This window comes from Paenibacillus sp. FSL H8-0034 (assembly GCF_038000305.1).
Taxonomy (GTDB): domain Bacteria; phylum Bacillota; class Bacilli; order Paenibacillales; family NBRC-103111; genus Paenibacillus_S.
On sequence record NZ_JBBOBS010000001.1, the window covers coordinates 6,783,633 to 6,898,975 of the forward strand.

General features: G+C 46.2%; 88 protein-coding genes and 1 pseudogene (2 of these 89 cut by a window edge). 25 read left to right on the forward strand and 64 right to left on the reverse strand.

Going from position 1 to position 115,343, the window contains the following annotated elements:
* The 8 genes from NST47_RS30405 to NST47_RS30440 all read right to left on the reverse strand — a co-directional run.
* Positions 1-405, reverse strand: partial view of an ABC transporter ATP-binding protein gene (locus tag NST47_RS30405; RefSeq protein WP_262687339.1) — the 5' portion only. 384 nt of this gene lie to the left of the window's left edge; the window shows 405 of its 789 coding nt (coding positions 1-405); it begins with the start codon at positions 403-405; its stop codon lies beyond the left edge, outside the window.
* A gap of 41 nt (positions 406-446) precedes the next feature.
* Positions 447-1,259: a creatininase family protein gene (locus tag NST47_RS30410; protein ID WP_341158475.1), complete on the reverse strand. Its 813-nt coding sequence runs from the start codon at positions 1,257-1,259 to the stop codon at positions 447-449.
* A 30-nt stretch (positions 1,260-1,289) separates the two neighbouring features.
* Positions 1,290-2,003 (reverse strand): NAD(P)H-dependent oxidoreductase, encoded by a 714-nt coding sequence (locus NST47_RS30415; protein ID WP_341158476.1) that lies wholly within the window; start codon positions 2,001-2,003, stop codon positions 1,290-1,292.
* A 7-nt stretch (positions 2,004-2,010) separates the two neighbouring features.
* Positions 2,011-3,387 carry an amidohydrolase family protein gene (locus tag NST47_RS30420; protein ID WP_341158477.1) on the reverse strand — a complete coding sequence of 459 codons (1,377 nt, stop codon included), beginning with the start codon at positions 3,385-3,387 and terminating at the stop codon, positions 2,011-2,013.
* Positions 3,388-3,435: 48 nt separating this feature from the next.
* Positions 3,436-4,533 (reverse strand): ABC transporter substrate-binding protein, encoded by a 1,098-nt coding sequence (locus NST47_RS30425; protein WP_341158478.1) that lies wholly within the window; start codon positions 4,531-4,533, stop codon positions 3,436-3,438.
* A 186-nt stretch (positions 4,534-4,719) separates the two neighbouring features.
* The gene (locus tag NST47_RS30430; protein WP_341158479.1) at positions 4,720-6,864 is read right to left on the reverse strand and encodes a methyl-accepting chemotaxis protein; all 2,145 of its coding nucleotides are present in this window, start codon (positions 6,862-6,864) and stop codon (positions 4,720-4,722) included.
* A gap of 296 nt (positions 6,865-7,160) precedes the next feature.
* Positions 7,161-8,156 carry an aromatic ring-hydroxylating dioxygenase subunit alpha gene (locus tag NST47_RS30435; RefSeq protein WP_341158480.1) on the reverse strand — a complete coding sequence of 332 codons (996 nt, stop codon included), beginning with the start codon at positions 8,154-8,156 and terminating at the stop codon, positions 7,161-7,163.
* 46 nt (positions 8,157-8,202) lie between these two features.
* Positions 8,203-9,588 (reverse strand): amidohydrolase family protein, encoded by a 1,386-nt coding sequence (locus NST47_RS30440; RefSeq protein WP_341158481.1) that lies wholly within the window; start codon positions 9,586-9,588, stop codon positions 8,203-8,205.
* 271 nt (positions 9,589-9,859) lie between these two features.
* Here NST47_RS30440 and NST47_RS30445 point away from each other — a divergent pair, with 271 nt between their 5' ends.
* Positions 9,860-10,318 carry an Lrp/AsnC family transcriptional regulator gene (locus NST47_RS30445; protein ID WP_262687286.1) on the forward strand — a complete coding sequence of 153 codons (459 nt, stop codon included), beginning with the start codon at positions 9,860-9,862 and terminating at the stop codon, positions 10,316-10,318.
* Positions 10,319-10,443: 125 nt separating this feature from the next.
* Here NST47_RS30445 and NST47_RS30450 read toward each other — a convergent pair.
* From NST47_RS30450 to NST47_RS30525, 16 genes and pseudogenes are all read right to left on the reverse strand, one after another.
* Positions 10,444-10,932: pseudogene (locus NST47_RS30450) on the reverse strand (RtcB family protein); the annotation flags it as partial.
* A 47-nt stretch (positions 10,933-10,979) separates the two neighbouring features.
* The gene (locus NST47_RS30455; protein WP_341158482.1) at positions 10,980-16,382 is read right to left on the reverse strand and encodes an S-layer homology domain-containing protein; all 5,403 of its coding nucleotides are present in this window, start codon (positions 16,380-16,382) and stop codon (positions 10,980-10,982) included.
* A 254-nt stretch (positions 16,383-16,636) separates the two neighbouring features.
* A complete protein-coding gene (locus NST47_RS30460; RefSeq protein WP_341158483.1) occupies positions 16,637-20,719 on the reverse strand; it encodes a cadherin-like beta sandwich domain-containing protein in 4,083 nt (1,360 codons plus the stop codon).
* 402 nt (positions 20,720-21,121) lie between these two features.
* Positions 21,122-23,422: a helix-turn-helix domain-containing protein gene (locus NST47_RS30465; protein WP_341158484.1), complete on the reverse strand. Its 2,301-nt coding sequence runs from the start codon at positions 23,420-23,422 to the stop codon at positions 21,122-21,124.
* A 388-nt stretch (positions 23,423-23,810) separates the two neighbouring features.
* Positions 23,811-24,701, reverse strand: a complete 891-nt coding sequence (locus tag NST47_RS30470; protein WP_341158485.1) for a hypothetical protein — start codon at positions 24,699-24,701, stop codon at positions 23,811-23,813.
* A 49-nt stretch (positions 24,702-24,750) separates the two neighbouring features.
* Entirely contained in the window at positions 24,751-25,629 is an 879-nt protein-coding gene (locus NST47_RS30475; RefSeq protein ID WP_341158486.1) for a carbohydrate ABC transporter permease, read from the reverse strand.
* A 35-nt stretch (positions 25,630-25,664) separates the two neighbouring features.
* Positions 25,665-26,573: an ABC transporter permease gene (locus tag NST47_RS30480; protein WP_262687338.1), complete on the reverse strand. Its 909-nt coding sequence runs from the start codon at positions 26,571-26,573 to the stop codon at positions 25,665-25,667.
* An 88-nt stretch (positions 26,574-26,661) separates the two neighbouring features.
* Positions 26,662-28,209, reverse strand: coding sequence for an extracellular solute-binding protein (locus NST47_RS30485; protein WP_341158487.1), 1,548 nt, complete (start codon positions 28,207-28,209; stop codon positions 26,662-26,664).
* Positions 28,210-28,232: 23 nt separating this feature from the next.
* A complete protein-coding gene (locus tag NST47_RS30490; RefSeq protein ID WP_341158488.1) occupies positions 28,233-29,144 on the reverse strand; it encodes a hypothetical protein in 912 nt (303 codons plus the stop codon).
* Entirely contained in the window at positions 29,129-29,377 is a 249-nt protein-coding gene (locus NST47_RS30495) for a hypothetical protein (protein WP_341158489.1), read from the reverse strand. Before NST47_RS30495 ends, NST47_RS30490 begins: the two co-directional genes overlap by 16 nt.
* Positions 29,378-29,672: 295 nt before the next feature.
* Entirely contained in the window at positions 29,673-30,893 is a 1,221-nt protein-coding gene (locus tag NST47_RS30500) for a mandelate racemase/muconate lactonizing enzyme family protein (protein ID WP_341158490.1), read from the reverse strand.
* 23 nt (positions 30,894-30,916) lie between these two features.
* On the reverse strand, positions 30,917-31,534 hold the full coding sequence (locus NST47_RS30505; RefSeq protein ID WP_341158491.1) for an SGNH/GDSL hydrolase family protein: 618 nt from the start codon (positions 31,532-31,534) through the stop codon (positions 30,917-30,919).
* Between the two features lie 38 nt (positions 31,535-31,572).
* A complete protein-coding gene (locus tag NST47_RS30510) occupies positions 31,573-32,628 on the reverse strand; it encodes a tartrate dehydrogenase (protein WP_341158492.1) in 1,056 nt (351 codons plus the stop codon).
* 294 nt (positions 32,629-32,922) lie between these two features.
* Positions 32,923-33,759: a carbohydrate ABC transporter permease gene (locus NST47_RS30515; protein WP_341158493.1), complete on the reverse strand. Its 837-nt coding sequence runs from the start codon at positions 33,757-33,759 to the stop codon at positions 32,923-32,925.
* Positions 33,746-34,645, reverse strand: a complete 900-nt coding sequence (locus tag NST47_RS30520) for a carbohydrate ABC transporter permease (RefSeq protein WP_341158494.1) — start codon at positions 34,643-34,645, stop codon at positions 33,746-33,748. Before NST47_RS30520 ends, NST47_RS30515 begins: the two co-directional genes overlap by 14 nt.
* A gap of 11 nt (positions 34,646-34,656) precedes the next feature.
* Positions 34,657-35,982 carry an ABC transporter substrate-binding protein gene (locus tag NST47_RS30525; RefSeq protein WP_341158495.1) on the reverse strand — a complete coding sequence of 442 codons (1,326 nt, stop codon included), beginning with the start codon at positions 35,980-35,982 and terminating at the stop codon, positions 34,657-34,659.
* A 364-nt stretch (positions 35,983-36,346) separates the two neighbouring features.
* Between NST47_RS30525 and NST47_RS30530 the strand changes: the two genes are divergently transcribed.
* Positions 36,347-38,476 carry a beta-galactosidase gene (locus NST47_RS30530; RefSeq protein ID WP_341158496.1) on the forward strand — a complete coding sequence of 710 codons (2,130 nt, stop codon included), beginning with the start codon at positions 36,347-36,349 and terminating at the stop codon, positions 38,474-38,476.
* Positions 38,477-38,547: 71 nt separating this feature from the next.
* Here NST47_RS30530 and NST47_RS30535 read toward each other — a convergent pair whose 3' ends face one another.
* Positions 38,548-40,107, reverse strand: coding sequence for a response regulator transcription factor (locus NST47_RS30535; protein WP_341158497.1), 1,560 nt, complete (start codon positions 40,105-40,107; stop codon positions 38,548-38,550).
* Between the two features lie 2 nt (positions 40,108-40,109).
* Complete coding sequence (locus NST47_RS30540) at positions 40,110-41,873, reverse strand: sensor histidine kinase (RefSeq protein ID WP_341158498.1); 1,764 nt, start codon at positions 41,871-41,873, stop codon at positions 40,110-40,112.
* A 314-nt stretch (positions 41,874-42,187) separates the two neighbouring features.
* Here NST47_RS30540 and yhbH point away from each other — a divergent pair, with 314 nt between their 5' ends.
* From yhbH to uraA, 3 genes are all read left to right on the forward strand, one after another.
* Positions 42,188-43,348 carry a sporulation protein YhbH gene (gene yhbH / locus NST47_RS30545; protein WP_076234467.1) on the forward strand — a complete coding sequence of 387 codons (1,161 nt, stop codon included), beginning with the start codon at positions 42,188-42,190 and terminating at the stop codon, positions 43,346-43,348.
* A complete protein-coding gene (locus NST47_RS30550; protein ID WP_341158499.1) occupies positions 43,345-44,778 on the forward strand; it encodes a SpoVR family protein in 1,434 nt (477 codons plus the stop codon). Before yhbH ends, NST47_RS30550 begins: the two co-directional genes overlap by 4 nt.
* A gap of 236 nt (positions 44,779-45,014) precedes the next feature.
* Entirely contained in the window at positions 45,015-46,289 is a 1,275-nt protein-coding gene (gene uraA / locus NST47_RS30555; protein ID WP_341158500.1) for a uracil permease, read from the forward strand.
* Between the two features lie 118 nt (positions 46,290-46,407).
* Here the strand turns inward: uraA and NST47_RS30560 are convergent, their stop codons facing one another.
* Positions 46,408-46,764 (reverse strand): Uma2 family endonuclease, encoded by a 357-nt coding sequence (locus NST47_RS30560; RefSeq protein ID WP_341158501.1) that lies wholly within the window; start codon positions 46,762-46,764, stop codon positions 46,408-46,410.
* Between the two features lie 663 nt (positions 46,765-47,427).
* On the opposite strand from NST47_RS30560, the gene NST47_RS30565 reads away from it, so the two are divergent.
* Positions 47,428-47,685, forward strand: coding sequence for a hypothetical protein (locus tag NST47_RS30565; protein WP_341158502.1), 258 nt, complete (start codon positions 47,428-47,430; stop codon positions 47,683-47,685).
* The gene (locus NST47_RS30570; protein WP_341158503.1) at positions 47,675-48,067 is read left to right on the forward strand and encodes a retropepsin-like aspartic protease; all 393 of its coding nucleotides are present in this window, start codon (positions 47,675-47,677) and stop codon (positions 48,065-48,067) included. Before NST47_RS30565 ends, NST47_RS30570 begins: the two co-directional genes overlap by 11 nt.
* A 121-nt stretch (positions 48,068-48,188) precedes the next feature.
* Here the strand turns inward: NST47_RS30570 and NST47_RS30575 are convergent, their stop codons facing one another.
* From NST47_RS30575 to NST47_RS30600, 6 genes are all read right to left on the reverse strand, one after another.
* Positions 48,189-48,758: a Uma2 family endonuclease gene (locus tag NST47_RS30575; RefSeq protein ID WP_341158504.1), complete on the reverse strand. Its 570-nt coding sequence runs from the start codon at positions 48,756-48,758 to the stop codon at positions 48,189-48,191.
* An 88-nt stretch (positions 48,759-48,846) separates the two neighbouring features.
* Positions 48,847-50,127 (reverse strand): DNA methyltransferase, encoded by a 1,281-nt coding sequence (locus NST47_RS30580; RefSeq protein ID WP_341158505.1) that lies wholly within the window; start codon positions 50,125-50,127, stop codon positions 48,847-48,849.
* 36 nt (positions 50,128-50,163) lie between these two features.
* Entirely contained in the window at positions 50,164-52,707 is a 2,544-nt protein-coding gene (locus NST47_RS30585) for a putative bifunctional diguanylate cyclase/phosphodiesterase (protein ID WP_341158506.1), read from the reverse strand.
* Positions 52,708-52,732: 25 nt separating this feature from the next.
* Positions 52,733-53,548, reverse strand: a complete 816-nt coding sequence (locus NST47_RS30590) for a 6-carboxytetrahydropterin synthase (protein WP_341158507.1) — start codon at positions 53,546-53,548, stop codon at positions 52,733-52,735.
* A 43-nt stretch (positions 53,549-53,591) separates the two neighbouring features.
* On the reverse strand, positions 53,592-54,269 hold the full coding sequence (locus NST47_RS30595; protein WP_341158508.1) for an SDR family oxidoreductase: 678 nt from the start codon (positions 54,267-54,269) through the stop codon (positions 53,592-53,594).
* Between the two features lie 17 nt (positions 54,270-54,286).
* A complete protein-coding gene (locus NST47_RS30600) occupies positions 54,287-55,039 on the reverse strand; it encodes an SDR family NAD(P)-dependent oxidoreductase (RefSeq protein ID WP_341158509.1) in 753 nt (250 codons plus the stop codon).
* Between the two features lie 600 nt (positions 55,040-55,639).
* Here NST47_RS30600 and NST47_RS30605 point away from each other — a divergent pair.
* Positions 55,640-57,511 carry an exo-alpha-sialidase gene (locus NST47_RS30605; RefSeq protein ID WP_341158510.1) on the forward strand — a complete coding sequence of 624 codons (1,872 nt, stop codon included), beginning with the start codon at positions 55,640-55,642 and terminating at the stop codon, positions 57,509-57,511.
* 38 nt (positions 57,512-57,549) lie between these two features.
* Positions 57,550-61,080 carry an Ig-like domain-containing protein gene (locus NST47_RS30610; RefSeq protein WP_341158511.1) on the forward strand — a complete coding sequence of 1,177 codons (3,531 nt, stop codon included), beginning with the start codon at positions 57,550-57,552 and terminating at the stop codon, positions 61,078-61,080.
* A gap of 232 nt (positions 61,081-61,312) precedes the next feature.
* Here the strand turns inward: NST47_RS30610 and NST47_RS30615 are convergent, their stop codons facing one another.
* The 5 genes from NST47_RS30615 to NST47_RS30635 form a co-directional block, all read right to left on the reverse strand.
* A complete protein-coding gene (locus NST47_RS30615) occupies positions 61,313-62,833 on the reverse strand; it encodes a sensor histidine kinase (RefSeq protein ID WP_341158512.1) in 1,521 nt (506 codons plus the stop codon).
* Positions 62,814-63,503 carry a response regulator transcription factor gene (locus tag NST47_RS30620; protein WP_341158513.1) on the reverse strand — a complete coding sequence of 230 codons (690 nt, stop codon included), beginning with the start codon at positions 63,501-63,503 and terminating at the stop codon, positions 62,814-62,816. The genes NST47_RS30615 and NST47_RS30620 overlap by 20 nt, the downstream gene beginning before the upstream one ends.
* A gap of 175 nt (positions 63,504-63,678) precedes the next feature.
* Positions 63,679-64,656, reverse strand: coding sequence for a hypothetical protein (locus NST47_RS30625; RefSeq protein ID WP_341158514.1), 978 nt, complete (start codon positions 64,654-64,656; stop codon positions 63,679-63,681).
* Between the two features lie 539 nt (positions 64,657-65,195).
* Positions 65,196-66,086 carry a DMT family transporter gene (locus NST47_RS30630; RefSeq protein ID WP_341158515.1) on the reverse strand — a complete coding sequence of 297 codons (891 nt, stop codon included), beginning with the start codon at positions 66,084-66,086 and terminating at the stop codon, positions 65,196-65,198.
* Positions 66,087-66,100: 14 nt separating this feature from the next.
* Positions 66,101-66,619 carry an HPP family protein gene (locus tag NST47_RS30635; RefSeq protein WP_341158516.1) on the reverse strand — a complete coding sequence of 173 codons (519 nt, stop codon included), beginning with the start codon at positions 66,617-66,619 and terminating at the stop codon, positions 66,101-66,103.
* Positions 66,620-66,784: 165 nt separating this feature from the next.
* Here NST47_RS30635 and NST47_RS30640 point away from each other — a divergent pair, with 165 nt between their 5' ends.
* The 5 genes from NST47_RS30640 (at position 66,785) to NST47_RS30660 (ending at position 70,598) form a co-directional block, all read left to right on the forward strand.
* Positions 66,785-67,753 carry a GntR family transcriptional regulator gene (locus tag NST47_RS30640; RefSeq protein ID WP_341158517.1) on the forward strand — a complete coding sequence of 323 codons (969 nt, stop codon included), beginning with the start codon at positions 66,785-66,787 and terminating at the stop codon, positions 67,751-67,753.
* Positions 67,754-67,926: 173 nt separating this feature from the next.
* On the forward strand, positions 67,927-68,556 hold the full coding sequence (locus tag NST47_RS30645) for a bifunctional transcriptional activator/DNA repair enzyme AdaA (protein ID WP_341159792.1): 630 nt from the start codon (positions 67,927-67,929) through the stop codon (positions 68,554-68,556).
* On the forward strand, positions 68,507-69,055 hold the full coding sequence (locus tag NST47_RS30650) for a methylated-DNA--[protein]-cysteine S-methyltransferase (RefSeq protein ID WP_341158518.1): 549 nt from the start codon (positions 68,507-68,509) through the stop codon (positions 69,053-69,055). Before NST47_RS30645 ends, NST47_RS30650 begins: the two co-directional genes overlap by 50 nt.
* Positions 69,048-69,761: a 2OG-Fe(II) oxygenase gene (locus NST47_RS30655; RefSeq protein ID WP_341158519.1), complete on the forward strand. Its 714-nt coding sequence runs from the start codon at positions 69,048-69,050 to the stop codon at positions 69,759-69,761. Before NST47_RS30650 ends, NST47_RS30655 begins: the two co-directional genes overlap by 8 nt.
* 18 nt (positions 69,762-69,779) lie before the next feature.
* Positions 69,780-70,598 (forward strand): SPL family radical SAM protein, encoded by an 819-nt coding sequence (locus NST47_RS30660; RefSeq protein WP_341158520.1) that lies wholly within the window; start codon positions 69,780-69,782, stop codon positions 70,596-70,598.
* Between the two features lie 34 nt (positions 70,599-70,632).
* On the opposite strand, the gene NST47_RS30665 is transcribed toward NST47_RS30660, so the two are convergent.
* The gene (locus NST47_RS30665) at positions 70,633-71,316 is read right to left on the reverse strand and encodes a DNA alkylation repair protein (protein WP_341158521.1); all 684 of its coding nucleotides are present in this window, start codon (positions 71,314-71,316) and stop codon (positions 70,633-70,635) included.
* A 19-nt stretch (positions 71,317-71,335) separates the two neighbouring features.
* Positions 71,336-71,953 (reverse strand): DNA-3-methyladenine glycosylase family protein, encoded by a 618-nt coding sequence (locus NST47_RS30670; RefSeq protein ID WP_341158522.1) that lies wholly within the window; start codon positions 71,951-71,953, stop codon positions 71,336-71,338.
* 232 nt (positions 71,954-72,185) lie between these two features.
* Here NST47_RS30670 and tlp point away from each other — a divergent pair, with 232 nt between their 5' ends.
* Complete coding sequence (gene tlp / locus NST47_RS30675; protein ID WP_341158523.1) at positions 72,186-72,401, forward strand: small acid-soluble spore protein Tlp; 216 nt, start codon at positions 72,186-72,188, stop codon at positions 72,399-72,401.
* Between the two features lie 110 nt (positions 72,402-72,511).
* Here tlp and NST47_RS30680 read toward each other — a convergent pair whose 3' ends face one another.
* The 6 genes from NST47_RS30680 to NST47_RS30705 all read right to left on the reverse strand — a co-directional run bounded on the left by NST47_RS30680 (position 72,512) and on the right by NST47_RS30705 (position 78,046).
* A complete protein-coding gene (locus NST47_RS30680) occupies positions 72,512-73,063 on the reverse strand; it encodes a methylated-DNA--[protein]-cysteine S-methyltransferase (RefSeq protein WP_341158524.1) in 552 nt (183 codons plus the stop codon).
* Complete coding sequence (locus NST47_RS30685) at positions 73,050-73,631, reverse strand: bifunctional transcriptional activator/DNA repair enzyme AdaA (protein WP_341158525.1); 582 nt, start codon at positions 73,629-73,631, stop codon at positions 73,050-73,052. The genes NST47_RS30680 and NST47_RS30685 overlap by 14 nt, the downstream gene beginning before the upstream one ends.
* 109 nt (positions 73,632-73,740) lie before the next feature.
* A complete protein-coding gene (locus NST47_RS30690; RefSeq protein WP_341158526.1) occupies positions 73,741-74,541 on the reverse strand; it encodes a TatD family hydrolase in 801 nt (266 codons plus the stop codon).
* On the reverse strand, positions 74,522-74,686 hold the full coding sequence (locus tag NST47_RS30695; RefSeq protein ID WP_341158527.1) for a hypothetical protein: 165 nt from the start codon (positions 74,684-74,686) through the stop codon (positions 74,522-74,524). The genes NST47_RS30690 and NST47_RS30695 overlap by 20 nt, the downstream gene beginning before the upstream one ends.
* 6 nt (positions 74,687-74,692) lie before the next feature.
* Entirely contained in the window at positions 74,693-76,114 is a 1,422-nt protein-coding gene (locus NST47_RS30700) for an RtcB family protein (protein WP_341158528.1), read from the reverse strand.
* Between the two features lie 309 nt (positions 76,115-76,423).
* A complete protein-coding gene (locus NST47_RS30705) occupies positions 76,424-78,046 on the reverse strand; it encodes an ATP-binding protein (RefSeq protein WP_341158529.1) in 1,623 nt (540 codons plus the stop codon).
* A gap of 239 nt (positions 78,047-78,285) precedes the next feature.
* Here NST47_RS30705 and NST47_RS30710 point away from each other — a divergent pair, with 239 nt between their 5' ends.
* Positions 78,286-79,098, forward strand: coding sequence for an HpcH/HpaI aldolase family protein (locus NST47_RS30710; protein ID WP_341158530.1), 813 nt, complete (start codon positions 78,286-78,288; stop codon positions 79,096-79,098).
* 42 nt (positions 79,099-79,140) lie between these two features.
* Here the strand turns inward: NST47_RS30710 and NST47_RS30715 are convergent, their stop codons facing one another.
* From NST47_RS30715 to NST47_RS30750, 8 genes are all read right to left on the reverse strand, one after another.
* Positions 79,141-81,459, reverse strand: a complete 2,319-nt coding sequence (locus tag NST47_RS30715) for a helix-turn-helix domain-containing protein (protein ID WP_341158531.1) — start codon at positions 81,457-81,459, stop codon at positions 79,141-79,143.
* A 206-nt stretch (positions 81,460-81,665) separates the two neighbouring features.
* On the reverse strand, positions 81,666-83,240 hold the full coding sequence (locus NST47_RS30720; protein WP_341158532.1) for an extracellular solute-binding protein: 1,575 nt from the start codon (positions 83,238-83,240) through the stop codon (positions 81,666-81,668).
* A 30-nt stretch (positions 83,241-83,270) separates the two neighbouring features.
* Positions 83,271-84,140 carry a carbohydrate ABC transporter permease gene (locus tag NST47_RS30725; protein ID WP_341158533.1) on the reverse strand — a complete coding sequence of 290 codons (870 nt, stop codon included), beginning with the start codon at positions 84,138-84,140 and terminating at the stop codon, positions 83,271-83,273.
* 38 nt (positions 84,141-84,178) lie between these two features.
* Positions 84,179-85,129 carry an ABC transporter permease gene (locus NST47_RS30730; RefSeq protein WP_341158534.1) on the reverse strand — a complete coding sequence of 317 codons (951 nt, stop codon included), beginning with the start codon at positions 85,127-85,129 and terminating at the stop codon, positions 84,179-84,181.
* A gap of 315 nt (positions 85,130-85,444) precedes the next feature.
* Positions 85,445-87,856 carry an alpha-glucuronidase family glycosyl hydrolase gene (locus NST47_RS30735; RefSeq protein ID WP_341158535.1) on the reverse strand — a complete coding sequence of 804 codons (2,412 nt, stop codon included), beginning with the start codon at positions 87,854-87,856 and terminating at the stop codon, positions 85,445-85,447.
* Between the two features lie 174 nt (positions 87,857-88,030).
* Positions 88,031-88,540, reverse strand: a complete 510-nt coding sequence (locus NST47_RS30740) for a GNAT family N-acetyltransferase (protein WP_341158536.1) — start codon at positions 88,538-88,540, stop codon at positions 88,031-88,033.
* Positions 88,541-88,558: 18 nt separating this feature from the next.
* A complete protein-coding gene (locus NST47_RS30745; RefSeq protein ID WP_341158537.1) occupies positions 88,559-89,212 on the reverse strand; it encodes a VC0807 family protein in 654 nt (217 codons plus the stop codon).
* A 48-nt stretch (positions 89,213-89,260) separates the two neighbouring features.
* Positions 89,261-89,839 (reverse strand): TetR/AcrR family transcriptional regulator, encoded by a 579-nt coding sequence (locus NST47_RS30750; protein WP_341158538.1) that lies wholly within the window; start codon positions 89,837-89,839, stop codon positions 89,261-89,263.
* Between the two features lie 280 nt (positions 89,840-90,119).
* Between NST47_RS30750 and NST47_RS30755 the strand changes: the two genes are divergently transcribed.
* The 3 genes from NST47_RS30755 to NST47_RS37235 all read left to right on the forward strand — a co-directional run bounded on the left by NST47_RS30755 (position 90,120) and on the right by NST47_RS37235 (position 91,556).
* Entirely contained in the window at positions 90,120-90,818 is a 699-nt protein-coding gene (locus tag NST47_RS30755; protein WP_341158539.1) for a pirin family protein, read from the forward strand.
* 35 nt (positions 90,819-90,853) lie between these two features.
* Positions 90,854-91,207, forward strand: coding sequence for a hypothetical protein (locus tag NST47_RS30760; protein WP_341158540.1), 354 nt, complete (start codon positions 90,854-90,856; stop codon positions 91,205-91,207).
* 244 nt (positions 91,208-91,451) lie between these two features.
* On the forward strand, positions 91,452-91,556 hold the full coding sequence (locus NST47_RS37235; RefSeq protein WP_445667490.1) for a hypothetical protein: 105 nt from the start codon (positions 91,452-91,454) through the stop codon (positions 91,554-91,556).
* A gap of 115 nt (positions 91,557-91,671) precedes the next feature.
* On the opposite strand, the gene NST47_RS30765 is transcribed toward NST47_RS37235, so the two are convergent.
* The 7 genes from NST47_RS30765 to NST47_RS30795 all read right to left on the reverse strand — a co-directional run bounded on the left by NST47_RS30765 (position 91,672) and on the right by NST47_RS30795 (position 104,748).
* Complete coding sequence (locus NST47_RS30765) at positions 91,672-94,764, reverse strand: SMC family ATPase (protein ID WP_341158541.1); 3,093 nt, start codon at positions 94,762-94,764, stop codon at positions 91,672-91,674.
* Positions 94,761-95,921 carry an exonuclease SbcCD subunit D gene (locus NST47_RS30770; RefSeq protein WP_341158542.1) on the reverse strand — a complete coding sequence of 387 codons (1,161 nt, stop codon included), beginning with the start codon at positions 95,919-95,921 and terminating at the stop codon, positions 94,761-94,763. Before NST47_RS30770 ends, NST47_RS30765 begins: the two co-directional genes overlap by 4 nt.
* A gap of 89 nt (positions 95,922-96,010) precedes the next feature.
* Positions 96,011-96,706, reverse strand: a complete 696-nt coding sequence (locus NST47_RS30775; RefSeq protein ID WP_341158543.1) for a response regulator transcription factor — start codon at positions 96,704-96,706, stop codon at positions 96,011-96,013.
* Between the two features lie 173 nt (positions 96,707-96,879).
* Entirely contained in the window at positions 96,880-97,794 is a 915-nt protein-coding gene (locus tag NST47_RS30780; RefSeq protein WP_341158544.1) for an N-acetylmuramoyl-L-alanine amidase family protein, read from the reverse strand.
* Between the two features lie 45 nt (positions 97,795-97,839).
* Positions 97,840-99,201, reverse strand: coding sequence for an MATE family efflux transporter (locus tag NST47_RS30785; RefSeq protein WP_341158545.1), 1,362 nt, complete (start codon positions 99,199-99,201; stop codon positions 97,840-97,842).
* Between the two features lie 168 nt (positions 99,202-99,369).
* On the reverse strand, positions 99,370-101,301 hold the full coding sequence (locus NST47_RS30790) for a DUF2334 domain-containing protein (RefSeq protein WP_341158546.1): 1,932 nt from the start codon (positions 101,299-101,301) through the stop codon (positions 99,370-99,372).
* Positions 101,302-101,541: 240 nt separating this feature from the next.
* Positions 101,542-104,748: a beta-galactosidase gene (locus tag NST47_RS30795; protein WP_341158547.1), complete on the reverse strand. Its 3,207-nt coding sequence runs from the start codon at positions 104,746-104,748 to the stop codon at positions 101,542-101,544.
* Positions 104,749-104,853: 105 nt separating this feature from the next.
* Between NST47_RS30795 and NST47_RS30800 the strand changes: the two genes are divergently transcribed.
* The gene (locus NST47_RS30800; RefSeq protein ID WP_341158548.1) at positions 104,854-105,993 is read left to right on the forward strand and encodes a LacI family DNA-binding transcriptional regulator; all 1,140 of its coding nucleotides are present in this window, start codon (positions 104,854-104,856) and stop codon (positions 105,991-105,993) included.
* Between the two features lie 36 nt (positions 105,994-106,029).
* Here the strand turns inward: NST47_RS30800 and NST47_RS30805 are convergent, their stop codons facing one another.
* Entirely contained in the window at positions 106,030-106,800 is a 771-nt protein-coding gene (locus NST47_RS30805; protein WP_341158549.1) for a class I SAM-dependent methyltransferase, read from the reverse strand.
* 379 nt (positions 106,801-107,179) lie between these two features.
* Here NST47_RS30805 and NST47_RS30810 point away from each other — a divergent pair, with 379 nt between their 5' ends.
* Complete coding sequence (locus tag NST47_RS30810; protein WP_341158550.1) at positions 107,180-108,718, forward strand: PAS domain-containing sensor histidine kinase; 1,539 nt, start codon at positions 107,180-107,182, stop codon at positions 108,716-108,718.
* A gap of 7 nt (positions 108,719-108,725) precedes the next feature.
* Here NST47_RS30810 and NST47_RS30815 read toward each other — a convergent pair whose 3' ends face one another.
* Positions 108,726-109,100, reverse strand: coding sequence for a hypothetical protein (locus NST47_RS30815; protein ID WP_341158551.1), 375 nt, complete (start codon positions 109,098-109,100; stop codon positions 108,726-108,728).
* Between the two features lie 267 nt (positions 109,101-109,367).
* Positions 109,368-111,263, reverse strand: a complete 1,896-nt coding sequence (locus NST47_RS30820) for a PrkA family serine protein kinase (RefSeq protein WP_076234541.1) — start codon at positions 111,261-111,263, stop codon at positions 109,368-109,370.
* A gap of 323 nt (positions 111,264-111,586) precedes the next feature.
* Here NST47_RS30820 and NST47_RS30825 point away from each other — a divergent pair, with 323 nt between their 5' ends.
* The 4 genes from NST47_RS30825 to NST47_RS30840 all read left to right on the forward strand — a co-directional run.
* On the forward strand, positions 111,587-112,525 hold the full coding sequence (locus NST47_RS30825; protein WP_341158552.1) for a DUF2161 family putative PD-(D/E)XK-type phosphodiesterase: 939 nt from the start codon (positions 111,587-111,589) through the stop codon (positions 112,523-112,525).
* A gap of 72 nt (positions 112,526-112,597) precedes the next feature.
* Positions 112,598-113,620, forward strand: coding sequence for a polysaccharide deacetylase family protein (locus tag NST47_RS30830; RefSeq protein ID WP_341158553.1), 1,023 nt, complete (start codon positions 112,598-112,600; stop codon positions 113,618-113,620).
* Between the two features lie 92 nt (positions 113,621-113,712).
* Positions 113,713-115,257 (forward strand): spore germination protein, encoded by a 1,545-nt coding sequence (locus tag NST47_RS30835; RefSeq protein ID WP_341158554.1) that lies wholly within the window; start codon positions 113,713-113,715, stop codon positions 115,255-115,257.
* 1 nt (position 115,258) lies between these two features.
* A protein-coding gene (locus tag NST47_RS30840; RefSeq protein WP_341158555.1) for a Ger(x)C family spore germination protein crosses the window boundary here: on the forward strand, positions 115,259-115,343 show its 5' end (the start). Its footprint extends 1,154 nt past the window's final position; the window shows 85 of its 1,239 coding nt (coding positions 1-85); it begins with the start codon at positions 115,259-115,261; its stop codon lies beyond the right edge, outside the window.

Here is a 115,343-nt window from a genome sequence, read left to right on the forward strand (position 1 = left end):
CAGTCCAACCAGCTCCAGAACCCGCTCCGCTTCCTCCTGCTGCACCTTTCTGCTGATCCCGCCGCGCAGCTCCAGAGGAAGCTTCACATTCGCCTCCACCGTCGACCACGGCAGCAGGGTATGATCCTGAAACACAAACGAGGTATGGCTCTGCTTGCGCGCTTCCTTCGGAGTGGTACCGAAAATATCCAGCTTTCCCCCGCTTGGACCGCTAAGACCGGTAATGATTTTGAATATCGTTGATTTGCCGCAGCCCGAGGGCCCGACAAAGCACAGGAATTCACCTTCACGTATGGACAGGTTGACATCCTGCAAAGCAACGGTTCCGTTCGGGTATATTTTAGATAAATTTTCCATATTAACAAAACTATCTGTAGGCTGGTTGGCTGCGAACGCTCCATTCATAGCTGCTGTTCCCAGCAGGGTAGGCTCTATTGCCATTCGCTTCATCCCCGATCTTGGATTGATTGCATATCGAAATGATAAATGTCCATTAAACCTGCTGCGATATCGAGCCCATATTGATGAATCATCGCTTGACCCTTTTCCACCGTAGCTGCCGAAGCATCACCGGAAATGCCGGTAACGGATAGATCGTCCATGACCCAGGCAAAGGCCCGATTGCGAAATTGTAAAAACCGCGACTCCGGAAAATGGGGGATTTCAATAGGCGCGAGCTCCATATGCACCCAATTCGATTTGGCCGCAATAACAACGGACGTTTCTACATCTCCCGCATGAATACCAACCTGCTTTTCCTTCGCTGTAATCCATGCATCCGCAGAACCCAGACCGCCTGGGTCCAAACGAAAGACCGCCATGCCGGTTTCGATCCGGATGTCTCGGGCCATCATATTCAACAAATCCGTATTGCCGCCATGTGTATTCACAAGCACCAGCTTCGTAAATGCACTGCGATGCAGGCTTTTTGCAATATCCATCACAACCGCCATCAGCGTAGTCGCCGATAACGAGATCGTTCCGGGATGGCCCAGATGCTCAGTGCTTTTACCGTAAGGCATCACTGGAAGCATCCATATATTGGCATCATCGGGAAGCTGCTCGAAAGCCTCGGTCAGCAAGGTTTCGGAAATCAGCGTGTCTGTATATATGGGCATATGCGGTCCATGCTGCTCAATCGCTGCAATGGGCAGTACAATTAATGCATCGTGCTTGGCAAGTTCAGCAACCTCAAGCTTACTTAAACGCGGGAAAAAGCATTGATCCCACGCTTTACCTACATAACGTCCTGCTGTCAAGCTTAAGCACCTCCGCTAAATTTGTATGATTTATAACAGCTTCCGCTCCTTATAGAGCTGAAGGGCAGCAGCCAATCGGGCAACACGCTCACCAAGCCTCGCTGCCATAACCAATTCACGCCGATCAGGCGACAACGAGCTGTCAGGACCTGCCAAGGTCGATGCTCCATAAGGTGAACAGCCAATCGGATCAGCCGTGAGGTATTCAGGATTCTCCGTATACGGCAGGCCGACAAATATCATGCCAAAATGGAACAGTGGAACCATGGAAGTCAGAATGGTCGCCTCATGACCTGTATGAATCGAAGCGGTGCTGTTGAATATTCCTGTCGGTTTACCTTCCAGCGAACCATCGATACAGAGTTCTCCGGCAAATTCAAGGAACAGCTTGACCTGTGCCGGCATCGATCCATAATAGGTTGGAAATCCCCACAATATCCCGTCTGCCCAGCGCAGATCGTCGTTCGTCGCGATTGGTATTTCCTTTTGCAGCTCCAGTGAAGCTTCGTATTTGGCATAACGGTCTGTCAGGCGGAAGCGTCCGGATAATTCCTTCTCCGTCTCATCTGACTCAGGCAATTCCTTGTCGAGCGTGATCGTACGGTTACGGGGTGAAGCCATTTCAGGGATGCGGACAATACGAACGTCATTTCCCGACTCTCTGCCCGCTCCCTCTGCGACCGCCTGCGCCATTTGAAAAACGTGGCCAAAAGCGCTGTAATAGACGACGAGCACGTTAGCCATAGCAGGCTCAACCCCCTTCAAGCGGCTTACGGAATGAAACCATTTCGCAAGCCTGCTCCCAGTAATTAGATAAAGCCGTATCCTGCCAGCTCGCTTTATTTGCCGCCATTCGCAGCCATTTCCCTTGGTTATAAACCCAGCGTCGGTCGGGAAGCAGCGTAAACAGCTCTTCCGGCGATTCACAGTCCAGAATAACGAAGCTGGCGCTAACCCCGGGCCGAACCCCATAATCCTCAAGCTCAAGCACAGCTGCTGGAACATCCGTTATCATCCGCAGCAATGTACGAAGATCAGCAGAGCTTCCCATATGGGCTGCATAGGACCCGATCAGAGCAATCTGCACCAAATCCCCGCGCCCAAACGGATGGAAGGGATCATGGATATTGTCCGAAGCCACCGCTATCTTCATACCGGCATCCCAGATTTGCTTCAAACGCGTAACACCACGTCGGACCGGAAAGCTGTCATGCCTCCCCTGCAGATATAAATTCACAGCTGGTAAAGAAACAGCTTTTAATCCCGACTCTGCCATTCGTTCAATGAGCGGCAAAGCATCCTCGTCAGTCATCGAAGCTAACGCACACAGATGATCCACCGTAACACGTCCGGCATAACCGTATTCCTGCGTTCGAAGCGCGATGTGCTCTACCGTTCGCATCAAAGGATTGTCAGTTTCATCCGAATGGAGATCGATCGGCAGGTTGTATTTCTCTGCAAGACCAAAAATCCGGTCAATATCCTCCTTCGGTGTTAGGGATAGATGCGGCGCCCCGCCGATCCCATCTACACCCATGCGCAGCGCTTCTTCCACAACCTCGACGTCTGCTGAATTCATATTGTAAGGCAGCATCGGAAACAGCTGCAGCTTCACGTAGGGTGCCAATAATTGTCTGGCTTCCAGCGCCGCTTCAATCGTACGGAGTGCCACCTCTCGGGAAGCCCTCATATTAAAATCAAGATGTGTGCGTATGTGAGTAGTGCCAAACGACAAGGCCTGCAAAGAAGATCGCATCATTCTCGACTGAATTTCGAATTTACTAAAACCCGGAGATGCCGCGGAATAATTGCGGACAGCCTCCTCTAGCGTACCGGTAACATTGCCGACTGTAGTTAAGGAAAATGATTTATCCAGGTGCATATGGGAATCTACGAAGCCCGGAAGCAGCAGCTTACCTTCCAGGTCAATCTGACAAATAGCCGATGGATCCGTAGTGGTGCGAGGGCTCCAATGCTCCAACGAAGTGAAATCCGGTTGAACGGCATTGGCTTCCTGTATCTGGATGCGAGTCCATTTGCCATTACGAACCGACACCTGAAACAGGCAGGCTTCGTCTTCCATAGGCAATCTCACATTCAATAATTCCAAATTTTCCAATGAAGCCAATGCCGCCACCATCCTATCATCATTTGTTTGAACTGTATGACCTTAAGCTTATTTCTTGGGCAAAAATTGTGTTGTAAACACCTTGCTTAAATCCTCTGCTTTCTTCAGAACGCCTACATCCACCAGCTGCTTCTGCACTTCAGCCCAACGCTCCTGAGTCATAATCCCGGTGCCTTGGGTTACCGCATCACCGCCATAAACAAAATCCATTTCCTTTTGTGCACTGTATTTCATCATGTCCAGACCCATGTCCGGATTCTTTTCTTTAATCATAGGATGAATTTCATCGGAGTGATCCTTGTAATAATCCCAGCCTTTAACTGTCGCTTCGACAAAAGCTTTAACCTGGTCCGGATGCTCTGCAACCATTTTCTCGGTCGTAAAGTACACACCCGCATAAATGTTGTAGCCTGAATCTGCATTTAACAGCGTACCGAACTCAATATTTTGCTGTTGGAGCGTGAATGGCTCGGAGGTTAGATAGCCTTGGGTTACCGAGTTTTTATCATTGACAAAGTTGACTAATTGTCCGGTATACTTCATTTCCTGTGCCGTTTCCAGCTTATATTTTTTCTTCATGTACTGCCAGAAGTTAGCAGTAGCAGCTACATAAACCTTATGTCCATTCAGATCGCTAAAGTCCTTAATTCCCGAGTCCTTGTGAAAAATCAAAGCCTGTGGACTCTTCTGCATGGATGTCGCTATCGCGATGATCGGAATGCCTTCCTGTCTCGCTACCAAAATATCATCACCGTTCGCCATCCCGAACTGCGCCTTACCGGATGCCACGATCTGTGTGGCAGATACCGAAGGCCCTCCAGGAGTTAGCGTCATATCAAAGCCTGCATCCTTGTAATAGCCTTTGGCCAATGCCGCAAAATTGCCGCCGTGCTCAGGCTCTGCAAACCAGTTAAGAATGAGACTTGCCGGTACAAGTGCCTTAGGCGCTGTCGCTTCTGCCGGTTTGGCTGCTGCTGGCTCCGCAGGCTTGGCAGCCATAGTGTCAGCAGGCTTGGGTGTTGCAGCTGTCTCGGGCGGCTTTGCGCTTCCGCAGGCTGATAAAGCACCGGCCAGCAGGACCAGACAGAGCGACGTAACCACATTGCGTTTCCCCAAAAACATGGCAGTACGATTGAATAATTTCATTCTTAACTTCCCCCCTATTTTGGATGAACCCACTGCAAATCTGCTGATTGCATGAACAAAATATAATCCGGCGTAATGTATAAGTCAATATATATAACATTTAATTGTGTAATTTAACAAAATATCGAGCCTTTTTCGTTAGCTGGCCTATTAATATGTTATATAAACTAACATTAAAGATTTTTATTATTCTATTCTAAATTGCACTAATGACTGAAACAACTCTTCAGACAGCACATTCAAAGCTTCAGACGACATCGCCACTTCCTTGGTCGCACCTACCTGTTTTTCCATAGATACTTTAACATGATGAGCATGGGAAACCGCCTTGCGGGAAACACCGACACTATCCTCCATAGAAGCCGACACCTCTTCCGTATTGGCAGATATTTGCTCGGAGGCTGCAGACACCTCCTGAATCTGACTGGCTACCTGCTCCACGGATTTCAATATTCGACCAAACACAACACTAACCTGATCCAGCAGCACACTGCCTTTATCCACCTCTTTAATTTCAACACCAATCTTATCCACAGTCTCCTTGGCACTATGCTGAACCCGGGAAATCAACGAAGCTATTTGCTTGACGGATTCGTCCGATTGCTCAGCCAGCTTCCTAACCTCCTCAGCCACAACATGAAACCCACGCCCATGCTCACCGGCACGCGCCGCTTCAATTGAAGCATTTAAAGCCAGCAGCTTGGTCTGATTCGATATCTCCTTAATAACAATAAGAATCCGGTCAATTCGAATCGACAATTCATGCAGCTGCGAGATCGTGACCGCCGTTTCACTAACTTTGGTTTTGATTGAGGCCATTTGAACAACGGCTTGTTCCAGATCAACAGACCCTCTACGCGCATCCTGAGCCGCATCACCAGCTGCATTCGCCACAACCGAGGAGGTTTCGGCAATTCTCTGAACACCGAGAGATACTTCATTCATGGCCGACGCAGTATCCTGGGAGCTCCGCATCTGCAGCTCCGATCCAACAGCCACCTCCTGCATAATATCCGTAATAACTCTGGAGCTGCCCGCCGTTTCCTGAACACTGATCCGTAAATGGCCTGCAGATTCATAAGCCTTTTCCGCCACCTGCCTGCTGCGTCCCACCACATCCTGAAAGGAATCCGCGAGCAGATTATAGGCAGAAATGACATTACTAAATTCATCTCTTGTCCCCGAGCTTACTCTCACCGTCAAATCCCCCTGGACAAGCTGCTGTGTAGCCTGATCCAGCTGAACGATCGCATTTTTGACCGAGAAATAAAAGCCTGCAAACAAATAAATGACCACCACCAAAATGAACAGCAGCAGCAGAGCGACAAGCAAACCGTTAACTTTGTGATCGCGAATTCGCTCGTCAAAGCGCTCCCCCATCAGATTTAGCTGGCTTTCGTGCAGATCAAGCAGCGCTTTTTTGGCAATTTGACTGGTAGACGTTACCTCATCAGCCAAGATTACAATAACACCGGCATTTACGAGTTTATCGTCCAGCAACTCCGTAACCGCCTTGGTGGAAGCTGCATTTTTTGCCTGCAAATCCCGTAAAGCCATTTCAAACCGTGGATTTTGTTTAATAACCAGCTCGGCTGATTGATTCATCTCGGATAATACCGCATCCAACTCAACCGTCAGACGAATAAGATCCTCTCGCTCTTTCACATTTTTAATCGATCCCCGCATGGCAATCTCGGTACCCATCAGCTCTATCTTTTCAAGATGGGTCCAATAGCCCGGAAATATATTGACGACAGCATTCATCAAATAATACGTATCCATTTCCGAATCGAGAATGAGACCCGAATTGTTTGTCACTTCATCCATTTGCTTCAAAATCATTTGCTCAAGCTCAACATGCCGAACCTCATAAAAAGCTCTACTCGTGGAACCACCCTCAGCCTTGATCGTCTCCCACTGCTTCACCAAATTGGACCACGAATCAGAATCCATCAACCCGCTTTGAGGTGCGGACATTTCTTGGATAAGATCGTTTATAATCCGATCGATCCTGCCACCAATCTCCTTGACATCACCTCTGACAGCAACCCCCTCAGACCCCCCATCCAAACTCCATCCATACTGTTCCAATGCCACAATCATTTCCCCAAGGCCACGCTGATAAACCAACCCCCGAGCTTCCAGCTCTGTATGACGAACATCCTTATTCATGTTGTAAAACATCTGAAATGTGAGCACCATAATCGGAATCACAAACACGAGTCCGATCAGCACAAATTTTTGAGCGTAACGCAGCCTGTTCATCAACCACATTGAAGGCTTAAACAAACGCTCCAACCATCGCCCCCCGCTTGCAGCAGCTATCTTCATCATCTACCCACCTCTACCTTCGACATATTTTTGACTGACTAGCAATAGCTACACGGAACCGGATAAACCGGATGTTTTCCGCAATCTTTCACCAACAGCCTACATCGCCCCCCAGTCCAATAATGATTCATTAAGAGACTGCGTTCTTATCACTAAAATAGAAGCAGCTCCACTATAGCCCTCATGTTATAATAACGTCAATAAACATGACATAATTTCGTTAAAATTAACAAAATACCTATGTTAAATTTTGTATTCCATATAAAAATGACACATCAATCTCCACACTTTGTCTGTTATATCGTTCCGACAACGACACCCAGCTCCTTCAACCACCGACGGTAAGCAATGGAAAACAGGTCCACCTTATGGTTAAGCTCTACCTGCAAATCAAGCGGCAGCAGCTCAGGCTTCTGCGTCTCAATAACACGGGCATCCTGATCAAACACCATATCCTGAAATTGAATAAAATTCGCATCATCCACATCAAACGCATAATTGCGCGAAACGACCATAAATACGAGACATTCCTCTGCTGTGACAGGCAGAACCGTCAGCATGATCCACAAGGCTTGACCGTTGCTGGGGTCAGCCTTGGTCAGCCGTGCCGATAAAGGGCGATACACTTCCTTTCTATACACATAGGTCGTCCCTTCACTTTTATCCGAGCCTGAATGAGCTACAGGCTGAAAAATCGGCACGTCTTCAATATAAATGCGTTCCTTCTCTTTAATCACCTTAAAATCAGGAAGCTCGGCATAATCGGGATGCCCCAGTAGACCCTGGTGCACAAACATCAAATGGGCAAAATCGGTAAAATTCTCAATAACCCTCGTTCCTGCCGCATGCACCGTATAGGGCCCACAAGCAAGCGGACGAAACTGAGGATCAGCAAATTCTTCAAAATGCGGCAGCTCCGCTGACGGTTCACCGATACAAACCCAGATAAAACCGTACTTTTCCATACAGGAATAAGCCTGAGCCTTGGCTCTTGGCGGAATCTTCTCCCCCCTCGGCTGTGCTGGAATGCAGACGCATTGACCGGAGGAATCATACTGCCACCCATGATAGGGACAGACGAGAATATCATCCTGAACCCAGCCTTTGGACAGCATAGCTCCACGGTGGATGCATAAATCCTGAAAGGCATGTACCCCCTTCTTCGTCCGATAAATAGCTACTCGTTCACCCAGCACCATAACACCAATCGGCTGCTCCTTAAGCTCGGAAGCCAAATAAACTGCATGCCAATCATTTTCCAATACCGGATCCTGCAGACGTTTTTGATACATAGCAATCATCCCTTCTCCTTGTAGTCAATTCATGGTATTGAACTTTTTATTCAACCGTCGAAAAAATCGGATAACTCGCTGCCAGCTTGCTGCGAAGCGCATCCACTCTTACCTGGGCTCGCAGCAGCACCTCCTGCTCATCAATCCCCACGCACAATCCACCTTCAACAACAACCTGACCCCCTACCATCACGAGATCAACATCGTTGCCATTGGCATTGTACACGATGGCTGAAGCTGCGCGATGAACCGGACTGATATGCACCTTCATCAAATCAATCGTGACCACATCCGCCTTTTTACCTGGCTCCAGACTCCCCAGGTCATCACTGCGACCCATCGCTTTTGCCCCATTAACCGTTGCCATCCGAAGTACATCCATAGGGGGAAGCAATGTCGCATCCAACTGATTCACTTTGTGAAGACATGCCGTGAACTTCAGTACCTCCAGATTATCCTGGCAATTGTTACTCCCCGGTCCATCCGTACCCAAGGCGACATTAATTCCAAGTCTCTGCATCTCCGGCACCCGAGCTACACCCGAAGCCAGATACATGTTGGATACCGGACAATGCACAACCGTAGCTTTTTCGGTGCGTATCATCTCCAGCTCGCCATCATCAAGCCATACTCCATGGACGACCTGCGTCTGCTCGCCAAGCAAGCCAACCTCGTTCAGCAGCTCCAAATTTCGCAAACCATAACGAGCTACCGTATTGTCAATCTGCTCACTCGTTTCTGCCACATGCACGTGCGAGATCAGCTTGCGATCCCGGCTGAATTTGGCCGCCTGCTCCAGATAACCACGCGAGCAGCCGTATAAATTAAGCGGCCCCAACGCAATCCTTATACGCCCAGAGGCAGCGCCATCCCAACGATCGAGCAATTGATCCGTTCGTGTGAAGATTTGCTCCTCCGTCTCGCGCAAGCGCTGCTCATGCGTCATATCCGAACCACCGCGCGCCAAATGCCCGCGAATCCCCGAATCCACCATCGCCCGTAATACACCTGCCTCATTATCTGGAGAGGTATGAATATAATGATGATCCATGATATAAGTGGCACCTGATTTCAAATTTTCCATACAGCCAATTAATGCCGCCAAATAAAAATCCTCAGGTTCCATGGCCAGACTCAAAGGCCAAATAATTTCACGCAGCCATCTCGAAAGCGGTAAATGATCAGAAACCCCTCTCATAAAGGTTTGGAACAAATGCGTATGTGCATTCACAATACCCGGAATGACTGCCTTCCCTTGTGCATTGTAAGTATAAGTCGATTGGACTACCAAATAGTCCAGACTCCCGTCCAGCTTCCACTCCCCAACCGCTTTAATTACATCATGCTCCATATACACATAGCCCGGTTTAAACACCTCATTATCCTTGTTCATCGTAATTACCGTTCCGTTATAAATAAGTTTGCCAGCCATAGCCAATCTCACCTCCATGTAATAATACTTTACGTAAATAATGATATTCGAAAAATATGTTATGTTTATTAACATGATTATATGCAGACATCCACATTTCGTCAACACCACTTGTAAATCAATATTCGCATTTTAGTTACTATTATGATAATAAAATGTTTAATTGATTAACATTTTATCGATTTATAACAAAAATCAAGTAAACTTATCGATTTTTCTATGCTAAAATAAAATTATGTAAATTTTAATGGTCTTGAAGGAGGGTTTCGAATTGGAATTGCCGCATCTGGATCAAACCGATCAGGATATTATCAAGCTGCTGCATGAAAATGGACGTATGTCCTATGCCAAAATCGGCGAGCTGCTGAATCTGTCTCGTGTAGCCATTCAAAAACGCGTTGAATCGTTGATCGAGAACGAAATTATTGAAAATTTTACAATCCGGCTGAACGCCACCAAGCTCGGTAAAGTCGTCAGCGCCTTCTTTGAAGTCGAGGTGGAGCCGCGCTTCGTCCAGCAGGTCGGTGATTCCCTCAGCGCCGATCCCAATGTGATCAGCATTTATCAAATGACCGGTCCCAGCACCCTGCATATGCATGCCTTATTGAAGGACGATGCAGCTCTTGAGCAGTTTTTGTTCCAGCATATTTATACACTTGAGGGCGTGGTCAGCGTGACTACACAGGTTGTAATCAAGCGATTCAAGCAGGGAACCGGTTTAGAGCTATGAGTGTGTCCACCTCGTTAGCGTCTCATCTCGACAGAAAAAGCCTGCTTAAGCTCCCAGTTGGAGACTAAGCAGACTTTAGGGGGTAACCCACTCTTGTTGACCAATACATGACTTCTGAAGCATTCTCAAATTCCTTTAATCGCAGCCATAGGCTTGCATTTGGCTACCACATCCGCCAGTGACGCACCCACGACACTATCAATGATTTGATCCACATCCTTATAGTCTTGCGGACATTCGTCCAGAATCGTCTCCAAGGAACGATGGTTCACCATGACCTCATCCTCAGAACCGACCTTCAAGGATTGCTCAAATTGATCCACGGTGACCATTTCCTTGGTAGCTCTCCGTGATCGGGTTCTCCCCGCGCCGTGGCAGATCGAATAAAAATTTTTCAAACCTTCCTCTCTGCCAACCATAATATAAGACGAGGTTCCCATTGAGCCCGGGATCAATGCCGGATGACCTGTTTCTTTGTAGGCTGGCGTGTTCAGAAAATGCTTGGGTGGCAGTGCCCGTGTTGCCCCTTTCCGATGAACGGGCATAGGCTGACCGCGATGAAATTCTTTAAGCGCATAGTTATGCATCAGATCATACAGCACCGGAGTCTCCATACCCGACAAGAGCGGCTCAAGAAATCCGCACATCGTTCATCACTTGGCTATTCATTCATGAATTCGGCAAATAACAGGAAACGCTTCAGCATAACTGCTGCTTCAGCTCGGGTAGCTTTGCTGTCAGGCGCAAATGTCCGTACTGTTGTTCCGTTGACAATACCGGCATTCAGCGCTCCTGCAGCTGCGTCCTTGGCCCAGGCAGATATGGTGAGGCTATCATCGAATGCTGCAAGTTTTTTGGCATCCGTATCGTACTTCTTGCCTGACAGTTGGATCGCACGTGCAATCATCACAGCCATTTGCTCGCGGGTAATCGTCGCATTAGGCTGAAAGCTTCCATTCTCCACTCCATCAACAAGACCTGCTTTCGAAGCGGCTCCTACTGCACCTGCATACCAATCGGTGGCTTGGACATCGGAGAATTTGGCCGCAGCTTGTTCTGCTAACGCTGCCTGCTCTTCGTTCAGGCCTGCCGCTCGCACCAGCAGTGCTGCGAATTCAGCGCGTGTGATGGATTTTTGCGGAGCAAAGGTCGTATCGGTTGCACCCTTAATCAACAGCTTGGAAGCAAGCAGCTCGATATCTGCCTGTGCCCAATGACCATTCAGATCGGCAAAGGTTTTGTTGGCCTGAACCACTGTATAGATGCTATTGCCAGGTCGTTTCATAGTTGCCACAAGGCTGCTTCCACTGCTTGTAAACAACGTAGGTACGAACGTCATCGTGTCCGTAACCGGGTTATACAGCACACCGGTTGCTTTTTTCGCATCCACAGAATTAGATATTTCGAACGACCTTGATACATACACGGTACCAAAATCACTTACCGTTGCCGTCTTTCCGTTAGCCTCAGCCGTAATCGTAAAGGCCACAGCACCAGCCAATGAAGTCATACTATTCTTGGTTGCATAAGCTGCAATAGCGTCTGCTACTGCTCCACTCACTTTTTCCACGGAAATGTTCAGCTTTAGGTCTTTAACATCCAAACCCAGTGAAAGTGCCAGTCCGTTAATATCCAGAACCTTTAAGGGAAGATCATAAGTAACACCGCTCGCCTTGATCGACAAAATCGTATCAGATGCCTTGGAGACAGCAGCAGCTATTGACGAGGCTGTGACTTGCACGATTTTGACAAGCTCCGAGCCTGTGACTTCAACCGTCACCTTGGGATTACTGGAGGTTAAGGCATCTATGGCTTTGTCCCATACAACCGAATCGATGGTGACCTGAGCAGCCGCTTTTCCATTAACGGTTACTTGCTGCGGAGTCACACGAATCTCGCTACCATTCACAATGGTTTGTGCAGCAGCAGAGCTGCTGTCCGATCCTGCTCCACCTCCAGAGCCACCCGTTGAAGAGGAGCTTGAATTACCAGGGATTGTATAAACAGCTACCGAAGCAGAGCTGGCGCTTTCCGTATCATTGTCAGCAGACACCGTATAATAGTAATTTTTCCCTGGAAGCAAACCCGAGTCCACATAAGTCAGCTCCGAAGTGGTACCCATCTGCATAAAGGTTACGTTATCCATACTGCGTTTAATCGTATAGGATGTTGCGTTCGCCGCACGATTCCAGGTAAGTGCTGCCTCCGTTCTTCCTGATACAGCGGTAAGACCTGTTGGAGCCAGCAGCTTAAATTTCAAAAAGTCGCCTCGAATGATCGTACCATCGGCATTTCTCTGGTAAGGCAAGGATGGCTGTAGGCTAACAAAGTTAGCATCTGAAAGAGCTGCGCCCGATTTATTAGCAGATACCGAGCCGTTAAACATATAGTTGCTGTCCGAAGCCAGATCGGCTGGATAGCTGTCTTTGGCCGTTATCCCTTTTTGATAGGACATAAATCCATGGATTCGGAAATCCGTGGTTATGCCACTATAGGTTGTGAAATTCATGTTGCCCTTGGCATTATTATAAGCGACGTTGCCGCCCTCAGCCCGAACACCCGGATTACTATTGCTGGCGAAGCCATAAGCGCCATTGCCAAAAGCCAAACTGTCCCGAATGATATGGGGAACGTGAATCCCTTCACCGCCCAGCTTAAAGCCATTTTTGTCTCCGGCACCTACCGTACCATTCGTTAAAGTACCATTATTGTAGGCGATACTGTCTTCGATAATGACAGCACCGATAGCCCCTGTGCCTGCTTTCGTATACAAGTCCCAACCATCATCAATGTTATTATGAGCGATATCCCCCCTAAACACATTCCCGACACCTGCTGTCAGCTTGGCTGCAAAGCCATCGGCATTATTATTGGAAGGATCGATATTATCATACGATTCACTACCAAGAATCAAATTGTAGGAAGGCCAAGTGGTCTTATCAGTGGAGCCGTCCGTGCTGCTGATTTGCAGTCCGGTATCGCCGTTATCATAAAATTTGCAGTTGTCAACAAGGTTGTAACTACCACCCACGGTAAAGCCTTTCGTGTTGCCTGCTGTACGGGTAAAGTCGATGCCTTGAACCAGCCAGTAATTGCCGCTCAGCACAACACCTTCAGATTTTTTGTCAAAATCAATTATAGGTCTTGCACCCGCAGCCGCAACCAGATATTTCTTGGCGTCTGCTGCTCCATCATTGCCCTTTTTGATATCGAGCTTGGCGGAACGTATATATCGACCGTCCTGCACAATAATTTTTTGCCCGGCTTTAACAAAATCAATTGCGGTATCCAGATCAAGCGGACTGTTAAGGGTACCTGTACCTTTGCTCGTTCCAGTCGGCGATACATAAATATCCCCGTTATCGGCAAAAGTTTTCATCTCAACCGTGAAGTTTTTAACCATTTTATCATAAGAGGTCAGCAGCTGCGTATCATCAGGTATAAATGTGATACTGAATCCGGTAGAGCTGTCGGCATTGAGCGTCGTATTGACTGTCAAAACCTTGTCAGCCGAGATGGCCTGATCCAATGCGATGACAGATTGCCCCTGCTTAACTGTGACCGTACCCTTCACATTCACTTTTATCCCCAGCTCATAAGCTGTCTTGGAGGTTCTGGATAATGATACCACATCCAACGATGGGGTCACGGCAGCCTTGGGAGCCTCCACCTTGGGCGCATCGGTTTGAGCCGCAGTTACCGTTAATTGATTATTGCTGACTTCAATCGTTGCCAGACGAGCTGCGTAAAAGCCTACGTACATTTTATCAGGGTCCTGTGCCTTTAAAATGTCCGGTACGAAAAATATTTCCTCATTCCCAGCATTCAATTTGCCTGTAAACCCGCTGTTTGTTTTGGCAAGTGTGAGCTTGTAGTCTGCCGCAGGATATGTATTGCTAACTGATGGTCTTTCTGCTTTGAGCATTGTGTTTTGAACGCCCAGGCTTCCAGCCCCATCCGGTGAGGTAACCCCGGTTCTTACGAATAATTGGGTTCCGTTTGCTTTGGTTGTGCCTCCGCTGTAACCGCCTATGGCTGCAATGTTGGAAGCAAAGACGCTGGAATCACCAGGCGTTCCAATAACATCTCTCGCCATAATGCCGAACGATTCTTGACCATCATACGGTTCTTTGGCATACGCCACAACCTTCACATCAGCAGATAGGCTGAAATTGTCCTGGTTGGCATCCAGCTCCGTATAATAATACGTAATACCATCGTGATCTCCGGTTACTTTACCGCCGCCTTCCAGCGCGACGAGCTGAACGGTTCCGTCTTCCTTGACCGTTACCTTATTATTTGCCACAGATGAAGATTGTCCGAATTCGGTCGATTTCCATGGGTATTCTGTCACGGCTCTGACTGTTGTGGGAAGAATGATCGGTGCTAGCCCATTATTCACCGGTACGATTCGGATGTCATAGCTTCCTGCCGCTGCAGAGTTAAAAGCAGATGCATCTACCGTATATTCACTCGCAGCTAACGCTTCCTTGTAGGTATTATCAAAAACAGAGGATACGACCAAGCCTGTTTTGTCAAAAGTCTGACCTACCGTATACGTTGTTTTTGGATATTGGGTGACTTGAATGCCAACAAGCTCCTTTTGCTTGACGGTCACGTTGATGGGGATTGGTTGAGCCGTCTTATGGGTGATCCACACCTGCCTGGAACCTGCACTTGTGCTGTCCAATGCAGACAAAGTATATTCATTTCGCATCAGCTTGACTACCGAATTGTCGCTATAGGTAGCATATACAGTCATCCCATCAGGAACGAAGGATTCACCTATGTAGTAGACTGTTTTTTGTGGATTTTGTCGAATTTCCAAACCGGTAATCAAAGCAGGTTTAACGACCACATCAAATGTCGTATATGTAGCTGTAGTCACACTGGAGCGGATCGTAACCGTTTTACTTCCTGCCGAATCCAGCTTATACGTAGCTCCACTCACGGTTGCTCCAGCTATCGAGGTGGTGTATTGGGTACTGGACAGCTCTGCTTTACTGGCTCCGTTATTGTATTCTCCGATTACCGATAATCCCTGAGGATCATACAGGTCCCCAAGATAATAAACCATTTTGGCAGGCAAATATTGCAGCTCCAAAGCGGTAACAACAAGCGGTTTGACGTTCACAGTAACCGTTGCTATCGCACCATTGAAATGGATCGTAACGGTTTGGATTCCAGTCTTAGTGTTATCGAAGCCAGATACAATATAGTCGTTGGTCGTCAGCGTTTCTTCATGCTGGTCCGCATACACAGCTGCTGCCTGTAAGCCAGCTAGATCCAGGTTATCGCCAACAAAATAATCGTTTTTGAAGGATGTCGTATTCAGCTTCAAGGAGCTTGGTGTTCTGGTGTCTGTAGTTAACTTTACGTTACTATAGGTAACTGTCGTATTCCTCGCTGTAAATAAACCTGCATAAGCGATAGTTCCAGTGAAATCATCAATAACTTGCGTCTGATTGCCAATTTTCAATAAGTAAGCGTTCCCAGACCTTTTCAGGCTCAGATCGTATACATTGCCTGCAGCGGGTGCGATTGATTTGTCAAACTGTATTTTCGTAGGAATTTTGACGGCTCCCTGCTTATAAAAGGCCTCCATTTTCTGTTCCCAGGCGCCAAGTGCTATATAATCTCCGGTATAGGCGGCTTGGTGGGTATTCGTCAGTATATGGCTTCGCAGCATAATACCAAAGGCTACCTGACCGTTAGCCGTCCATTTGTCTACAGTAGCCTTCGCAGTTAGTTCAAAATTGGTGTTAGCAGGCATTCCCTTATAATAATAGGCAATCCCTTCAATTGCTCCACTGTCGGAGCCTTGAATTTTCCCTCTGTCACCTGTGCTTTTCATTGTCACAATGCCATTGTCTTCCGTAATGCCGAAATTGTTGGCAACAATCTTGTCCTGTCCACCCACATCCCCCATAACCGTTCCCTGCCAATCACTCTTGACGCTAATCATCGGTGGGAGGTCGGTTGCTGCCGAAGCTGTAAAGGGAAACACGGATACCAATAATACGAATGCCATGATCAATGCCAACAGCTGTTTGGATTTCCTCATTTGTCACATTACTCCTTATACTTCATATTTAAGAATACCATATGGAAATACAAGCATATCGGAGTCCAGCGGTTACAACAATAATCAGGGCATTGTATTTAGTCGATTTATCATAAAAAGTTAAATTTAGCCTATCCAATAATATGGCATTCCGACGCCAAAAAACACCTCCCCGTGCAGATATCGGACTTACACAAAGGTAAGTTCAACAGCTATACAGAGAGGTGCTTTTTACAACCAATTATTAGTTAGTTTTAGTTAGTGAAGGAAAGCTTGGCTAACATTCTTTTCAAAATCATTGCGCTTTGAGCGCGTGTAGCCGTTGCCTTCGGGTCATATTTATTCGAGGCGATACCTTCCACGATCTTCATATCGGCCATTACGGAGATGGCTTCCATAGCCCAATTCTCGAATAGATTTTCATCCGTAAATGTCACTTTCTGTACTGCACCAGCATCATCGAAACCTGCAAACTTCATGGCTCGATAAATCATGACTGCCATTTCCTCACGGGAGATGGGTTGATTCGGACGGAAGGTTTGATCGTCATAACCGGTTACGATACCCGCTTCCGCCGCGGCGTATGCTTGACCCTCAAACCAATCATTTGAACGAACATCCGTGAATTTGATTTTGGACGAGATTTCGGATTGTAAACCGATCGTCCTGGCAAGCAATGCTGCAAATTCAGCACGAGTAACGGCTTGATCCGGCTGGAATTCATCCTTCGAGACACCTTGCACAATAAACTTATTGGTCATAAGCTCGATTTCATCCTTTGCCCAATGGTTCTTAATATCAGCAAAAGTAGCGTTATTCTCCAATAACATGTAAGTACTATTTGTTCTACTGTAGATTGTTACTTCAGTTCCATGAACAGTAAACGGAACAGGCTGATAAGTGGTATTACCTTGGTTGTCCGTTTGGACACGAACTGCTGCCAAGTTGTGCGCATTTAAGCTTTCTTCCGTCTTAAGGGTACGACGTACATATTGAGAGAATGTTGAAACTTCTATGCTCTTTCCATCTGATGAAGTAGCCTTAACCGTAAAATCGGCCACTGCCAGAACCTTTTGACCTGATGCCTTCGCTTTGTCCGCAGCGGAATCATTAAGGGAAACATTAATTTCCAAATTCACATTTTCAATAGATACACCGAGCTTCGCAGCCAGGTCTTGAAGATTAATCTGATTGACTGGCAGCTCGTAGTTCCCTAACTGCGTCTCAACCGTTAGCAATTTCGCTTTGTCATCCTTCGTGATTTTTTGCAAGGCGCCGCTGTTGAAAGATACGTTGATCTGGTCCGCTTTTACGTTTGAATCCGCAGCCAGTTTGATATTCCCGTTAACAGAAGCTTTCAAAGCCGTATCGATAATTATGTCATCCACTTTGGCCTGTGCTACTGACTTTCCACCAACAGTTTTAACTTCTGTGTTAATAGGGGTCGCTTGCCCAACCTGCGTTGGAGAAGTCCCTGTTCCTCCTCCAGATGAGAAACCCGTGCTGCTACTATTATTATTAGAAGAGTTTGAACTCAGACGTACAACATTGATTGTGTAAGTCTTCGTTGTTCCATTCTGCGCTGTCACTAGAACGGTGATGGTATTGCTTCCCAGATTTAGACTAATCGCTCCGCTTGCTTGACCGCTTATTACTGGAGTTCCGTTCACAGTCATCGTAGCATTGCTATCATACACACTTGACGTTACGGTAAGGCTCGATACGCCGCTAGCTACTGTTGAGGCGTAGTCCGTTGTACCGGATGCAAATGCTGGACTTAGGGTACCGCTCGATAGCGTCAGTGAGCTCAAATCTGCGTTGCTGCTTGCTGCTGATGCACGGTTCACTGTAATACTGTAGGTCTTCGTTGTGCCATTCTGCGCTGTCACTACAATTGGGATAACGTTACTGCCCACATTCAAGTTAATAGCACTGCTTGCTTGACCACTTACTACTGGAGTTCCGTTCACAGTCATCGTAGCATTGCTATCATACACACTTGACGTTACGGTAATGCTCGATACGCCGCTTGCTACTGTCGAAGCGTAGTCCGTTGTACCGGATGCAAATGCTGGATTTAGGGTACCGCTCGATAGCGTCAGTGAGCTCAAATCTGCGTTGCTGCTTGCTGCTGCACGGTTCACTGTAATACTGTAGGTCTTCGTTGTTCCATTCTGCGCTGTCACTACGATTGGGATAACGTTACTGCCCACATTCAAGTTAATAGCACTGCTTGCTTGACCGCTTATTACTGGATCTCCGTTCACAGTTATCATAGCATTGCTATCATACACACTTGCCGTTACGGTAGCGTTCGATACGCCGCTTGCTACTGTCGAAGCGTAGCTCGTTGTACCGGATGCAAACGCTGGACTTAGGGTGCCGCTCGACAACGTCAGTGAGCTCAAGTCTGCGTTGCCAGATACTGTTGGAGCGTGATATACGTTTATAGAATTAAACTGAACAACGGTGTATGGAACATAATTTACATTACCGTTTGTGGCAGTTTGATCGTAATTACCGGCTTTAAAGTAGTAATGATGATTAGGCGGTATAACTTGGCTTGGGCTGGCTGTTTGTCCATTAAATATCAAGGCGCCGTTTAGATAAACGGACAGCACTTGGTCATTGAGGGCCATTCTATATGTGAAATACTGATTTAATGGAATTTTGATCGGAAGATACCGGTACCCTATTGAGTTTATACCACTTGGTTCGTAAAGTATGCGAATATTGCTATTGGGACGAGTTGGGTCATATCCATATTCAAGCTCGCACAAGGTTGTTGTTTCTGTATCAAAAACTTGCCCAATGGTAGTCCAACCTACACCGTTTGAAGTTCCAAGAGTGGTAACGGCGACAGTGTTTGTCATAGCGTTAGCCCCTACAGGCAACCAACCTGCATCTGTTCCCGCTATAGGATCATATTCCCTTAGCTCACTGCGAGGATGGGCTGAGCCGGATGTAGTCCCCCCCACAGCGGTGTCCATAAAGACTTGGCTTCCGTCAGCCCCAACGTAGAAATATGGATCAGCATAGCCTGCTTGTAATGCTTGTGATGTTTGACCTGCCCCACCAGGGAGTGGCTCCTGCAAAGTCCAATAGCGATAATCAATGTTGGTGACAGGGGGTTTGCCCGATATAGTCAGCATATAGGTTTGAGGATTCCCCTGATTAAAGTTAAAAATAAAAGAGTGAACTCCCATACTAAGTGTGTTTAAGTAACTTTGATTAAAGGTAACGGTATCTCCTGATTTTACATAATCCTCTGAAGTCAAGATTGTTGTACCCTTACTAATGTTTGTGAAAGTGTTGCTATTGAGAGTCATTGTTGTTGATATGGCAGAAGGCGACGCAGGAATATAAGCAGCACCTTGAGACGAAAGGGAAGAATCGGCCGCTGCTGCTACTGTGAGTACATAGGGTAGGGATGACGAAGAAAATTTAAAACTTAAATTATAGCTCCCATTAAGACTGCTTAAGTAGGTATTTGAAAATGTAACAACATTACTGTTTGCATCAAAAGTATAATCTGTTCCTTGCATAAGAGTGTATAAGCCATTGGTAATTCCTGTAAAACTTGTAGCTGTGTCAAGATTAACTTGTGTGGATAGTGTATTTTGTAATGTTTTATAAAAGATTCCTGATGAAGAAGAGAGAGTAACGGGGGGTATTATTTGCAAGAGGCCAATACCCAGTTGACCGGTAGCAGAAGGCTTTAAAGTATAATTAATCAATATATAGCGCGCTGTTATTGGAGTAGTGAAAGTTAAGTTTGATGTGTAGAAACCACTATTAATATTAGGATCTGAGCTCCAACTATAGGTTCCATTAGTAAGAGTGCCAGCTAGAATATTTGTAGGTACAATTGCGGCACTCGTCCATCCGCTAGCTGTTGGCGAAAAAGTTATCGCGCTATTGGAAGGTGTGGTAGAAAGTTTATTCCAAGGGGAAGTAGGTGAAATGTCATTTGAATAACTTACTTCATATTGGGAACTACGGATTAAGGTATTTGTATCGATGGCAGTAGTGTGAAAGTTAAAACCTTCTATATTGCTTGAAGAACCAAGATCAATGGCTACCCATAAATTTGAACCGGTTGCCGAGTAGACTGTATTAGCCCCTTGTGTCCAAGTGATTATATTACCGATATTTGCTGCCGTTCTAGTGCTATTTTGCGAGCTAGCCTTAATGTTACCGTTTAATGTTAAAGTAGAGGGCAGTAAGTTGGTTACGGCTGCGTGAGCTACAGATGACGGCAGGGTCGGAAACATAGAAAAAACAAGTGCAATGACAAGTATAAGACCCATAATAGATTTAGAGTTTCGTTTTAACATAAGCGATTCACCTCATAGAAGTTATTTGTAACCGTTTTTGAAGCCATTGTAGTAGTTCCTCAATAAATCACTTATTAACCCCACTTGCTTAGTGATGCTCACCCCCAAATCTTGTTAAAGCATCTTGTTTTGCATTAACATAAATTTAATTGTATTCATTCTTATGTACAATCTGATTTTGAAAGCGCATACATAATTATAATGACTTTTGAATATTAACAATATGGAGTATTTCTAGATGCAATTGTGATTTCATTAGTTTGTCGCTATATGAAAGAAAAAAACACAAACGAGAACAACTCGACTTGTGTTTATGCTTAACATATTTTGCTGAATATGGAGTAAGGACGAACCCAATAATTGGCCTAACGAGGACTTTGGCAAGAGCCGCACTTCACATCCTTAAAACCTCCCAGCCCGATACTGTCGTTCAATAAACTCTGCCCGATAAGTGCCAGGCGTCATTCCCGCAAGCTTACGGAACGAGCGAATAAAGTTCTGTGAATTGTTGTATCTCAGCTTTTCGGCAATTTCAGATATTTTCATTTCTGTATCCTCCAGCATTTCCTTCGCCTTATTCAATCGATACTGCATCAAATAGTCGCTAAAGCTGATCCCAAGCTCTTGCCTGAGCACCTTGCTAATGTAGCTTGGATGGTAATTAAGCATATTGGAGCAGGCTTCCAGGCTGATGTCGGTATCATAACGGTCATGAATCATCTGTACCACTTCCTGGGAAATGGTTTGATATTTGGTCCTGCGCTGATCCTCGTACACACTTACTACGGGCTCGATCATTTGAGATTTAAACCAATTGCGTGCATCTTCAACCGATGAGAGCGCATGCAGCTGCTCCATGAGGGGTGGGTCGCCTCCAAGCAGCTCCAAATGCGATACTCCACTTTCCTGTAAAAGCCTGATCAGATTGACAAAAAAACGCGTGACGGCAATTTGATAGTCATTATAGTTATGATATTGCCCGGATATTTCCTCAAAAAAGGAATCCAGCAGACATTGGATTTTTTCCCTCTCTGCCATCTTGATCGCATCAAAAATTTGTCTTTCCAGTTCTTTCGGATATTCAGTGGTTACATTCTGGGCGGGTTGGACGTCATCAATATGGAGAATCGTCTGCTGTCCAAACAAAACCCGATATTTCAATGCATCCATGGCCTCCTTATACGCTCGATTAGCGTCATGAAGTCCAGTATACGATCGGCTGATTCCAATACTGATCCGCAGTGACAAATAATTTCCAACCTCGTCCTGAATCTTTTTGGCCATGGCATACATATAGGTTCTAAATTCCTCTGTAGATTTGGGATCATCAAAAATAAGCGTAACCTGAGAGGATTGGACAACTATCGGCATCAGACGATTATGGGCCGGTATCAATTCGCCTACCATATTACTTATGGCAAAAAGCAGCAGCTCACTGTCACTTTCACTGTACCGCGTGCCCTTCAACGTATCAATTTTGATGGTCAGGACACCCATACGCTTCCATTTGGTGGAGTTGGCATCCAGCTGCCCCAGCTTTTCGTTCATTTCCGAAGGCTTGATGTCCCCTCTTACGAGCTTCAGCACATAATATTCTTCGAGCTGCCGCATATGGTTCTTGATTTGATCAGCCATCTGCACCTGAACATTGCGCATCCTGATGAAGCCTTCATTGATCATATGAAATTCGTCAATCCGTTTGCGTTCCTTGTCCTGGTTGGTAAATAGGGATTGGTATAGGCGCTGCACGGGGGCATACATACGCTGTGAGCCGGCAAGAGAAATAACAACCGCCAACAGCAGCATGATGACACAAGTGGCAAGTATAATCCAACCCGTTTTCCTGGATTCAAGGCGGATCAGTTCAATGGGTATGACTGAAATATATATCCATCCATTGAAGGAGGACCGTTGAAAAGCGACTCCAACCTGCTTCTTGCCATAGTTGGTTTCGTATAACCCCGAAGCTTCATTGGATTGGTGCAGCTTGGCTATCAACGTATCCAGCATTTGCGGGTCCAGCAGCTTGTTGTCATTCTGGGAGGCCAAAATATGATAGGATTCATCCAATATCATAACCTCTCCCAGCGTATTATGAGCAGACAAGTAGCTGCGAAGCTGCTTGCCGGGGATTTCAGCAATAAACAATCCATCAGGGTCGTCTGAAAATGCGGGAATTTTTTTGATCAGTTTAATCGTTGTGTTGTTCTCACCATTGCCTGGTCTGAGCAAGCTCCCGTTCTCAGCAATCCAGAATTTGTCTCTATTGATATGAAGATATCGTGATAATGTCGATTCTAGAGCGGCCACCGGGTTCAGTCCCCCGCTATTTAATATCCATCCCTGCTTTAAATTAATCAGGTGAATGTCCTGCACACCCACGTCGAAGGTTTGAACACGAGACATGGAGCTAAGCAAATTTTGAACCAAAATAAACTGTGACGGAACAATGCCGGTATCCAATGCTTCCGTGACGTAGCTGCTGTCAGAAAGCCGTTCAATTTGCAAATCGAGTACAGTAAGTATTTGTTCTACACGCAGACGCGTTTGCTCCAAAATCAGCACATTACCTGCATTCACCTTATCCTGAATCGTCTCGGATGTCTTCATGTAAAAAAACAGGCCGAGCATAATGATTGGAAGCGTACTGACTCCAATTGTAAAAACAATCATTTTAGTCAAATATGTGTTGAATCTGAACATGAGCTACCACCACCTATTTATACAGCTTTAAATCTGCCATCAGGTCCAACCAGCACGATATCAGGCTGTGTGCTTCCTCATTATACTATAAGAGCGTGTTCAGATGATTGCCGCAAAGAAGATATTGAAATACAAAGCTAACTTTTAATGCAAGCATATCATCACGGACAGTAACCAGAAACAATCAGCAGAAAGCTAATTTGGATACGCTTACAAAAAATCTGATTTTGAGCTTATTCTTACCGAAATAATCATTAGAGAGACAGTTGATTATCATTAGATAACATTTGAGATGTCTCAGTGGTTGTTTCGTATACCCGGATCAACAGGCAATTAGACCGGACCGGCCATAGCGCCGTCCCGGTCTGCAAGTTAGGTATTTCCATTTTTATACAGCCAAAAGGGTATTCAGTCTGTTCTGATCCATACTCCCGATGAAAAAATCGCTGGCGTGTAGCAGATTGCCAAAGCCTTGCTTCAAGGCTCTGCCATAATCACTTGTAGGTACAGCATCGTAAGCTGCTTCAATCTCTGCCTGGGAAGGCTGTGCCCCCTTGCGCAGCGATTGGGCTAATTGAATAATCGCATCTTCATCCTCATAGAAATCGGTGTCGGACACATACTGCTTAGCTTTGGCCGGATCAGGATTCAGCACGATCTCTGCATACAGATCCATATGAACGGCACGCTCCCTAAGCTTGGCATCCAATCTGTCGAACCAGCCCTCAATATCGTCAACATCCGGAACAAAGGTATGCATTTCGATGAAAAAACGCTGCTGCAGCGCGTGAAACCATTCTATCAAATCCTTGCTGCTGATGGAAGCTGAGGCTGGCAGGGCTTCCATATTTTTCTCATATAACGCGGTTCTGTAGGGAACCGGGGTATTGTTATTGTTTACGTACAATCTGTGAAAAATAAAAGCATCCTGATAAAGACTTGCTTCAGCCGAGCCTGTCTTCAGCTGAAGCCCAGCAGCCTGGTGACACAGCCAGCCGAGAACGAAGGCAAGGATGGATTCAGCTTGCGACTTGGGCACTGCTGGCGCAGACCTGAAGCCGATTTCGACCGGAACCTTCTTATGAGACTCCCAGTTGTCGCGGTACTTGTTCAACAAGGAAAGGGCAAACTGATCTCCAGAGCTCGTTATGCTGCCAAATTGCGCAAAATTGAGATGGTCACGACCCACTTCCTTAAAAGCCTCGCAAATCTTGTCTGAAGCAAACATAATATGAAAGCAATCCTCTACCAACGCTGTGTTGATTACGTTCTCTGACATATTCCATCCTCCATCATTGGGTTTTATTGGTTTACCGATTAACCGGCTATCATCCCTTTACCGAGCCGATTAATGCTCCTTTGGCGAAATGCTTTTGCAGGAAGGGATATACGCACAAAATCGGCAAGGTAGAGATGACGATGACAGACATTTTAATGATTTGTCCAGGCGGCACCACATAGTTGGAATCGAAGGTCGCGGAATCCCCCAAGCCACCTGATGAAAGAATGACGATTTGACGCAGCCACACCTGAATCGGCCACTTATAGCTGTCATTGATGTACAGTACCGCATGGAAAAAGGCATTCCAATGATTGACCGCATAAAAGAGTGAAAAGGTGGCAATCGCCGGAAGTGACAGCGGAAGCACGATTTGCCATAATATACGCAGGTCGTTGCAGCCATCAATTTTCGCTGATTCCTCAAGCCCCTCCGGCAGCTGCTGGAAGAAGTTTTTCAGGACGATCAGATTAAAAGCACTGATTGCTCCAGGCAGCAGCAGGGACCAATACGTGTTGAGCATGCCTACCGATTTGACGACCAGAAAGGTCGGGATCATCCCCCCGCTGAACAGCATCGAGAAGACCACGCCCAGCATAATGATTCTGCGTCCATCCAGATCCTTGCGTGCTAACGGATAAGCCATCAGACATGTAAACAGCAGGTTGATGGCCGTTCCAGCGACCGTTATAAAAATCGTGACCCCAAGGCTTGTAAGCAGCACGTCCGTGGAGAAAATATATTTGTACCCTTCCAGTGAAAACTCATGGGGAAACAGCACCAGCTTCCGGGTAATAAACTCCTGGGGAGATGTGAAGGAGCCCGCCACCACATAAATAAACGGGAGTACCGTCGCTAAACCGAATAACCCCAAAAAGCTGTAGTTAAAAAGGTCGAACAGTCTGCTGCCCAGTGATTCCTTGATCATATGATTGCTCCTTGTCTGCAGGTTGAGGGCTTTAATTAGTAGATGCCTTCCTCCCCTATTTTTTTGGCAAACGTATTCGCCAATACGACCAGAACGATACCAATCGTAGATTTAAACAAATTGACGGCTGTGGAGTAGCTGAAGTCACCCTGCTGGATGCCTCGTTCGTACACATACGTATCGAAGACTTCCCCGATCTCCCGGTTCATCGGATTCAGCATCAGAAAAATCTGCTCAAAACCGAGATCCATAAAATGGCCGAGCCGTAAAATCAGCAGTACCACAATAGTGCTTTTGATGGCGGGCAGCGTCACATGAATCATTTGCTTCCACCGCCCAGCTCCATCCATCCGGGCCGCTTCATACAGCTGGGGGTCTACGCCTGCCAGGGCAGCCAGGAATAGGATCGTGCCCCATCCCGTTTCCTTCCAAATCATTTCACCGACGATCATGATCCGAAACCAATCTTTATTGAGCAGGAAATTAATTTTTTCACCGCCGTATTGGGCAACCAGCTCATTGACAATACCGCCTTCGGTCGTAAACAAAATATAAGCAAGACCTACGACGACGACCCATGAGATAAAATGCGGAATATAAATCAAGCTTTGGATCGTACGTTTGTACACTTCCTTACGCACTTCGTTGAGCAATAACGCAATAATAATCGGTAGTGGAAAGAAAAACACCATATTATAGATAGCTAGGATTAATGTATTCCTGAACAGCAGCCCAAACTCAGGCTCACTAAAGAAGGTTTGGAAATGCTGAAAGCCTATCCATGGGCTATCCCAAAATCCGGTAAAGGGCGAGTAATCCTGAAAGGCAATCAGTACGCCCCACATCGGTGCATATTTAAAAACGAGAAAATACAGAATGCCCGGTGCCAGCATGTAATACATCCACCGATTTCTCAACAATCGTTTTTTCAGTACAGCTCCCATTGAAGCAGCCGTTGATTTATGAAGGTTTGCCGCTTGTGCTTTCAATGCATCTACCGCCTTTCTAAGAGGAAACGACATCTGAACAGACTTATTTACCTTTGTCAGGATCAGCCTGGTATTCTTTATTCAGCTCTTCAAGTACCTTGTCGCCGCCTGCCTTCTGCCAGCTTTCAAGCGCTGCCTGCCATCCCTTCTCATCAAGCTCACCCATTATATATTTAACACGGGCATCATTTATAATTTTATCCAGTTGGGTACGCTTCTGATCGTACGTAGCAGAGCTATAGGCAGCAGCAGGGTTCACTACAAAAATATTCGAAACGGCTGCAGCCTCTTTTTTCGCCGCTTTAAATTTGGCCGTATATTTATCCAGTGTACCCTCCATAGCCAGGGAGCCATCGGAAATCTGCATCGCCTGCTGCATCTGGATCACTTCCGCTGCATATTTGGCAGCTTGCTCAGGCGTGCGATCCGCTTTGCCATCCTTTACAGAGTAATGAACGCCTTCAATTCCCCATTCAAAGATATTTTGTCCTTCTTTGGTAGAGAGCTTGTCAAAGTATTGAAGAATTTTCCTAACCTCGGCTTCGGTTTTGACGGATTGCTTCGGAATGACGAAACTGCCTGACATCCCGGTGTCCATCAGCAGCTTGGTGCCATTTACACCTTTTAGAAGACTTGAGGTATCCATTTCAGCTGCCGGATTGATCTTGAACAGCTCCGAATGACGGGATATGAAATCATTGTCTCCCATACGGAAGCCGAAGAGACCTTTATTGCCGTTATCAATATTTTGTACCCGTTCGGTGATCGCAAAATCCTGATTGATCAGCTTTTCCTGATACAACCGTTTGTACCAGTTCATCGCATCTACAAAAGCTTTGCTTTCATGGGCCGGTACGACTTTGTTGTCCTTGATTTCCCACACGTTGCCGCCGCCAGTTGCTGCGAGAATGAATTTGAAGCCACGAATACTTTTTTCTTCGGCGAGACCGATTGTATCATTTTTGCCATTGCCATCCGGGTCCTTAGTTGCGAAGGCTTTGATGACTTCATACATTTCATCCAATGTAGTCGGAGGCTTCATACCGAGCTTATTGAGCCAATCCGTACGATAAATCATCCCATCACCAACGAGCGAACGAGCGCGATTGATCCCATAGTATTTCCCACCGACAGCCGAGCTTTTCAGAACCTGCGGATTCAATGCTTTTTCCAAATTCGGAAAATCTTTAAGTAATGGTCCAATTTCCCAAAATTGTCCGGTTCTCATCGCATTTTTTATATTTGACGGCATAGGTGTACTGACAAGCAGAACCATGGGCAGCTGACCGGAAGCAATTGTGGCATTGACCTTCTCATCGTAAGTACCGTTAGGGACCCATTGAATTTGCAAATCGGTATTGGTCAGTTTTTTGACAGCGGAAATAATTGGATCGTTATCCTTGGGAGGCTCCGATAGAACAGATAAATTCATCATCGAGATGGTGAACGGCTTTTCATCTCCTGCAGGTGTAGTTCCTTTCTTGCCGTCTGTTGCTGCTGGACTTGAACTGCTGCAGCCGGCTAATGCGGTAGTAACAAGCAGGCTTCCGGCAAGTACGAGCATGGACTTCGATTTCCGTTGAATAGACATATGATAACCCCCTCTTAATATGGTTAAACCGATTGACCGTCTCTCCCTTTCTTGCCTACATCCAATTGATCCTTCAAGGTGTCCTGATCGATTTCTCCCGTGAAGTAAGCGCTTGCGCTTTGTAAATAACCATACCCCATTTTCACAGCATGAGCATATTGGCTGGTAGGCTCTGCCGCAAAAGCCGCTGTCAGCTCTTCCTGAGAAGGCTTTGCGCCTTGACGAAGCGCTTGGGATAGTTGAATAATAGCGTCCTCTTCATTATAAAAGTTCGTATCCTCGATAAATCGTTTGACTTTATCCGGGTCCGGGGTCAATACGGCTTCTGCATAACGATCCAGATGAATCGTTTGCTCCTGGTGCTTGGCATGCAGCTTATCAAACCAACTATCGATATGTTCAGTATCCTTGACAAACGTCTGCAGTTCAAGCAGCTGGCGCTGCCAATTAAAGCGAAACGTATCTGCTGCTGCATGGACATTAATGGCATCCGAAGCCTTCAGACTCTCCATGTTGATCTCGAAATGTGCCTTTTGATAAGGAAATGGCGTATTGTTATTGTTTTCATATAATCTATGGAAAATAAATGCATCATGATAGATGCTGCAGTCCGTAGGGAACTGTCTGGATTCGGGCTCGGCTTCACGAAATACGACCTTCATCTGACGGTCGGCAGCACGATGGCACAACCAGCCCAGCACAAAAGCCAGCTTGTAGCCTAAATTGTCCTCAACCTTCCTTGTATCCCAATTCGTCCGATATTTATCCAACAGCGCGACTGTAAATTTATCTCCAGACCGGGTTACACTGCCGAATTGTGAAAACTGGATATGGTCGCGTCCTGCTTCTTTGAAGGCTTTACAAATGTGTTCCGCTGCAAACATCATATTAAAGCAATCTTCTACAACCGCTGTATGGGTTACGTTCTCTGACATGTCTCATCCTCCATTATATTCGTATGTGGGTACAGGCTTATTTCTCTCTTGGCAGGTGGTGAACGTTCCATAAACCGATCATTGTCCATATGTCCTCCTTGCGAATCAGACCAGTATACATATCCTTTTCTTTGTTGGTCTGAGCATAGCATCGGAACTCCATAACTGGATACAATCAATACAAAGCCATTTGCTCTAATACCTGCAAACAGCACTGCAGCAAGCTTTTGCATACCGAAACAATCATCAGCAATTCTCTCGATAATCATAAGAAATCACGATGTGAAGCAAGGATTAGATAAGAAAAGCTTCTGATCGAAGCCTATTCGATGAAGATACATTCGTGTTTTAAATGTAGCTTTTCTTGCGAGATAAGAATCGTTCAGCTTTGCTGAAAACTTATACATTCCTATCTCTTAAAAAAACCTCCTATGCTAGTATTGGTTACCCACTCGGGTGTTGGCCAATGCCTATCATAGGAGGTGCAAGCGAAGTTCGTGTCAAGCACGGGCTTCTTGAAGGTTTCTTTTAAACGACAAGCGCTTTACGAAGCACTTTATCAACGACTTTAACATCCATACCAAGACCAGGAGCTGTAGGTGCTCGAAAAACACCATCTTTCACTTCCATGTGCGGCGTGAATAAATAATCAGTCACTTTGACTCCTGCTTTATCTTCCTGAAACTTCCCTATGTTCGGAATGTACGAAGCAAAATGCAGCATATAGATATACCCATACCCACCGCTAATGTGAGGCGTAACCGGTATTCCCTTTAAAGCTGCCATTCTGGCAACACGTGTATTTCTGATAAATCCCCCGTTATACTGTAAATCCGGCTGTACCACCTGTGCAGCATCATTATCAATAATCCAGCGGAACCGTCTTATGCTTGTTTCCTGTTCACCGAAAGCAAGAGGAATATGCAGCGCGTCTGCGACCTCCTTGGTATCTTCAAGATGCTCGAAAGGGCAAGGCTCTTCATAAAAGAAAGCACCAATTTCTTCCAGTATTTTCCCATATTCGATTGCGACTTGAGGATCATAGGAACCATTACCATCAGCATGTATGGTGAAATCGTCTCCGAACGTTTTACGTGTTAAATAAATCAGCGATTCGGAGCGTCCCTGAATAGAATCGGCATTCTTGCTCATCCGGCCGCCTACCTTGAATTTAACTGCTCTTGCTCCAGTTTCCGCGACCTTCTGCTGCAGCACTTCAATTTCCTCTTCAGGCGTTGTGCCCCTGTTACCGCTTGCTACATAAATAGGAATCTCATTGCGAATGACGCCTCCAAGCAAATCCCCGATAGGCTTGCCGATTATTCGGCCCATCATATCCAGCAGACTTGCTTCCACCCATGAAATGCAGCACCACAAAGCAAGCCCGGACAGCTTATAGTTGCTTTGATAAACATATACGCCATCCAGGAGCTTTTCCAAATCTCTGGCATCCTTGCCTATAAAGTAAGGGATGATCAGCTGCTTGAGCAAAGGGTACAGGTAAGCTGCACGTTCACTTGCCACAGCCACGCCTTCTGAGCCATCCTTCGACCTTGTGCGCAGGAAGTATAAGCCGTTATTAAACAACAGCTCCATGGACTCTATGATCAATGGAGAGGTGATACCTTCCACATTCAGTACGGTAGAATTCGCCGCTGCCTCCAATTCCGCAGTGCTGACATTACTTTGTGCCTGGGTAAGGGAGCTGTCCAAATGCAAATAAGATAAATCGTGATAAGTGTTTACCATGTCTGTTCCTCCTAAAATTTTTGTTAAGCATCTACAAATTTGGCATGTAAATAACCGGTAATAAAGGCTGCCTGCAGCTTCCTGACCTCATCTATATAATGCACGTGATCACAGAATGCTGCTTCGCCAAACTTGCGGCTGAAACCGTACAAATCAAGGCTGGTGATCCCGCGCTCCTGCATAATCGCATCCGCAGCAGCATTATAGTCCAGAACATCCGAATGAAAACGGTGGAAATTTCGGGATCTCGCATTGTGGATAGGATCAATGACATCGGTTGTCCGAATCCAGACGAAGGAATTCGACATCTTGCATGCCCTATCTACAATTTCGGAAATATTGTGGCGATATTGCTCAAGTGAAATCTGCTTGCTGCCGGTTACAAGATCAGTTTTGATGTCATGAAGTCCGCAGTTCAAGAGCAGAATGTCATACTTCGTACCCAAGGCTTCTAACGATTCCAAATACGCCAATACCATACTGCTATCTCCGCCGTTAGCGCCAAGCGGCTGATCCAGATCGATCATCGCTTGAGCGTCGCCTCGCTTGCGGTCATAACCCAAATCGCCCTCCAATTGCTCTTTTAAATAAGGACCGTATTGAATCGAAATGCTGTCCCCAATAACGAAAATGCTCCTCAATTCTGCAGCCTCCCCTATTGACAGTTCTACATAGCGACTTATTGCTTGAGCCTTTTACATATTTCGGATGTGACCTCTGTCGTTGTTGAAGTCCCGCCAATATCACGGGTTTTGATACCCGAGTCGGTTACATCCTCCACCACTTTCAACAGCTTATCCGCCACCTCGTGCTCCCCAAGGTGCTCCAGCATCAGCTTCGCTGTCCAAATCTGGCCAATCGGATTCGCCATATTTTGACCCTGAATATCGGGTGCTGAACCATGGACAGGCTCGAACATCGACGGATACTTGCCGTTGAGGTTAATATTCGCGGCAGGGGCAATCCCGATGCTTCCCATAATCGCGGCGCCAATGTCGGTCAGGATATCCCCGAACAAATTGCTGGCTACAACGACATCAAATACATGAGGCTTGGTTACAAAAAATGCCGCAAGCGCATCAATGTGAGTCGATGTTGTTTGCACATCCGGATAATCACGACTTACCTCTTTAAAAACACCATCCCAAAAAGGCATCGTATGTACGATTCCGTTCGATTTCGTGGCGCTGGTTACATGCCCTCTGCGCTTCTGTGCCAGCTCAAACGCATAGCGCATCGCTCTTTCTGTTCCTTTTCTGGAGAAAACAGCGCTTTGGATGGCCAGCTCATCCTCTCCTTTATGGATGCGCCCGCCGATTTCACTATATTCACCCTCACTGTTTTCTCTCACAACCAGAAGGTCAAACTCATTAGGTTTAAGCAGCGGAGACTCCAATCCGCGGAAGTATTTGGCCGGGCGTATATTAATGACCTGCTCAAACTCACGGCGAATTTTGATCAAAAGTCCCCACAGTGATATATGGTCAGGCACACGTGTCGGATCACCCACGGCTCCAAGGAAAATCGCCTCGAAGCCCTGTAATGTTTGCAAACCATCCTCCGGCATCATCTGACCATGCTCCATATAATAATCGCAGCTCCAAGGGAAGCTTGTATAAGTAAAAGTAATGCCTCCATGTACTTCAGCCAAAGTGTCAAGCACCTCCAGCGCTGCCGGCACAACCTCCTTACCTATACCATCACCTGGAATTACCGCAAGCTCGAATTTTTTCATCCTCTTCACAACTCCTCATGACAATTTTCACTGCTTGGCTTCCTCGCGGTCCTCTCTGCTGAGTGCGGTTCTCTGCTCATTTTATTGTAATACAGGAAGCGATAACATGATATAATCTTTGGCTGACATCTTTTAAAACCTTGCTCCACAAGGACTACAGCTAGCGATAATCATTAGCAAGCACTTCAATAATCATCATATTCCGTTCATTTTCAGTCCATCCATCACAAAAAAAACAGGATTCATCCCCGATATTTCCGAGATAATCCTGTCTCTGGTCCATCATTCATCGAATCAGCTTTTGACACCACCCGTTGAAATTCCCTGGATAATGCTCCTTTGCATGAAAAAATAAACGATCACGAGCGGTACAATAGACAACAAATAAGATGCAAATGCCAAGTTCCATTGTGAGCTATACATGCCGTAAAACATATATTGCGCGAGCGGAATCGTTTTGGTACTGGCGCTTTGCAGCGTAAGCAGCGGAAAAAGGAAGTCATTCCATACCCACAGTGTATTAAGAATAATTAGAGTGGAGGTTACATTCTTCACCATCGGAAAAACAATCCGCCAATACAGCGTGCTGGGCGAGCAGCCATCGATCACCGCTGACTCCATAATTTCGTGAGGCATGGCTCGAATAAAGCCCACATACAAAAATACGGCAAAAGGAACACCACGGCCAATATAGGCGAGAGATAATCCCATCAAAGAGTCAACCAGGTTCAAGTCCTTCATCAGTTTGATTAATGGGCTTAACGTCATATAAAAAGGAATTAATAATCCGCACACAAACACATAGTACAAATATTGATAGCCTTTGGCTTTGCGCTTGGCGATCGTAAATGAACACATACCGGATATTAAAGCAATACCAACCACACTGACCAGGGTAAGCACAAATGTATTTATAAAGGCAACTTCAAAATGCATCAATTCCCACACTTTTTTGAAATTATCGAATTGAAACACATGGGGCAAACCAAGCGGATTCATCATCGTTTCCTGAGGTGATTTCAAAGATTGCGTGAACATGATATAAAACGGAATCAAATAAATAGCGGCTAAAATGATCAGTACGGCTTCATAAATGATCTTCTTTATTTCATTCCGTTTAATAGATGACATCTTCTTCCCTCTTTCTCAGAAATTTGAGTTGAATCAACGTGATGATGATAATGATCAAAAAAAGTATGACTCCCATCGTCGTTCCATAACCCGCGCGGAAATACTCGAACGACTCACGATAAATCGTTAATGAGATGATCTCACTGGAGTTACCCGGTCCACCCTGCGTGAGCGAGAACAATAAGTCAAACTCCTTGAACCCTCTCTCCAGTGTTAAGACCATATTGACTGTAAATGCCGGTGCAATTAAAGGAAAGGTGATGTAGCGGAACTTCTTCCAGCCCGTTGCACCATCCAGCTCGGAGGCTTCGTAGATTTCCGTGGGAATGCCTTGCAGGGCCGCAATATAAATAACCATATTCCAGCCCGCCATTTTCCAGACGCTGACGAACACAGCTGCATACAAGGCCGTATTAGCGCTGCCCAATAAGTTATTGCCCATCACTTCGATATGAAGCAGCTGGCCCAACAGGGCGATAGGCTCTGTAAACAAGTAATTCCATAAATAACCTACCATCAGAGAGCTTAACAGCACAGGAATAAAAATGACCGTGCGCAGCATGTTTTTCGTTTTCAGCTTTTTATTCAGCGCCAGTGCCAGCACAAGTGAAACCACATTTTGTACAATCGTCAGCACAAATGCAAAAATAAACGAATTTTTAAGCGGTGTCAGCACATAAAAATCAGTAAAAAAAGTCACGTAGTTTTGGAAGCCGATAAAATGATATCCCGGATCTACGCCATTCCAATCTGTGAGGCTGTAATAAATACCGCCCAATACCGGATAAAATAAGAAAATCGAAAACAGAAAGAGCGCAGGTATGATCATATAAAAATATTGGAAGGCTTCCTTGGAAGGAAGCCATTTGCGGTTTGCTGAATCCATATTTCACCTCATTATTTTGACTTTTCTCGCATCTCCATAAATTCCTTTTTAAATTCAGGAGTTGCATTCAGCAGTCTTTGGTGCTCCATTTCCATCCGATCCAGCACCGTCTTCAAATCTACACCCGACATCCAATCCTGTGTTGCCTTCTTCATAATTTCTTTAATGCCTGGAATCCACTCACGTTCGGAAAATCCGACATAATTTCCTTTATCCAGAATGGGGATCACGTTATCCAGGCTCTTGTCAAAACTTGTCATCGTACCTTTTACAGACGAGATTGTGCTGACATTTTTGGCCAATAGATTACCTGATTCAACCGTGAACATTTCATTAAGAAACGCCAGTGCCGCCTCCGGGTACTTGGTTTTGCTTGAAATGGAGATCGCATTGTTATAATCGGAAATCGCAACGTTATCCTTCGCATCCTCTACCCATGGCGTTGGAGCCATTACGAAATTCAGATTAGGATTCAACGTGCGAATGGAAATAATATTATAGGACCCGCCAAAGTAGAAGGCCGCTTCCTCTTTGGCAAATCTCTTAAACGCTCCATCCGGGTCCAAGCCTAACAAATCCTTATTCGCATACTTGAGAAGCTTGCCATAATCGCGGAACAAATCCTGAAATTCCTGTCCATTCCACTTTCTGGTACCGTCCAGCGTTTCCTTATAGAAATCCGGGTTTTTGCCGCTGATAACTTGATGCAGGTAGCCGAAGTTGAATTGTGTCGCCCCGCTGCCATCCTTCGCAGGAATGACGATCGGCGCAGCCAGTCCATTTTTCTGCATCGTCTCACAAGCTGCCAGGAACTCGCTTAACGTTTTGGGAATCTCGGTGACACCATATTTTTTGGCAACATCCATACTCATGAAAATACCAAAGAAATCTTGCTGCGAAGGGAACGCGTATGTCTTGCCTTCATACACATTGAGCTTCTTTTTAATCGGCTTAATCTTATCCTCAAAGCCCTTATTCGATAAATCCATCAAATGCCCGCCCTTGGCATACAGCTGGATTTGTGTGCCCCATTGATAAGTCATAATATCCGGCGGGTCGCCCGCAGCCAATTTGGAAGCCATTGCGGCATTAAATGCGGCAACACCGGGGATCGCCGTTATCTCTACCGTATACCCAGGATTGTTTTTCTCAAAGTTTTTAACATATACATTCATCGTATCCACATTTTCTGCCTGCAGCGTAGCCAGCTTTAATGTTTTGATCGGTACTGCCGCCTGCGGCTTACTCTCACCAGGACCCGCTGTTCCGGCACCTCCTGAGCAGCCTGTCATGATGGCGAGAATGATGATGACGATTACACAAATAAGTTTTTTCATATCCTAAGCCTCCCTTGTATTTGTAACTCCACCTTTAGCTTATAACGTTTAGGAAAAGATAAACAGGTAAGCGCTTTTATATGATTGCTATTCAATTGTTGGATTATCAACGAAGGCTGCCCGTCGTGGAGTAAAAATATAAAATATTTAGGTGAATTGGATAAAGCGCTTTCTAATTGTCTGAAGCCACGTATCGAATCGACCAAAAATAGTCTCCTTTTCATTGAATAGGATCTCATAGTCGTGGATGACCTAAAGAATCGGTACTTTTTTTCCTAAAAGCGCTTATCTGTGTGTCCGTCCAAAATCATTATATAATGAGTGCGGAAATACCAATATAAGAAAAAATCTGGGAGGTACGTACATGACATTGCAACCGCTTTCGAATCCGCAACAACAGCAGAAGAGCACCGAACACAGCCATGAAATTCATTTTGGCTCTGTTTATTTTCGCAAGACCAATCCCCCGCGTAAAGACTGGGAACGCGATTATGCAGTTGCCGCAGAAGACGGACATACGATGTTCCGCCATTGGTTCCCTTGGGCTGCCATCGAGATTGCACCTGGTGTGTACGACTGGGAGGAATTCGACACCCATCTGGATTTGGCCGCCAAATATAATATCGATACCATTATTGCCGAGCACTTGTTAATATTTCCCGAATGGCTGCGCACCAAGTATCCACATACCATCTCGGAAACACGTCAGGGCTTCCCAAGGCAGAGCATGATGAGCGTCAGCTGCGCAGTCGGCGGTCAATACGGCGTGTCTCTCAATCATCCCGAAATTGAAGCGGAAGCGGAAAAGTTTCTGCGTGCGCTGGCTCGGCGCTACCGTAATCATCCGGGCTTGTACGGTTATAACATCTGGAATGAGAGCAGCTTTCACCACGCTGATAATCTCAGCTATGACCCTGGCACGCAGCAGCGCTTCAGGGAATGGCTGCAGCACAAGTACGGCAATATCGAGACGCTGGCCAAGTCCTGGTTTCGTTACAGTCTAACGAGCTGGAAGGATGTGGAGCTGCCGCGTAAAATCGAATCGTATCCCGATGTATATGACGCGATAGACTTTATGGGGGATAACGCCAACTACTGGATGAAATGGAGAGCAAGAATTCTTAGGGAAGAAGATCCGAATCACCTGATCGTAGCCCACGGCAATGGAAAAAGCTTCTCCGACATTGTTACCTGCTGCGGTGATGATTGGCGCGCTGCCGATGTCGTCGATACGTTCGGCTACACGTATTGGTATGCGAATGACTGCAACCTGTTTCTGGCCGGCGACATCATTCGTTCAGCATCAAAGGGCAAGCAGTTTTGGCGGGCGGAGGCTGTTGGCGACTCGGACTGGAAAGGTCGTACGGCCAACGACGCTCCGCAGTATAAGAAGGATGAAATGTCGGAACCGGAAAATATTAGACTCGATTGCCTGATTTCGTTTGCAACGGGCGCCCGTGCTTATCTCAATCCGCGCTTTCGGCCGCTGCTGGATGGGCCGCTTGTCGGCGCGTATGGCTGGTATGGTATGGACGGCAGCCGCACGGCTCGTTCAGAAATGGCCTCATCGTTAGCCAAGTGGGCGCTCGATCCGAACACTGCACCGCTCTGGAAAGCCAAGCCGGTGAAGGGCGAGCTCGCCATCCTGCTGATCGAGGATTCGCAGGCGTTCTGCTATGCCACTTATGGCAGCACCGACCAGTATGCACTTAGCTTGCAGGGCGCCTATGAAGCTTTCCTGCAATCGAATATTCAATGCGATGTTATCAAGATCGATCAGATCGACGATTATTCCATGCTGTATGTGCCCTATCCGATTGCGATAAGCGATGCGGTCATGGCTAAGCTGCAGACATGGGTCGAACAAGGAGGCTGCCTCGTTAGCGAAGCCTGCTTCGGTTATTTCACCAACCTGGGTCATGCCAAGGAGAGTCAGCCTAATCGCGGCTTTAGCGAAGTATTCGGCTGCGAGCAGCAATCCATATCGCTCGGTCCTGACCGCTGGAACGATTTGAGCTTAAAAGTTGAGGATGGTACCCTTGGAGGCGCGATTTATCGCCAATCTTATACAGCACAGGCCGGAACTGCCACAGCCTGGTTCGATAATGGCGACGCTGCCGTCATCGATCACCGCTATGGTCATGGCCGCACAAGGCTTGTTGGCTCGGTACCAGGCTACGCATACAAGCAAAGACCTACAGAAGCAAGCAGACAATGGTTTGCCTCCTTGCTTCCATTTGCCGATAAAAAACCACTTGTTCGTGTGGATCAACCTGATATGGTTGCCAGACTTTGCCAAGGTGAGGATGGCTATTACCTATGGGTGATCAATCTGCAGGAGCAGCAGCGCAGTGTAACGGTAACCTTTGACAACGATCGTGTCCAATATGAACAAGCCACAGCCTTTTATGGCAACTCCGTAGATAGCAGTATTGAACAAGTCATTACTGCAACCGTTGGTGGTCGTGATGCCACTATTATCAAGCTGAGCTAGACAACGATCCACCAAAAAATCCCGTCGGCAATCGCTCTGCTTCATGCGATTGCCGACGGGATTTTCTTTGGTTAGCCATGCTCATTGTCTCTCACAAAATCCTTTGGTGTGAAGCCCTCCGTCTTTTTAAATACGGCGCTAAAGTAATGCGGGTTCTTAAAGCCGATCATCGGCGCGATGTCCTTTACTTTATATTGCTGTGACAACAGCAGCTTCTTAGCATGGTTCATTCTGACCTGGAGTAAATAGTCCTGAAAGTTAATATTCAAAACCTCTTTAAACATTAAACTCAAATAACTTGGATTGTAATGCTGCAGGACTGCCAAATCCTCAAGCTTGATATCCTCAGCATAATGATCATCTATATACTCTTTTACTTTTAAAATGGATTGATTCATTGAATAGCCGCTTCGCCCGCGAGTAATATTAATAATTTTCATGTACAGCTCCATAATCACATCCAGCATTTCCCGTGACGAAGAAAAGCCGTATACATCCCTGGCATAGTGGTTAATATCATCCTCCAGCTCAAGATCAAAATCCTCCGTTGCGATCAGCAGCAAATGATTATACAGGTTCTGTATACAACGCAAGGAAATTTTCAAGGCCCCGATTTCTGTATGGATATCGTTTAAGATGCTGGTAATGCTTTTCATGTTCTGAGTTTCAATGTGATGCTTCAGGAAGCTTTTGATCTGGGTAGGCAGCTTGTAAACATTTCTGAATTCCAGCGTGTCGGCGTAGCGAATAACCTGATTGTCATCCAGCAATACTCTGTGCTTCATACAAAAAATGGCTGCAAAAATGCAGGTGTGAATACTTTGATGAAAGCCGCTTATGCCAAACGTGTATTGATAAATTCCTTTATGGAGCAGGTCCTCCTGAATTCTCTCGATGAAATTGGTAATATACTGCTCGTACTCATTCACTTGCTGCGGCGTTGGCATACAGATCAGGATCATAAATTCGTTGGGCTTGCGGCTGTAGCAAACCAGATTGTGATTAAGCTGCAGAAACAACGATTGGTTCAGGAGGTGGTCAACTATATATTTTTCTTCCAAATGGATTTGTGGATCCATATAAAGTGCTATCGACTGGAAAGAAGCCCTTTCATTATAATTACTGAAAATCGCCTGCGGATTGGAGCCTTCATTTTGCAATATTTTCTCAATTTTGTTTTTAACCTCTGTCGAGCTTCCGACAAGCTCTAATTGTTCAATTTTGTCGCGTACCTGCTTTTCCTGCTCAATTGCCTCCATACATTTGGTAAAGGCTTGATACAAGGCATATTTGTCGATAGGCTTCAGCAGGTAATCGGTAACCTTCAGCTTGAGCGCCTTGGTTGCATATTGGAATTCGGTATAGCCGCTAATCACAATTGTTTTGATATGAGGAAATCGTTGGTGCACAATACGTATAAGCTCCAGACCATCCATGTCCTCCATCCGAATATCACATACGACAATATCAGGAACCATCTCGGTAATTATTTTTAGACCCTGCTCCGCATTGGCCGCTTCACCGATTTTCGTAAAAGGAAATCCGCTTTTCTTGACCTTGCTAAGTATGCCTTCTCTTATCCATTCCTCGTCATCGATAATCACTATGGTATACACAGACATCCGCTCCATTCCTATTCGTCCATGATGATAGGTAAGATCAGTTCTACTGTAGTTCCCGCATTGATCGTACTGCTGTAATGCAATCCATAACCAGATCCATAATAATTGACCAGCCGTTTATGCACATTCAGTATGCCGACAAACTCATTAGATTTTACATCCTGCTGCGAGGTGCTGATTTCATGCAGCTTGGAATCGATGTACGACAGTCTCTGCTGACTAATTCCACGACCGTTGTCCTTCACATTTAAAATCAGACGATGATCCTGAACATAGCCGCCAACCGAGATCACACCCTTGTAATTAATGTTTTTAAAACCATGCAAGACACAATTTTCAACGATCGGCTGCAGGATGAATTTGAGTACCTTGTAATGCCTGAGCTGCTCGCTCACCTGTATTTCACAGATGATCTTGTCGCGAAAGCGAATTCGTTCAATCGTAAAATAGGTAACTATTTGTTCCAGCTCTTCATATAAATGAACAGTATTGCCGCCATGAATGTTATACCGGAACAGCTTGCCCAATGATTGCGCGATGGTCTGGATTTCCGGCACTTCCTTGACCTCGCCAATAGCTTCCATCGTCTGTAAGGTGTTATACAGAAAATGCGGAGTAATTTGAAATTGCAGTGCTTCCATTTTGGCTGATCTGGCCAGCAGCTTTTCGTCGGATATGTTGTTAATCAGCTTCTTAATTTCCGCGATCATCGTATTGAAGCCGCTGTACAGCTGCTTTAGCTCAAAATCGAGTCCTTTTTCATCCAGTACAATATCAAAATTGCTTCTGCGAACAAGCCTCATTGATTTAACGAAGTGGCGGATTGGCTTTAACAAATATCTGGAAAGAATAATCGCCAAAATAAAGGAACCGACGATGACCAGACTTGAGATCGACAACAAATAATTTCTGACCGTTTGAACGTTCATTAAATCACTCGATGAGTAGGAGGAGGGCAAGTACATGACGATTGTCCAGTCCGACAGCTCTGAGGTTGCTGCAATCCGTCTCATCTTTGCTTTATCGATATTTTCATTGCCTATACTTACAGCATGCAGGAGGGAGGCCTCTTTATCGACGATTTCGATTTGTTCATTTCCGGAAAAAGAATTGGTCGTATAAATGATATTATTCAATACCCTTACATCCGAAGTCACCGTTATATAGCCGATCACTTCATTGCTTTCCATTTTTCTCAAGCTGCGAATAACCCCGAATAATCGGGAAGGTTGGTTATGATCTACAGCATTGGGTGGGATGATGTAGCTGCCCTCGGTATTGATGGCTTGCTGGTTACTTTTCATCCAGTCCGTATATTTGAGATTGATCCCAAAATCATAATTATAATAAAGTCCGGTATAAATTTTTTCCACATCTTTACCATACAAATTAATACTCAGGCTATCTCTAATCGAGACAAAACTGAGTACCAGATTCGTGATATATTCCATGTCCCTCTGCTTTTGCTCCCAAGGGTAGCTATCTGACTGCCCCTCCAGCAAAATTCTCTGCACCTCGGGATTGCCGATCACAATCTTCGACACCCGATCCATGTCCTCCAAATAGCGGTCCATACTGTTGCTAATATTTTTGGTCACGTTGCGGTCATGCATTTCGTTTTGTGTATTGATATACTTGGTTGCCTGCAGGTAGAACATCACGCTTGTGATTGAAGTCGAAAAAATAATGACAATAAGAAAGGTCAATATGATTTTCAAAGAAAGCGTTTTCTTGAATTGCGGCATTTCTACACCAATAAATTTTCGCAATCGCATCAGCACCACCTATATGTCCTGCTACCCCCTATTATACCGGGATGCCATTTGATTTGACAATGAAATTACAAAGGCAGGGTCTCCAACAACTTAAAATGATCCTTCTGCCCTATCACATATCCCCCACCTGCTTGAATATATTTAGTAACAGGCACTGTTTTCTCTTACCTTTTAAACTCAACCGATGCTTGTCTGACGTAGTAAAGTTTTCTGCGCATACTGGTCAGACTTACGAAGTAAATTGCGCTCCGCAAAACTCAGCTAATGCTTACGAAGTAAGTTTTGCTTCGCAAAACTCTCAGGAGGTGTCCGTCATGACAGAGCCCTTGTTTACCGTATCCCGCGAGGATTGGTCCCTGCATCGCAAAGGCTATCAGGATCAAACCCGCCATCAACAAAAAGTACGTGAAGCCATCAAGCAGAATCTGCCTGATCTGGTTAGCGATGAGAGCATCATTATGTCCGATGGCAAGCAAATCATCAAAGTACCCATTCGCAGTCTCGACGAGTATCGCCTTCGTTATAACTACAACAAGAGCAAGCATGTCGGTCAGGGAGATGGAGATAGTCAGGTCGGAGACGTCTTAGGTGTAGACCCGACTCCAGCCAAAGGACCCGGCAAGGGTGAAGGTGCTGGCGATCAGCCTGGGGATGACTATTATGATGCGGAAGTTGAGATGGAAGAATTACAATCAATGCTTTTTGATGAACTGGAGCTTCCCAATCTACAGCAGAAGGAAAAGGATGTGCTCACCTCCAAGGAAGTGATTTTTAATGACATCCGCAAAAAAGGGATCATGTCCAATATCGACAAGAAGCGGACCATCCTGGAAAATTTGCGGCGCAATGCAACAGCGGGCGATCCTGGCATTCACCATATCAATCCCGACGATCTTCGCTTTAAAACATGGGATGAAAAGGTGACACCGCAATCGAACGCGCTGATTATCGCAATGATGGATACGTCCGGTTCTATGGGCTCCTTTGAAAAATATATGGCGCGCAGCTTCTTTTTTTGGATGACGCGCTTTTTGCGCACCAAATATGAGCATGTAGAGATTGTATTTATTGCTCATCATACCGAAGCCAAGGAGGTAACTGAAGAGGAATTTTTCACCAAAGGTGAGAGCGGCGGAACCATTTGCTCATCTGCTTATCAGCTGGCGATGGATATGATCGATCGTCGATACCCACCTTCCCGTTACAATATATATCCGTTCCATTTCTCGGATGGCGACAATCTGACCTCGGACAACGACCGCTGCGTAAGATTGATCGGCGAGCTGGTAGCACGCTGCAACCTGTTCGGTTATGGAGAGGTCAATCAATATAACCGCAGCAGTACGCTGATGTCGGCCTATCGCAATATTCATAATCCGAAGTTCGTGCATTATGTAATCAAAGAGAAAAATGAGGTATATAAAGCGCTGCGCACCTTTTTCCCTAATGCCTCCGCCGGGAGGGCTGTGCAATGAATGGTACCGATATGCAGGATCTTCGGACGGCTATTGCTGAAATTACGGAGATTGCCACCGGCTTCGGACTGGATTTCTACCCGATGCGCTATGAAATTTGTCCCGCGGACATCATCTATACCTTTGGCGCTTATGGTATGCCGACCCGCTTTAGCCATTGGAGCTTTGGAAAAACCTTTAACAAGATGAAGATGCAGTACGATTTTGGACTTAGTAAAATCTATGAGCTGGTCATTAATTCCGACCCTTGTTATGCCTTCCTGCTGGATGGCAATTCTTTAATCCAGAACAAGCTGATTGTGGCGCACGTGCTGGCCCACTGCGATTTTTTCAAAAACAATATGCGCTTCTCCAAAACCAACCGCAACATGGTCGAAAGCATGTCTGCAACCGCTGAGCGTATCCGCCAATATGAGGTTGAATACGGAACCGATGAGGTTGAGCGGTTTATCGATGCCGTGCTCGCTATTCAGGAGCATGTCGACCCGATTATTTCCAAGCCCTATGAGGCAGGGCGATATGGCGGCGGCAAGAACAAGGAGCAATCCTCCGACCCGGACAATCGCGATCGCAAGCTGGGCTATGAGGATTTGTGGAATTTGGATCAGCCTCTCAAGGAGAAGGAAGCGCGGAACACAGAGCTGCCCAAGTTCCCACTCGCTCCTGAAAAGGATCTTGTGTTGTTTATCGAAGAGCATGCACCGTACATGGCTCCATGGCAGCGCGACATCATGACCATGCTTCGAGATGAAATGTTGTACTTCTGGCCGCAGCTGGAGACAAAGATCATGAACGAAGGCTGGGCTTCGTATTGGCATCAGCGGATTTTGCGGGAGCTGGATCTTGGCGTAGAAGAAACGATTGAATACGCGAAGCTGAATTCATCCGTTGTGGTTCCTTCACAGCACAGCTTGAATCCATATTATTTGGGCTTGAAAATGTTCGAGGATATCGAGAAACGTTGGGATCAGCCTACTCAGGAGGAACGGGATCGGCTGGGCCGCAAGGGTGGCGAAGGGCGGCAAAAAATGTTCGATGTGCGCGAATATGACTCGGATATTTCGTTCGTCCGCAACTACATGACCAAGAAGCTGGTCGATGAGCTCGATCTGTACGTCTTCGAGAAAAAGGGGCCGGAGTGGAAAATAACCGATAAATCGTGGGAAAGCATCCGCGATCAGTTGATTTATTCCCGTGTTAACGGCGGTTTCCCCTACATCGTAGTCGAGGATGGAAATTATGACCGCAACGGGGAGTTATACTTAAAGCATGCTTACGAGGGCATGGAGCTGGATCTGAAATATGTGGAAAGGACGATGCCTTACATTCAGCAGCTGTGGGGGAAAACCGTACATCTGGAGTCGATTGTCGAGGCAAAGCCTGTACTGTTCAGCTATGACGGGAAGAAGCACAACAGAAAGTTTTTGTAAGATAAATCAAATATTGCGGCCAAATAAGCATGTGTAAATTGACGAAGCTTACGTAGAGCAAAAAACATTAGCGTATTTTAGCTAATGTTTTTTGGCTTTTCCAATCCGCACAGAAATATTTCCCATCGCTTTATTGCCGAATATGTAGGGAAAATAGTAGAAAAAAAAAGAGTATCCTACAAATCGAAATATGTTAAAATATCGTTCGGGAAGTTAAATAATAAGGAGGTCAAACTGTGTCACGCATCATTCAAGTTGATGAACGTCCGCCGCTCGGCGAAAGCATTCCGCTAAGTTTACAGCATTTATTTGCTATGTTTGGCTCCACTGTGCTCGTACCTATTCTGTTTAAGGTCGACCCAGCCACCATCCTGTTGATGAACGGAATCGGGACTTTGCTTTACATTTATATGACCAAAGGAAAAATTCCTGCCTTCCTGGGCTCAAGCTTCGCCTTCCTGTCCCCAGTTTTTGTTGTATTGGGCTCTAAAGGCTATAGCTCGGCATTAGGCGGATTTCTGGTTGTCGGTTTGATTTTTACCATCGTTGCTTTGCTCATCCGTGCTGTCGGGACTCGATGGATTGACGTAATGTTTCCGCCTGCAGCGATGGGTGCCATTGTCGCCGTTATCGGACTGGAGCTGGTTCCAACAGCTGCCGGAATGGCTGGTTTTACCGCGCCAAGCGGTGCCCCGGCAGCCTGGACGCCCGACGGGACCACCGTGACGGTATCGATTTTCACTTTTGCAGTAGGAACTGTGGGTTCAGTCTTATTCCGCGGCATCTTTAGGGTCATTCCGATCTTGATTGCCATTATCGCCGGATATGCGCTTGCTGCGGTGCTTGGATTGGTACATATCAGGGAAATAGTAGCGGCTGCTGATTGGTTCAAACTCCCTACCTTCTACAGCCCAACGTTCGACTTAGCCAGCATCCTGATTATCGCTCCTGCAGCTCTGGTCGTAATCGCGGAGCATATTGGGCACTTGATCGTAACCGGAAACATGGTTGGCAAAGATTTATCCAAGGACCCCGGCCTCAGTAAATCATTGCTTGGAAACGGTGTTTCTACGATGTTATCCTCCCTGGTAGGCTCTACGCCTAATACAACTTATGGCGAAAACATCGGCGTTATGGCGATCAGTCGTGTATATTCCGTTTGGGTTATCGGAGGGGCTGCGGTGCTGGCCATAATCCTGTCCTTCGTCGGTAAAATCTCGGCATTAATCCAGACCATTCCTACACCCGTAATGGGTGGCGTTTCACTGCTGCTATTTGGAGTTATCGCTGCTTCGGGGATCCGGATGCTGGTAGAAACCAAGGTCGACTATTCCAAGCCAATCAACCTCATACTAACAACAGTAGTGCTCGTTATCGGACTTAGCGGCGCGACTCTGAAATGGGGACAATTCGAGCTCAAAGGTATGGCTCTGGCTACCATAGTTACGATTTTACTCAGCTTATTCTTCAAGCTGCTGGAAACTCTTAACCTTTCCAATGAAAAAGTATAAGGAATACCTGACCTGTACAAAAAGGATCTGAGGATTTAATCCTTCAGATCCTTTTGTTAATGAGATTGCTCAGCCACAGCTGTGAGCCCTAATAAAAGAGAGTTGACTTCTGAGCAAATTATTCCAAACTGAATAACCTGTTCATGGGTACTTGCAAATCCTGAAAAACTAAAGAATGGATGGTATCCTGCTCCGTATACAAATTACGTATCGCGTAACTTCCATCCTGCAGCGTGTACACATGAACCGTTTGATTTCCTGGATCAATAATCCAATATTCTTGCACACCATATTTCTGATATAAGTTAAACTTCTCATTGAAGTCCTTCAATGCGGTGGATGGCGATAGCACTTCGATGATCAAAGTCGGAGCACCCTGACATCCTTTCTTGGATATTTGCTCCTTGGAGCAAACAACCGAAAGATCGGGTTGAGTGACTTGATATTGATGCAGCGGAGTCCGGGCTGGAGACATATAATAGGCTTTGCCATTAATTAACTCCCACGTTCCGTCCCATGTCAGCCAATCTTGAAACGTATGTAATTTCTTTTCGTCCGGATTTGGCTTTGAGCTTAATTTGAGCGGATGCTCCCTTATGTTTATCAGTTACGGGTAAACCTGCTAATCTTGAGGCTGTTATGGAAGACAAGAGACTGCTGTTTAATTATAATAGAAAAAACTTAACAGAAAATTTGTATGAGCAAACGAATTCCATACTTGGTCTCTCTATCAATGAATCTTACTTCTAAGGTGAAGCATAGGAGGAAATACCATTTCAATAATTCCATTCTCACCAACTATAGCTATCCAGTAAACACGTCTACAAAAACAAAATAATCTTGTTCAAAACCTTCCTTGAAATAAACAAATGGTTCATTTTCTGGTGAAGTACATACATACTGGTCCCTGTTGCTCTATAAATGTAACAAGCTTTGCTGCATTATAAAATACATTTGTTTCTTATTACTCGCCACGTATACCGCGGTATATGGTTCTTCTTCAGTTCAGATTCGAATGGTATCAGCGGTTCAGGATCACTGTTAGTTTCATGAGGCATCGTTTGAGAATAGCTTTTTTATTAACCGTTTTCTGATACAATAAAGTAAAGAGTAAGTAACCGAAATGGAGATGTCAGCCATGCAATGGGAAGAAGTTCGTAATATTTATCCCAACCAATATGTGAAACTGCAAATACTCACGTCCCATACAGAAGGAAACACCAAGTTTGTAGATGACGTAGCTCTTATTCGAGCCATTCCGGACCCGAAAGAAGCAACACGAGAATTGCTTAATTCAAAGGATGGCATTATTGTCTCTCACACTTCAAATGAAGAACTGAAAATTGAGCTGCGTACACTTCGAGGGTTGCGAGGGGTCATGCACAATGAAAATTGATTTCGTTGATGGACTATTGCAAACCTCTATTACCTTAAATTACAAAGGACAAATGCTGACCATTGACAAATTAGTTATCGATACCGGAGCATCTCATACCTTGCTTTCCGCAGATGTTGTTGCTGATATCGGTGTATACTTCGAAACTGGCGACGAGATTATTAGTGCATTTGGTATAGGCGGTGAAGAAAGCTGCTTCCGAAAGTTGTTCGATAACGTCCAGTTAGGTTCTTTTCAAATTAAAAACTTCAAGCTAGATGTAGGATCTTTACATGAGAAACTTACAATTAATGGGCTTCTAGGTTTAGACTTATTGATGGAGGCAAATATCATTCTCGACCTTTCTGAACTTATCATGTACCCATCCATTGAAAAAGTCTAAGCTCCAACTGGCAGCACTATGCTTTAATCATTATTAACAAATTCAGCTCTGAAAGCGGGATTTACGCAAAAGTAAGAACAAAAACCAGTCGAGAGTTAATCTCGCTGGCTTTTTGTTCTTGTTATTCCAAACTGAATAGCCTGTTCATGGGTACTTGCAAATCCTGAAAAACTAAAGAATGGATGGTATCCTGCTCCGTATACAAATTACGTATCGCGTAACTTCCATCCTGCAACGTGTACACATGAACCGTTTGATTTCCTGGATCAATAATCCAATATTCTTGCACACCATATTTTTGATATAAGTTAAACTTCTCATTGAAGTCCTTCAATGCGGTGGATGGCGATAGCACTTCGATGATCAAAGTCGGAGCACCCTGACATCCTTTCTTGGATATTTGCTCCTTGGAGCAAACAACCGAAAGATCGGGTTGAGTGACTTGATCGGGTAATTGGTAATCTTCGCGTTCACTGAAAAAAACATCAAATGGAGCTACAAACACGTAGCAGCTCCGATTCTGAAAGAACGTCCGTAGAGCAAAATGAAGCTCTCCAACAATAAATTGATGCATCGGAGTCGGGGCCGGAGACATATTATAGGCTTTGCCATTAATTAACTCCCACGTTCCGTCCCATGTCAGCCAATCTTGATACGTATGTAATTTCTTTTCGTCCGGATTTGACACCATGCTTGACCTCCTTTTGATTCTACAAATCACATTAAGCTAATTGTATCATGGTCAAGGGGATCGTTGCTAATGCACGCGTTCATACTGCTTATATACTGTAGTAATTTCCAAAAACATCCTTGATAACCGTATACTCAGCACCGTGCTGAATTTCATCAATCCATTGGTTACCGATGGAATCAATCAATTGTTGAATTTTCGTTTGCAAGGCGTCCCAGTCAAACAAATATTGATTTGTATTTTTATCGAATTCAACATGTTGAATTTGGTACAGAATCCACCTATACGGATCTTGTACGTCAAGGTAAATAACGTCATTTTCTTGTCTTGGCTTTGGCCGCGGCACAAGTACGACCTCTTGTTCACTAATACCTTTATCATCAATAAGCGGCATCGTATAATTGAAAGTTATGAGTGTGTCCGTGAACAAATCGATATCGTTGGAAAATTTGATCGCATTGATGCTCTTAACTTTATCACCCAAGGCCGTATGTAATTCCTTGAGTTCAAATAAGGAAAATGGGATATTGGACTGTTTATTGTAGGTATCGCCAAGAACTAAGCTATTATCAAAATGGTCCACCACAAGATGCTCCTCAACAGCAATTCCAATGTTAGCTAATCTTGCCTTCGTTACCTTGATCGCAAGCTGACTGTTATCGCTGGCTATCCATCTTCGGTTCAGCTTCTCAGCAGCAATTAAAAATGACCCGCTTCCACAATAAAAATCACCTATCAATGCCTGTTCATTCGTCGACATCTCAATAATTCTTTCCATGAGCTTTTCCGGCTTTTGCGATGGGTAGAATGTATTTTCATCACCCAATGTTTCGTAAATACCGATATCGTCCCACACCGATGGCAAAAGAAGTTCATCTTTTTTCAAATAGTTACTCGTTTGACTATAAACAAACAGGCATTCATGGGACAAGCCAAACTGTGAATGAAAAGGTCGTGGGTTATTTTCCATTTTCCAGATAATCTCAGCAAGGAAATTGTGCCGGCCAAACTCTTGATCCAGCATCACTTTTACGTAATGGCCTTCTTTTTGGTAAATTTGCAGTACAAACAAACCGGTTTCACTAAGCAATTCTCTCGCTAATTGGATTCGTTGTAAATAATCCTTCATAAATAATTGTGAATCCAAATAATGACGCACACCTGCTAATTCGTCCCATGGATTAATTAAGTTGACCCCAAGCTCATCATTCGGCATGGAGAAGATCATTCCAGAGTTAAAGGGTCCATCGAAATAAATTAAATCAAACTTGCCTTTGTAGCCATCCTTTACTAATTGTTCCATGATGTACAGATTATCTCCCCGGAATAAAGCCCGCTCGGAAGATAGCTCTTTTGGGACGACATGCATAATAGCCTTCCTCCTATACGGTTTGCGAAGCAAAGTTTAATTATTGTCCTCCCATGTCGGTTGTTTAAGTAAATCCTGTATACCTTCAACGGTTAATGGCTTGCTAAAATAGAAACCTTGGACCTCATTGCACTGCTGCTCTTCAAGGAAACGTAATTGCTCGACGGTTTCCACACCCTCTGCAATTACCTTCAGCTTCAGGTTCCTCGCCATGACAATGATGGTTGTAATAATCTCCTGATTATCCGTTGTGTTTTTTATTTGATTGACAAACGACCTGTCTATCTTCAAGGTATCAATCGGAAATTTATTTAAATAGTTCAGGGACGAATAGCCGGTTCCAAAATCATCTATGGCTATTTTTATTCCTATCTTTTTCAAGGAAAGCAGCTTATTAATCACATATTCCTCGTTGTACATGGCTATGCTTTCTGTAATTTCCAGCTCAAGCAGCTCGGGCTCCAGTTCTGACGTTTGAAGGATGCTGCTGATCTTTTCCACCAGATTTTTTTGCTGAACCTGTCGAGCTGACAGATTAACGGATATCCTTAATTTAGGAAAACCCTGAACCTGCCAAAGCTTGGCTTGTTCGCAGGCAGTCTGTAGAATCCATTCGCCAATGGGCACAATTAATCCTGTTTCTTCAGCAATCGGAATAAATTCGACAGGAGAAATAAGACCGTGCTCGGGATGAATCCATCTGACGAGCGCCTCTAGCCCCACGATTTTCTTGGTTTCCAAATCAATTTGCGGCTGATAATACAGTATAAACTCATTCCGTTCCAAAGCCTTTCTTATACCGTTCTCCAACACGGCTCTTCTGACTATGGCGTCTTCCATTTCATACGCATAAAACTGATAATTATTGCGTCCTTGTTCCTTGGCGCGGTACATAGCGATATCAGCATGCTTAACTAAGATTTCCACACTATCCCCATTCTCAGGGAATAAGCTAATTCCAATACTAGGCGTAACCGATATTTCCTGGCCTTCGTAAAGCAGCGGTTGGGAAAGCAAAGTTGAAATCTGTTCGGCCTTTTCTGCAATCGTCTCCTGACTGTAGCCTAGTAAAAGCAAAATAAATTCATCTCCCCCTATGCGGGAGCCCAGTTCATTAGCCTTTAGCGTATGGGTAATTCGCTTGGAGGTTTCCTTCAGAAAGTAATCCCCTACAGAATGGCCGTACGTATCATTAATCCATTTAAACCGATCCAGATCGATAAATAATACGGCGATCGATGAATCATGTTTGGAAGCAGCTTCAATCCTTTTCTGGAACGTCTCACTGAATAAACGAAGATTCGGTAAACCCGTCAAGAAATCGTAGTTCGCATGGAATTCAATTTCTTTATTTTTATTAACCAGTTCTTGAGTATTGGTCTGCAGATTCATCGACATCGTATTAACCCGTTCTGCTAATAAACCCAATTCGTCATGTCGATCTATGGCAATTCTTGCATCAAAGTTCCCTTCCGCAACTTCATTCACCTTGTGAAGAATGCGATTGATCGGTTTGACAATGTAGCTCGCCAAAAGATACCCGATAATCGATACGAAAAACAGCACGAATAGAGAAATGATAATGTTGTCTATTATTTCTTTATCGAGAATGTCCTCGATGACCCGATAGTCGGTTACAATCCCAACGATGTAAGGACTTGCAAGTGGTGTGGCGATCGGTACAAAGGTTTTGAATACTTTTTTTCCGTTAATGACCGAGATGACGTTTTGCATTTTCCCTGTTTCAAAAGCCTTCTTTACCGTTTGGACATCCGTCTGATTCTTAAACGTATATTTGCCAAATTGTATATCTCTATTGACCAAATCAATATACTTTTGCCCATTTACTTCTGTATATACGGGTGGCAAACCAAAAGCTTTAGGATTAAAACCGGTAATTTCCAAAATGGCCTTATTGTTGCTCATGATTTTTTCCAAGGTCGATTCCGGTCCAAGAATTTGTGAGACATTTAATATCTCTGTAACCCTCATATAGGGACTGATGATATAATTGGTGGTTCCATCGTAATAATACCCCCACTTATCTACATGATCCGGATTGGAGGCAGATATATTAACAGGACCTGACCAATAATTGGGCAGCTTCTGTCCTTGGGATACCGTTACATTCTTGGTAGCAAACAGCTCCTTGAAGGCATCAAACCAATACCCCCATTCCTTGGTGCTTAAATTACGTTCTTTAGGATCCGAGGAGCGTACGCCCTTAATATCATCTCCTTCCTGCTTTAGTAGGGTAATATAAGACACACCTATTTTTTCGGAAAGTACCTTTAATTCCTCATTCGTTACCTGGTCAATATCCGGATTGAGCGCATTCTGCGCGGCTAAGGAAGCTACACGCAATTGATCACCGATCAAATCTTCAACATACTGAGATCCAAATTGAGCTTGCTCGATGGATATGCCGATTTGTTTGGCCAGCTGATCCATCTGCATCTCTTGGTCCTTTTGCAAATTTTCTCTTGTCGAGATGAAGTGAAATAAATTGTTCAAAATCATAATGACGCTCACGACAATGATAAATATACCTGCCAGCTTCTTTTTTAGTGTCAAATCCATCTCCCCAAATCATCCGATTTAACAATTAAATCTCATGCGTGAAGCATTCAAAATAATTTTTCTCTGTCTCCCATAATCCTACCTTGTACAAGTTAGGAAGCTGCCCGGATAATAACTCATTAATCACCATAACTAATACATCGGAAGTAGGATTCATATCTTTAAGCTCTTCTACATCCAAATTAAGATGCTTATGGTCAAACTTTTGAATAATGACATCGTTTACAACGTTATCCAAATCTGAAAGGTTCATAACCATCCCTGTATGCGCATCAGGTTCACCCTTAACGGTTACGTCAAGATAATAGTTGTGACCATGACCATATAAATTATTGCATTTGCCAAAAATGCGTTTATTTTCTTCATCACTTAACAAATCACTATGAAGGCGATGTGCAGCACAAAAATGATATTTTCTAGTCATAGACACCATGGAATCCAACCCCTTCTCAGCTGATAAATAATGATTTTCATGTAAAATCAATTTATATAATTCACAATCCGGAAATTTATCTACGAGTGCATACCATAAATATTCAACGATTTTTTCCGTAGTTGGCACATGCTTTTGGAAATAGGGATGCTCATGATTTAAGAATTTACCATCAAACTCTTCTTCTATAAGTCTTTTCGTAACGGTATCAATATCGGTTATATTGACAACAATACCAGACTTGGGATCAAGGCTGCCTCTAATCATAACTTCCAAAACATAATTATGACCATGACCATTTTGATGGCTGCATAATCCAAAAACCCTTTGATTTTCCTCTTCACTCCAAGTTGAGACGCGATAGAAGTGAGCAGCGGAGAAATGCAACTTTCTACTTAAATAAATCATGTATGTGTCCCACCTCATCAAAGAATCGTTTAAACTCGGGGTATTATAGTACGCCTTTAGGCGGAGTCATTTCTATTCTGTCGATTCGGATATGTAATGGTGTATTCGCGATAAAAGCAACCATACGCGCGACATCCGCGGTACTCAGCATATCTGCTTGTGAAAACCCTTCAACGTTTTTCCATAAATCGGTATAGGTAGCTCCCAAAATCAAATTTGTCGTCATCACCCGATCCTTGAACCATTCTTCTCCAAGTGCTTCCCCTAAACCATTAAGAGCATGTTTAGACGAGGTATAGAGGGATGTATTCGGAAGAGGGCTTCTTGTCATAATCGACGAGATATTGATAATTCTCCCTCCGTCTTCCTTCATTAGAGGAAATGATTTTTGTATGCAAGAAATCGGTCCAAACACGTTCGTTTGATAGACTTGCTCCCAATCATTTTTCTCAAATTCAGTAAAAGGTTTATTGATCATGACTCCAGCATTGTTGACAAGCACATCGAGTGAGCCGTGTTTTTCTTCGATGAACTTAAAGGCTTCGCTAATCGATTCCTCATCTTGCAAATCCATCTCCAGATGAAACCGATTATCACTGGTTGGTACACTGCCTCCGCGGCTTGCTGTATATGTAATAAATCCATTTTGGGCTAAGTCTGTACTAATGGCTTCGCCAATACCTCGTAATCCACCCGTTACCAATGCAATTTTTGTTTTCATGAAAATCTCCTTTAGTATTAAATGCCTGCATGAGCTGATAGTCCCCCATCAATAACAAAGGATGCGCCATTGATCATCGATCCGGACGGTCCGGCTAAGTAATTAACCATATCGGCGATATCCTTCGTACCGACTATTGCTTTCACGGGTGACCTTTCCAGTACACGAGCCAGATGATCTGTCACCTGTTCCTCCTGAATGCCCATTTCCGTTTTTACATATCCCGGGCTAATGGCGTTGCAAGTAATTCCATAAGGTCCCCACTCAGCCGCTATCGATTTAGTCAGGCCCAGAATGGCGTGTTTGCTGGTAGAATAGACGGCTGAATTGGCACCGCCCCATACACCGAAGATCGAAGATAAGTTAATGATCCTTCCGTATCCTTGCTCCCTCATCTGGGGCAGCACATATTTGGAAAATAAAAACATGCTTTTGACATTGGTGTTCATAATCCAATCCCATTCTTCTTCACTGACTTGATCAAGTGCATGGTAGGGTCCGCCTACTCCCGCATTATTAACAAGGATGGAGGGTGTCCCCCATTGATCCTCAATCGCAGCCATAGTCTCTTTAATATCATGGCCGTTAGAAACATCACATTGTATAATCTCAGCCTGTCCCCCATTAGAGCGGATGTTGTCCACGATGGTTCTCGCCGGGTCCAAACTTTTGTTGACAATTAAAATGACAAAAAAGTTTTCTGACGCCAGCTTCTCGGTAATGGCCGCACCAATTCCGCGTCCTCCTCCAGTCACAACAGCTATTTGCATGGGGCTCCACTCCTATAATGATCACAAATTCATGTCCTGCGTAATTTTAACCCTTGTTATAATCTTCGACAAAAAATGAGATTAACCTTCAAACGTTTTCACACAATTTTATTTTTATCGAGTTTACATCTCCTCTTCTAATTTACTTGATCCAAATCGGGCTGAATATAGGACCTGCGAGTTCAAATAGTCATATCTGGAAGCTCCGTCCGGGACCAACGATACAACCCTATATAGGTCGTAAGTAACTTCAACATAATGTATGTATAAACAAGGAAAAACCAGTTATATTGTTAGAGTTTGTCGAATCAAATCGAGCAAAATGAATTGACATGAAAGCGCTTTTAAAATAGAATAAATCTATTGAAAAAACGTATTAGCTAATCGTATTAGCAACCTCTGCTGAACCTGATTTTTACTTAATAGAAGCTTTGAATGGAACGGAGTCCCGTTGATTTCAGGGCTTATTAAGAATACGCCATCGCAAAAGCCTCTCGGAATTAAAATGGGAATTGAAGGGGGTTGGGAACAGCTTGTCCACGGCATGGTCCAGTTCATATTGAATTAAGTAAACCTTTGAATGAAAGGAAGTTCAGCACAATGAAATGTAAACAGCGTTTTGTTCTCATGCTATGTTTTATGATGACTTTCAGCCTGATGATGTCCGCTATTGCAGCTGCTGCTCCAACCGATCCCCTGCAAGGGATCACCAGAACGCAAATTTTCCCAGCTTCCAGCCCCATTGCAACCGAACATAACCATGGTTCGTCCATAGTAGAGCTGCATGACGGCACCTTGTTTATGGTTTTTTTTAGCGGCGACGGTGAAAGAGACGGTGATACCACCAAGATCATGGGAGCGAGATCCAAAGATGGCGGGAAGACCTGGACGCCTCCCTTCGATGTGTATGATACTCACGATTTTCCTGATATCAATCCTGTCGTCTATGTGGACCAGCAGTCAAGACTATGGCTATTTTATAACGTCGTGCTCAATGGTCAATGGGTATCTGCACAGCCTAAATATATGTATGCCGATATTGGCAGCTATGAGTATACGAACCGCTCGGGAGGAAATCCCAAGTGGCATTATCCACAGACGATTTATATGAATGTTGGGGACGCCATGTCAGGAAAAGGCTCCTATTCTAACGGACAGTGGACCTACAGGGTCAAAGGCTCAGAAATCAAATCATTAAGTCCAAGCCAGGTTACCGCAGCTACCTACCTGGATCCATCCAAATATGTCGAGGTTACCTCATGGTTCAACGCTAGTGATAAACGGTATGTGACCGACAGCTTTGTCGTCTCCATGAAACGGAAATATGAACAATATATTCAATATTTGCAGACGAATAAGCCTTATGATGATGTGTACACAGGAAGAACCCAGGAAATTATTAACTCGTTGCAAAATGGGATTTATACAGTATCGGGTGCAACCTATTCCAAATACGAGCCCCCTATTATCCAAAAATCGATTGAGCGCGCTTCCGGTGCAGATAATGATATTAGCCCCTGGAATCCAACCTACAGCAGACTTGGCTGGGAAACCAAAAACAAGCCTATTGAAATTCAATACAATAATAAAACCCGATTGATACTTCCGTTATATTCCGATTCTTTGTCCAATTCCGTTGTTGTGTACACGGATGATCGTGGAGAAACCTGGCAAATAAGCGATGCTATCGTGGGGTCAGGCACCATTCAAGGATCGTTGATTCAGTTAAAAAATGATCATATTCGCGCCTATTTTAGAAGCGGTAAGCTGGATGGCAAAAACGGGCGGCTCGCCTGGCATACTACTTATTCAGAATCCAAAGACGGTGGAGCTACCTGGGGAGTGCCTGTTGTAGATCCATATCTGAAAAACGATGGAGGCTTCGAGGTGGCCAAGCTTCCGAATGGCGACTGGCTGGCAGCTACCAATCAAGAAACGAAACGGGATGCTCAGCAAAGCGGTCATAGAAGCACCTACAGCTTGCTGCTGTCCAAGGATGAAGGACAGAGCTGGAAGTCCATCCTGATGGAATCTGACCCTACGACGAATGAAACCTACCAATATCCGGGGGTATTAGTCGACAAATTGGGCAATGCATTAATGACCTACTCACTGAGCTCGTCTTCTCCGAAGTTTGAGGTTATGGGTTTCGCAAGAACAGAAGCCCCTGAGATCGAAAAATTGTTTGGTTCCGTCATCAATGCTACCTATGGGGCACAACAGCCTGTGATCAATAATAAGCTGAACCTTCCCGTAGTCGGTAATTCCAAGCAGTTGACCTTTACTTTAACTGTGGATGGCGATGTTCAAACAGATGGTGGACTATCATGGAGCTCAGATGATACCTCTGTTGCGACAATAGACAGTACAGGCAACGTCATCGCCAAGAAAACAGGCACGGCATTGATTACTGTTGTAAGCAGAAAATATGGAACTATCTATAAATGTCTCGTATCCGTTGGGACCTTATGACCCATTTCTGTGAAGTTAATTTCAAAGGGGTAATGACAATGAATAGAAGAATTACGCTATTTTCACTACTTGTTGTATGTTTCATGCTAGCTGTAACAAGTATTCCCGTATATGCGGCTAATGCCGGCGTTCTGAAGGTTGAAGATGTGGTTACCAACATTTTCGACCCCGTGAAGGATAATGGTGATACCGGCGATCATGTTCATGGCTCCAGTATTGTGGAGTTGCCCAATGGAGAGCTGCTTTCGGTATGGTTTCAAGGCAACGGTGAACGGGATGCGACAACGACAAGAATTATGGGAGCCCGATCATTGGATGGTGGAAAAACATGGAAAACTCCGTTTGTCGTGGAGGATGCACAAGGGATAGCTGATATTAATCCTGTTGTTTATATGGACTCCGGAGATCGATTGTGGTTCTTTTGGTACCCTGTGCTCGCAGGCAAATGGTCGACCTCACAAACCCGATATGCGTATGCCGAAAAAGGAAGCTATGAATATGATCAAATCGGCAATAAGAAGCCCGTTTGGACCTTTTCAGAAGTGATTAATGTAAAAATAGGGATGAATATTGGAGATGTGGTTAATCCGAATAGCCCCGATGATTATATCAGTCCCCGATTGCAAAAAGGGTTCGTCAACACGCTAAAAGCAAAATTTGAAGAGCAAAAAGCATACATTTTTAAACCGATCGAACAAGGCGGAGCCGGTGTAAGTCAAAGGGTGAAGGGTGCCGAGTTCGATGCGCTCGTAACAGAAGTCATGCAATTGTCTGGTGGGGACCCGAACACATATTTATATGCTCCAACCGTGGCCGATTCGATCTGGAAAGGTCGCTCAGGATATCCTCTCGCCCGTCGTATTGGCTGGCAAACCAAGGATAAGCCTTATGTGCTTCCACTTGATGGAGGCAAGGTGCGCATGATCTTGCCGTTATACTCCGATACCATGGAAACCAGCATCATGGCGATCACGGAATATAATCCCGCTCAACCGCTGGAGGACAATTCTATTCACTGGGAATTTAGTGAGCCCATTGTAGGCGTCGCCAACATTCAGGCTACGATGGCCCAAAGAAAGGACGGAACCTTGGTTGCCTATATGAGAGATAATGGTCCGCGACCTTATCGGGTATTGTATGCGGAATCCAAGGATGGCGGGTTTACTTGGACCATTGCCAAAGATGTCGCCGAGCTGCAGGACCCAGGCGTTGGCCACGATTTGCTTCAGCTGAAAAACGGCAATTGGGTGTTTGTCCATGTGGATACGGAATCAACCAGAAACACATTGGCTGTAGCGTTATCCGACGATGAAGGTAAAACCTGGAAATACAGAAGACATCTGGTTATCGATACGAGAGCGAATTTAGGAAGCTATCATTATCCTGCGGTGACACAAGGTAAAAATGGAGATATCCTCGTTACGTTCAGCCGTTTTTTTACGGGAGATGATCGTAACGCTTTAGGAGAATCCTTGGCTTCTTACAAAAATATTGTGTTCTCCAGATTGACCGAAGACTGGATTAAGCAGGGCGATTGGACAAATCCGGCTAACAAGCTTGTTCGTGAGTATGAGAGCATCGACCGTGACATTGCCGTCCCTGCCTCGTTCAACATCAATACCGCTTCAGATAGTGCGATCAAGGCTATTCTGCCTTCTACTATTAAAGCGTACCTGACTTACGAGAAGGGTGCAGCGAATGCCACATTACCTTATGTAGACCTGCCTGTTAATTGGGACCTGAATGCAGTAAAAACGAATTATAAGTTAAATACGTATATTAGTAATAATTTAAATGGCACGGTAGATGAAACCCGCTTGCCTGCAGGAATTACAAGCGAGATGCTGCCCGTCTTTAAACCTTCACTAAAAGCGTATTTCTACAATGATAGCTCAGCCGTCGCGGCAACTGGCGTGTCATTGGATAACAATACGATTAGCTTGGTGAAAGGCCAATCTGCCATAGTGAAGGCTACCGTAGCTCCAAGCAGCGCAAGTAATAAAACCGTACTGTGGAGTACCAGCGATGCTAATGTCGCTACGGTCAGTAATGGAATCGTAACGGCTTCAGGCAAAGGGACGGCTGTTATTACAGCGCAAACACTGGATGGCGGCTTGAAGGCAACAGCTACCGTAGAAGTAAAGATTGCGGCAGCAACCATTAACTTGGACCCGAGCGAGCTCAGCTTATTTGCTGGACAGACAGCTGTCTTGAAGGCTACCGTAGCTCCTGACGACACAAGCTCCAAAACCTTGGTATGGAGTACCAGTGATCCCAATGTCGCTACGGTTAACGACGGAACTGTGACAGCCGTGAACAAAGGAAATGCCATTATTACGGTACAAACAGTTGATGGCGCTATAAAGGCAACCGCTATCGTAGAAGTTAAAATCGCGGCAGTACAAATTTCCTTAGACCCAAGTGAAATCAGCTTATTTGCTGGACAGTCAGCTGTATTGAAGGCTACCGTAGCTCCTGACGACACAAGCTCCAAAACCTTGGTATGGAGTACCAGTGATCCCAATGTCGCTACGGTTAGCGATGGAATTGTAACGGCTATAGGCAAAGGCTCGGCCGTTATTACGGTGCAGACTCTGGATGGCAGCATCAAGGCAACAGCTGCCGTAGAAGTCAAAATCGCGGCAGCAAAAGTCTCCTTGGACCCAAGTGAGCTTAACCTGCTCGCAGGCCAAACAGCTGGCTTGAAGGCTACCGTAGCTCCTGACGATACAAGCTCTAAAGACTTAGTCTGGAGCACCAGCGATGCCTCTGTCGCTACGGTTAGCGACGACGGAACTGTGACAGCCGTTAGCAGAGGAAATGCCATTATTACAGCCGCGGCACAGGATGGTAGTCTGGCAGCAGGCACAGCTGTTGTAACCGTGCGGTATCGCAGCAATAGCAGCAGTGGCAGCAGTGGCAGCAGTTCGAGCGGAACTACTGTTGTAACAACGCCAACGGATACCCCAGCAGATGAAACCAAGCAGCCTGAGCAGCCGGAATCAACTGCAAACCAACAGCCTATTTTCAAAGATTTGACCGGCTATTCATGGGCTCAAGAAGCCATCCAAGCTCTAGCGAGCAAAGGTATTGTGAATGGAACCTCGGATCAAACCTTCGATCCAGGCAAAAACATTTCGAGGGCCGATATCTTGACGATGCTGGTAAGAGCATTGGGTTTAAAAGCAGCGTTTACCTCCAACTTTGATGATGTCAAAAAAGACGATTATTTCTATGAAGCACTGGGGATATCGAAAGCTCTCGGGATTACAAACGGGGTTGGCGACAACAAATATCTTCCGAGTGAGGCGATTAGCAGACAAGATTTGATGGTACTGATTGCAAGAGCTTTAAACACGACTCAACATGTAATTGCAAAAGGAACGATTAATGATTTACAAGCTTTTACAGATGCTTCAAGTATTGCCGATTATGCAGTTGAGAGCATTGCTTCGCTTGTAAAAGCAGGGATTATCGAAGGCAGCGACAATATGATTAATCCTAACGGCAAAGCAACAAGGGCAGAGGTGGCTGCCATTATATTCAGAATCCTGAATCATCTCAAATAGCACTTATAGAGGTAGTTCAAAAAGTCCCCTTTGATCACGAGGTCTCACTAGAAGCCTACTCGGCATCGAATCTTGCATTCAGGCTCGAAGTGCGGTGCTCATTTAGGTTTGCCTAAACTCTGCTCCTCCTGCTTCACCTTCTTGCAACATTCTCGGTGCTGAAAGGCAACTTTTTGAACTCGTACTTAAATGGCAGGGGCCGTCTTCAGAACAATTGGAGACGGCCCCTTATTTATTCCGAAGCCCGGGGAAGCAGGAGCTGAAACGTCGTTCCCTGCGATGAGCTGTCCTTGAGGATCAGCTTACCGTCCATCGCAGTCGCCAGCATCTGACTTATCGTAAGCCCTAGGCCCAAACCGCGTACGGCAAGCTTTTTGTTAGATCCTCGGTAGTATCGTTCATAAATGTTGACTTGCTCGTCGGCCGGTATGCCAGAACCGTTATCCGCTATCTGAACCTCATACATCGTGCTCGAATATTCCTGTAAGGAGACCGAAATGATACAATGCCCTTTGGCTGCTTGCCAGCTGTTATTTAGCAGATTAACAATAATTTGTTGAATACGTCCGGCATCACCACGGGAAATCAGCTCACGATTGGGGATATCGAACCGTATTTCCAGATCGTCTTCTTGGTGGATCAGGCTCCACTGATATACGATTTCTCCCAGCAGCTTGCCCAGATCGATGGCTTCCGATTGATTGCGTACATGACCGGATGCAAAAGCATTGAAATCCAGCAAGTCCGATACCATCCGTTCCAGTCGCTGCGTTTCCTTTAGCGAAATATCGAGAAATTCATCGGCCTCGTCTGCGGTTACGACTTGATCTTGAATCGCACGCAATAAACCTCGTATCGAGGTAACCGGTGTTCTCAGCTCATGAGTTACCCCCGCCAGCAGTTCTGTGCGCAAATGCTCCAATTGCTCCAGCCTTGCAGCCATAGCATTAAAGTAGACAAGCAGCTCATGAATCTCCTGCTCCTTGACGTTGTCCTGCAGCATTAACGTGTAATTGCCCGATTGGATTTGTTTAAATGCATTCACAACCGCATATATGGGCTGTGATAATTTACGCAGCAGCAAATAAAGGATGAGCCAGCCGAGCAGTCCTGATATGAGGAGCAGAGAGGTGATCAATCCATACTGCTGGCTAATATCGGTTAGCTCTATCTTGGCATAAGAAACGGCGATCGATCCAATAACCGAATTCGATCTGTAGATAGGGGTAACAATCGTATATTGGTTGCCGATATGGCTCACAATGACCCGGTCTGCAAGCGGCGGTGGAGATGGAAAAGCCGGATCAGCTCCAGAAGCTCCTGGCATATTGTTCGGGATGTTTGAGGGTGCAGCCGGTTGCCCCGTATTAGGCGTGGGGGGTGGGGGCGGCGGATTCCCGCCTTCTTGAGCGGGTGGTCCTGCATCGATGGGTGCAGATTTATAGAACAATGCACTGCCCGATTGGTTGAATACCGTTAAACCGAATTGTCCGGGAAGCTTGTATGTTCTTTGATTCAGATCAATCCACTTATAGAACTGCTCGGGTATGACAATTTGCCCATCGCTTGTAACATAATCCGCTGCCTGTTGTGAAAAGCTCTGGATATTGTCCAATCGACTGGTCAGAGCTTCATGCTGAAGCCACAAAACCGATGCGACTCCGATGATGAGCAAACCGATAAATAAAGTCAGAACATAACGCAGCGTCCAGTATCGGAGCAGCGTGCTTCGTTTAGGTTGTCTGGTTGGCATAGAACTGGTACCCCGTTCCCCGCAATGTCCGAATTTCACCTTCTTCCGGAGGCATATGAAGCAGTGCCTGGCGCAGACGTTTGATGGCGTGATCCACCGCGCGGTCGCTTCCCTCGTAGTCCATCCCCCATACCCGTTCGATGAGCTGCTCACGACTAAAGATTTGGTTCGGATGCTCCGCCAGAAAAAGCAGCACCGCCAAATCCTTGGGCGTCAGTGACAAGCTTACTCCGTTCAAATAAACAGTTCGCGACTTGAAATGGATTCTCAGACTGCCGTAATGCTTCTGATCCTCTGCAATCAAGGTTTGTGAAGGCCTGCGCAGCACAGCATGAATTCTGGCTACGACTTCTTCCGGCTCAAACGGCTTCGTCATATAATCATCGGCTCCGCTGTTCAACCCGGCAAGTCGATCACTTATGTCACCTCTGGCCGTTAGCATAATGACAGGGCAAGCGTTACGGCTTCGCACCTCGCGAAGCACCTCCCACCCGTCCATTCCCGGCAGCATCACATCCAATAGGATCAGTACAGGCTGAACGGTTCCAAGCTGATCGACTGCCTCATCGCCCCGACTGCAGACGACACAATCATAACCTGCTTTTTTTATATAAGCTGACAGCACCCGAGAAATGGCGGGCTCATCTTCCACAATCATGATCGTTTTCATAGCAAGACCCCTTCTACCGTGAGAGTCATGAAGCAACTCTGTTCTTTGAATATTTTAACACAAAAGGCCGATTGCAAGAGCTATAAATCACAGCTTATGGACAGTATGGAATAAGGTTCATGTCATCAATGATGGCAAGAACCTTATTCCATATCCAAGCTTTCTTATTTCACAACTATTGAATGGTAATTGCTGATATACTTCCATTTGTTGTGAAATCTTTGGTGTACGATAATGTAGCGGTTGCCGTTATTTTACCATTCGGTCCCATTACGGTGATCGTTGGATTTGAAGAATAGCCTGATCCCGGATTCGTAATCGTCACACCGGTCACAACACCGTCTGTTACATTAACCGTTGCTGTCGCTTGAGTCTTTGGCCAGGTTCCACCATTTCTGCCGTTATAGCGATAATAGTTGGATACCTCATCCAATCGTTCATTGGTAATCCCATAGGGAGCCAGTACTTTAAGTAAGGCTGCCTTATTTCGTTGAGCTTCATCATCAGTTGGACCCCTATCCAATCCGGCAGGCGTCACGCCGCTGAATGCTTCTCTGAACACCTCTGTAGGAACCCCAAGAGCCGCTGCTATAAGCACAACCGGTCTACCTTTGTCCTGTGGATCTGTACTAAATCCCCCTGATATAACGACTGAATTCGCCGCTTGTTCAGGATTACTGCCTTCAACTACAGGAGCTGGCTCGTTTCCGCCAGCAGGGTCTGCGGGAGCCTGTGCTCCTGGCGCTCCACCACGCTCTGGTCGAGGAGCCGGCTTCTCCCTACCGGGCTCAGCCGGTTTGTTGGATGCGTGACCTTTATCATTGGGACGTGGAGGCGGTGTCAGTCCAAGCTCGTGAACTTTATCGCGATCCTTGTCGCCGATAGCTTTTACGATGTCCTTTAATTCCAAACCTTCCGTATTTACAGCCAAATCTGCTGCGGTTTTCAGGATCGCTTCGGATTGGCCGGCAAGCTGCTGCTGATAAGCTTGTAGAGCCTCATTGTTAGGAGGAGCATCACCTAGTTGATGCTGAGCGGAAGGACGCGGTGGTGGCGGTGCAGACGCATTATCCTTGGCTACTACCACGGCCCCACAAAAAATCGTCAGAGCCAGTGAGCTGATGAGTCCTATACTAATCATTGATTTTTTCATTGAATTCGCTCCTCTTTTTTTAAAAATTGTTTCTTACAACTTCAATATAAAGGGCTAATGTGGCAGCAAGATGGTAGAAACCGCAACATCGCATCTATTTTTTAAATTGGCAAAAAAACATGCATCGCTGCATGTCTTCTCATTTTATTATGGTTCTGGATACACATCCTGCATGGAAATCAGTTATCGTTGAATACAACGCGTAAATATCCGTCCGCTTGTTTGGCCATAACTGTTTCATCCTATCTTTGCTGTGGATTGACCTTATTCTTGCTTCTATTCTTCAATGCTTCTATTCTACAAGATTACCGAAAAAAGACAACGACCGCCTCCCCTTATGGAGAAGCAGTCGCGGTATTAAAGCCTTTTATGGTAGTCTTCTGGGCAATAAATCTCGGATTATTTACTTAAACTTCATATAATCGAACCATGCCTCTTTTAGCTTCTTACTGTAATTATCCGATGTTCCGTATTTATTTGCTTCGTAAATTTGCTTTTGGATGAGCTCAAGTCATTCCTGGCTTGCTCGATCTCAAGCTTTATTTTCGACTTGTTTCCTTGCCATAGCGTATGAATATCCACACCCCCAGCAAAATGAACAGACCTGCGCCCAACTGAAAAAGTGTCAGCCTCTCATTAAGCAGCAGCCAGGCCAATACCGAAGCGACAACCGGCTCACCCAGAATCGCCATGGATACGGCTGAAGCATTCATATATTTTAACAACCAGTTGAATAAATAATGGCCGAAAAGCGTTGGAATCAAAGCCAGCAATATAAATAAGCCCCATTCACTCTGAGCATATCCCCCAAATGAAAAATCATTGAAGACGTTATACAACGCAATCAAGCTCGCGGCAAAAGCAAACACCCAAAAGTTGTACACATAAGCACTGATATGCTCTCGTAACTGCTTGCCCAGCAGCATATGCATGGATATCGCGATCACACTTAAAAAGGACAGCATATCCCCATACAAAGCAGCGCCAGATAAACGCAAATCCCCGATCCCAATGGCAAATGATCCGGCAAGAGCAATCCCCATTCCGATGATCATCGCCCGATTGGCGTGCAAACGCAAGAAATAAAAGGAACCGAGCATGACCACAATCGGCTGGAGAGTCAAAATTACGGTAGAGCTGGCTACAGTTGTAAAACGGAGCGAGCCCATCCACAATAGAAAGTGCAAACCTAAAGCAGCGCCCGCTACCACCAGCAAACCCCATTGTCGTAGAGTAAGGCGGGCAATTTCCTGCTTGTATTTCCATATAAACGGGAGCAGCATCAAATTGGCCAAATACAGCCGGTACATGGCGATGACGGACACCTCAGCTTGCGACCACTTGATAAAAATGGCGGAAAACGAGATAGCCACTATACCCGCAATAAAAAGTATTTCCAGCGTATGTCCGTTTCTTATCGAAGGCTTCAACTTCACTTTCCTTTCTACCACCAGAATTTAGGATAGGCCCGTTGTCGGCTCAGGTTATTCACAATGAGCGCGATCAAGACGATCACCATCGAACCGACAAGCACGGGTGAGACAATAAATGACCAAGCGCTGCCACTCATCATGACCACAAGTGGATCAGCACCCGCTGGAGGATGTGTGGTTCGTGTAAGCATCATCAAGCTGATAGCCAAACCAACGCCTAGTGCCATAGCCGTAACGCCGTGTCCCAAAAATTGGTTGACCGTTAATCCTGTCACCGTGGAGATAAGATGTCCTCCGATAATATTTCTCGGCTGCGACAATGGCGAATCCCACAGACCGAATGCGAGAACACAGCTTGCACCAAAGGGTGCCATAATCCAAAGACCAGCATTCATATCTGTTAACCACGCCAGAGCTGCTATCGTCAAGCTCCCCCCGACAAATCCCATTATGACGTTACGTATGTGAATAACAAGTGGCGAATGGCCCTCCCCCTTCATTTTTCGCAAAAAAATCAGTAAGCTTCCCATCTCCATAACCTCAGCTCTCATTGAATTATAAAATAACCACTTAACTGTGTAACTTTAGTATCTAAAATACTTGATTTATGATAAGATTGTCAATAAGAGGTTGAAAAAAAATGATCGGTTGTGTAGTGTCAAATTAATCGATTTTGGTGAAACGGGGTTGTATACGTGGATTATCCTATAAAATTAACTATCGATCCGACTGTGGCGTTGGAAGCGAATATACAAGTGAAAGAACAGCTCAAATGGTTAATTGGCATCGGTCATATTTCCCCCGGAGAGCTGCTGCCCTCGACTAATGTGCTCGCTGCTCAGCTTGGACTCAATCGAAATACGATTAATTGGGTCTATCATCATCTCCAGGAAGAAGGAATCGTTTCGATGCACAAAGGCCGCGGCACGCTTGTGCTGGATAATCCACAGACAGACGAGCTGAGGCGCAGCAGAATGCTCATGCATGAATTGCTTGAGCGTACAATCGAAGAGGTACGGCTCAAATCGATCAACGCCGAAGCGTTTTTCACGGCCTCCCTTGCTTACGGATTAATGCAGATATCGGAACAGACTACGGCCAGGAGGCTCCTGTTTGTAGAGTGTAAGGAGCATGACCATCCTTTTTACAGCAATGAGATCAGAAGGGTAACAGGAGCCGAGGTGAAAACCATCTTTCTCGAGGATATCGAATCGTCTGACACCGTTCTTACGGATGCACTGAAATTTTCGACTATGGTAGTAACGACTCTCAACCATCACGAGCAGGTCAAACGACTGCTCACTGGAAAGGAAGTCAAGCTGTGTGTCATTGGGGCTCAGGTCGAAACCTCTACATTTCTCGAAATTGCAAGGTTAGTAGAGGGTAGTCCTGTTACTTTTGTTTGCCTTGGAAAAGCCGGAGGCCAATGGATGGCGAAGCGCGTTCATGAAGCGGGACTTCATTCCATTAAGCCCTACGCTGTTGGCATTCATGATCATGCACAGCTTCTTGCGTGCCTCGAGAACTCAGAACACACCTATGCTTCTGCCGCCGTATACAGCAAGGTTAGAGAGCTGGCCCCAGATAAGGTGCGCCGCTTTCCCATGCTGCTGGAAAAAAGCAGCGAAACGCTGCTTATCGATTTTTCCCAACCAACCAAATAACTAGTTAACTATGTATTTTGATATAAGTTTCGTTATCTTGCTGTTACATTCCGTAAAACGTACAAATGTTCCTTTTTGGGGTTATACTGTGTGTATGGAGGTGAACCAGCTTGATGAAGCCCATACAGCAGGATGCGAAGACGTCTTCCCGCAGCAGCAACGATCCAGTAACGATGTCAACACCGGAAGCATTAACAGAGGAAATGTGGCAAGCCATCCTTGCCAACGATGCGTCTTATGACGGCCAATTTTTTTACGCGGTAACAACGACAGGCATTTTTTGCCGACCTTCCTGCAAGTCCAGACCACCTAATAAAAAAAATGTCGGTTATTTTCGAACTTCCCAGCAAGCAGTGTCCGCCAAATTTCGACCCTGCAAACGATGCAAGCCAACCGGCCAGCGCTTGCCTGATGACGAATGGGTCGCTCTGGTGACCGAATACATCGATAGAAACTATGCTGAGGCCTTATCGCTGGACATTCTGGCTGTTATCTGTCACGGCAGTCCCTACCATATGCATCGAACATTCAAGAGAGTCAAGGGGATAACGCCCGTTGAATACATCCAGCAAGTTCGGATCAATCAAGCCAAGGAGAAGCTGATTTCTTCGAATAAGCCCGTTGGTGAAGTCGGCTCGGACGTTGGCCTGACCAATACACCGTACTTTATTACACTGTTCAAAAAGAAAACCGGTCATACTCCGGCAAGCTACCGCCAATTGCAGCAGCATAACATGAAGGAGGCATTTGAAAATGGCAAACAGCACGAATTCACCACTGTATTGGACGATAATCACACATGAGGATTGGAACATGCACATTGCAGCTACGTCTGAAGGTCTATGTTTTGTTGGCTCACAGAATCATCCCTTTGAAGAATTATCGGTTTGGGCCCACGCTCGTTTTCCGGGAAGCACATTAATTCGTGATGATGAGAGGCTGCTGCCGTATGTAGAAGAGCTCATCGAATATTTGAACGGAGCACGCAAAAGCTTTGCCATGCCCCGCGATTATCGTGGAACGCCATTTCAAATGGCTGTTTGGGATGCACTCTGCAGCATTCCTTATGGACAAACCAAATCATATTCGGATATTGCTCAGCAGATCCAAAGACCTGCCGCAGTTCGCGCAGTCGGCGCTGCGATTGGCGCCAATCCCGTGCTGATTACCGTTCCGTGTCACCGTGTAATCGGTAAAGGCGGGGCTTTAACCGGATATCGTGGAGGTATGGACATGAAAACGAAGCTGCTGCAATTGGAGCAGGATGGTTTGCGGGCTGAAGAAGGCTTACAGCATGCCTGACAATCTCGCTGAACGCGCAGCAGGTCTGGATTGGCAGACACTCCAGCAATCGTTGGATGAGCACGGATATGTCAAGCTTCCCGCACTGTTAAATCAATCGGAATGCCAGAAAATTATCGACACCTACGAGGTACAGGATCATTTTCGCAGCACCATTGATATGGCCAGGTACCGTTTTGGGATCGGGGAATACAAATATTACGGTGCCCCGCTCCCCACTTTGCTGCAGCAGCTGCGTGAGAGCCTGTACCCGCAGCTTGCCCAAACAGCCAATCGCTGGCTTGGTTTGCTCGGTGATACGGCTGCATATCCGGCAACGCTAACGGAATTTTTGGATCGATGCCATGTAGAGGGGCAGACCCGTTCAACCCCACTGATTTTGAAATATGAAGCAGGTGGATACAATTGTCTGCATCAGGATTTGTATGGGAGTGTGTTCTTTCCCTTTCAGGCCGTATTTGCCCTGAATCAACGAGAACAAGATTATACAGGCGGGGAGTTTCTATTGGTAGAGCAGCGTCCACGGGCACAGAGCCGAGGTCACGTCATCACGCTGGAGCAGGGAGAAGCACTGATTTTCCCCACCCAGCATCGTCCGGTATCAGGAACACGAGGTTATTATAGAACCACGCTGCGGCACGGCGTCAGCACGGTTCAATCAGGAATAAGATTCAGTCTGGGGATCATTTTTCATGATGCCAAATAAATGGTTTGGAGGTTGCTTATGACAACCGATTACTTATACAAACATCCAAAAACACTGCTGAACAAAGGGACTGGTTATCTTGCTGGCTATAGCCATTCGCTCAATCCCTATACGGGCTGTACCTTTGGCTGCTCTTACTGCTACGTTCGACAAATGCCGGTCTCTACCTTTCGCGGCGCGGAGTGGGGAACGTGGGTCGATATCAAGCAAGGGGCAGCCGATGTTTTTCAAAAAGAGCTGGTAAGAGCCAAAAACAAAGGACCGGTCACCATCTTCATGTCATCGAGTACGGATCCTTATCAGCCCATTGAACATAAAGAACAAATAACCCGATCTTTATTGGAGGTCATGGTCAGTGAACCACCCGACTTTGTGTTCGTACAAACTCGGAGTCCTCTTGTTCGTAGAGATATAGATCTTTTGCTGCGTCTTGGCGAGAAGGTCCGTGTCAGCATGACCATAGAAACGGATCTGGAGGATATCCGTAAATATTTTTCCCCTGATGCCCCGCCTATTGCCGCCCGATTAAAGACGCTTCAGCTTTTGGCTGACGCAGGAGTACCGACACAAGCCACTATCGCTCCCATGCTGCCGAGCAGTGAAGCATTTCCACAGCTGCTGAAGCCATTGGTGGATCGCGTCTGTCTGGACGATTATTTTATGGGAGACGGCAGCGGCGGAAAACGAACGCGGAATTTAGGCATTCAGGCCAAGTATGAACAAATCGGTATGGAGGCATGGTATGGCCCATCAGCCTATCAAATTGTCTATGATCGATTGAAGCAGGTTTTTACCGAGGATCAGATTTATGTAAGCCAGAAGGGCTTTGAGCCTTAATATATAGGAACGAGCTTATGATTACGCTGTTATTTTATTTGCGCTTCATACTGCGAATCAAACTTTTGGTTTCCTGATCCACCCGGTAGGACTCTGTAATTTTTTGCAGCGCTTTGTTGTACGTCATTTTATCCAAGGAATTGCTTTTCAGATAGATCATTGTCGGCTCAGGCAGCAACACAAAACAAATCGATAAGGCCCAGGCAACCGCCATCTTCACATAGTAGCCCTCGTGCTTGATGCTGTCCAATCGCTCTAGAACTCTACTGATATATTCTTCTTCAATATAATAGTTCAGCAGCATCACCACACCGAAGCGTATATCATAATCCTGTTTCGACACTAAGTAAGGCTGCACAAACTCCCACATCGTTTCTTTATTTGCCAAAGTGAACTTAAGCCCTATACAAAAACTGTCGCATACGGACCAATTATCAATTTTTGGTACAAAATCAGCCACATAACGCAGGAGTTCGGTACTGTCTGTTTGTATATAACCAATGACCATTCCCTGCAGCATAACTTCTTCAAAGTATTCGCCATCGGCCTGCTCCAAATAGGTCCGCCAATCGCCTTTTGCAATCATTTTGGCCAGCTTGCGCAGCTCCGGGAGCCGTACACCCAAAACATTATTAATATTCGGGATCAATGCCGCAGTAAACTTTTGGTACTTCTCCTCAGCTAATTCAATTAATTGCTCCTTGATTGTGATCTCCATCTTCACCTTCCTCCTCTGTCTATTCAAATGAAATTGCCCACAAGTAGATGGAAGCCACTGAGCCCAGAGGCGAATATCGAAGGCTGAGCTGCTCAAATTGCTCTTTGTTCAAAGTATCCAAGCCATACAATTTCATCATGCCACGGCGTATCGCAATATCGCCCCAACTGACAATGTCGCGACGCTCCATACTATTGATGAGCAGCATTTCGGCAGTCCATTTACCGACTCCCTTTAACACCGTCAGCTTCTTGATGACCTCTGCATCTGGCAAGTCATTCAGCTCTTCCAAATTAAAGGCTCCCTGCGCAATCGTTTGCGCGATGTCCTGGATACATACGGCTTTTTTCATCGTCATCCCGCATTTTTGGATATCATCGGCAGTCTGAATCGCCATATGGTGTGGAGAAATTTCTCCAAATTGACTCTGCATTCTTTCCCAAATCGTGTGGACCGCTTTAGCCGATATGAGCTGACCAACAATGGCATGGACGAGGGCCGCAAACAGATCGGGAATGATAACACGTTCAACCTTGCCCATACGAGCTATTGCTGCTCCAAGTGTCGGGTCCGCACGCTGCAAATAATCCATTTCTTCTTGTCCATAATCAAAATACTTCGTAGTAACAGTTCCCAAGCTGTTCTCCCCCAGTATATGTATTCAAGGATTAAACACTTGTACTAATAATATACCTCACCAGGCTCGATAGGTACGGATAATCGAATATAACAGCAAGATTGCGAAATTCAAGTTCGTCGTGGAGTTGATGAACTGTGGCTATTCCGATCTGAATTTGATCTTGATGCATAGAATCCTGCGTTTTAGGTCAATATACATGGGCAGTAAGTATTCAATTGGAGGGATACCTTTGGCTAAACCGGATAATCGCGCAGATAATGAGGAGCACTTGCAGGAGCATATCGACCAGACTCAAGCTAATATTCAGGAAGCAGAAAATTACCTGGATGAGCATGCAGATGAACTTTCAGTAAATGAGAGGCAAACCATTGAAGATAAAAATCACCGACGCAAAGAAAGCATTAAAGGATTCGTAGATGAAAAAAAAGACGAGGCTGAACAGTAGAATAAGCATGATATCTACTGCATCCAAAAACATATGCAGCCTGCTTCCAGTTTGGAAGAGGCTGTTTTTTTAATTTACATAATGATTTGCTGTGATGTCACAGCGGCAGCTCAGAACTGGAATCGTTCATGTCCAGCGAACTCCATATGGGTTACCCCTTCCAAAGCAAGGATGTCTTTCTTCATTTGGAGTCCACCTCTAAATCCTGTTAACGTACCATTGGAACCGACGACCCGATGACAAGGTAAAACAATCGGTAAAGGATTGCGCCCAATCGCTGTACCAACCGCTCGAATCGCTGAAGGTTTTCCAATCGTGTCGGCAAGCTGCTTATACGTCCACGTTTCTCCATGAGGGATCTGGCTTAAAGCCCTCCATACACTTTGTTGAAACGGTGTCCCTTCTGCATCCAGAGGGACCTTATCGAAACTGACCGGTATTCCTTCAAAGTACTGCTCCAACAGCTCAATAATCCCGAATTGTGCGAAAAGACCTCGATCCTCGATCAGCTGTTCAGCATCTGTTACATCTTTCTTCAACCCGGCCATTGAAGCAAGGTGTGGAGGGAACAACAATTGGCTAATTCCGTGCTCACTGGCGATAAGGGTCCATGGCTGATTCAAACCGATTACGGTTTGTCGATATTTCTTACTTGCTATCAAATGTTTCTCCTCCTATTTGTTCGTACCGATATGCTGTGGGAGACATGCCCGTTCTCCGACAAAACCAGGAAGTGAAATGGGATGCACTGCGGTAGCCGACAGCTGCTCCAATCTCCACGACGGTGGCACTGGAATCTACTAAAAGCTTTTGTGCGTGCGTTAATCGAACACGCTCGGTTTTTTCCGCGGGTGAATATCCTGTCACTTGCTTGTATACACGCTGCAAATGATAAGGGCTTATGGCAAGCGAAGCAGCCAACAGCGGCAAAGTCAGTTTGTCATTGTATTGTGTCTCAATAATCGCATCCACCTGTACAGCCAATACCGCATCCGGTCGAAATGCTCCATTCGCCTCGGGCTTACAACGTTTGCAGGGTCGATAGCCTGCTTGGAGCGCACCTTCAAGTGAGTGGTAAAACGTCACATTACTTGCATGGGGGATTTTGGCCCGACATGTAGGTCGACATACGATCTTCGTGGTCCTTACTGCCGTATAATAGACACCATCGTAGGTCGATTCTCGATGAACAACGGATTGGTATACAAGGTCAAATAACTTTTGGTCCATATCCTCACCTCATCCATACAAGTATAAGCCATTCTTGGGTTCGGCAGTAGTATGCATGAATAGAATAGCAAGATATCGACAGATAAGCCGAAGCAATGATCACCTGACGTTAATGTACGGATAACCCATAAAACTCTCTAGCTACCTTCGTCGTAGCTTCCGCAGTCTCCTCGATACTCCGACCCCAACATGAAGCTAACTTTCTCAAAATATGAGGTAAAAAGGCAGGCTCGTTGCGACCCTCACTCGGCTTAACAGCCAAATCACGCGGGGTAAGAAAAGGAGCATCCGTCTCAATCATCAACCGATCCGGCGGGATTCGCTTAACGATCTCTGCCAGGTGCTTACCTCTGCGCTCGTCGCAGATCCATCCTGTGATGCCAATATAGAAGCCCATATTCAAGTAAACCTGAAGCTCCTGAAGCGAGCCTGTAAAGCAATGAACTACAGCCTTATTCAGACGAGGAAGGTACGGCTTAAGTGTCTGCATAAACTCATAATGGGCATCCCGCTCATGTAAAAAAAGAGGCAGCTGCAGCTCACAGGCCAAACGAATTTGTTCCTCAAACCATCGCTTCTGAACATCCCGTGGTGAAAAATCTCTATTGTAATCCAGCCCACATTCACCAATAGCAACCACTTGAGGAAGTGATGCCAGCTTACGAAGCTTCTCTATCGTCTGAGCTTGGCAATGCTTCGTATCGTGGGGATGAATCCCGGCCGTAGTAAATAATTTTCCAGCAAATCTACCCGCGTATCGAGCGGCCTCTTCGCTATTTTTCAGCGATGTTCCCGTAATAATAAGCGGCGAGACTCCCTCCGCCTCCGCTCGTGCCACAACCTGATCCCGATCCTCATGGAATGAACGATGCATTAAATTAACACCGATATCAATAAGCTTTGGCTTCATAATTCGTTACCTCCATCATTTGTATATAAGCTGCAGCATTCAGCAGGCACTTGATCCGCAAGCCAAACTTCGTTGCCAGCAGCTTGCTCAAACTTACGGCTGTTTTTTCATTTAACATGGTTATCCCGTCCTCATTTCTATTCATTTATGCTTACTTAGCCCCTTTAACTGTCGCCATCGGCTTACAACGGGCAACGACCTGGGCCAGGCCTGCACCGACGACGCTTTCGATAATTTGATCTACATCCTTGTAGGCTTGTGGGGATTCATCTATGATCGATTCGAGTGATTTTTGATTTACGACAACTTCATCATCGCTTCCTACGCGCATGGACGAAGCGAATTCGTCTACGGTAATTAAACGTTTCGTAGCGCTGCGCGAACGAATACGGCCTGCCCCATGGCAGATCGAGTGAAAATTCGTTTTTCCCTCAGGAGAGCCCACCATGATATAAGAGGAAGTTCCCATCGAACCCGGAATGAGCGCAGGATGTCCGGTGAGTCGATACGGCTCAGGATTATCTGGATGGTTTGGCGGCAAGGAGCGGGTAGCCCCTTTGCGATGGACAAAATAAGAATTTCCATCATGCTCTTCCTCCCATGCATAATTGTGCATAAGATCGTACAGCGTCGACATTTCAAATTTGGACCCGAATACATCCTTGCCCGCTTCCCTAATCGCATACGCGATCAGATGCCGATTGACAACTGCATAGTTGAGGGCAGAGTACATCAAATCTACATAGCTTTGAGCTACAGGCTCCGAAAGTGCTCCGAATAATAAATGGGGGTCTGCGGTGCCTATCCCTTGAGCGCGCATCATCTTCGCCATAAGGCTGCCACAATATTGACTGACCGAACCTCCCCACGAACGTGAACCTGAGTGGATCATAAGGATCACCTGACCATCGAATAACCCCCAAGCTTCAGCTACCTCCCGGTTATCCTCGGCAATCTCAATGTGCTGGATCTCTGCAAAATGATTACCTCCCCCGAGTGTTCCGAGTTGGCTGTGTGCACGATGCCATACCCGATCTGGAAACAGGTTCAGCGCATTTTCGTCAAAATAAAACTTGCTGCGCTCCACATGGGTTAACGAGGTCGGCTTACGAGGCGTGTAGCCATCCGGGATATATTTTTTGGGGAGACCGTGCAGTCCCTTCTTGATCACATGCTCCAGGCGAATATCCGAGAAATGCCCGCGGGCATGATCTTCAACAGGCAAATACTTCTCAATCGTTTTGACCAGCTTTCTGCGCAGCTTTACTTCTTTCCATTCGTCCTTATGCAGATTCGTTAAGTGAACTCGCATCCCGCAGCCAATGTCACTGCCGACAATGGACGGAGACACATAGCCATCATGGGTATTCCACACAGCCGTAGTACCGATACAGGTTCCGACACCTACATGTACATCAGGCGTATAGCTCATATACACTTGATTCGGAATTTGCAGATTGTTGTTAGCCATTTCAAATACCTTGTAATCCAGAGCTTGAAACAGCGAGGGTCCTGCATATACATGCACCTGTCCGGCAGCAAGCTGGACCTTCTGATAATAGTTTTCTTTCATAAGTTTATAATTCCTTTCAATTGTGAATGGGGATCGTGGATAACACAAAAAAGCCATAGACCTGTATCGTCCATGGCTTTACTTACGCCTTCATTATCTAAGCTTCATTAATTGTAATGAGTAAACCTAGTTAAATTCACAGACCCGGTAAAGACCGATGAAATGGACTTTCTTCTGTAATTGTATGGATCGGATATACATTGAATTCATACTCATCGGCCTCCTCTCAAGTAATTTAGGTTTATCATAATGGCTTTACCCAACATTTGTCAACGGAAAGATTAATTATAGTAATCATGCCTATAAAAATTAATGATCATCCTGAATGTCGTAAGCTAAGGGAAGTGAAACAACAAATTGGGTGCCTTGCTCTGCATTGGATTTAATATGAATGTTTCCATTATGACTTTCGATAATTCTGTAGCATATCGACAAGCCCAATCCGAGACCATTTTCCTTTGTGGTGAAAAAAGGATTAAAGATCTCATTAATTTGCTTTTCCGAAATGCCTACTCCATTGTCGCTAATACTTATTTCCACACAATGTTCATCCACATTGGGGGTGAGCCTGATCTCGACCTCGCCTCCGCCTTCGGGCATGGCTTCAAAAGCATTTTGTATGAGATTAATGAGCACCTGTTTGATTTGATTGGCATCTATCGATATCAGGATCAACGAAGCGCATAAGTTTGTTGTAAGAATGGCATTTTTTAGATTAGCCTCACTGGTCATGAATTGAACCGTATCCTCAATGACCTTTTGCAGCACATGCTCCTTTTTTTCCGGAGAACTCGGTTTTGCCATAAGTACGAAATCGGATACCATTTTTTTCAAATCAAGTAATTCATTAAATACGATTTCCAAATATCGTGCCGTGATGTCCGCATTCGGTTTCTTTTCTCTTAACAACTGAATAAATCCCATCACCGAGGTAAGTGGATTCCGAATTTCATGAGCAATTCCGGCAGCCAGCTTCCCTATCGCTGAAAATTTTTCATACATAATAATTTGCTGCTCAAGCATAGTACGATCGGTTATATCGCGAATTTGCAGGTAAGCGCCAATAATTTCTTGATTGTCGTCTACAATAGGGATAGCATCCAGCAAGCAGGTCATGCGTTTGTTGGACGAAACAGGGAGCGTGCATTCCTTATTTTCTATTCGATCTCCATGATTTAGCACTCCCAGCATATAAGGAGCAAACAGGTCAAATGTAAACACAGAGGTTCCAATTACGTCTTCTCTCTTGCGTTGGGTAACGTTCTCTATCAGCTGGTTAAATTCGATAATGCTGCCAGTCTTATCTGCTATAATAATCCCATTGTTAACCGTGTTAAGCGTCATATGATTTAAAATATTTTGATTCCTGTTTTTCCTTCTCAGGACCATTTCACGTTCCATGGAATCTACCATATTAATTAATAATGGCAATGCAAATTTACTATGAAAATCGAGTAATGTCATCATGCTGACCGTACCTGTCAATCCACCAATATCGGCAAAATCAAAAGGAACACAATAACAGGCTGTCGTATGCAGATGAGTATGAAAATGGTCTGTGCCAAGAAGCTCTACAGGCTTTTTGTGCTGCAGCGCCATGTCCACTACATTCGTCCCCATGTCTCTTTCGATAAACCGAATGCCCTCTTGTATACCCAATTGCGCCGCAGATTCCCTTATGGACTCATTCCCAAAGAAGCTAATAATATACCCCAGATCATCAGTCAGTGTGATGAGTATCGGAGTTCCTTCTAATAGCTTCGTTGTTTTGTCACTGAAAAAATCCATAACCGAGATCGCTTCGGCGAACTTATGTTTTCTTTCCAGCAGTTCATGTACATGTAATCGGTTTCTCGGAAACGGGAGCTGGTTTGCTTGTAACCCCGCTTCTTGACATCTTTTTTTGGATTCGCCAATATAATGAGCTTCCATTAGTAAATCCCCTCGGGTTAGTTTCATTGCTTCTAGAATACCACAACTAACTCCGTAAAGTCTCTGCACAAATTGTCATCTGCATAGTCGCGGCAAAATTGAAACAAGATGGAAAATAACAACAAATCGGTCTCTCGCCTAAATTGAAACGGCTGTTCCGAAAGTGGACGTTTCTTATTGGAGCTACATACGATAACCTAAAATTGTTAGGAGAAGCTAAAAGAAATGAGGGAGCCTCCATGGATCAGGTACAATTGCAAAATCATCTTCGCAGCGGGCAAAGAGTTTATGGCACACTGATTATTTCCACCTCCCCCCGATGGCCGGTGGAAGTACGGAAATTAGGTTTGGATTTCGTCTTTATCGATACCGAGCATATGTCCATCGATCGAGACATGCTCTCCTGGATGTGTCGAACTTACTCTGCGCTCGGACTAGCGCCAATCGTACGCATCCCTTCCCCTGATCCTTATGAAGCAAGTAAAGCCATGGATGCAGGAGCAGCAGGTATTGTAGCCCCTTATATCGAAACCGCGGAGCAGGTACAGGCGCTTCGGGGCGCGGTCAAACTTCGGCCGATCAAGGGAGAGAAATTAGCGCGTATTGTTCAAGGCAACGAAGAGCCTGAGGAGCCGCTGGCAGCTTATCTGGAGCCGTACAATGCAGGTAACATATTGATCGTCAATATCGAGAGCGAACCCGCGCTTGAGGCCTTGGATGCCATCCTGCAGGTTCCGCAATTGGACGGCGTATTGATCGGCCCCCACGATTTATCATGCAGTCTGAACGTACCGGAGCAATATGACGACCCTGTGTTTAAGGAAGCTGTCAGCACGATCATTCGTAAGGCAAGAGCCGCTCAGGTGGCAGCAGGCATTCATTACTTCTGGGGTGTGGAACAAGAAATTGCATGGGGACAAGAAGGCCTGAATCTGTTTGTTCATGCCTCCGATATGACAGCCTTTATAGCCCAAATGGAACGTGATCTCAATGAAATCAAACTAAAATTGGGTGATGATTTACAAAATATGGATAATAATATTCATATATGAGCTCAATTCAAGCGGTACCCATGTGTATGGCTCTGCCGCCTTTTATTTATTACGGCTTAAATTCCGGTACAGCAGCGGAGTCGTGCCCTCATACTTTTTAAATAGACGGATAAACGTCGTACGGCTGAAAATACCGACACGATTGGAAATCTCGCTGACATTCAAATCGGTTTCCACCAGCATCTCCTTGGCTTTGGCAATCCGATACTTACTGATGTACCCAATCAGATTTTCACCTGTTTTTTCTTTAAATACATGCGAAATATATTTGGAGGACACACCCATCTCACCGGAGATTTTCTCCAGACCCAAATCATGATGGTAGTTTCCTTCTATGTATTCGATAATGAGCGAGCTGATCTCGCTGAAGCCGTCCTGCTCCTGTGAGGAAAACCGATCCATGATTAGCTCAAAAAAAGCAAGCACCACATTCAGCTGTTCTTCATGGTTCGTTAATGAAACGAGCTTACCGGGTTCCATCAGTTCACTCGGATTGATCCCCCGTTCAGCCAGGAAGCGGCAGCCTGTGTTGTAGATTTCAGACACGAGTGCCGAGATCAAGTGGCGGGGGACACCCTTCTCTTTGTTTTTCCCGATGATACTGTCCACCTTCAGCCGAAGATTAGACATATCGCCGGCCTTCAAGCAGTTAATAATGCCATTCTCATCCATGAATGAATAGGAATAATGCATAGAGCCATGAGAAACAGCAGTGGCATCAATAATTTGAAAATCCATCTTCCCATCCGCCGATTCCAGCGCCTTCAACGCATCCGCGTAAGACCTTGTAATGCCTTCAATCCCTTCATGCATGTCTCCAATGCCGATATAAATGAAGCAATACCTTGAATCGTAATGGAACGTGTCGACCATCGTTTGCAGGCCCTTCCGCAGCTGCTCCGTGTCCTCGGCATCCTCCACATTTACGATCCCGTTATACAGATGGTCATGTTCCTCCAGCAAGTATATATTGGCGTAAGGCAGCAGCAGCCCCCATATAATCTTTTTCATTTTGCTGACGATATGCAACCGCTCAACATCCTGAATGTCCTGATAAAATGCCTCTTTAAAGTCGAAGCGGATGATGCAGCACACATACGAAGGCTTGTGAAAGGAGCTGTACTTGCTTAGCATGGTTCCAACTTCCTGTTTGTTAACGGCAGTTCTTCCATGAATCAGATTCAACAGGGATTGCTCCAAATATCCGACGGATACCGTTTCCAGTTCATGCTTGAATTGGTGATTATGCTCGATTAACCGATGAATACGAGTACCGATAAAATCAAACGCCGTATGCCGGCCAGTCCGGTCAGCACGCCCATCGCTTTCTTCAGGATGGTCAAGGATATCCCGTATGCGTTTAATGGGATTGTACAGATTGAAGGTGAATATAAACGAGAACAGGATCCCGACCACAACCAGTACGAAGCAGGTCGTTAATAAAGAAAAGAGGTAATAGCTCGTTTGATTACGAAATTCGGCTACAGGCGTCACCGAATAATAGCTCCAGCCGTACGTTTCCGACGTTACTTGAGTCACTATGAATGCCTCTTGGTTGATCTTCAATTCTCCATGCTGAAGGCTCTCCGATTTGAAGAAAGTCTGAATTTGTGAAATAACCGTTGGCTCGGTCAGTTGGTTCGCGCTGCTCCATATCACCTTGTTGTGATTGTTGTCGATTACAATGAATTGGGTAGAGTCCACCACAGTATGATTACGTAACGTCTTATCGATGATGTCAATCGGAATCGTATATACCATAACCGCTTTATGGCCATTAACCAGACTGGTGAACAAAAATGGAATAACCGGTTTACTCACCGTCCGGTTTACTCGAACCTCAGTAGGCTCCAGAATCTCCAAGGGTCTGCCATTCTCAAGCTTGTCTCTCCACAAGCTCTGATCGTATCCGCTAAATTGGTAATTCTCAAAAAACTGCCGATAATCCTCCAGCCCATCCTGCTTAAATACCTTTTCATCATCTGTGTAAACAAATATATTATCAATTAATTCACTTAGATTATTAGAAATTCTCGCTAATGTTTGCGTAACTTTGGTTAGCTCCAAACGTTCATCATCGCGATACTCGGCATAAGGCTTTAGAATGGCTCTAACCTCATAAAAAAAGCTGGGCCCGGAGCTGGATTGCGCCGTATTCAAATAAATATCGATGGTATGAACAGACGATTGCAGGTTCGTTTCAAACTTCTGTGTAAACTCTTCCTGAAGTCGATTCGTCGTGGTGACGTAATAAATAGCCCCTATCAATACAATAGGGATCAAAAAAGAGAGGAAGAACAGCAGTATACGTAAAAAAAGTCGGTTTAATGGAACGGAACCTTTGGAATTCAATGTTTTCATTGCCCAACCACCCTCTCTCTTAGTCCCGTTGAATGAAGGCGCTTCCTTATCTTCTTATTATACTGCCAAACCAGTAAAAAGAAATGCCCCACCTTGCGATATCAGGGGCATCCAATAACCTCATCAGAAATATGCAAAAACCTGCCAGGGCCGTTAAAACGCGCCTTCTGGCAGGCCTTCCTATCAGAAATCCTTTGAAAGCATACTCACTGTTTGAGATAACGTTGATTGGCTTCATTATATATCTTTTCAATTTCCAAAGCTCCGCTGTCGATAAGCTGCTGGGAAAACTTATCGAAATCACTAACAGGGCGAACTCCAATAATAAATTTGTCCATCTCCTGATCGACCAGCGTGTCCACCTTGGACTGCAATGTTTTCAATCGTGAAAGCTCGTCATTCGTAAATGGCGGAGCGACCACCTCGTAGACATAACCCTTTTCGGTAGTAATCATATCTTTCCATTTCACCAGCTCAGGGGCTGAGGTCTCAACCATCGGGTGTTCGTCGACATTAAGCGCAAGCTGCTCAAAACCGGTCGCCAGATCGGTTTGCATGTTGCGGAACGGGTCCTTCATTTGGGCATATTTCTGAAGCACACTGTCCAGAATAACCGGCTTGCCGTTCTCCATTTTGTAATTAACCCCTTCTACGCCATAAGCCGTGGCGCGTGTCCCTTCCTCACCATAAAACCAATCCAGGAATCGAACCAGCTCATGCGGATTTTTCGTTTTGGAGCTAATAACGATATTGTGCATCCAGTCTTTTTTATACATCCAACCCCGAGTTTGACCTCGATCGTTTTTCATCAACGGAAGCAGCTCGAAGCGAGCTTTGGGATTAATCGGCTTCAAGGCTTCATTAAAATTGACACCAAAGCTGTTATTATCGTAGTAGAACAACGACCTGCCTGAAGCCAGCTTCTCTTTCATGGCATCGGCTGTATTGACTGCGTAGTCCGGGTCCAGCAGCTTTTCCTTAAACAGCTTGCTCATGAATTCAAGAACGGGTTTAAATTCAGGATGAGCCTGACCGTATACGTATTTGCCACCCTCTATGTTCGGATCATAATAAATCCGGTTTCCTGAACCCATTGCGAAGGCTATCGGCTTCAATAAATTAAATGCATTTTCTCTTCCCGTATATGGAATGGAGTTCGGATATTTCTCTTTAAACTTTTTGAGCACCTTATACAAGTCATCAAAGGTTTTCGGAGCCTCCAGCCCTAATTCCTCCAGTAAATCGTATCGTATCATCGCACCCTGAGCCAGCTGAAGCTTCCACGCTCCCAATTTCGGAAACGAATAGATTTTGCCGTCAATATTATTTTTAGCAATTTCTTTATTTTCCTTCATGATTTTGGCCAGATTGGGCGCATCGCTCATATAGTCGCTGATCGGCAGAAAGAGTCCGTTTTTGGCCCCGTCGACATACATTTGTTTGCCATAGGCGACCTCCATAATATCTGGCAGGCTGTTGGTGGCAATGATCGTCTGCGCTTTTTGCTCAAAGTTTGTTGTGACGAGCTCCAATTGAATTTTTACATTCGTTTTCTCAAATATATAATCGAATAGCGGTGCCTGCAGGTTAATATTTGAAGAGCCTTTCAGTATTTTCACGGTTAATGGCACATCGGATGCCTTACTTCCCGCAGCAGCAGGCTTCGGTGTGCTTGTGCTTGGAACCTCCTTCACCGTTTGCTTAGACGAAGAATCCGAGCATGCCGTAACGGTCAGCATCAGTGCCATAGATGAAAGAAGTACTTTTCCTTGTTTGTTCATTCTTTCCCCTCCTCAAATGAGTAATCAACGTTAACCTTTCAACGAACCGACCATGGCGCCTTTAACAAAATATTTTTGTATAAACGGATACACTGCTAGAATCGGTAAAATGGTTACGATCACAACGGCATACTTCATGCTTAGGAGAATCGTGGTCAGATCCCTCGTTGAGTTGACCTCGCCTACATTGCCATCGACAATCATACTGCGCATGATGATCTGAACGGGCACCATTTCGTTATTACGTAAATAGATCGTAGCAGGAAAAAAGCTGTTCCAATGCCACACTGCGTAGAACATGATCATAGTAGCAAACACAGGAGCTGATAATGGAATAATGATTCTCCAAAATATCGTGATCTCATGGGCGCCATCAATAACAGCCGATTCCTGGATTTCATTCGGAATGTTCTGGAAAAACGTCCTCATGATGATCATATACCATACGTTGATCGCGGGTGGAATGACGATGGCCCACATGCTGTTCATCAGCCCCAAGCTGTCAACAACGAGATAGGTTGGAATCATACCACCATGGAACAGCATCGTAATGACAATGAATACGGTAAAAAATGACCGCCCATAAAGCCTGCTTCGAGATAAGGGATAAGCACACAGTGCGGTCGCTGCTACATTAATGAAGGTGCCTACACTAGTGTACAGCAAAGTATTGCCGTACGCCCTGATCACTTTGGGGTCCGTAAGAATGGTATAATACGCATCTAAATTAAATCCTATAGGAAACCATTTGATTTCTCCCCGCATCACGTTCATCCCATCGCTGACCGAAACAATAAACATGTAATAGAGCGGATATACAAAGGCAAAGATAGCCGCAATCAAGCTCAAATAAATAACGGCATCGAAGCAAAGGGAACCCAAGGTCATTTGTTTTTTCATGTGATTCTCCTTTCATAATGTGCTGTAACGGAGAACTATTACCATAAGCTCGTTTCGCTCACTTTCCGCGACACTTGATTTGCAGCCGTAATCAGGCAAAGTGAAATCACGGCTTGAAAAAGCTCGACGGCAGTAGCATAGCTGAAATCGTTCCCCAGTAAACCACGCCGATAAGCGAAGGTCGATATGACATCAGCTGTTTCATAGGTGGGACCCGTATACAGCAGCAATATTTTCTCGTAGCCAATGGACATCATACTGCCGAGTGTAAGCAGAAACATAATAGTCACGACTGGAGCAATTCCAGGCAGTGTAACATGACGAATCTGCTCCCATCGATTGGCACCATCCATCCGGGCCGCTTCGTATTGCTGCGGATCAATCGAGGATAAGGCTGCCAAATAAATGATCGAGCCCCATCCGACGCCCTGCCATATATCCGAGGTGATATAGATCGTTCGAAACCAATCAGCCAGCATCAGAAAAGGCCGCGGTTCGATGCCAAATTCAATTAATACGCGGTTGACCAGTCCATCGTTGGAGAAAAAATTAACCACCATACCGCATATAACGACGGTTGAAAGAAAATGCGGCAAGTAACTTACCGTTTGCGACAGCTTTTTGAACCATTTTAATTTAACCTCATTCAGTATCAGTGCCAAAATAATCGGGGTGGGGAAATAAAATAGGAGCATATACACATTGAGAACCACCGTGTTTTTTACTAATCTCCAAAAGTACGGATCGCTCAGAAATTCCCGAAAATGTCTAAGCCCTACCCATTCACTGTGAAACACACCTTTTACAAAATTATAGTCCTGAAAGCCGATCAGCAGCCCGAACATGGGGCCATACTTAAACAAAATAAAATAAAGGATCGGCAACGATAGCATAACGTACAAATATTTGCTCTCGGCAATTCTTTTTCTTCGTTCCGTTTTAATCGCAGCGACTACTTTCCTTGTCCCCGCTATGCTCCTTACTGCCATGGTCATACTCCTCTCCAGCCTGTTAGCCACCCTCAGGTTCAACTCGATTCAACTCAGAAAGCGGTTGCAATACGTTGTGATTCGATTGCTGCTGTAACGATTATCAGTATAGCATCCATACCAAAGTGTGATAACATCCATTATGGCAGGTGAGGTTCCATTTTTTCTCCACAGTCCGCTTTGTTTCATTTTTCTATCTTGTTTCATTTTGAAACTGTAGTTGAATGCAAAAAGCTATTCGGCAGCGCCTCTCAGCACTACGGAATAGCTTGTTTGTTATGCTTATTCTGTTTCATTTGGTGCTGATGCCCAGAGTTATGCCTGGACTTGCTGCGACTCACTTCTGATCAGCCATATTTCCCCTATATTCAATCGCTTGGTGCCCTGGGTACGCAGGAAGGTCAGCTTCAGCTCGCCATTGCTCACCACTTCGCGCGGAATATGAGCCTCACGAATCGTTACCGCTGACCCGTTCACCAGAAGGCTTTCTTCGACCACATAAGTATCGTTAGCCGTTAGCTTCACCTGAACCGCCTTATGCGCTTCTACACCAATCTCACCGACATAAGCAACCTTCACTATGTAATCTGTCGATGGGTCCAGATGATCATATCGAACGATGATCGGAGTATCGAGCATAACATTAATATGATTAATCCAGGCAAGTGGAATACCGCCGCTTTCCTTCTCCTTTGCTTCTGTAATAGCCCCTGAAAGCAAATAAACAGCATGGGCCGTTCTCGGCGAATACAGGTAACCCGGATCCTTTTCCCACCCTTGTCCAGGGTCAATACGACGATTGCTGCGGTACGAGCCCAAATTATCGTAAAAGCCACCGGGTCCCGGATTGATCCGATTCAGAGCTTCATCGATCATCGTCAGCCGTTTCGTCTCATCCTGCTCCTCCTGGATCAAGGCGCACCTGATGCGCAGCCAACGGGCATCGTTCAAGGGAGCATTGATCGCATCCATGAACGCTCCACGATCCTGAGCTATCGCATAATGCCTTGTCACGGTCAACTGGTATCCAATATTGGCAAACAACTGATCGGCCAGTTCCTCGCACCGTCTGCGGTAATCCTGAGCCACCGGCTCTGTCTGAGCCCTTGATAAAATCTGTTCAACCTGCTGCACAGCAGCCAATGCTCCTGTGCGTTTTGCTTCTCGTAGTGCTTCCTTGGCCCTGTATTCCAGATCGGTTTCATAGAAAAGCCGCCGCTTCGTATAGGCGTCAAAGTAAGCGCGCAGCAGCCCCATCTGAAAGCGGTAATTGTTGATTACGCGCTCAGACGCATCCCTTTCCATCTGCTGCCACTGCAGCAGCGTTATTTCCACGCCTTCGTTGGCCGCCAGAGGTCCGATCCAGTTGTCCTCCAATGCCAGCAAGCCTTGAGCCACCCCGTCGGCCAGCTCACAGCTGATAAACCATCCGGCAAAATCCCTTAACGTTTCCACTGCTGGTGTCTGTGGGTTCCAATCCTGATCGTTCCAGATAAATTTATTTACATCGTCATTAATGCCTTCGGAATAAGATAAATTGCCCACCGTATAAGAGGCTAGCTCGTTATGAATATGCTTTTGCGCCAACGGTCTAGGATTGCTGCTTTCCCTGCCTAACGTAAGCGCATAAGAGAGGTCCCAGTCGGCTACCGGATATTGGCAATGAAAATTGTGCGTGATGTCCTCATAGCGTCGAATCGGGTATTTCTGCGGAACAATTCGTCTAAGCTCCGGCAGTGCTTCGTCCACATGAGGACCGAATACAATACCGCCCAGCCAATCCGGCTCCTTGCTCAGCTGCTCGTAGAAGCCGTTCTTCCAGGCAGTTGGATCACCATTCATGACCTGAGGCGACAGCCATAGCTTAGCTTCCGGATGGTAACGGTTCAGCAATCCGGCTACTTGTTCGCACCATTTAAATAACGGCTCTGGCTCCATATCTCCCGGATCGCTGCCAGGGATGAAAATATGTTGAATATGAGGAAGGCTGCTGAATATATGCTCACGCTCGGCCAGCTCCGCCGCAATCGTAGCCGGATTGGAGAAGTCTTTGCCGAGATTCGGATACCAGATCCACGTATCCATTCCGTAGGAAGCAATGATTTCAGATAATCGGATCATCATTTCCATCGGTTCAACCTTCATCACCGGACCTATCGGATCATCATCCGTTCTTGGCGGCAAGATTTCGATGCTGTTGGCACCGAAAATAGCCAAATCCCGAATATACTGGTCGTATTGCTCTATGCTCCAGGCATCATAAGCATTGTTCTTTGGCCTGTAGCCAAGCTGATGCCCACGCAGAGGAAAGCTCGGAGCTTCATTCAGGTTGAGCTCGCGTTCCAGCTGTATAAGATGGTCTCCCCACCTTAATGAGCGCAGCAGCTTGCCTACTCCGTATAATACGCCCCGGGCATCCGCGCCAATAATGTACACCGTATGGTTGGCACCAGCCAACACCGTGCGAAGCGCGTAACCTTCCGCCTTCAGGACGGGAAGGTCCTTAGGTAGACGCTCGCCATCAATTCCTTGGATGGCATGCAATGAATCCATCGTACCGATCACTATTACTGGAGCATTCCCATCAGGAAAGCTATTCGCGCGGCTTAACCGGATTCCAGTTCGTTTCTCCAGCTCCTCGATCAGAACATCAACCGCCTTGGCTTCTGCTCCCTTGGCTTCCTTGGACGAGACCACTGTGGCCGCGACCAAATTTAATAATGCCATTTCGTATGCCTCCATTTCTTTTAGAGCGTGCTCAAAAGGATTGTTCGCACTAATAAGTGATGTACCGTCACTTCCCTTTCGAACGTGCTCTTTTAATTTTGATTGAACTAACTTATTCATTAAGTTAATTACGCTCAGTATACTTAACTCAATAGTGGATGTAAACGTTTTAATTTATTTATTCAATACCTTTTCAAAACAGAAGTAAGGCACCTTGCGAAATGGATAAGTAACTTTCCCCCGCTGACTGTAGCCTCCACGCTGATACATGCCAAGGGCTGCAGCATTCTCTGCATATACATCCAGTCGGATGCTTGTATATCCTTGTGAGGCTATGTAGGCCTCGGCGAATCGCAGCAGCTTGCCGCCTAGCCCTTTCCCTTGATGGTCGGGATGGACAGCCAGACGGTGAATACAGGCGGCTTTTCCCTCATGATCCTGCCAATCCAGCGATGCATACGCAGCACCTTGCTTGTCATCAACAACTATTGCGGCAATAATGGCTTTGCCATCTCTTACACCGAATAGGTGACCGTTCTTCAGATCACTTTTCATAATAAATACGTTAGGATAGATCCAATCCCATTGGTAATTGCCTAATTTGCGAAGATTTCGTGTAACTGACGTATACAGGCCTTTAACCGCTTTTAAATCCTCGACTTGAAGGATTGTAATTTCTGCCATTCCCACTGGTTTCACCCCTCACTTCAAATTCGGATAAGCTGACTCTCGCTTGATCTCCGCCAACCGCCGTCCTGACTGCTTTCTATACAAATAAGTCCACGCTATGGCTATACCTAGGATACCGTACATGACCAGATGCGACAGTGCCAAAAATGCTGTAACCGACAAGGAATATACCATTATTACTTTAATTACAGCCTCACCCAATAGTGCGGCGCCCCAGCCAGCAGTCATGATTCTCATCACTCTACGCGCATAGGCAAATTTCCAATTTTCCGCAAATGCCTGCTTCTGATTCTCATCATTGGAAGCAATGAAACGAAGTGCAAAGTAATAAATAATCGGCTTAGGAAACAATAGCGATACGAGAAAAATCAACCCCATAATACCGGTAACAAAAGAATCTCTTAACAAAATCAGCTGTTGATCTCCGCCCAGCAGTACCGCGCCAGCACTGAGAATAAACCCTGTTGCCATAAAGACGGCAAATACATCCAGCTTTTTGTGCTTCAAAATATGATAGAACGTATCCAGCAGCGGAATAATCGCAGCGATTGATAATGCCATCACATCGGTCATATGTCCTTCCAAAATGGTGTATACGAGTAATGGCAATCCTCCATTGATCAGTAGAGAAACTAAGATATTGCGAATTATTTTTTTACGATTCATCGCACTAGACCTCCTTAATAAAATAGATGTCTTACCTCTTAAGCGTGTTTACTTCTGGAATGCGTTGATCATAAAAAGGAATACATCCTGCATTTGAGGCACTTGCTGATCATCTGCGATCATTTGATTGACGCGCAAGCCATATGATAAAGTCACAAACATCGAGGCAAAAGCCTTCACATCCACATGTGCCGGAATCGCGCCATGCTCTTTGCCGATGGTAATCCATGCTTCTGAGAGCGCCATCGAGCTTCGGCGCAGCTCCTTTAGCATCGTCGCGATATTCGGCTTGTGCTGCTGGCTTAACAAGTAGATGAATATAGTATTGCTCGTTCCCCTTTCCGCCATCGACGATACAATAGCTTGAATCGCAGGTCGAATGTCGTTGTCTTTGGATAGCTTAACTGCTTCATGAAACTGATGATTCACATTCGTCATATAGCTTTCGAGTATTTTTCCGAATAGCTCATCCTTGCTTTTTACATAGTGGTAGATCGCGCCCTTGGACAATCCTGTACGATCCATAATCATCTGAAGCGTCGTTTGCTGGCAGCCCGTTTCTTTAATCAACTGTTCGGTTACCGATAAAATATGGGATAAGGTTTGTTGGTCCAGTTTCTGTTCCATAATAAGCTCCTTCAATCTCAGAGTGTCTTGCTGTTAAAAACATGCTACCATACCGACCGTCGGTCTGTAAATACTTTTAGAACAAAAATAGGAAAAATAGCCAGGAATGCATCGCTCGATCTGCGGCTACCTGTAAAATCCACTTGATATTTGTTGAAAAAGATCAAACTTGCTATAAGGTTTGTCAAGCTCATCGTCATTTACTTGTAAAAAGTAATATGGTATATTAATTATAGTTAATAAGCGCCATCACTTTGATAGTTCAAAGGAGTCTATAGTTATGATAAAAGTATATCCTGCCACCTCTCGTTACTCGGCCGATCATGGTTGGCTGCAAAGTAATTTCAGCTTTTCCTTTGGCGATTTCTACGACCCGCTTAATACCCAGTTCGGTCCACTCCGTGTATTTAATGATGATATTGTCCAAGGTGGACGCGGCTTTGGAGCACATCCCCACCGGGAAATGGAGATCGTCTCTGTCGTGTTGAAGGGGCAGCTCAAGCATGAAGACAGTACCGGACAATCGGCTGTGACTACCTTTGGGGAAGTGCAGAGAATGTCTGCGGGCACGGGTATTATTCATTCCGAGGTGAATCCCGGTGTTGAGGACGTTCATATTTTACAGATCTGGTTCACACCTAACGTGAACGGACTGGAGCCTTCCTATGAAACGAGCAGCTATGATATTAACGCCTTACGCAATCAATTGCTGCCAATCGTTTCTCACCAATCCGGCGAAGGCATTGCCCATATCCACCAGGATTTGACCATGTATATGTCGGAATTGGAGCCGGGGCACACACTTGAATTTAAGCAGCAGCCGGGCCGACGTATTTATGTAATGGTAATCGAGGGGAACTTGAGCCTGAACGGGGAAGCCACACTTGCCAAACGTGATGCTGCCCGAATCGAGCAAACCCCTGAGCTAACAATCCGCACGAATAGCGGTGCTACGCTGTTACTAATTGATTTGCCTTAGAAGTGCTTTTAAAATAGAAGGGAGTGAATAGAAGTATGTCCGAATTGATACACAAAACACTATTGATCAAGCATGTGACCAGCCGTATGCTGTTGGATTCAAGAGTGCAGGGCAACGCGTTTAGCCTGAGCGCCTGCGATAAGGGCTGGCAGCTTGTCGTTGAGGATGTCAATGCCGATGTCATGCAGACCATTCAAACCGAGCTGGCCGAGCTGAATCTGTTCTATTTCGAGGAAACCGAGGAGCAGCAGGGCCGTTCCATTCGTAAATGGTGGCTCTATGATACAGTGCTCCCCGAGCTTGTCACGGATGAAGCCGCTCGTCGGCTCACACTTGTCGTAAATACCCGTACGGGTTACAGCAACGAGCATGTGAGCAAATCGGACTAAGCCTAAGTCACTCTGACTTAGCATCCACAATTCCATATTATTCCAAAAAAATATGTACATCCCATCATATTAACAGAAACCAGTCGAATCACGAAAAAAGTGTTAGACTGGTTTTCTTTTATACGACTCAGTTAAATCCATATATCATTCGCCTTGCTGAGTCACGTATAATTAGACATAAGAGGTGATACTTTATGAAAGCAATTGAGGAATTAACACGTGTATTAAACTAACCGGAGCAGGTATTAGTACAGCTAGTGGACTTCCTGACTTTCGTTCTCGGGGCGGGTTATACGATAATAATTTGGATATCGAAAGCATCCTATCAGAAAATTATTTTTATTTATGAGAGCGTTTTCACACGAAAAACCCTGAATATAGTCATCCGGAACCTTATCCAAGGGCAATAATGTAATAAATCAAAAAAATGACAAAGCCCTGAACAAAGGGCTTTGTACATAATATTACTTCAAAACCAACTCAACGCGGCTGTACCCTTCTCGCGATTTTGTGACCTCAAGAATGGCAGGAAACGAAGCCTTGATCTCGGCAACGTGGGAAATGACACCGATCATCCGCCCCATACGCTGCAAATCAATAAGCGTTTCAATAGCTTTATTCAGTGATTCCTCGTCCAGCGTACCAAAGCCTTCGTCAATAAACATCATTTCTATCGATATTCCGCCTTGGTTCGCTTGAATCACATCCGTCATGCCAAGCGCCAGACAGAGCGAGGCATTGAACTTCTCGCCGCCGGATAAAGACTTGACATCACGGTTCTGTCCCGTGTAGGAGTCGAACACATCCAGCCCCAGACCGCTCGCTTTGTTATGCTTCTCCACTCGTTCGCTGCGCATCAGCTCGAACTGTCCATTGGACAAGCTGTGCAATCGCTGGTTGGCTGCATGAAGAATTTGCTCAAAAAACTCGATCAGTATGTATCGTTCAAACGACATGCGCAGCGCATTATCGCCCTTTAATACCTGATGAATATCAACGACCTCGCCATAGCTGCGCTCCGCCTCAATCAGCTTCCCGCTTGTCTGCTCGATTGTCAGCTTGAGATTACTCGCAGCTTGCCAGCAGGCCCGTGCCTCCTGATAAAGCGCCGCTGCTTGCTCAAGCTGCTGCTTTAACCCTGCCAACCGTTCAAATAACAGTTCCAGATCAGCAGGTTCCTTACCATTCAGCTCCCGCTCCAGATCAGAGATCGCCTGCTGCAGCGAAGCCATCGCGGTTTGGAACTGCTGAAGCTGCTCCTTGATCATCAGACGGCTGCTTTCTGACAGCTTGGCAGATCTGTAGGCGCCCTCATCCTCGAAACCGCTCTTCGCCAGCTCTTCCCTGAATCGGCTGGTCATCGCCTCCTTATGCTGAGCCGCCTCTTGCAATTGCAGCTCCATCTGTGCGAGCGTTGCCTGCTCCTGCGCCCATTTCATTTGCAGCTGACTGTGACGCTCCTGCACCTGCTTCCAGGCTGCTGTCATCGCTTCAACCAGCCTGGACTGCTCCTGCAGCTTCGCTCTCAAACTTGGATACGAACGAAGGTCTGGCTCAATATGGTCCAGATCCCTGACTAATGCTGCCTGCTTTAAGGAACGGTCCAAGGTGATTTTGCTCAGCTGATCATTAATAAGATGCTTGTCCATACTCAGCTGATCCAGTCGGGTATCCATCGATTCCAGGGCTGCTTTAAGCTGCTTGAGCTGCTCTGCCTGCTTACCCAAGCGATCGGTTTCTTCCTTCAGGCTTTTCCCTTCAGCGACAAGCTGCTGATAAGCTTCGTTAATATTGTCAAAATAAACACCCATTTGCGTTAGATCTGCCTGCTTATCCGAAAGACCCGCATTCGCGGCAGCGACCTGAGCTTCTGCTTTGCTGTATTCCTCTCTGGCTGCATGAAGCTGCTTTTTGGCCGCATCCAGCTGGGCTCGGGTAGGAATCGCTGTCTCTGGCTGTGCTTTATCCGGGTGCTCCGTACTCCCGCATACCGGACACGGCTTACCATCGTGAAGGTGCTCGGCCAGCAGCCCTGCCTGACCTTCAATCCATAACGCTTCCAGACGGTCATGCTGGGCCAGCTCGCTGGCCAGCTTCACCTGACCTTCCTGCTGCAGCTTGAAGCATTCCTCCAATTGTATGCGCAGCCGAAGCATTTCCTTCATCTTGCCTGCATGATCGCGAAGCTCATTCAAGCGGGTCAGCTTCATAGGAAGAGTATCGATTGCATGATCCAGTTCCTTGATCTGTGCGGTGAGCTGCTGCTTCTCTGCAGTGGCCTGAACCCAAGCCGTATCGATCGCAGCCTGCCTGGACCCAGCAGCTTTCTCCTCAGCCTCCAGCTGTGAAATCGCCGCCTGCCGTTCATGCAGCGATTTCACAACTGGCTCCATATCCTGGAGCCGCTGCAGCGCCTGCTCCGCAGCTTTACGCTCGCCATCACGTGCTTGCTCGGCATGAAGCTTCTGCTCCGATTCCCGTAAGGCGAGCGCGGCACTCTCGACGTCAGCTGATTTGTGCTTGAGCTTGCTTGTCAGCATGAGCAGCTGCTCGCTGGCTCTCAGGCTCTGCTCCTCGTAGGGCTCAAGTGCTGCAGCTTTCTCCGCCATCACCAGTCGCTGCTGATCACATTCAATATCGGGCAGACGTCCTTCCAGCTGCTCGCGTGATTTGTGCCTGTTCGCAAGCTCCGTGAAACGATCATTCAACGAAGCTGCCTTATGATAAGCTTCCGTATCCAACTGCACCTGCTGTTCGAGTCCAGCTTTGTTCGCTGCCGCCTGTTCAACAATTAACGTATAATGGCTGATTTCCGCATCCAGCCCCTGCAGCAGCTGCACAACATTATGCTTGTCCTGCTGCAATGTCAGCGAGAGTGAGCTTTCCTCGCGAACAGGCAGTGAAACGGACATTTGGCGGACCGTGAACTCCAGCTCGGCCCGCAGTCGATCAGCAGCCTCCTTGTTCTCCCGTACCAGCTGCCTGAAGCGGTCCTCCACCTTTTGGTACAGCTCCGTACGGAAGATACGACGGAGAATTTCCTCTTTATTTTCCGTGTCCGAGGTTAGCAGCTTACGAAATTCGCCCTGCGGCAGCATCACAATCTGGCTGAATTGATCCTTGGTCAGTCCGATAATTTGCTGCAGCTTCGTATTGATATCTTTTATGGTAAATCGGTCTACGCAGGGAACTGCTTGGCCACTCCCGATTTCATACAGCTCTGCAGTCGGAGGCGTTTCGTTCTTGTTGCTGCCTTTGCGATAGGCGAGCTGGCGGACAACGCGATATGAGCGGGAACCGATGGCAAAATCAAACTCCACCGTGGTCGGTGTCTGATCATCGGCAAAATGACTGCGCAGCATACGGGTTTCATAACGGTCCTCACCGCTCGCCGTATCATACAGCGCATAACAAATCGCATCGAAAATCGTCGTTTTCCCGGCTCCGGTATTACCCGAGATCACAAACAAGCGATGGTGCTCCATCCGACTGAAATCGATGGTCTCCTTTTCTTTATAAGGCCCGAGTGCCGTCATCGTTAATCGCAGCGGTCTCATTCCGACTCCTCCTCCCCTGCAGCAACATCCGCGTATACACGCTCGAATAGCAGGCGCTTCTCAGCCGAAAGTGTGTTGCCCCTAACCTGATCATAGAAAGCCGCGAACAAGACAGCTGGATCACGCTGTTTACGTTCTTGCTGCTCTTGTTCTTCGTCGACTTCAAGGTTACGCGGCCCCCGAGTCCATTTGCGCTCCACATGCATAGCATTCGGGTAGACGGCACGTACCTTTTCCATTGGAAACAGTACCGGATTTTCATTCAACAGCGTGACGAACACATAATCCTCATTGACTGGATGATGCTCGATGTCCTCTATGCTTGCCTCTACCCGCCGCAGATCACGTTTGGGAAGAAAGCTTCTTTTATCTATGGTTACCTGTCCCTGTCCGTCGAGCTCCACCATATAATAACCCTTCTGATGATACGCCTCGGATATCGAATACTTCAGCGGAGAGCCCGCATAGCGAATCTTCTCATGCCCTACATAATGAGCTTGATGAAGATGACCGAGTGCTGTGTAATGAAAGGGTGCAAAATATTCAGCATGCACATATTCAGCCCCCCCAATGGACAAAGGCCTTTCCGACTCACTCGTATTTTCCTGTTTTTCTCCATATGGGGTTACAAAGGCGTGACCTACGAACACATGACGGGCAGCAGGGTCCATCCTGGCAGTAATTTTGGCAACGATCGCTTTTGCCGCGTCATCATGCGATTTTATCGTTTCATCGGCAAGCTGATAGCGAATCTGTGCAGGATCTGCATAAGGAACAAGATGGAAGTGTACCTCTCCATGCTCATCGCGCAATATGACCGGCTTTCCCTTCAGCTGGCCAGACAGATGCAGGCCCTGCCCTTCCATCATCGTCGTTGCAAAATTAAGCCGATCCGGGCTGTCATGATTTCCTGAAATTGCCAGAACCGGCGTGTTCAATCCGATCACGATACGTTCCAGCAGCTCATCCAGCAGCTCTACTGCCTCCGTAGGAGGAACCGCACGATCATACAGGTCCCCTGCGATAATGACCGCATCCGGCCGCTCAGCCTCTACGGTATCCAGCAATTGCTGCAGCACGTATTTTTGATCATCGGTCATGTAAATGCCCTGAACCAGCTTGCCGAGATGCCAATCCGCTGTATGTATGAATTTCAAGGTGATTCCCTCCTTTTCAGCTGCGAGGATACTTCGTTACCTTCAGTCTGAAACCGTTAAGTGAATATGTCAACACAAGCTGATTTTGTTTAGGATGCATCAAATTTATATCCCACTCCGTGGACATTAATAATATACTGCGGATTTGTAGGATCCGGCTCAATCTTTTTGCGGAGATTGCTGATATGCACGATGATCGTACGGGTATCATTGTAGCTTTCCTGCCCCCATATTTCACGGAACAGCTCCTCATGAGTGAATATTTTGCCGGGATGGCTGCCCAAATATTTCAACAGCTCGAACTCTTTTTTGGCAAGGTTCACAGTGATTCCATCCACAGATACATGGCGTTTCAGTACGTCCATAATCAAACCTTTATATTGAATTATTTCCAATCGGTTTGAGGAGTTTCCTGACAAATACGGGCGACGCAGATGCGCTTTTACCCGTGCAACCAGCTCATTTGGGCTGAAGGGCTTCGTAATATAGTCATCACCGCCAACACTAAGGCCGACGATTTTGTCATGCTCCTCCATCATGCAGCTCACAAAAAGAATCGGCACCGAAGACAGCTTGCGAATTTCCTTACACACCTCGAACCCGTTCATACCTGGAAGGAGAACATCCAAAATGATCAAGTCGGGCTGAACTGCCAGCATCTTGGCAATCCCTTCATCGCCATGCTCTGCCAATTCAACCCCGTATTGGTTTTTTTGTAAATACAATTGAATAATATTGCGAATCTCCGGATCATCTTCAATAATCAAAATTGTCTGCTCTGCCACGATTCACCGCTCCATCCAACACATCATACCCAACATTCGGCATTCTCTCATACAAAGATAGTCAAATGGCGTTCCAAGGTCAAGCAGTATGTATTGGAAACATTAAATTACTTACTCCCCCACATACACCTGCACGATAGTATATTGACCATAACTAACTGCTGGACAAACACCTAATCTTGCTTGTTCTTCATATAGCTATCAATTCCATCGGCTATTGCATCTGCCAGCTGCTGCTGATATTCAGGTTCAGACAGCTGCTTGTCCTCTGTCGGATTCGTCATAAATCCCAGCTCAATCAGTACTACAGGCACCTTCGACCAATTAAATCCCGATAAATCGCTGCGGGCCACCATCCCTCTGGATGCAGCATCTGTACCTGCTTTCAGCGCTTCAAGAATCGCTGCCGCCGCCATTTGGCTTGCCGGCTGAATGCTCTGCGTAGATCTTACTCCTGCATCAGGGTAAAGGACCGAAAAGCCCTTGGCTTTGGGCGAATCATTCCCATCGGCATGAATACGGACAGCAAGCTGTGCATTCACGGCATTGGCCATCTCCGCTCTTTCCGCATTGCTAATGTCTACGTCATGATCCTCACGGGTCATCTGCACCTCGAATCCGCGAGCGATCAGCGATTCCTTGAGCAGCAGAGAAACTTCCAGGTTCAGCACATACTCTGGCTTGCCTGTAGCGACACCTCTTGTACCTCCGGTAACCCTCGCTTTTGTTTCCCTGGAACCAGGCGACACCGGCTCCTGCTGAGCATTGCCTTTACGTTGGTGACCGGGGTCGAGGTAAATAAGCCCACGTGAAACGGAAGCAGGTACTGCTTCTGCTGCGGATGCTTCCGGCGTAGGTGCCTGGGCAGGCTGGGCTTGTGACGACTGAGGAGCTATGGCTGATTCACTGGTTGTCAGGCTAGCCCCCGTAGACGAGGGTACGACCGAAGGCACTGTCTCAGTCTGGGCAGCAGGTTGAAGCGCTGAATCACTTGAAGGAACATTAGGTGCCTGAGTATAGGCAATGACCAGGGATACAGCACCAAACGCCAATAAGGCGGCAATTACACTCGTTTGAAGCTTACTCATAAAGACATTCAACTCCCTCTAATCATACAAACTTATTTGTTCAATTTAATGTGTTGTTTTCCCTGCCTCAGCTTGCTTCATGGTCACACCGTGCCAATCGGTTCGATAGAAACGAAGCATACATCCAAGGGCAAACAGGAACAGGAATACATAAAGTGAAATCCACGCCCCCATGCTTCCCCAATTCAATACAAAGATCAGTACATAAGCGCCCGGTATAAAAATCACCCAATTCAGAATGAGCGATATCCGCAGCAGGAACGTCGTATCCCCGATCCCCCGAAGTCCTCCCGCATAATAATTGAGCAGACCGTCAAATAGCTGTAAAAAAGCAGATACCGTAATCAACTGGGCTGCCAGTTTATACACATTAATTTCATTTGTATACAGCAGCGCTATGGGTTCGGCAAACACAAACTCGGCAAGACCGAGCACGAACAGGAAAATACTACCCAATATAGCCACATCTGTCGCCATGCGTCTTGCTTTAAACGGGGCACCGCGTCCGATTTCCTGACCGACCAATATGGTCGCTGTCGCTCCAAAGCCAAAAGCAGGCATAAAGCCAAGACCCATTACATTTAATGCAATCTCATTGGCTGCCAGCGCGTCCGTACCAAGTCTAGTTACGTACATCGTAAACACGAACATTGCGGCACTCATCGCAAGCTCCTGCATGCCCAGCTTACCGCTCTCCCCTATAATAAGCCGAGCCTCCTTACCACTCATCCTCACACGACGACGTGTATGGAAGCGCGCATGCATCCGTATCAGATAGACATACATACTGCCGGCCAGACATAAGGCTTCACCCAAAAAAACAGCCATCCCCGCTCCTTCCAGTCCCAGCTTGGGAAACCCCAATTGGCCATAAGTCAGGGTATAAGTGAAAAAAATCATGGTGACATTCGATAAAATGGTCATCACCATAGGGGTACGCGTATCCCCGACACCACGAAAAAAACCATGAAACACAAAACTGATCATAAAACAAGCCACCGCAAATAACCTGTAGCGCAAATAAATTGAACCGGTGTCCACCAGCTCCTGAGAACTGCCCATCAACTGTAGAATCGCCTGAGGCGCGACAATACCCAGTGTTACAATCCCAATGGCTGCCAGAAGCGCTACATAAAGCGCAATATACGTTCGCTCGACGGCCTGCTGGATTTGACCTGCGCCATAGTTTTGGGCCACCAGGTAATTTACTGAATGTCCAAATCCGGAGCAAATCGCCCAGGCATTATAGGCAATAATATTGGATACGCCTACAGCAGCAATCACGAGCGCCCCCATGGAACCAACCATAATCAGGTTAATTGTGCCTGTGACGGTACCTGAAGCAAACGAAATAATGGAAGGCAGCGCAAGCGTCAAAATCATTTTCCAGTTTTGTGTAAAACCCATATTTCCCGTTCTCCTTGGTAAAATTTATATTAATCAGGCCCTCCTCATTGTGCCCCATATCGGATTGCTATTCAAGAGACTTATAAATTCCTATCTCTTAAAAGAAAACAGCCCTTGGCATCATATCCAAGAGCCGTACGTAAGTCGTGCACAATATTATGATAATACTTACGGATGCTGCAGCTGTAGATCTCTGCTCTCGAAGGAAAGTGCTGTATCCATATAACCTTCCTCACGATTGAACAGGGCCAGGTCGCTTTTACCATTTCCATCCAGATCATGGACAACCAGCTTGGAACCTGGCTTACCCCATGGTCCAAAGGTAGACAGCAGCGAATAGCCGCCCTCCTTGTTATTCAAATATACGGTAAAACGTCCGGTTTCCGCATTCCAGCGCAATACATCCTCGCGTCCATCCCCATTGTAATCACCAAAACGCAGGATGCCATCCTCATTGGGTATGCCCAGCTCTTGCTTGGATTGCTTCCATTCCATCGAAGTGAGGTCTGCATTCCACTGACCGCCTCTTGCGGCACCCGGCCTTGAAGAGAACAGAGCAAAACTGCTTGTATCCAGTTTACGAGGCTGCAGCTCGGCTGTGAGCTCATTATTGAATGTATACGATTTGATCGGTTTGACTAAACCTTTACTGACTACGTAGCCAAAAAGCTGCAAACGATCCGTTGTCAGGCCAGCTACGACTACATCACCATCAGCCTGAGGCAGAACATATAAATTGGCACACTTGCGAGGTTCCGTCTTCCAGCTGTTAGTCATCGAGAAACGATGTCCGTCCGAAGTAAATCGCTCAAGGGTTCCCGATGGCTGCATGATCCACAGACTGTTCATTTTATCTTGGGTACTTCTGCCAAGCGCCGCTGCTGCTCCAGCCTTATAGGCAACATTGGCCCATTGTGACGGAGCTCCCTGCGGTTCATTGCGCATGCCATCAAAGGAGCCCGGGGTTACAGAAATGGATCCGTTATTTGTATCCCACCGGATCAGATCCGCCTGACCGTTGCCGGTTACATCCCCAAGCATCATTTTTTCTTTATCCTGCTGTGCGGAAGGGCTTAATTTCACACTATGCGCAGGGGTAAACGGAACGTAGTCCTGGATAGAAAAGAACGAATAGTGCTTCGCTTTCAAGCCAAGAACGAGCTTTTGAAGCAAGCTTTTGTCCTGGCTTAAATAATGATATTCGGGCAATCCATCACGAATGATGGTCTCTCCCGTTTCGTCCACAACCGGAGCCAAATACTTGAATTCCAGAAAAGGATGAAAAAAGAAAGAGGCTACAATATTCGATTTGCCCACACGATCCAAAATCAGCTTTTCATCCTTATTTGAAGGAATATAATCGAACGGAGTAGGTACATATGCAGCCCCCAGAGAGGATTGCCCATACCCGCTGTTGCGCTCTATCACATATTGGGCAACCGGCGTATTCCGGTTTGTCTGCACATCGGCTTGATAGTTCAAGCCAAAATAATTACGAAACATTTTATCCTGCTCAGGTGTTGACCGATAATGCGGTGATTCCCAGAAACGCGGCTTGAGTCCCGCATTTTTAAAAATGTTAAGTCCGGCCTGCAGTCTCGGTTCCGCAAAAGCCGCGGACATCGTTTCCTCGGAGCCGGGATTATTGAACTCATTTCCGATTCCTGAATCCTGATGTCCGTCATCACGACGAACACTGCCCACCTGGTGCGTATATCCATGCATGCCCAGTGTGGCTCCATCGGCGACCGCATCCTTCAATACCTTCTGATAGGCCGCTATGTAAGGACTATCCGCTTGATCAAGTGAAACGTCATAGGGGCTTCCATCCGCCGGCATGCTGATCCACCGTGGAATGACGGCCAGATGGTACACGACCTGCTGATCACGTAAATATTCAAGCACCGTTCGAAGCTTACCCAGCTGTTCCATCGTTTCATACTGTCCGCCCGGACCAATATCTTCAAGCCTCATAAGCACAAAACGCGGGGTGCTGGCTTCCCCCTCAACCGTAATAATTTCATAAGCCATGAACAACATACTTATCACAACGGCACATAAGGTATATTTCAACCATCTGTATTTAAATAGCATGGTCATCGTAATTCAAGCTCCCCTCTAGCTGCTATACCTAAAGAATTAAAACGCTTACATATTGATTGGGTTTCTCTATGATGATGGGTTTACTACGATGATTGTAGCAGATTTTTAGTGCTTCGAACATCATTTTCTTTTTAAAAAATAGGGACAAGGTCCCGGAAAAGAACCCTGCCCCGTTTGTTGTATAAAAGAACTGGAATTCCTGTTGAATGGGTCTCTGCTAATGGACAAATATGGCTGTTACAAGCTCATAATCGCAACTTCCTCCGGCCTGTATACAGCCGTGATTTCACCTTGAAGATCAGCTGCAAACATCACCGTCCGTTCGCTTTCCACGACAAAAGCATAACCTACCCCTGTAACAGGGTCCTTGATTCTGATATCCGTATCGATCGCATACTCGGAGACAAAGATGTACAAGGCGCCATCGCGAAAGCTTAGCTTGCGACCATACAAGCCGGGGCAATCGCCACCCTGCTGCCATTCCAGCTCCTCTGCAGCCCCTGCTGCCGCTAACGCCAGCTTATACAGCTCCTCCAACGGCTCGATTCGTTCGTTCAACTCTATCGGCAACGGGCACCAGATTAACCGGCCTTGCCCCAGCTGTACATCGGTTAGCTTAGTACTGCCTGTGTAGCCCATCGAGCCCGCGCCTTCGCTGGCAGAACCTGTTTGCGTTAGTACCGGCTTTTGCTTATTGGCATCGGCAATCCGCGCACCGCCGAATGAAACCGGCAGCCTCCGTCCGCTGATTTCAAGCAGCTCTTCACGCAGCAGGTTGGTCACGACTGTCGGCCCGACCTCGGCCGTAAGTCTCGACTCAGGACGCCAATATTCATCCAGACCTACAGGACCGGTAATGAGCAGCACGCCCCCTTGCTCACTAATATGAGCAACAAGCCTATCCAGCGCCTCCGTACTGAAGTTGTGCGCGCTTGGTACGATAATCAGCTTCGGTGACCAATCCGACAAAGAATCCAAATGATATTCGCTTAAACCGCGTGCATGCACATTCAGGCTGTAGGAGAGTGTACGCACCAGCTTCGTTGTGGCCTCATAAGCCAGCTTGCGATTCGAGAAATCGTTCGAATACGGAAATACTACAGCTGTTTCCTCAAGCTGACGCTCGACAAACAGGTCACGAATCGATTCCATAAACTGTCCAAAATCATACGATACGCCTGCTTCCGGCTTCTCTGTTCCGTCTGCCCGCAGCGCTCCAATATTCGATTCATTGATATTATTCATATAGAAGTTCGTATTCCAGATCCACTGCACTGCGCCCGCTCCGCCTGTCGAGAACGCATAAGCATATTTGCGCTCCAGGATATTGCGCAGCTCCGCTTCATTCCGTTTGGCCCGACCATCCGGCGTTTCCACGTACATAATACCCGTTTCCTGAATCAGGTTCGGCTTGTCAGCAGCCTTCGTAAAGACACCATCCCATACGAGATCATCCATTTTCCACCAGGAATGAACCGTCGTATAATCAACTGCCTCTGCGTAGAAAAACGGAGATGGACGCTGCGCTCCGAGACCCTCATCCTGCCCAACCGTAACCAGCTGCTTTGGTTGAATAGCCCGGATCGTCTGGATTAATTTGACTGCCCATTGATTGTGCATCTCCATCGTAAACAAGGTGTAATCGAGCCAAGGTCCACCTTTTTTGGCCAAATTTTCGGTCGTTCTAAAATTAATGTCATTCGGTTCAGGCAGCCGAGCCGCTTCAAAAGTTGGCAGCTCATCAGGCGTCATATTCCAACGTTCCTGCAGTAAGCGAACAGAGCCATGACGTTCTTTTAACCAATGAATAAAAGCTTTACGCTCGAAGGGGTCCTGGCATGAACGTGGGCCAGAGAACAAGCGGCGCGGATCGAACATGGTCGGCTCATTAATCAGGTCCCAATGTACATTGGTTGATTCCTTATGGCGCGATACAATTGCCGCAATAAATCGTTTCTGGGCTTCCACACTTCGCGGGTCCAGATAGGGGTTTATACCATCCCACGCTTCCGGAGTAAAGGCGAAAAAGTTGAAGGTGACTTCCAGCTCATAACGCTTGGCCGTCAGTACAAAAGCATCAATAGCCCGCAGCACTTCCTCATATGGATGTCCATCGACAAACATCACACTGCGCCAGGCCGTCCAGATACCGGTACGCAGCATATTGATGCCAGCCCGTTTCATCTGTGCCATATCGCGATCCCATACGGCCACATTCGGCATAAACAGGAACTTTCTGGCCACATCACTGGTCATATAGGTCATACCGACCACAGGCAGCGGACGGCCATTTTTCCAAAAATAATCACGGTCGACGCTAATCATTTCACCCTGCTGCAGCCACTGGCCATCCATGCCCCAGAAGCCTTGACGCAGCCTACGGGTTTCTCCATCCGTGGATACCGCCTCACATTCCACAATATAAAAGCCGGTCTCCACCGGGATTGGCAGGCTGTTGCGGATAAATCCAAGCTCAGGTGAAGCCAGCAGCTTCGTTTCGCCCTGCCACAATGTCGTAAACTGATCGTCCTTGTAAGAAAAGCTTGGGTCCGCAATCATCGCTGTGTTATCGTTTGCCTTCTTCAGCTTTAAGGTAAATGTCCATTCTGCATCCATACCGCTCCCACTGCCAAGTCGTTGAAGCTGTAAGCTGGTCGTTACTTTATCACCTGGCTCATAGGAGGCATAATTGGTTTTCAGCCACAGCTCGGTGACACCAAGCGATGTACAACGACTCCATGCCAGCAGCGCATTTACCCCTGCGCCCTCATGCCAGAACGCTGGGCTTATCTGCTGATTAATCAAAATCCAGCGTCCGCCGGTATAGGTGCCCTTCGTATTTTCAATCAGGACGGCAGGGGCTGCTGCTTCCCGGCTTACCTTGCCTGCGGTTACACCAAACATCAAGGGTACAATATGAGCATCCATAGGTCCGCTTGATCCGAGCTGTCCAGGCTGATCATCCACCTTGGTTACATGGAGCACCAGGCCGTATGTAGGTTCAATTGTGAACAGGTCGGTCAAGTCTGCGAATAACGGAATATCCATGTTCGCTGTAAGTCTGGCAATGGGTGAAGGATCGATAGCAATCGCTTCATGGATGTTCAACTGCTGATGATAGCCGGTTTGTTCGGGTTCTTCTATCCAGGATGAGGTGTCTAAGCCCGCCTCCCCGTCATCGAATACCGGCACCTTGAAGGGGGCTCCCCCCAAATGCACAAGACCCTTTCCCTGACGCAGATGCTCAATAATTGCCGTCCATGCTGCCTTGGGTACGTAGGGTCCATGCAAATGAATCAAAGTATCGGCATACGGCAGCTGCTCTGCAAGCTCGTGGGCATTGGCAATAATCGCATGCTCACCCAGCTGCTTCAAAGCCTCTGCATCAGGACGCGCTCCTGCATAAGGAAAGCTTGGATCGTAAAATACAACTGATGTAGTCATTCAATCAACCTCCATTTTTGTTAGGTTTGTTAGGTTCACAGACGGTTTTCCGTGAATCACTTTAATGGTATGATGAGGTTTAGTCAATTGAATTTGTAAGAGGGGATGATTCCTTTATCCAGCCAGCATGCCAAAATAACGATGCAGCTCATTGCTGACCGATTGGGTGTTTCCAAATATACAGTGTCACAAGCATTATCAGGCAAGATCGGGGTCAGTGAAGCCACAAGAGCTGAAGTGGAAGCTATGGCAAGGGCGCTTGGCTATCGAATCAAATCGGACAAAAGAAGTGCCTATTCAAAACCACCCAAGACAGTCTCGGATGCTGCCTCGGACTTGCCCTATGCTGCTACTTTAATCAGCGATAGTGAAGTACTCCACACTGAGACTGCTCCTGCTTGTGTAGCCATTTGGGTCCATGATGCACAACGCAAAGAGCCCAGCTTCTGGTCACGCGTACTGGGCGGGGTGATGCTTGGGTGCAGCAACAATGGGTGGCAGACACAGGTGCTTTCGTCCGACAAGCTGCTGATGGACAATCCGATGGCTTCTCCGCTCACGGACATAACCAGTCCAGCTTGCCTTGGCTCTATTGTGCTGGGTACGCTTCCGATCCGCTCACTTCATAAGCTCGCTCAGCTGCATCAGGCTCATGCTCCGATTATTCTTGTTGATCATGAGGAGCCGCTCATTCGTGCCGATTGCATATTGAATGCCAATCTGGAGGCTGCCCGGCTGGCTTGCCGCCGGATCCTCTCACAGGGCTGTAAGCGAATTGTATTTGTGGGAAAGGATGCTTACTCTGTCAGCTTTCAGGAAAGGTGGTGGGGCTGCCGCCAAGCATTGGATGAATACTCACGCCAATTGGAGGGCTATTCACTGAGAAAATGGACCATCTCCTATGGTCAGCCCGCATGGGAGCAGCAGTTGGCCAAACGTGTGGGCGCATCTCCATCTGAAGAACTGCCGGATGGCTTTGTTTGCGCCAACGATGAAATTGCGCTCAAGCTGTTGAAGCTGCTGCAGGAGCAATCGATATCTGTGCCTTCAAGGTGCAAGGTCATTGGTATCGATAACATCGATGCCAGTGCCAGCTCCACACCTCCACTGACTACAGTGGAGCTGGCCAAAGAATTGCTCGGCACCAGAGCCGTGGAGGCCTTGGAGCGTAATCTGACTCATCCGAGTGTACATTCGGAAAAAGTTATTTTGTCCGCTCGCCTGATAACACGGGGATCGGGGTAATGGGCTGCTGCTCGTAATTGCTGGTTTCTGCTGCTGTTAAATCACAGCCGCTGCAAACCGCAGTCTACGATAATCGGCGATCCATCGTTCACCGTCAAACAACTGCGCATGCAGCAGCTGTTCACAGCGCACATAAGCTTCCTCCCGTTGTTCAGGGTCCAGATTAACAAAGAACATACCCGCAAACGCGTCCAACCAATATCTAAGCCCGTTCACGCCTCCATCCAGCGGTGTCGGCCTGTCGTAATGCTCCATGGAGCGCACTTCGAAGCCATGCTTCTCCAGTAGAGCGCTATACGTTCCAATTGCCGGGAAGTACCAGGGATTAAGCTTACCGGCATCTATGCCCCATGTCCCCAGAACCTCCGATATCGCCTGAGCTATCGCACCTATATTACCTTTGCCTCCAAACTCGGCCACAAACCGTCCGTGATCCCGCAGCGCCAGTCTGACCGACTGAATCACACGCTCAGGCTCTGTCATCCAATGCAGCGCGGCGTTGGAGAACACAGCGTCGAAGGACTCCTCCACACGAAAGGTGTGACCGTCAGCTACTGCGAACCTTAATGCCGGATATTTGCTTCTCGCTTGAGCAATCATCTCCTCCGAACCGTCAATTCCCATACAATCTGCGCCGAGCTGCACAATTTCCTGAACCAGATCGCCAGTCCCGCAGCCCAGGTCCAGAATTCGCTCATTGTGCTTCGGCTCCAGCAGCCCGACAACACCTTTTCCTAACCGTGACACATAGCTAATATTGCTGTCATAATGATCGGCATCCCATTTACCATTAACCTGTTTATTCATCTTCCATCAGCTCCTTTTATTCCATTATGCGATCTACAACTTAATAAGTGAAATATATTAAATTAATTATTATTATAGTTATTTCCTATAAATGATACACTCTATTGATTTGCTTCCTATTAATAATTCACGCTGCAGCTCAATTTGCGACGTATTATCGACATTAAATGCAGCAGCAGCGCGTTCTGTTCATTTTTTTAAAAGATTCCATTTACTTATGAAAACGAGTAGCTATATAATGGATTCATTATTCGTTGAGATTCAAACCACAGTAGATTTATGACTTACTCTTCGATTACACCTCAAATTCCTTCATACCATCAACAATATCGAAAGTGCTAAACCTTTTGTGAAACGATGCAGGCAGGTGAAAAAACATATGCAGAAAATCCCAGTCACACGTGATGGAAAACGAGGCTCCGATATTTTAATCGTCCAATCTGATGAGGTGGTCAAGCTGGAGCAAATCAAGGACAAGGAATTCGTTATTCATACGGCTACCGATAAATATTATTGGGCTGCTTCGCTTGAAGCTTTTGAAGAAGCTATGTATGAGGAAGGCTTCCGGCTAATCGACCAAATGAATGTAGTCAATATGAACCATGTTACCGAATATGACATCAAAAAAGCGGTAGTATATTTGAAGCCCGAGAATGAGACCTTCTCGAAAACTGCATCTGCCGCCTGGATTCATAAAGATCATATTATCAACGTAAAGAGCATGCTCGGCGAGTTGAAAAAGCTCGACAAAAGCAATAATCCGGATGAATTTCAGGATGATATATTTGAAACTATCCTCGCGCAGGAGGAGGACAACCGTTTTGCCCGCTCTTATGCGATGATTCAGGCAATCTATGAGCGAAAAAAAGCGGAGAAGCAGTTGGAGCAAAGCGAGCTTCGATACAAATCTTTATTCCAGAATAACCCCGATCCTATCTGTTCTTTTGATAGCCATGGGCATTGTACCAGCGCAAATCCTGCTATCTTCTCCATAACCGGCTATTCCGAAATCGAGCTATTAAATAAATCGATTCATCATCTGATTATTCCTGAGCATCTGGATCGATGGCATAAGCAATTTACCGGAACGATGAGCGGAGAAACCCATCAGTATGAGATCAGCTTTCTACATAAAGATGGTGGGATTGTCGAATTGAGCATACTGAACGTCCCCATTGTAGTTAACGGCCAGATGAGCGGTGTATACATGATCGGCAAAGATATCAGTGAGCGCAAGCGTGCCGAGGAAATGCTGATCCGCTCCGAGAAATTGTCGATTGTGGGTCAACTGGCCGCTGGAGTTGCGCATGAAATCCGCAATCCGTTAACCTCCTTAAAGGGCTTCGTTCAATTGATGAAGTCCAAAATATCTGGGTACGAATCCTATTTTGAGATTATGCAGGACGAGCTGGAACGAATCAACTTTATCGTCAGTGAATTTCTTGTGATTGCGAAACCGCAGTCAGTTGTTTATCAGCCGAGGGATTTGAGAGTTATTTTGCAAAATACGATTGTTCTCGTAGGCTCACAAGCAGCACTTCACAATGTTGAGCTGATCACGGAGGCCTCGGCTAACCTGCCATTAATTAATTGTGATGAGAATCAAATCAAACAAGTATTTATTAATGTTCTGAATAACTCCATCGAATCCATGAACGAAGGCGGCATGATCCTGATCGAGCTGCAAATGAAAGAAGCGAACCAAATTATGATCCGCTTTACTGACCAAGGCTGTGGCATTCCGGAGGAGCGAATTCCGAGGCTTGGGGAGCCGTTCTACACCACAAAGGAAAGAGGCACAGGCCTTGGACTGATGGTCACATTCAAAATCATCGAAAATCATGGTGGCAAACTGCGAATAACAAGCGAGATCGGCGCAGGCACTACTGTTGAAATCACGATGCCTGCCATGTCATAATCTTCGATTAATACACATTACCAGGGTAAGGCGGATAATAAGGCTGTTGCGTCGGATATGGATACGGGTATGGATACGCCTGATAGGGGTACGGATATGGATAAGGTACCGGGTAATAGGACGGATAATTATAAGCCTGCGTCAATGCAAGCGGGAGCAGCAGCGAGTTATTGAATCCTCCATGAAAGCCATTACCATGGAAATTATTTCCATGATATCCGCCGCCGCCATGATACCCACCCCCATGATGTCCGCCGCCACCATGTCCGCCGCCATGTCCACCTCCTTGAAAGCCACCACCTACGGGCTCACGTGAAATAGATATCGGCAGTATTTCATTTTGAAGCTGATCCTGCTCCTGTGTTCCATTTTGTTTAGTCATTTTAACTCTCCCTTATCCATCTGGAATGGCGATTCTCACCGTACATCATATGTACATTCGCCTACTAGGTGAGCTTGTGAAGGAAAATGGGCGCCGCGTTGTGCCTTCTTAACTTGTTTTCCGCCCATCAAGCTCTTCGCTTAATTCAAATTCCCAGGTCATATCATACTAGAAACTCAAGTATCCATAATTGCAAATAACCAGCACCCTCCGTGTCCTCCTGGGAACAACGGCGGGGCTGGTTCAAAGCTTGATATCAGCTAACTGTTATCGATTTAACAAGCTGCCCACATAACGCAGCAGCTCATTGGCTGACGAAGCGGTATACCCATGCTCTTCCACCAATCTGCTGATCACCTCATTAATTCGCTTGAGCTGCGTTTCATCCGGTGTTTTGGTCGAAGTCGTAATTTTCACAATATCCTTCAGGTCGGTGAACAGCTTCTTCTCAATCGCTTCACGAAGCCGCTCATGGCTGCTGTAGTCAAAGCGGTGACCTTTACGTGAATAGGAGGACATACGGATCAGAATCTCTTCGCGGAACGCTTTTTTGGCATTCTCGGAAATACCGATTTGCTCTTCGATCGAGCGCATCAGCCTTTCGTCCGGATCCATTTCCTCGCCTGTCATCGGGTCCTTCACCTTCCCCCAATTGCAGTACGATTCAATATTATCGAGGTAATTGTTGAACAAGGTTTTGGCAGATTCCTCGAACGAATACACAAAGGCCTTCTGGACTTCTTTTTTGGCCAAATCGTCGTATTCCTTACGGGCTACCGAAATGAAGTTCAAATAACGTTCTCTTTCTTCCTTCGTAATCGAGGGATGCTGATCCAATCCGTCCTTCAATGCACGAAGCACATCAAGCGCATTAATGAATTGCAGGCCCTGACGAATCAAAGCACTGGAAATCCGATTGATGACATAACGCGGATCAATACCTGACATCCCTTCCTCCAGATACTCGTTCTGCATTTCCTTAAGGTCAGCTTCCTTGTAGCCCTCAACCTCCTCACCATCATACATCCGCATTTTTTTCACTAAATCCATACCTTGCTTTTTCGATTCCTTAAGCCGTGTCAGTATGGAAAAGATCGCCGCTGCGCGCAATGAGTGAGGAGCAATGTGAATATGGGCCATATCGCTTTGCCCGATCAGCTTTTCATAAATTTTCACTTCGTCCGATACCTTCAAATTGTATGGAATCGGCATGACGATCATCCGCGACTGCAAAGCTTCATTCTTTTTGTTGGCAATAAACGATTTGTACTCCGATTCATTCGTATGGGCAATAATCAGCTCGTCAGCAGAAATTAACGCAAAGCGCCCTGCCTTGAAATTCCCCTCCTGTGTCAGTGACAGCAAATTCCACAAAAATTTCTCATCGCACTTCAGCATCTCCTGGAACTCCATAATACCGCGATTCGCTTTGTTCAGCTCTCCATCAAACCGATAGGCACGCGGGTCGGATTCAGAGCCGTACTCCGTTATCGTTGAAAAGTCAATGCTGCCCGTCAAATCAGCAATATCCTGCGACTTGGGATCCGATGGGCTGAACGTACCTATGCCTGTGCGGCTTTCCTCGGAAATGAATACCCGCTCGACCATCACATCCTCGATCCGGCCTTGATATTCTGTACGCAGTCTCATTTGGCAGGAAGGACAGAGACTCCCTTCGATCTTCACTCCGAGCTCCTGCTCCACATCGAAGCGCAGCTGCTGAGGAATCAAATGCAGAGGCTCCTCATGCATCGGGCAGCCTTTAATGGCATAGACGGCTCCCTCGTCAGTTCGTGAAAATTGCTCCAGACCCCGCTTGAGCAGCGTTACAATAGTTGACTTGCCTCCACTCACAGGTCCCATCAGCAGCAGAATCCGCTTCCTGACATCCAGACGCCTTGCTGCGGAATGGAAATACTCTTCCACAAGCTTTTCTATCGCATGATCAAGACCAAAAATGTCCTGATCAAAGAAGCGATACCGCCGTTTATTAGCCTCGTCCCCGATTCCCTGTGCAGCCAGCATGCGATATACCCTGCTATGGGCGGTCATTGCGAGGTAGGGCCTTTGACGAACCATCTCAATATATTCGGCAAATGTTCCCGTCCATGCCAATCGGTCGATTTCCGTGCGATGGTCCGAAATTTTTTTGAATATGTCCATGGGTTAACCTCCTAAGAGTTTTCCGAAGGAAAACTGACTTCGTAAGCATGTGCCAAGTTTTCCGAAGGAAAACTGACTTCGCAAGCATAAACCGTTTTTTTGAAAAGAGAGCTGACTTCTTACGTTAGGGACGTCGCCTATGCGGTACCATCAAAATTGAAGTGTAATAAATAAGTATGCAATGAATGAGGATAAGTTGACCTAAAATTTTAGACAAAAATTTCAATATTGAAAAAGCAGCCGTATAAGATTTCAACGATCCGATCTGTGCTATAATAATTGTAATTTGGGTAAATAACCATATACAAAGGAGAACGACAACCGTGCCGATCAAAACTGAGACCGAGCTCTATGCACCGGTTAAATCCTTCTTCGAGCAGCAAGGCTATTCAGTCAGAGGTGAAGTTCGCCATTGTGATCTCGTCGCTATCCGTGGTGAAGAGCAGCCCGTTATTGTGGAATTAAAAAGATATTTTTCGATCCCGCTGCTCCTACAGGGCATTGATCGGCTTCGTCTAAGCCGTTGTGTATACGTCGCTTTTGAGCTTCCAAATAAGGGGCGCGCTCCTCATGGAGCCAGTTGGCCGGAGCTGCGCAAGCTGTGCCAAATGCTCGGAATCGGCATGATAACCGTACAGTTTTTTAAACGAAAGCAGCCGGCTGTGCATATCGAATGCCATCCCTCCAAGGCTCCTGAGGACATGTTAACAGCTTCGCTTCCCTTGACAGCGGCAGCTTCTTCACCGGATTTAAGCTTGACCTCACCATCGTTGCCCTACATAGCTGTATTGGATGAAATAGATGAGACCACCGGTGTGAATGGTTGTGGGTCTGACGCTAATCCTGAACCATCCCCTGCAATCTATCAGAATACAGAGCCGCTGTACACGCCAGCCAAGCTGCCTCGTCTCAATAAAAGGGCGGCGGAAGGCATTGTAAAGGAATTCAAAGAGCGGCGGGCAGACTACAATGTAGGCGGCAGCAGCAAGCGAAAGCTGATGACTTCGTACCGTGAGAAGGCACTCCATTTGGCACAATTGCTTCATCACCACGGCACCTTAAGTCCCCTTCGCCTGCGTCAACTAACGGGTAACTCCAAGGCCGCCGGTTTATTACAAAAAAATTATTATCGATGGTTCCAGCGAGTCGAACGAGGTGTTTATCGTCTGAGCCCGCTTGGCGAAGAGGCGCTTGTTACTTACGGACACGTGGTGGCTGAACTTCCGCCGTTGCCTATACTCTCAAGCAGATCAGGTATTTAGATACAGGTATAAAAGTGTACACAAGCCATATGCATAGTAGTAGATTTTCCCGGAGGGAGTTGTCCAAGGGCTATGAATCGTCTGCTAAAACCAACTGAAGGACCTTTGAAGAGCGCTTTCATTTCCTATAAATGGTATGCTTTACTACTATGCTGTCTAGTGCTGTTGATCAGTCTATCTTGGTCACGGCTCATCTCACCGTCTGTACGTTCTGCTGAATCCGATATACCGCTGCGAATACAAACGCCTTTTGACAGTCAAATGTCTGAACCCTTGAAGCCCTCCGTTTATATGTCTATGTTTCCTGATGCCTCAACAGTACCTGCTGCTCCAGCAAATGACCCTATATCTACAACTGCGACTGCCACTGCGACTTCCGCTCCGGTTGCATCAGAAGCTGTCCAGCAGCAGCAGCCCCAGCACATTCCCGTATTAAACTATCACAGCATTACTATTGATCCCGGTAATCGCGCTGTCATTACACCAGCTAAATTCGAGGAGCAAATGCTCTATTTATCCAAAAACGGCTACCATACGCTTACGCTGCAGCAATTTATTGATTACATGGATGGGACAACAACCTCGCTTCCGAAGAAACCTGTTCTGCTGACCTTTGATGACGGATATGCGGATAATTACGAGCATGCCCTGCCACTGTTAAAACAACTGAACTTTCACGCTACGCTTTTTGTATCTCCCGGCACAACTGAGGACGGTTATTTCCTCAATTGGGATCAAATCAAGGAAATGCATGAAGCAGGCTGGGATATACAACCTCATGGCATGACGCATCCTCACCTGCCCAAGCTATCTGCAAAAAGCCAAGCCTTTGAAATCAGCGAAGCCAAACGTCAAATTGATGAACAGTTGAAGATCAATACGACCGTATTTTGCTATCCCTTTGGTGAAAAAAATGAGACTACACTGAAGCTGCTGCAAGAGCATGGCTTCCGTTATGCCTTCACCATTGATCAAGGCTTAGCCTCTCGGGACCAGAACCGACTGCTGTTAAAACGCTTATTTGTGAATGGCGAGGAATCTATTGAGCCCTGGATAGCCCGACTTGAGCAGGGATCAGTCAAAGTCAAATCATGACTTGCTTGCTCATCTGGATAGTAATAGTAATAGAAATGGGCCATGCAGGAGATAATAACCTCCATATCATTCATGAATAGGATAAGAGTCCCATGAGCCCAATTCGCCCAAACAAAAATCCTGTATTTGAATTCACGCCCCAATCCAGTACACCGTTATCGGCTATACTGAAGGCGAATACCGAGCACCTGCAAACGATTTATGTCGATTGCCCGGATCTGGTCGTTCATCCATTCTCATTTGGCAGTCAAATTGATGCGGTTTTGTTTTATATCGAGGGTTTGACGGACGCGATAGCGCTGGACCGACAAGTACTAACCTCCCTTATGAAAGAGCAAAAGCTGGAGGATGGTCAGCTTTTATCCGAGCTTAAGGAGATTCTGCCAGTCTCTCAATCTGAAAACGTGACTACCTTTGAAGAGGTCGTAGCCTGTATTTCGAAAGGTATGCCCGTTATTCTTTTAGATGGAGAGAACTTTGGGTTAGCTTTTGGTTTAAGCAAATGGGAGAAGCGGAACATTGAAGAGCCGATGTCTGAATCCGTTATCCGCGGCCCCCGGGAAGGCTTTACCGAAACCTTGAGCACCAATATGTCCTTGCTGCGCCGCAAGCTCCGCAGTCCTTCCTTCAAGCTGAGAACAATTCAGATCGGGCGCTATACCCAGACTCAGGTTGCTATCGCCTATATCGATACCTTGGCAGATGAAGTCTTGCTACAAGAAATGACAGAACGTCTGGAACGTATTGATATCGATGGAATTTTGGAAAGCGGATATATTGAGGAGCTCATCCGTGACTCGAGAAAATCTCCATTTCCACAGGTCCAATCCACCGAACGCCCTGATGTCGTGACAGCCGGACTGCTGGAAGGTCGTGTTGCCGTGCTGGTGGATGGGACTCCAATTACATTAGTAGCTCCGACTACCCTTTATTCCCTGCTGCAGTCACCTGAAGATTACTATCAAAGCTATTTGCTCGGTTCTTTTATACGCTGGACACGATATTTATTTCTGGTATTCGCCTTGCTTGGCCCTTCCATGTACGTGGCTGTACTAACCTATCATCAAGAAATGCTTCCTACCACACTGCTGTTGAGCATTTCCAAATCCCGTGAGGATATTCCGTTTCCGGCTCTGGTCGAAGCTATGCTAATGGAAATTACGTTTGAGGGCTTACGCGAGGCTGGCGTTCGGTTACCTAAGCAGGTGGGTGCGGCCGTGAGCATTGTAGGCGCACTCGTTATTGGACAAGCGGCTACCTCGGCAGGTCTGGTATCAGCCCCGATGGTCATGGTTGTGGCTTTGACCGGAATCGCTTCCTTTATGATTCCCCATTTCACTTTTGGCATTGCGATTCGGCTGCTGCGCTTTCCGATCATGCTGCTGGCAGGTATGCTCGGCTTGCTTGGTTTGATGCTGGGAGTCATCATGCTTGTGATCCATCTCAGCTCGCTTCGTTCCTTCGGGGTGCCTTATCTGTCTGCAATGGCTCCCATGAAAAAAGGCGAATGGAAGGATGTACTCATTCGTGCTCCCCTATGGAGCTTGAATACCAGACCTGATCTAACAGGCAATTCTGGCGGTATTCGTCAATCGCCCAACAACAAACCTGGATCTGACAAAGGTGGGTCATCTTAGCATGAGCAGCAAACCTGATGCCACTATCAGTCATCGGTTTATCCGAACCCTGATGATACTGCTCCTTTACATTCTTGTGTTGATCA

Coding starts and splice junctions, on each gene's coding strand:
- NST47_RS30415 (WP_341158476.1), bottom strand. CDS start 2,003: ATGGCTAACGTGCTCGTCGTCTATTACAGCGCTTTTGGCCACGTTTTT.
- NST47_RS30425 (WP_341158478.1), bottom strand. CDS start 4,533: ATGAAATTATTCAATCGTACTGCCATGTTTTTGGGGAAACGCAATGTG.
- NST47_RS30430 (WP_341158479.1), bottom strand. CDS start 6,864: ATGAAGATAGCTGCTGCAAGCGGGGGGCGATGGTTGGAGCGTTTGTTT.
- NST47_RS30435 (WP_341158480.1), bottom strand. CDS start 8,156: ATGTATCAAAAACGTCTGCAGGATCCGGTATTGGAAAATGATTGGCAT.
- NST47_RS30440 (WP_341158481.1), bottom strand. CDS start 9,588: ATGGCTGGCAAACTTATTTATAACGGAACGGTAATTACGATGAACAAG.
- NST47_RS30455 (WP_341158482.1), bottom strand. CDS start 16,382: ATGAGGAAATCCAAACAGCTGTTGGCATTGATCATGGCATTCGTATTA.
- NST47_RS30460 (WP_341158483.1), bottom strand. CDS start 20,719: ATGTTAAAACGAAACTCTAAATCTATTATGGGTCTTATACTTGTCATT.
- NST47_RS30465 (WP_341158484.1), bottom strand. CDS start 23,422: ATGTTCAGATTCAACACATATTTGACTAAAATGATTGTTTTTACAATT.
- NST47_RS30470 (WP_341158485.1), bottom strand. CDS start 24,701: ATGTCAGAGAACGTAATCAACACAGCGTTGGTAGAGGATTGCTTTCAT.
- NST47_RS30475 (WP_341158486.1), bottom strand. CDS start 25,629: ATGATCAAGGAATCACTGGGCAGCAGACTGTTCGACCTTTTTAACTAC.
- NST47_RS30480 (WP_262687338.1), bottom strand. CDS start 26,573: ATGGGAGCTGTACTGAAAAAACGATTGTTGAGAAATCGGTGGATGTAT.
- NST47_RS30485 (WP_341158487.1), bottom strand. CDS start 28,209: ATGTCTATTCAACGGAAATCGAAGTCCATGCTCGTACTTGCCGGAAGC.
- NST47_RS30490 (WP_341158488.1), bottom strand. CDS start 29,144: ATGTCAGAGAACGTAACCCATACAGCGGTTGTAGAAGATTGCTTTAAT.
- NST47_RS30495 (WP_341158489.1), bottom strand. CDS start 29,377: ATGCAAAAGCTTGCTGCAGTGCTGTTTGCAGGTATTAGAGCAAATGGC.
- NST47_RS30500 (WP_341158490.1), bottom strand. CDS start 30,893: ATGGTAAACACTTATCACGATTTATCTTATTTGCATTTGGACAGCTCC.
- NST47_RS30510 (WP_341158492.1), bottom strand. CDS start 32,628: ATGAAAAAATTCGAGCTTGCGGTAATTCCAGGTGATGGTATAGGTAAG.
- NST47_RS30515 (WP_341158493.1), bottom strand. CDS start 33,759: ATGTCATCTATTAAACGGAATGAAATAAAGAAGATCATTTATGAAGCC.
- NST47_RS30520 (WP_341158494.1), bottom strand. CDS start 34,645: ATGGATTCAGCAAACCGCAAATGGCTTCCTTCCAAGGAAGCCTTCCAA.
- NST47_RS30525 (WP_341158495.1), bottom strand. CDS start 35,982: ATGAAAAAACTTATTTGTGTAATCGTCATCATCATTCTCGCCATCATG.
- NST47_RS30530 (WP_341158496.1), top strand. CDS start 36,347: ATGACATTGCAACCGCTTTCGAATCCGCAACAACAGCAGAAGAGCACC.
- NST47_RS30535 (WP_341158497.1), bottom strand. CDS start 40,107: ATGGAGCGGATGTCTGTGTATACCATAGTGATTATCGATGACGAGGAA.
- NST47_RS30540 (WP_341158498.1), bottom strand. CDS start 41,873: ATGCGATTGCGAAAATTTATTGGTGTAGAAATGCCGCAATTCAAGAAA.
- yhbH (WP_076234467.1), top strand. CDS start 42,188: ATGACAGAGCCCTTGTTTACCGTATCCCGCGAGGATTGGTCCCTGCAT.
- NST47_RS30550 (WP_341158499.1), top strand. CDS start 43,345: ATGAATGGTACCGATATGCAGGATCTTCGGACGGCTATTGCTGAAATT.
- NST47_RS30560 (WP_341158501.1), bottom strand. CDS start 46,764: ATGTCTCCAGCCCGGACTCCGCTGCATCAATATCAAGTCACTCAACCC.
- NST47_RS30565 (WP_341158502.1), top strand. CDS start 47,428: ATGCAATGGGAAGAAGTTCGTAATATTTATCCCAACCAATATGTGAAA.
- NST47_RS30570 (WP_341158503.1), top strand. CDS start 47,675: ATGAAAATTGATTTCGTTGATGGACTATTGCAAACCTCTATTACCTTA.
- NST47_RS30575 (WP_341158504.1), bottom strand. CDS start 48,758: ATGGTGTCAAATCCGGACGAAAAGAAATTACATACGTATCAAGATTGG.
- NST47_RS30580 (WP_341158505.1), bottom strand. CDS start 50,127: ATGCATGTCGTCCCAAAAGAGCTATCTTCCGAGCGGGCTTTATTCCGG.
- NST47_RS30585 (WP_341158506.1), bottom strand. CDS start 52,707: ATGGATTTGACACTAAAAAAGAAGCTGGCAGGTATATTTATCATTGTC.
- NST47_RS30590 (WP_341158507.1), bottom strand. CDS start 53,548: ATGATTTATTTAAGTAGAAAGTTGCATTTCTCCGCTGCTCACTTCTAT.
- NST47_RS30595 (WP_341158508.1), bottom strand. CDS start 54,269: ATGAAAACAAAAATTGCATTGGTAACGGGTGGATTACGAGGTATTGGC.
- NST47_RS30600 (WP_341158509.1), bottom strand. CDS start 55,039: ATGCAAATAGCTGTTGTGACTGGAGGAGGACGCGGAATTGGTGCGGCC.
- NST47_RS30605 (WP_341158510.1), top strand. CDS start 55,640: ATGAAATGTAAACAGCGTTTTGTTCTCATGCTATGTTTTATGATGACT.
- NST47_RS30610 (WP_341158511.1), top strand. CDS start 57,550: ATGAATAGAAGAATTACGCTATTTTCACTACTTGTTGTATGTTTCATG.
- NST47_RS30615 (WP_341158512.1), bottom strand. CDS start 62,833: ATGCCAACCAGACAACCTAAACGAAGCACGCTGCTCCGATACTGGACG.
- NST47_RS30620 (WP_341158513.1), bottom strand. CDS start 63,503: ATGAAAACGATCATGATTGTGGAAGATGAGCCCGCCATTTCTCGGGTG.
- NST47_RS30625 (WP_341158514.1), bottom strand. CDS start 64,656: ATGAAAAAATCAATGATTAGTATAGGACTCATCAGCTCACTGGCTCTG.
- NST47_RS30635 (WP_341158516.1), bottom strand. CDS start 66,619: ATGGGAAGCTTACTGATTTTTTTGCGAAAAATGAAGGGGGAGGGCCAT.
- NST47_RS30645 (WP_341159792.1), top strand. CDS start 67,927: ATGTCAACACCGGAAGCATTAACAGAGGAAATGTGGCAAGCCATCCTT.
- NST47_RS30650 (WP_341158518.1), top strand. CDS start 68,507: ATGGCAAACAGCACGAATTCACCACTGTATTGGACGATAATCACACAT.
- NST47_RS30655 (WP_341158519.1), top strand. CDS start 69,048: ATGCCTGACAATCTCGCTGAACGCGCAGCAGGTCTGGATTGGCAGACA.
- NST47_RS30660 (WP_341158520.1), top strand. CDS start 69,780: ATGACAACCGATTACTTATACAAACATCCAAAAACACTGCTGAACAAA.
- NST47_RS30665 (WP_341158521.1), bottom strand. CDS start 71,316: ATGGAGATCACAATCAAGGAGCAATTAATTGAATTAGCTGAGGAGAAG.
- NST47_RS30685 (WP_341158525.1), bottom strand. CDS start 73,631: ATGGACCAAAAGTTATTTGACCTTGTATACCAATCCGTTGTTCATCGA.
- NST47_RS30690 (WP_341158526.1), bottom strand. CDS start 74,541: ATGAAGCCAAAGCTTATTGATATCGGTGTTAATTTAATGCATCGTTCA.
- NST47_RS30695 (WP_341158527.1), bottom strand. CDS start 74,686: ATGAATAGAAATGAGGACGGGATAACCATGTTAAATGAAAAAACAGCC.
- NST47_RS30700 (WP_341158528.1), bottom strand. CDS start 76,114: ATGAAAGAAAACTATTATCAGAAGGTCCAGCTTGCTGCCGGACAGGTG.
- NST47_RS30705 (WP_341158529.1), bottom strand. CDS start 78,046: ATGGAAGCTCATTATATTGGCGAATCCAAAAAAAGATGTCAAGAAGCG.
- NST47_RS30710 (WP_341158530.1), top strand. CDS start 78,286: ATGGATCAGGTACAATTGCAAAATCATCTTCGCAGCGGGCAAAGAGTT.
- NST47_RS30715 (WP_341158531.1), bottom strand. CDS start 81,459: ATGAAAACATTGAATTCCAAAGGTTCCGTTCCATTAAACCGACTTTTT.
- NST47_RS30720 (WP_341158532.1), bottom strand. CDS start 83,240: ATGAACAAACAAGGAAAAGTACTTCTTTCATCTATGGCACTGATGCTG.
- NST47_RS30725 (WP_341158533.1), bottom strand. CDS start 84,140: ATGAAAAAACAAATGACCTTGGGTTCCCTTTGCTTCGATGCCGTTATT.
- NST47_RS30730 (WP_341158534.1), bottom strand. CDS start 85,129: ATGGCAGTAAGGAGCATAGCGGGGACAAGGAAAGTAGTCGCTGCGATT.
- NST47_RS30735 (WP_341158535.1), bottom strand. CDS start 87,856: ATGGCATTATTAAATTTGGTCGCGGCCACAGTGGTCTCGTCCAAGGAA.
- NST47_RS30740 (WP_341158536.1), bottom strand. CDS start 88,540: ATGGCAGAAATTACAATCCTTCAAGTCGAGGATTTAAAAGCGGTTAAA.
- NST47_RS30745 (WP_341158537.1), bottom strand. CDS start 89,212: ATGAATCGTAAAAAAATAATTCGCAATATCTTAGTTTCTCTACTGATC.
- NST47_RS30750 (WP_341158538.1), bottom strand. CDS start 89,839: ATGGAACAGAAACTGGACCAACAAACCTTATCCCATATTTTATCGGTA.
- NST47_RS30755 (WP_341158539.1), top strand. CDS start 90,120: ATGATAAAAGTATATCCTGCCACCTCTCGTTACTCGGCCGATCATGGT.
- NST47_RS30760 (WP_341158540.1), top strand. CDS start 90,854: ATGTCCGAATTGATACACAAAACACTATTGATCAAGCATGTGACCAGC.
- NST47_RS30765 (WP_341158541.1), bottom strand. CDS start 94,764: ATGAGACCGCTGCGATTAACGATGACGGCACTCGGGCCTTATAAAGAA.
- NST47_RS30780 (WP_341158544.1), bottom strand. CDS start 97,794: ATGAGTAAGCTTCAAACGAGTGTAATTGCCGCCTTATTGGCGTTTGGT.
- NST47_RS30785 (WP_341158545.1), bottom strand. CDS start 99,201: ATGGGTTTTACACAAAACTGGAAAATGATTTTGACGCTTGCGCTGCCT.
- NST47_RS30790 (WP_341158546.1), bottom strand. CDS start 101,301: ATGACCATGCTATTTAAATACAGATGGTTGAAATATACCTTATGTGCC.
- NST47_RS30795 (WP_341158547.1), bottom strand. CDS start 104,748: ATGACTACATCAGTTGTATTTTACGATCCAAGCTTTCCTTATGCAGGA.
- NST47_RS30800 (WP_341158548.1), top strand. CDS start 104,854: ATGATTCCTTTATCCAGCCAGCATGCCAAAATAACGATGCAGCTCATT.
- NST47_RS30805 (WP_341158549.1), bottom strand. CDS start 106,800: ATGAATAAACAGGTTAATGGTAAATGGGATGCCGATCATTATGACAGC.
- NST47_RS30810 (WP_341158550.1), top strand. CDS start 107,180: ATGCAGAAAATCCCAGTCACACGTGATGGAAAACGAGGCTCCGATATT.
- NST47_RS30815 (WP_341158551.1), bottom strand. CDS start 109,100: ATGACTAAACAAAATGGAACACAGGAGCAGGATCAGCTTCAAAATGAA.
- NST47_RS30820 (WP_076234541.1), bottom strand. CDS start 111,263: ATGGACATATTCAAAAAAATTTCGGACCATCGCACGGAAATCGACCGA.
- NST47_RS30830 (WP_341158553.1), top strand. CDS start 112,598: ATGAATCGTCTGCTAAAACCAACTGAAGGACCTTTGAAGAGCGCTTTC.
- NST47_RS30835 (WP_341158554.1), top strand. CDS start 113,713: ATGAGCCCAATTCGCCCAAACAAAAATCCTGTATTTGAATTCACGCCC.